At 71.6% G+C, this 115,343-nt stretch carries 95 protein-coding genes, 2 pseudogenes and 1 riboswitch (1 of these 98 running past the window's edge); of the genes and pseudogenes, 69 read left to right on the top strand and 28 right to left on the bottom strand.

Features of this window, described 5'->3' with window-relative positions:
* The 3 genes in view from ACGFYV_RS04960 to ACGFYV_RS04950 are tightly spaced (at most 31 nt apart) and all read left to right on the top strand, a layout consistent with a single transcriptional unit that may run on beyond the window.
* On the top strand, positions 1-151 hold the 3' end of the coding sequence (locus ACGFYV_RS04960) for a cytochrome P450 (protein WP_393876939.1). It extends 1,097 nt beyond the left edge of the window; only the last 151 of its 1,248 coding nucleotides appear in the window; its start codon lies beyond the left edge, outside the window; its stop codon occupies positions 149-151.
* 30 nt (positions 152-181) lie between these two features.
* The gene (locus ACGFYV_RS04955) at positions 182-925 is read left to right on the top strand and encodes an SRPBCC family protein (RefSeq protein ID WP_393876938.1); all 744 of its coding nucleotides are present in this window, start codon (positions 182-184) and stop codon (positions 923-925) included.
* A 31-nt stretch (positions 926-956) separates the two neighbouring features.
* On the top strand, positions 957-1,145 hold the full coding sequence (locus ACGFYV_RS04950) for a hypothetical protein (protein WP_393876937.1): 189 nt from the start codon (positions 957-959) through the stop codon (positions 1,143-1,145).
* Positions 1,146-1,179: 34 nt separating this feature from the next.
* Here ACGFYV_RS04950 and ACGFYV_RS04945 read toward each other — a convergent pair whose 3' ends face one another.
* The 5 genes from ACGFYV_RS04945 to ACGFYV_RS04925 form a co-directional block, all read right to left on the bottom strand.
* Positions 1,180-2,538, bottom strand: coding sequence for an NAD(P)/FAD-dependent oxidoreductase (locus ACGFYV_RS04945; RefSeq protein WP_393876936.1), 1,359 nt, complete (start codon positions 2,536-2,538; stop codon positions 1,180-1,182).
* A complete protein-coding gene (locus tag ACGFYV_RS04940; RefSeq protein WP_393876935.1) occupies positions 2,535-3,527 on the bottom strand; it encodes an oligopeptide/dipeptide ABC transporter ATP-binding protein in 993 nt (330 codons plus the stop codon). The genes ACGFYV_RS04945 and ACGFYV_RS04940 overlap by 4 nt, the downstream gene beginning before the upstream one ends.
* Positions 3,524-5,383: a dipeptide/oligopeptide/nickel ABC transporter permease/ATP-binding protein gene (locus ACGFYV_RS04935; RefSeq protein ID WP_393876934.1), complete on the bottom strand. Its 1,860-nt coding sequence runs from the start codon at positions 5,381-5,383 to the stop codon at positions 3,524-3,526. The genes ACGFYV_RS04940 and ACGFYV_RS04935 overlap by 4 nt, the downstream gene beginning before the upstream one ends.
* A gap of 88 nt (positions 5,384-5,471) precedes the next feature.
* The gene (locus ACGFYV_RS04930) at positions 5,472-6,458 is read right to left on the bottom strand and encodes an ABC transporter permease (protein WP_393876933.1); all 987 of its coding nucleotides are present in this window, start codon (positions 6,456-6,458) and stop codon (positions 5,472-5,474) included.
* Between the two features lie 44 nt (positions 6,459-6,502).
* Positions 6,503-8,098, bottom strand: a complete 1,596-nt coding sequence (locus ACGFYV_RS04925; protein ID WP_393876932.1) for an ABC transporter substrate-binding protein — start codon at positions 8,096-8,098, stop codon at positions 6,503-6,505.
* Positions 8,099-8,257: 159 nt separating this feature from the next.
* Here ACGFYV_RS04925 and ACGFYV_RS04920 point away from each other — a divergent pair, with 159 nt between their 5' ends.
* The 5 genes from ACGFYV_RS04920 (at position 8,258) to ACGFYV_RS04900 (ending at position 13,448) form a co-directional block, all read left to right on the top strand.
* Positions 8,258-10,006 (top strand): DUF885 domain-containing protein, encoded by a 1,749-nt coding sequence (locus ACGFYV_RS04920; RefSeq protein WP_393876931.1) that lies wholly within the window; start codon positions 8,258-8,260, stop codon positions 10,004-10,006.
* A 195-nt stretch (positions 10,007-10,201) separates the two neighbouring features.
* Positions 10,202-10,579: a DUF5132 domain-containing protein gene (locus ACGFYV_RS04915; RefSeq protein WP_393876930.1), complete on the top strand. Its 378-nt coding sequence runs from the start codon at positions 10,202-10,204 to the stop codon at positions 10,577-10,579.
* Between the two features lie 376 nt (positions 10,580-10,955).
* The gene (locus tag ACGFYV_RS04910; protein ID WP_393876929.1) at positions 10,956-11,636 is read left to right on the top strand and encodes a thioesterase II family protein; all 681 of its coding nucleotides are present in this window, start codon (positions 10,956-10,958) and stop codon (positions 11,634-11,636) included.
* A 231-nt stretch (positions 11,637-11,867) separates the two neighbouring features.
* Complete coding sequence (locus tag ACGFYV_RS04905; protein WP_393876928.1) at positions 11,868-13,010, top strand: alpha/beta fold hydrolase; 1,143 nt, start codon at positions 11,868-11,870, stop codon at positions 13,008-13,010.
* Positions 13,011-13,214: 204 nt separating this feature from the next.
* Positions 13,215-13,448, top strand: coding sequence for a DUF5132 domain-containing protein (locus ACGFYV_RS04900; RefSeq protein WP_393876927.1), 234 nt, complete (start codon positions 13,215-13,217; stop codon positions 13,446-13,448).
* A 76-nt stretch (positions 13,449-13,524) separates the two neighbouring features.
* Here ACGFYV_RS04900 and ACGFYV_RS04895 read toward each other — a convergent pair.
* Positions 13,525-13,715: pseudogene (locus tag ACGFYV_RS04895) on the bottom strand (CoA-transferase); the annotation flags it as partial.
* Between ACGFYV_RS04895 and ACGFYV_RS04890 the strand changes: the two are divergent.
* A complete protein-coding gene (locus tag ACGFYV_RS04890) occupies positions 13,660-14,394 on the top strand; it encodes a FadR/GntR family transcriptional regulator (protein ID WP_393876926.1) in 735 nt (244 codons plus the stop codon). The pseudogene ACGFYV_RS04895 and the gene ACGFYV_RS04890 overlap by 56 nt on opposite strands.
* Before the next feature lie 438 nt (positions 14,395-14,832).
* Here the strand turns inward: ACGFYV_RS04890 and ACGFYV_RS04885 are convergent, their stop codons facing one another.
* Entirely contained in the window at positions 14,833-15,510 is a 678-nt protein-coding gene (locus tag ACGFYV_RS04885) for a GntR family transcriptional regulator (protein ID WP_393876925.1), read from the bottom strand.
* A gap of 172 nt (positions 15,511-15,682) precedes the next feature.
* Here ACGFYV_RS04885 and ACGFYV_RS04880 point away from each other — a divergent pair, with 172 nt between their 5' ends.
* The 9 genes from ACGFYV_RS04880 (at position 15,683) to ACGFYV_RS04840 (ending at position 28,459) form a co-directional block, all read left to right on the top strand.
* Positions 15,683-17,125, top strand: coding sequence for a malonyl-CoA decarboxylase domain-containing protein (locus ACGFYV_RS04880; RefSeq protein WP_393876924.1), 1,443 nt, complete (start codon positions 15,683-15,685; stop codon positions 17,123-17,125).
* Between the two features lie 16 nt (positions 17,126-17,141).
* Complete coding sequence (locus ACGFYV_RS04875; RefSeq protein ID WP_393876923.1) at positions 17,142-18,668, top strand: malonyl-CoA synthase; 1,527 nt, start codon at positions 17,142-17,144, stop codon at positions 18,666-18,668.
* Positions 18,669-18,721: 53 nt separating this feature from the next.
* Complete coding sequence (locus ACGFYV_RS04870) at positions 18,722-19,006, top strand: hypothetical protein (RefSeq protein ID WP_393876922.1); 285 nt, start codon at positions 18,722-18,724, stop codon at positions 19,004-19,006.
* Positions 19,007-19,186: 180 nt separating this feature from the next.
* Entirely contained in the window at positions 19,187-20,863 is a 1,677-nt protein-coding gene (locus ACGFYV_RS04865) for a DUF4192 domain-containing protein (RefSeq protein ID WP_393876921.1), read from the top strand.
* Between the two features lie 279 nt (positions 20,864-21,142).
* Positions 21,143-21,901, top strand: coding sequence for an NUDIX domain-containing protein (locus ACGFYV_RS04860; RefSeq protein ID WP_393876920.1), 759 nt, complete (start codon positions 21,143-21,145; stop codon positions 21,899-21,901).
* Positions 21,902-22,073: 172 nt separating this feature from the next.
* Positions 22,074-24,407: an ATP-binding cassette domain-containing protein gene (locus tag ACGFYV_RS04855; RefSeq protein ID WP_393876919.1), complete on the top strand. Its 2,334-nt coding sequence runs from the start codon at positions 22,074-22,076 to the stop codon at positions 24,405-24,407.
* Positions 24,408-24,569: 162 nt separating this feature from the next.
* Positions 24,570-25,457: a FadR/GntR family transcriptional regulator gene (locus ACGFYV_RS04850; RefSeq protein WP_393876918.1), complete on the top strand. Its 888-nt coding sequence runs from the start codon at positions 24,570-24,572 to the stop codon at positions 25,455-25,457.
* 465 nt (positions 25,458-25,922) lie between these two features.
* Positions 25,923-27,467, top strand: coding sequence for an RNA polymerase sigma factor (locus ACGFYV_RS04845; RefSeq protein ID WP_393876917.1), 1,545 nt, complete (start codon positions 25,923-25,925; stop codon positions 27,465-27,467).
* Positions 27,468-27,589: 122 nt separating this feature from the next.
* On the top strand, positions 27,590-28,459 hold the full coding sequence (locus ACGFYV_RS04840) for a S1 family peptidase (protein ID WP_393876916.1): 870 nt from the start codon (positions 27,590-27,592) through the stop codon (positions 28,457-28,459).
* 119 nt (positions 28,460-28,578) lie between these two features.
* Here ACGFYV_RS04840 and ACGFYV_RS04835 read toward each other — a convergent pair whose 3' ends face one another.
* Entirely contained in the window at positions 28,579-28,809 is a 231-nt protein-coding gene (locus ACGFYV_RS04835; protein WP_393876915.1) for a hypothetical protein, read from the bottom strand.
* Between the two features lie 442 nt (positions 28,810-29,251).
* Here ACGFYV_RS04835 and ACGFYV_RS04830 point away from each other — a divergent pair, with 442 nt between their 5' ends.
* From ACGFYV_RS04830 to ACGFYV_RS04805, 6 genes are all read left to right on the top strand, one after another.
* Positions 29,252-31,375, top strand: a complete 2,124-nt coding sequence (locus ACGFYV_RS04830) for a type IIA DNA topoisomerase subunit B (RefSeq protein WP_393876914.1) — start codon at positions 29,252-29,254, stop codon at positions 31,373-31,375.
* Positions 31,376-31,818: 443 nt separating this feature from the next.
* Positions 31,819-32,340 (top strand): DUF1453 domain-containing protein, encoded by a 522-nt coding sequence (locus tag ACGFYV_RS04825; protein WP_393876980.1) that lies wholly within the window; start codon positions 31,819-31,821, stop codon positions 32,338-32,340.
* Positions 32,337-33,485, top strand: a complete 1,149-nt coding sequence (locus ACGFYV_RS04820; protein ID WP_393876913.1) for a sensor histidine kinase — start codon at positions 32,337-32,339, stop codon at positions 33,483-33,485. The genes ACGFYV_RS04825 and ACGFYV_RS04820 overlap by 4 nt, the downstream gene beginning before the upstream one ends.
* Complete coding sequence (locus ACGFYV_RS04815) at positions 33,482-34,168, top strand: response regulator (protein WP_393876912.1); 687 nt, start codon at positions 33,482-33,484, stop codon at positions 34,166-34,168. Before ACGFYV_RS04820 ends, ACGFYV_RS04815 begins: the two co-directional genes overlap by 4 nt.
* 69 nt (positions 34,169-34,237) lie before the next feature.
* Entirely contained in the window at positions 34,238-34,789 is a 552-nt protein-coding gene (locus tag ACGFYV_RS04810) for a DUF485 domain-containing protein (protein WP_393876911.1), read from the top strand.
* Complete coding sequence (locus ACGFYV_RS04805) at positions 34,786-36,378, top strand: cation acetate symporter (protein ID WP_393876910.1); 1,593 nt, start codon at positions 34,786-34,788, stop codon at positions 36,376-36,378. The genes ACGFYV_RS04810 and ACGFYV_RS04805 overlap by 4 nt, the downstream gene beginning before the upstream one ends.
* Positions 36,379-36,423: 45 nt before the next feature.
* Here ACGFYV_RS04805 and ACGFYV_RS04800 read toward each other — a convergent pair whose 3' ends face one another.
* On the bottom strand, positions 36,424-37,116 hold the full coding sequence (locus ACGFYV_RS04800) for a response regulator (protein ID WP_393876909.1): 693 nt from the start codon (positions 37,114-37,116) through the stop codon (positions 36,424-36,426).
* A gap of 158 nt (positions 37,117-37,274) precedes the next feature.
* On the opposite strand from ACGFYV_RS04800, the gene ACGFYV_RS04795 reads away from it, so the two are divergent.
* The 3 genes from ACGFYV_RS04795 to ACGFYV_RS04785 all read left to right on the top strand — a co-directional run bounded on the left by ACGFYV_RS04795 (position 37,275) and on the right by ACGFYV_RS04785 (position 40,107).
* Positions 37,275-38,090: an ABC transporter ATP-binding protein gene (locus ACGFYV_RS04795; RefSeq protein ID WP_393876908.1), complete on the top strand. Its 816-nt coding sequence runs from the start codon at positions 37,275-37,277 to the stop codon at positions 38,088-38,090.
* Positions 38,080-38,943 (top strand): ABC transporter permease, encoded by an 864-nt coding sequence (locus tag ACGFYV_RS04790; protein ID WP_393876907.1) that lies wholly within the window; start codon positions 38,080-38,082, stop codon positions 38,941-38,943. The genes ACGFYV_RS04795 and ACGFYV_RS04790 overlap by 11 nt, the downstream gene beginning before the upstream one ends.
* A gap of 102 nt (positions 38,944-39,045) precedes the next feature.
* Positions 39,046-40,107: an ABC transporter substrate-binding protein gene (locus ACGFYV_RS04785; protein ID WP_393876906.1), complete on the top strand. Its 1,062-nt coding sequence runs from the start codon at positions 39,046-39,048 to the stop codon at positions 40,105-40,107.
* A gap of 28 nt (positions 40,108-40,135) precedes the next feature.
* On the opposite strand, the gene ACGFYV_RS04780 is transcribed toward ACGFYV_RS04785, so the two are convergent.
* The 4 genes from ACGFYV_RS04780 to ACGFYV_RS04765 all read right to left on the bottom strand — a co-directional run bounded on the left by ACGFYV_RS04780 (position 40,136) and on the right by ACGFYV_RS04765 (position 45,070).
* Positions 40,136-40,816, bottom strand: coding sequence for a response regulator (locus ACGFYV_RS04780; RefSeq protein WP_393876905.1), 681 nt, complete (start codon positions 40,814-40,816; stop codon positions 40,136-40,138).
* Positions 40,813-42,606, bottom strand: coding sequence for an ATP-binding protein (locus tag ACGFYV_RS04775; RefSeq protein WP_393876904.1), 1,794 nt, complete (start codon positions 42,604-42,606; stop codon positions 40,813-40,815). The genes ACGFYV_RS04780 and ACGFYV_RS04775 overlap by 4 nt, the downstream gene beginning before the upstream one ends.
* 185 nt (positions 42,607-42,791) lie before the next feature.
* Positions 42,792-43,733, bottom strand: a complete 942-nt coding sequence (locus ACGFYV_RS04770; protein ID WP_393876903.1) for a sucrase ferredoxin — start codon at positions 43,731-43,733, stop codon at positions 42,792-42,794.
* 80 nt (positions 43,734-43,813) lie between these two features.
* Positions 43,814-45,070, bottom strand: a complete 1,257-nt coding sequence (locus ACGFYV_RS04765) for a citrate synthase (RefSeq protein ID WP_393876902.1) — start codon at positions 45,068-45,070, stop codon at positions 43,814-43,816.
* A 113-nt stretch (positions 45,071-45,183) separates the two neighbouring features.
* Between ACGFYV_RS04765 and ACGFYV_RS04760 the strand changes: the two genes are divergently transcribed.
* Positions 45,184-46,347 carry a citrate synthase/methylcitrate synthase gene (locus ACGFYV_RS04760; protein WP_393876901.1) on the top strand — a complete coding sequence of 388 codons (1,164 nt, stop codon included), beginning with the start codon at positions 45,184-45,186 and terminating at the stop codon, positions 46,345-46,347.
* A 319-nt stretch (positions 46,348-46,666) separates the two neighbouring features.
* A complete protein-coding gene (locus ACGFYV_RS04755) occupies positions 46,667-47,833 on the top strand; it encodes a CobW family GTP-binding protein (RefSeq protein WP_393876900.1) in 1,167 nt (388 codons plus the stop codon).
* On the opposite strand, the gene ACGFYV_RS04750 is transcribed toward ACGFYV_RS04755, so the two are convergent.
* The gene (locus ACGFYV_RS04750) at positions 47,830-50,289 is read right to left on the bottom strand and encodes a DNA topoisomerase (ATP-hydrolyzing) subunit A (protein ID WP_393876899.1); all 2,460 of its coding nucleotides are present in this window, start codon (positions 50,287-50,289) and stop codon (positions 47,830-47,832) included. The genes ACGFYV_RS04755 and ACGFYV_RS04750 overlap by 4 nt on opposite strands.
* A 298-nt stretch (positions 50,290-50,587) precedes the next feature.
* Here ACGFYV_RS04750 and ACGFYV_RS04745 point away from each other — a divergent pair, with 298 nt between their 5' ends.
* The 4 genes from ACGFYV_RS04745 to ACGFYV_RS04730 all read left to right on the top strand — a co-directional run bounded on the left by ACGFYV_RS04745 (position 50,588) and on the right by ACGFYV_RS04730 (position 55,485).
* Entirely contained in the window at positions 50,588-52,009 is a 1,422-nt protein-coding gene (locus ACGFYV_RS04745; protein ID WP_393876898.1) for a M16 family metallopeptidase, read from the top strand.
* Entirely contained in the window at positions 52,006-53,406 is a 1,401-nt protein-coding gene (locus ACGFYV_RS04740) for a M16 family metallopeptidase (RefSeq protein ID WP_393876897.1), read from the top strand. Before ACGFYV_RS04745 ends, ACGFYV_RS04740 begins: the two co-directional genes overlap by 4 nt.
* Positions 53,407-53,637: 231 nt before the next feature.
* A riboswitch (cyclic di-AMP (ydaO/yuaA leader) is annotated at positions 53,638-53,802 on the top strand.
* 12 nt (positions 53,803-53,814) lie between these two features.
* Positions 53,815-54,570 carry a M23 family metallopeptidase gene (locus tag ACGFYV_RS04735; protein WP_393876896.1) on the top strand — a complete coding sequence of 252 codons (756 nt, stop codon included), beginning with the start codon at positions 53,815-53,817 and terminating at the stop codon, positions 54,568-54,570.
* A gap of 219 nt (positions 54,571-54,789) precedes the next feature.
* Positions 54,790-55,485: a GntR family transcriptional regulator gene (locus ACGFYV_RS04730; RefSeq protein WP_393876895.1), complete on the top strand. Its 696-nt coding sequence runs from the start codon at positions 54,790-54,792 to the stop codon at positions 55,483-55,485.
* A 294-nt stretch (positions 55,486-55,779) separates the two neighbouring features.
* On the opposite strand, the gene ACGFYV_RS04725 is transcribed toward ACGFYV_RS04730, so the two are convergent.
* The gene (locus tag ACGFYV_RS04725; protein WP_393876894.1) at positions 55,780-56,061 is read right to left on the bottom strand and encodes an HPr family phosphocarrier protein; all 282 of its coding nucleotides are present in this window, start codon (positions 56,059-56,061) and stop codon (positions 55,780-55,782) included.
* A gap of 225 nt (positions 56,062-56,286) precedes the next feature.
* On the opposite strand from ACGFYV_RS04725, the gene ACGFYV_RS04720 reads away from it, so the two are divergent.
* From ACGFYV_RS04720 to ACGFYV_RS04705, 4 genes are all read left to right on the top strand, one after another.
* Positions 56,287-59,313 carry a GNAT family N-acetyltransferase gene (locus ACGFYV_RS04720; RefSeq protein ID WP_393876893.1) on the top strand — a complete coding sequence of 1,009 codons (3,027 nt, stop codon included), beginning with the start codon at positions 56,287-56,289 and terminating at the stop codon, positions 59,311-59,313.
* Between the two features lie 261 nt (positions 59,314-59,574).
* Positions 59,575-60,171 (top strand): DUF5998 family protein, encoded by a 597-nt coding sequence (locus tag ACGFYV_RS04715; protein WP_393876892.1) that lies wholly within the window; start codon positions 59,575-59,577, stop codon positions 60,169-60,171.
* Entirely contained in the window at positions 60,171-61,361 is a 1,191-nt protein-coding gene (locus ACGFYV_RS04710; RefSeq protein WP_393876891.1) for an alkaline phosphatase family protein, read from the top strand. Before ACGFYV_RS04715 ends, ACGFYV_RS04710 begins: the two co-directional genes overlap by 1 nt.
* Positions 61,362-61,432: 71 nt before the next feature.
* Positions 61,433-62,083 (top strand): thymidine kinase, encoded by a 651-nt coding sequence (locus ACGFYV_RS04705; RefSeq protein WP_393876890.1) that lies wholly within the window; start codon positions 61,433-61,435, stop codon positions 62,081-62,083.
* Positions 62,084-62,190: 107 nt separating this feature from the next.
* On the opposite strand, the gene ACGFYV_RS04700 is transcribed toward ACGFYV_RS04705, so the two are convergent.
* Both ACGFYV_RS04700 and ACGFYV_RS04695 read right to left on the bottom strand, forming a co-directional pair.
* On the bottom strand, positions 62,191-63,888 hold the full coding sequence (locus ACGFYV_RS04700; protein ID WP_393876889.1) for a multicopper oxidase family protein: 1,698 nt from the start codon (positions 63,886-63,888) through the stop codon (positions 62,191-62,193).
* A 321-nt stretch (positions 63,889-64,209) separates the two neighbouring features.
* A complete protein-coding gene (locus tag ACGFYV_RS04695; RefSeq protein ID WP_393876888.1) occupies positions 64,210-64,362 on the bottom strand; it encodes a hypothetical protein in 153 nt (50 codons plus the stop codon).
* A 457-nt stretch (positions 64,363-64,819) separates the two neighbouring features.
* Between ACGFYV_RS04695 and ACGFYV_RS04690 the strand changes: the two genes are divergently transcribed.
* Positions 64,820-65,197 carry a nuclear transport factor 2 family protein gene (locus tag ACGFYV_RS04690; protein ID WP_180360588.1) on the top strand — a complete coding sequence of 126 codons (378 nt, stop codon included), beginning with the start codon at positions 64,820-64,822 and terminating at the stop codon, positions 65,195-65,197.
* 74 nt (positions 65,198-65,271) lie between these two features.
* Here the strand turns inward: ACGFYV_RS04690 and ACGFYV_RS04685 are convergent.
* Positions 65,272-65,373 (bottom strand): annotated as a pseudogene (locus tag ACGFYV_RS04685) (IS630 family transposase); the annotation flags it as partial.
* 186 nt (positions 65,374-65,559) lie between these two features.
* Between ACGFYV_RS04685 and ACGFYV_RS04680 the strand changes: the two are divergent.
* The 13 genes from ACGFYV_RS04680 (at position 65,560) to ACGFYV_RS04620 (ending at position 87,141) form a co-directional block, all read left to right on the top strand.
* The gene (locus tag ACGFYV_RS04680; protein WP_393876887.1) at positions 65,560-66,102 is read left to right on the top strand and encodes a hypothetical protein; all 543 of its coding nucleotides are present in this window, start codon (positions 65,560-65,562) and stop codon (positions 66,100-66,102) included.
* A gap of 94 nt (positions 66,103-66,196) precedes the next feature.
* Positions 66,197-69,889 carry a CHAT domain-containing protein gene (locus ACGFYV_RS04675; protein ID WP_393876886.1) on the top strand — a complete coding sequence of 1,231 codons (3,693 nt, stop codon included), beginning with the start codon at positions 66,197-66,199 and terminating at the stop codon, positions 69,887-69,889.
* Complete coding sequence (locus ACGFYV_RS04670; RefSeq protein WP_393876885.1) at positions 69,873-70,553, top strand: hypothetical protein; 681 nt, start codon at positions 69,873-69,875, stop codon at positions 70,551-70,553. Before ACGFYV_RS04675 ends, ACGFYV_RS04670 begins: the two co-directional genes overlap by 17 nt.
* Positions 70,553-71,230, top strand: coding sequence for an RES family NAD+ phosphorylase (locus ACGFYV_RS04665; RefSeq protein WP_393876884.1), 678 nt, complete (start codon positions 70,553-70,555; stop codon positions 71,228-71,230). Before ACGFYV_RS04670 ends, ACGFYV_RS04665 begins: the two co-directional genes overlap by 1 nt.
* A 58-nt stretch (positions 71,231-71,288) precedes the next feature.
* Positions 71,289-72,437 carry a hypothetical protein gene (locus tag ACGFYV_RS04660; RefSeq protein WP_393876883.1) on the top strand — a complete coding sequence of 383 codons (1,149 nt, stop codon included), beginning with the start codon at positions 71,289-71,291 and terminating at the stop codon, positions 72,435-72,437.
* A gap of 466 nt (positions 72,438-72,903) precedes the next feature.
* On the top strand, positions 72,904-75,036 hold the full coding sequence (locus ACGFYV_RS04655; RefSeq protein ID WP_393876882.1) for a hypothetical protein: 2,133 nt from the start codon (positions 72,904-72,906) through the stop codon (positions 75,034-75,036).
* A gap of 33 nt (positions 75,037-75,069) precedes the next feature.
* Positions 75,070-76,278, top strand: a complete 1,209-nt coding sequence (locus ACGFYV_RS04650; RefSeq protein WP_393876881.1) for a hypothetical protein — start codon at positions 75,070-75,072, stop codon at positions 76,276-76,278.
* Complete coding sequence (locus ACGFYV_RS04645) at positions 76,275-78,779, top strand: hypothetical protein (protein ID WP_393876880.1); 2,505 nt, start codon at positions 76,275-76,277, stop codon at positions 78,777-78,779. The genes ACGFYV_RS04650 and ACGFYV_RS04645 overlap by 4 nt, the downstream gene beginning before the upstream one ends.
* Positions 78,776-80,455 carry a sugar kinase gene (locus ACGFYV_RS04640; protein ID WP_393876879.1) on the top strand — a complete coding sequence of 560 codons (1,680 nt, stop codon included), beginning with the start codon at positions 78,776-78,778 and terminating at the stop codon, positions 80,453-80,455. The genes ACGFYV_RS04645 and ACGFYV_RS04640 overlap by 4 nt, the downstream gene beginning before the upstream one ends.
* The gene (locus tag ACGFYV_RS04635) at positions 80,452-82,389 is read left to right on the top strand and encodes a VWA domain-containing protein (RefSeq protein ID WP_393876878.1); all 1,938 of its coding nucleotides are present in this window, start codon (positions 80,452-80,454) and stop codon (positions 82,387-82,389) included. The genes ACGFYV_RS04640 and ACGFYV_RS04635 overlap by 4 nt, the downstream gene beginning before the upstream one ends.
* Entirely contained in the window at positions 82,389-83,066 is a 678-nt protein-coding gene (locus ACGFYV_RS04630) for a 4Fe-4S single cluster domain-containing protein (RefSeq protein WP_393876877.1), read from the top strand. The genes ACGFYV_RS04635 and ACGFYV_RS04630 overlap by 1 nt, the downstream gene beginning before the upstream one ends.
* The gene (locus ACGFYV_RS04625; protein WP_393876876.1) at positions 83,063-84,499 is read left to right on the top strand and encodes a hypothetical protein; all 1,437 of its coding nucleotides are present in this window, start codon (positions 83,063-83,065) and stop codon (positions 84,497-84,499) included. The genes ACGFYV_RS04630 and ACGFYV_RS04625 overlap by 4 nt, the downstream gene beginning before the upstream one ends.
* Positions 84,496-87,141 carry an AAA family ATPase gene (locus tag ACGFYV_RS04620; protein WP_393876875.1) on the top strand — a complete coding sequence of 882 codons (2,646 nt, stop codon included), beginning with the start codon at positions 84,496-84,498 and terminating at the stop codon, positions 87,139-87,141. Before ACGFYV_RS04625 ends, ACGFYV_RS04620 begins: the two co-directional genes overlap by 4 nt.
* Positions 87,142-87,244: 103 nt before the next feature.
* On the opposite strand, the gene ACGFYV_RS04615 is transcribed toward ACGFYV_RS04620, so the two are convergent.
* Complete coding sequence (locus tag ACGFYV_RS04615; protein ID WP_393876874.1) at positions 87,245-88,240, bottom strand: hypothetical protein; 996 nt, start codon at positions 88,238-88,240, stop codon at positions 87,245-87,247.
* A 124-nt stretch (positions 88,241-88,364) separates the two neighbouring features.
* The gene (locus ACGFYV_RS04610; protein ID WP_393876873.1) at positions 88,365-89,156 is read right to left on the bottom strand and encodes a VOC family protein; all 792 of its coding nucleotides are present in this window, start codon (positions 89,154-89,156) and stop codon (positions 88,365-88,367) included.
* A gap of 333 nt (positions 89,157-89,489) precedes the next feature.
* On the opposite strand from ACGFYV_RS04610, the gene ACGFYV_RS04605 reads away from it, so the two are divergent.
* On the top strand, positions 89,490-90,341 hold the full coding sequence (locus tag ACGFYV_RS04605) for a sulfurtransferase (RefSeq protein ID WP_393876872.1): 852 nt from the start codon (positions 89,490-89,492) through the stop codon (positions 90,339-90,341).
* Between the two features lie 103 nt (positions 90,342-90,444).
* On the opposite strand, the gene sepH is transcribed toward ACGFYV_RS04605, so the two are convergent.
* Positions 90,445-91,485, bottom strand: coding sequence for a septation protein SepH (sepH, locus tag ACGFYV_RS04600; protein ID WP_393876871.1), 1,041 nt, complete (start codon positions 91,483-91,485; stop codon positions 90,445-90,447).
* Positions 91,486-91,982: 497 nt separating this feature from the next.
* Here sepH and ACGFYV_RS04595 point away from each other — a divergent pair, with 497 nt between their 5' ends.
* Positions 91,983-92,801: a hypothetical protein gene (locus ACGFYV_RS04595; RefSeq protein ID WP_393876870.1), complete on the top strand. Its 819-nt coding sequence runs from the start codon at positions 91,983-91,985 to the stop codon at positions 92,799-92,801.
* Here ACGFYV_RS04595 and ACGFYV_RS04590 read toward each other — a convergent pair.
* Together ACGFYV_RS04590 and ACGFYV_RS04585 are read right to left on the bottom strand one after the other, a co-directional pair.
* Positions 92,725-94,053 carry a D-arabinono-1,4-lactone oxidase gene (locus ACGFYV_RS04590; RefSeq protein WP_393876869.1) on the bottom strand — a complete coding sequence of 443 codons (1,329 nt, stop codon included), beginning with the start codon at positions 94,051-94,053 and terminating at the stop codon, positions 92,725-92,727. The genes ACGFYV_RS04595 and ACGFYV_RS04590 overlap by 77 nt on opposite strands.
* Positions 94,013-95,251, bottom strand: coding sequence for an MFS transporter (locus ACGFYV_RS04585; RefSeq protein WP_393876868.1), 1,239 nt, complete (start codon positions 95,249-95,251; stop codon positions 94,013-94,015). The genes ACGFYV_RS04590 and ACGFYV_RS04585 overlap by 41 nt, the downstream gene beginning before the upstream one ends.
* 184 nt (positions 95,252-95,435) lie before the next feature.
* Here ACGFYV_RS04585 and ACGFYV_RS04580 point away from each other — a divergent pair, with 184 nt between their 5' ends.
* Entirely contained in the window at positions 95,436-96,563 is a 1,128-nt protein-coding gene (locus tag ACGFYV_RS04580) for a ferrochelatase (protein ID WP_393876867.1), read from the top strand.
* A gap of 8 nt (positions 96,564-96,571) precedes the next feature.
* Positions 96,572-97,387 carry an inositol monophosphatase family protein gene (locus tag ACGFYV_RS04575; RefSeq protein ID WP_393876866.1) on the top strand — a complete coding sequence of 272 codons (816 nt, stop codon included), beginning with the start codon at positions 96,572-96,574 and terminating at the stop codon, positions 97,385-97,387.
* A gap of 319 nt (positions 97,388-97,706) precedes the next feature.
* On the opposite strand, the gene ACGFYV_RS04570 is transcribed toward ACGFYV_RS04575, so the two are convergent.
* A complete protein-coding gene (locus ACGFYV_RS04570; protein WP_393876865.1) occupies positions 97,707-97,880 on the bottom strand; it encodes a hypothetical protein in 174 nt (57 codons plus the stop codon).
* Between the two features lie 415 nt (positions 97,881-98,295).
* On the opposite strand from ACGFYV_RS04570, the gene ACGFYV_RS04565 reads away from it, so the two are divergent.
* From ACGFYV_RS04565 to ACGFYV_RS04550, 4 genes are all read left to right on the top strand, one after another.
* The gene (locus ACGFYV_RS04565; protein ID WP_393876864.1) at positions 98,296-98,949 is read left to right on the top strand and encodes a response regulator transcription factor; all 654 of its coding nucleotides are present in this window, start codon (positions 98,296-98,298) and stop codon (positions 98,947-98,949) included.
* A gap of 5 nt (positions 98,950-98,954) precedes the next feature.
* Positions 98,955-100,211: a sensor histidine kinase gene (locus tag ACGFYV_RS04560; RefSeq protein ID WP_393876863.1), complete on the top strand. Its 1,257-nt coding sequence runs from the start codon at positions 98,955-98,957 to the stop codon at positions 100,209-100,211.
* Between the two features lie 393 nt (positions 100,212-100,604).
* Entirely contained in the window at positions 100,605-100,901 is a 297-nt protein-coding gene (locus tag ACGFYV_RS04555; RefSeq protein WP_005481602.1) for a DUF4193 domain-containing protein, read from the top strand.
* Between the two features lie 13 nt (positions 100,902-100,914).
* Positions 100,915-101,829 (top strand): hypothetical protein, encoded by a 915-nt coding sequence (locus ACGFYV_RS04550; RefSeq protein ID WP_393876862.1) that lies wholly within the window; start codon positions 100,915-100,917, stop codon positions 101,827-101,829.
* Between the two features lie 17 nt (positions 101,830-101,846).
* Here the strand turns inward: ACGFYV_RS04550 and ACGFYV_RS04545 are convergent, their stop codons facing one another.
* Entirely contained in the window at positions 101,847-102,305 is a 459-nt protein-coding gene (locus ACGFYV_RS04545) for a DUF3093 domain-containing protein (protein ID WP_393876861.1), read from the bottom strand.
* A gap of 58 nt (positions 102,306-102,363) precedes the next feature.
* On the opposite strand from ACGFYV_RS04545, the gene ACGFYV_RS04540 reads away from it, so the two are divergent.
* The 9 genes from ACGFYV_RS04540 to ACGFYV_RS04500 all read left to right on the top strand — a co-directional run bounded on the left by ACGFYV_RS04540 (position 102,364) and on the right by ACGFYV_RS04500 (position 111,338).
* Positions 102,364-102,948 (top strand): PaaI family thioesterase, encoded by a 585-nt coding sequence (locus ACGFYV_RS04540; protein WP_393876860.1) that lies wholly within the window; start codon positions 102,364-102,366, stop codon positions 102,946-102,948.
* Positions 102,945-103,538, top strand: a complete 594-nt coding sequence (gene dut / locus ACGFYV_RS04535; RefSeq protein WP_393876859.1) for a dUTP diphosphatase — start codon at positions 102,945-102,947, stop codon at positions 103,536-103,538. The genes ACGFYV_RS04540 and dut overlap by 4 nt, the downstream gene beginning before the upstream one ends.
* A gap of 1 nt (position 103,539) precedes the next feature.
* Positions 103,540-104,310, top strand: coding sequence for a DUF3710 domain-containing protein (locus ACGFYV_RS04530; RefSeq protein ID WP_393876858.1), 771 nt, complete (start codon positions 103,540-103,542; stop codon positions 104,308-104,310).
* Between the two features lie 206 nt (positions 104,311-104,516).
* Positions 104,517-105,707 (top strand): alginate lyase family protein, encoded by a 1,191-nt coding sequence (locus ACGFYV_RS04525; protein WP_393876857.1) that lies wholly within the window; start codon positions 104,517-104,519, stop codon positions 105,705-105,707.
* 127 nt (positions 105,708-105,834) lie between these two features.
* Entirely contained in the window at positions 105,835-106,533 is a 699-nt protein-coding gene (locus ACGFYV_RS04520) for an ABC transporter ATP-binding protein (RefSeq protein WP_393876856.1), read from the top strand.
* 173 nt (positions 106,534-106,706) lie between these two features.
* Positions 106,707-109,319: an ATP-binding protein gene (locus ACGFYV_RS04515; RefSeq protein ID WP_393876855.1), complete on the top strand. Its 2,613-nt coding sequence runs from the start codon at positions 106,707-106,709 to the stop codon at positions 109,317-109,319.
* Positions 109,316-110,002, top strand: a complete 687-nt coding sequence (locus ACGFYV_RS04510) for a response regulator (protein ID WP_393876854.1) — start codon at positions 109,316-109,318, stop codon at positions 110,000-110,002. Before ACGFYV_RS04515 ends, ACGFYV_RS04510 begins: the two co-directional genes overlap by 4 nt.
* 148 nt (positions 110,003-110,150) lie before the next feature.
* Entirely contained in the window at positions 110,151-110,549 is a 399-nt protein-coding gene (locus ACGFYV_RS04505) for an OB-fold nucleic acid binding domain-containing protein (RefSeq protein WP_393876853.1), read from the top strand.
* A 3-nt stretch (positions 110,550-110,552) separates the two neighbouring features.
* Positions 110,553-111,338 (top strand): DUF3159 domain-containing protein, encoded by a 786-nt coding sequence (locus ACGFYV_RS04500; RefSeq protein WP_393876852.1) that lies wholly within the window; start codon positions 110,553-110,555, stop codon positions 111,336-111,338.
* 77 nt (positions 111,339-111,415) lie between these two features.
* On the opposite strand, the gene ACGFYV_RS04495 is transcribed toward ACGFYV_RS04500, so the two are convergent.
* The 3 genes from ACGFYV_RS04495 to ACGFYV_RS04485 all read right to left on the bottom strand — a co-directional run bounded on the left by ACGFYV_RS04495 (position 111,416) and on the right by ACGFYV_RS04485 (position 113,107).
* Positions 111,416-112,087 (bottom strand): potassium channel family protein, encoded by a 672-nt coding sequence (locus ACGFYV_RS04495; RefSeq protein ID WP_393876851.1) that lies wholly within the window; start codon positions 112,085-112,087, stop codon positions 111,416-111,418.
* Entirely contained in the window at positions 112,087-112,758 is a 672-nt protein-coding gene (locus ACGFYV_RS04490; protein WP_189997226.1) for a TrkA family potassium uptake protein, read from the bottom strand. The genes ACGFYV_RS04495 and ACGFYV_RS04490 overlap by 1 nt, the downstream gene beginning before the upstream one ends.
* Before the next feature lie 211 nt (positions 112,759-112,969).
* On the bottom strand, positions 112,970-113,107 hold the full coding sequence (locus tag ACGFYV_RS04485) for a hypothetical protein (RefSeq protein WP_393876850.1): 138 nt from the start codon (positions 113,105-113,107) through the stop codon (positions 112,970-112,972).
* A gap of 162 nt (positions 113,108-113,269) precedes the next feature.
* Between ACGFYV_RS04485 and ACGFYV_RS04480 the strand changes: the two genes are divergently transcribed.
* Positions 113,270-115,318 carry an APC family permease gene (locus tag ACGFYV_RS04480; protein WP_393876849.1) on the top strand — a complete coding sequence of 683 codons (2,049 nt, stop codon included), beginning with the start codon at positions 113,270-113,272 and terminating at the stop codon, positions 115,316-115,318.
* Positions 115,319-115,343 lie beyond the last annotated feature (25 nt).

Below are 115,343 nucleotides of genomic sequence, written 5' to 3'. Positions count from 1 at the left end.
CGGCGGAGCGCTGGCCAGGCTCCAGGCGGAGGTGGCCGTCGGCACGCTGGTCCGCCGGCTCCCGCACCTGCGGCTGGCCGACGGCGCGGCCCTCGACTGGCGGCCCAACCCGCTGCAACGGCGGCTCACCGCGCTGCCGCTCGCCCACTGACCCATGAACGACGACGAAGGAGAAGCGACCATGGCCCGAGAGCTAGAGGTCCGCCGGGAACAGGATCTGCCCGCCACGCCCGAACAGGTCTGGGACGCGGTCGCCACCGGCGCCGGCAACCTCGGCTGGCTGTACCCGATGGAGGTCGAGCCACGCGTCGGCGGAAAGGCCACGCGCGGCGACAGCACCGTCGTGGCGTGGGAGCCGCCGCACCACTTCGCGGTTCGCGCGACCCAGGACGGCGGGTTCTCCAACACGCTCACCTACCGCATCGAGCCGGCCGACGGCGGCACGAGCCACCTGCGGATGGGAATCCACTGGGTGCACACGGGCGTCGTCGACGACACCTGGAACTGGGACACCAAGGCGGACGCGGCCGAGAAACACGTCGACTTCTACCAGCACTCCCTCCCCGAGTACCTGAGGCACTTCGCCGGCCGCCCCGCCGTCTACGTCAAGGCCGCCCGTGACGAGTGCACCGAAGACCCCGCCGACTTCGCCGCCCTGCGCCGGCGCCTCGGCCTCGACGACGACGCGGCCGTCGGCGACCGGCGCTCGCTCGACCTCCCGGGTACGGACGGCGGCTCGACGGAGGTGGTCGTGGACTGGCTGAGCCCCGACTTCGTCGGCCTGCGGGGCCCGGACGCGCTGTACCGGTTCTTCAACGGCAGTTCCTGGAACTGGCCGATCTGGCTCGGCCACCACCTGTTCGCCGAGAACGCGGACGAACAGCGGGCCGTCAAGGCCTGGAACATCTGGCTCAACGGCGCCTGACCCGTCGCCCGACACAACCGAGGGGCCCCTGGTGGAAACACTGCTCTACGCCGCCGAACTCGTTCATGAGGACGGCACCTACAAGCTCGTCGTGCAGGACGTGGTGCGGGACACGGTCCAGGTCACCACTGTCCCCAAGTCCGCGGTGGACAAGCTCCCGGTCTTCCTGTCGGTGCTGAGTTCCAAGCTCGGCTCCGCACCTGCGCGCGGTCGCCGGTAGCCCCTTTCCCGATGTCACGGGGCCGGCGGTGACGTCAGCCCATGACGGTCCGAGAGGTGGCACCTTCGGCCAGGGGCCGTCTGCGGGAGAAGGCTCCCAGGTCGACGACGACGCCGGTGTGTTCCCCCGTGTACCGCAGCGGATCACGGTCGTGGTCGTGGCCGGCCTCGACACGGTCGACCAGGGTGGCGAGGAACCGGCCTGCCAGGGGAGCGTTCTTGAACTGGTTGCCGCTCGTGCCCATGGCGACGTAGAAGCCGGCCAGGTCGGTGCGGTCGTAGATGGGGGACCAGTCGTCGGCGGCGTCGTAGACACCGGCGATGCCGGTCGGCCGATTCGGAACGCCGAGGAGCGGGAATCGGCGTGCGGCCCTGGTCACCTGGGTCTCGAACCGGGCGGGTGTCGGGTGCGGGTTGCACGCGTCGGGATCGTCGAGCCAGTCCCTGGGGTCGCAGGCGGGCAGCGTACTGCCGATGAGGAGGTGTTCGCCCCAGGGGCGCAGATAGGTCCCGAGGTCGACATCGGCCACGATCAGGCCGGACGTGCTCCCGGTGCCGCCCTGGCCCGAGACGGTCCCGTCGCCCTGAGAGTGCGGCGCGGCCACCTGATGCACCTCCTGGCGCAGCGGGCGCACCCCGACGGTGAACTCGGCCCCGACCCCGGCCGTCCGGTTGAACCCGCCCGACCAGGGGCCGGCGGCGTTGACCACCACCGGCGCCGTGATCGCGGTGCCGTCGGTGAGCCGGACACCCGCCACCCGGTCCTCGCCGCGCAGCACACCGACGACCGCGCGCCGGAAGAGGAAACGCACCCCGATGCGGGCCGCCGCGTCCGCGAGATTCTGTGCCGCGAGCCGGGCATCGTCGACGAAGCCGGCGTCAGGGGTGAACAGCGCGCCGAGTTCTCCTTGCGGGCCGGCGAAGAAGGCGTCGTCGAGCAGGGACCTGGGAGGCCCGTAGCGTCCCGCGTCGATACCCGGGATCCGGCTGCGCAGCGTCGCGGCGTCCCAGCGCTCGTACGGCACACCGGCACGCTCGAACAGCGCGATGACCTCCGACGTCCCGGAGCCCGGTGGGTCCAGGAGTACCGCTCCGGTCCGCCGGAACGCCGCCAGACCAGGGCCCCGCACGGTGCCCAGGTGCTCCGCCCATCGTGCCCAGCAGTGCTGGGACTCCCATGCGGTGGCGACACCGTCCCAGGTCGAGTAGTTGAAACGGATGATCGCGCTCGACGCGCTGGTGGACCCGTGGCCGACACCGCCGGACTTGTCGACGACCACCACGCGCCGGCCGGTGCGCGCCAGTTCCAGTGCCACCGCGGCACCGATCACACCGGCCCCCACGACGACCGCGTCCGCGCCGGACGCAGGCGCGTCCGCTTCCCTTTCCGTCATGACGGCAGGTCCTCGGTGCGGTACGGGAAGTGGCAGGCGGCGCGATGCGGCTGACCGGCCGCGTCCTGCTGCGGGTCCTGTGCGGCGCAGATGTCCCGCCCGGAATGCCGGCCCGGTCCGACGGGGCAGCGCGGATGGAAGCGGCATCCGGTCGGCGGCGACGCGGGATCGGGCACCTCGCCGGCGAGAAGCGGTTCCCCCGTCGGGCGTCTTTCGGCGCGCAGACTCGGCACGGCGGACAGAAGCGTTCGGGTGTAGGGATGCCGTGGGGCGCGCAGCAGGCTCTCGGTGGAGGCGATCTCCACGATCCGGCCGAGGTACATCACGGCGACGGCGTCCGACACGTGACGGACAGCGGCGAGGTCATGGCTGATGAACAGCATGGCGAAGCCCATGCGCCGCTGCAGTTCCCGGAGCATGGTGAGCAGTGCCGCCCGGACCGACACGTCGAGAGCCGAGGTGACCTCGTCGGCGATGAGCACCGCCGGATCGACGGCGAGCGCGCGGGCGACGGCGACGCGTTGGCGCTGGCCGCCCGAGAGCTGCCGCGGCAGCCGGTCGGCGCAGCCGGCGTCGAGTCCGACCAGTTCCAGCAGTCCGCCGACGCGTTGCTCGCGACTGCGGCGGTCCAGCCGGACGAAGGCCCCGGCCGATTCGGCGATCGACTGCCGGACCGTCATACGCGGATCCAGTGCCGTGTCCGGGTCCTGGAACACCAGTTGGACCTGTTGCCCCAGCCGGCGCCGGTCGGCCGCCCGGCGCCCACCGGACTCCCGACCCCCGACGGTGATCCGTCCGGCGCACAGGGGGGCCAGCCCGACGACCGCTCGTGCCAGAGTGGATTTCCCCGACCCGGACTCGCCCACCAGGCCGACCGTCGTGCCCTGGGGAACGTCCAGCGACACGCCGTCCACCGCCGTGATCGGCCCGAGCGGTCCGTGATGGCGAACGGTGACGTCGTACAGCGCCAGCCCCGACCCTGTCCTCACTTCTGCGCCTCCTCGGTCTCCCGCCGATCGCGGGGCGGTGCCGCGGGCAGCGGCTGCCAGCAGGCGACCTCGTGCCCCGGGCCGAGCGGCGACAACACCGGGCTCTGCGTCGCGCACCGGTCCAGCCGATGCGGGCAGCGGTCGTGGAAGGGGCAGCCCGGGGTCGCACCGTACGGATCGGGCGGCCCTGCCTCGATGGTGCTCAGCGGACGGTCACGCTCCGAGGCCAGGTCCGGGACCGAGGCGACGAGCATCCGCGTGTACGGATGCCGTGCCCCGGACGCCAGTTCGCGGGCGGGAAGGTTCTCCACGATCATTCCCCCGTACATGACCAGAACCCGGTCACAGGCATCGGCCACCAAGGCGATGTCGTGGCTGATGAAGAGGATCGCCGTGGCGTCGTCGTGCCGGATCCGGCGGAGCAGGTCCATGATCTGCCGCTGCACGGTGACGTCCAGGGCTGTGGTCGGTTCGTCCGCGATGAGGAGGGCGGGACGCATCATCGAAGCCATGGCGATCGCCACTCGCTGGCGTTGACCGCCGGAGAGCTGGAAGGGGCGGGACCGGAGCAACCGGCGTCCGGCGGGCAGCGCGACCCGCTCAAGCCGGGCCAGCGCCTGCTCGACGGCCTCGGCACGGGGGGTGCCACGGTGTGCGCGCACGGCCTCCGTCATCTGCGTTCCGATGCGCAGCGACGGGTTGAAGGCCGAGGCCGGGTTCTGGAAGACCAACGCCATTCCCGTCGCCAGCTGCCTGCGTCGCTCCTCGCGAGTCGACGACCCGACGTCCGTGCCGAGGAACCGGTGGGTACCCCAGCTCGCGCGGGCGCCGTCCGGCAGCAGATCGGCGATCGCGAGCGCCGTCAGCGACTTGCCGGAGCCGGACTCGCCGACCAGGCCGACCATCTCACCACGCCGCAGGACGAGGGTGACACCGCGGACGGGCCGCACCACCCCGTCCGCGGTGGGAAGAACGACCCGCAGATCTTCCACCTCCAGCACATGGTCCACGGATGCCGGTCGGTCGGCGCGCACCGGGTGCGCCACCGGCTCTTCCCCCGGATGCGGGCGGGCCTGCCGTGCGGCGGCTCCGGCCAGCATCTCGCCGAGCAGCTGGAACGCGACGGCGGCGTAGACGATGGCGATGCCGGGCGCCACGGCGGGCAGCGGTTCGGTGTAGATGCGGTCCAGCCCCTGGCTGAGCAGGAGTCCCCAGTCGTACGACGGGGGCCGCACCCCCAGTCCGAGGAAGCTCAGTCCCGACAGAGCCACGAGCGCGGAGCCCGCGGCGACCGTGGTGTTGAGCATCAGCGGTTCGGCGATGTGGGGCAGGACATGGCGCAGCAGGAGCCGGTGGCGGCGCAGGCCCAGCACGCGCGCCGCGGCCATGAAGTCGGTCCCGGCCACCTGGGCGGCAAGGGTCTGCGTGATCCGTGCGAAGCCCGGTGCGGAGGCGACGGTCAGTGCGAGGACCGCACCGCCCGCGCCCGCCCCGAAAAGAGCCGCGAAAAACATCGCGACGAGGAGCGCGGGGAAGGCCAGCAGAAGGTTGATCAGAGCCCCCAGCAGGCGGGCGGCGCGCCCGCCCACCACGGCGGTGAGCGCGCCGAGCGTGATGCCGGCGGCCGCCCCGAGGAGCGTGGCCGCGACGGCCGGCAGCAGGGAGGGCCAGGTCGCCGAGAGCAGCCGGGCGAGCAGGTCGCGCCCGAGACGGTCCGTGCCGAGGAGATGACCTGTGGAGGGCCCGCGCAGTACCGCCGACGGGTCCGGCCGGTCGGCCTGCCGCCCCCACAGCACCGCCCCGGCGACGGCCAGTACGGCGAGCGACCCGAGCATCACCAGGGTGATCACGCCCATGGGGGTGGCCCAGCCCGACCGGGACGCGCGAGACCGGCCGCTGGTGGCACACGGCGAGGACGGGGAAGAGGAGGTGAGCGCCATCGGATCACGTCTTCCGGATGACCGATCGGGGGTCGAGCAGCGCGAGGGCCAGATCGACCAGGAAGTTCACCGCGAGGACCGACGAGCCGAGTACCAGAACCGATGCCTCGACGACCGCGTAGTCCTGCGCGACCACGGCCTGTGCCATCGCCGAACCCATGCCCGGCCAGGCGAACACCTTCTCGACCAGGACGGTCCCCGCGATCAGGGCCGGCAACAGGTTCCCGGCGAACGTGAGCGACGCGGTCAGCGCGTTCGGCGCCACATGGCACAGGTGGAGCCGGACGGCGGGCAGCCGTTTCGCACGGGTGGCACGGACATGGTCAGCAGCGAGGACCTTGAGCGTCTCCACCCGTACGATCCGCGACAGGACCGCGGTCGGAGCGAGCGCCAGCGCGAGTACGGGCAGCACATAGGACCGGGGACCGAGGTCGCCGGCGACGGGAAGGATGCGCAGGCCGACCGCCAGGCCCGCGGTGAGACCCGTCGCGAGGACGAAGTCCGGCACGCCCGCAAGGACCGAGGTGGTGGCGGTGAACGCCAGTTCCGCCCGTGGGCGTCGCCCCCCGTGTGTCCACACCGCGGCGAGCAGGCCCCCTGGGAGGGCGACGACGAGTACGCAGACGAAGGCCAGGACGGCGAGCAGCAAGGTGGCCGGCAGGCGTGCCCTGACCATTTCCGCCACCGGCTCGCCGGTCACCAGCGAGACCCCGAGGTCGCCGCGGACCAGCCGCGGCAGATGCTGCCAGTACTGTTCCGGCAGGCTACGGTCCAGACCGAGTTCGTGCCGCTTCGCCGCCACCAGGTCCGGCGGGGCGTCCACGCCCAGCGCGGCCCGGACCGGGTCCCCGGGGATCAGCCGGATCATCGCGAAGGAAGCGGTGACGACAATGAAGAGCGAGACGACCAGCCGTGCCGCGCGCCGGCAGCAGAACACCACCCACGGGCGGTGCCGGGCCGGGGCACCGAGCCGCGCGGACACGGTTGTCATGGCAAACCTCCTCGACCGGCGGGCGCGCTGCGCGTCCGCCGCGGCTATCTGTGCAGGCGGATGCTGGTCGGCAGGATCCGGCCGCCGGGTGCGAGGGCGAAGGTCGTCCGGTAGCCGTACACCGTGCTCGTGCCGTCGGCGACCGGCAGCGCGTCGGCCGAGCGCAGAAGCGTCTCAGCGGCCCTGTTCCAGTCCGCACAGCTGGCCGAGCCCGGCGAACGCAGGGCTCGGGCGACGAAACGGTCGTAGGCGGGGTTGCCGACATGCGCGAAGTTCAGTTCTCCCGACGACGGCGGGCCGGAGAAGTACGGGACGAGCTGCGCGGGCAGTTGCGGCCCCGGCGAGCTGCCGACCACGACGTCGAAGTCGCCGCTTCCGTACATGGCTTGGACCACCGCGTTGCGGCTCTCGCCGACGAGGTCGACGTCCACGCCCAGCGCCTGCCACGTCACGGCCATCAGTTCGGCGACCGACGGAAGGGTGGAGCCGAAGTCCGCGCTGCTGAGCAGCCGCAGGCGCAGCGGCCGGCCCTGCTTGACCAGCCTGCCGCGCGCGTTCTTCGTCCAGCCCGCGGCGCCCAGGGCTCGCACGGCGCCGTGCGACGGCAGGTTCCCCGTGGCCGCGTCGGCGTAGCAGAAGGAGTTCGGGGCGGTGAGATGGCGCGCGGGCGTACCCTCTCCACCGATCGCCACATTGGCGAGGCCCTTGCGGTCCAGGGCGCCCACCAGCGCCCGGCGCAGCGCAGGATCGCTCAAGGGCCGGTCGGAGCGCTCGTTGAAGAAGGTCAGCCCCACCACGGTCGGCACCTGGGCGGTTGCCAGACCGTGACCGGTCAGCCGGGCGCGGTCCGGGCCGGTCACCATGGCGATGTTCACTCCGCCCGTGAGCAGCAGATTCGCCACGGTGGACTCCTGCGGAACCACCGTCACCACGATCCGTTCCGGCTGCCCCGGAACCGCGTTGCCGGCTCCGCGTGGCCCCCACGCGTACCCCTTGCGCCGTGTGAAGAGGTACGGACCGCCAGAGGCGTAGCCGCTCAGCACATACGGGCCGGTGCCCTGCGATCTCCTGTCCAGCGCGCCGGGATCCGCCAGTCCGGCGGGACAGACGACGGGCAGGAGACCGATCGTCCGCACGATGAAGCTGTACGGCGACGCCGTCCGCACCGACACCGTCCGCGTCGCGTCGTCGGCCGACACCGTGAACGGCACACCGGGCAGGGCGGTTTGGGCACCGATGAGCCGGTTGCGGGGATCGCCGGCATACCGCAGCGACCGAGCCACCCCGGACGCCGTCAGGGCCGTGCCGTCGGAGCAGGTCACACCCCTGCGCAGGGTGAAAGTCGCCGAAGTGACCCCGGCCTGCCAGTTCTCGGCCAGACCGGACACCACACGCCCGTCCCGCGCCACATCGACCAATGAGTCGTAGGCATAAGCAGCGAGCGACAGGCCGAACTGCGAGTACGGGTTGAAGCTCGGGGTCTCGGAGGCGGCGGCGATCGTGACGGTGCCGCCCACGACCACAGGAGTGCGCGTCGACGACACGTTGCCGTCGCAACCGGCCAGCACGGCCGACACGACGACGGCGACCGCCGCCAGGACGGACCGCGCCCTTGGAGAGGACACGGTTCGGCGGCGCATGGCGCTTATCGTGCCACCGCGATCGACGGCGCCGGTCCCGCTTTCCCGGGCCGCACGCGAACACGCCGGACAATTTCCCCCGTCCGAGTGAGGCCGCCCGACGCGCGGTCCGCAGTCCTGTTGCTGACGCTGCGTCACATCGAGCCGCAGACTGGCGTCATGGTCATCAATCCAGGGCAACCCCCGGACGACACGACGGCGCGAGAGATCGACCGGCTCGCGACCTCGTACTGGGACTTCCTGCTCGCACGCGAGCCGTCGCTGCGCATGCGCCGCGGGCTGCCGGTCGACTCGCTGCCGGGAGTGTCCGCGGCGGAGGCCGACGAGCGCGCCGGGTTCGCGGCAGGGGTGCTGAGCCGACTGGGTGCGCTGCGACCGGCGGAGCTGTCCGGCCCCGCCGCCGACACGGCGGGCTTCCTTCGGGCACTGGCCGAACAGGAAGCGGAGGCGGGACGTTTCCACTGGCTCACCCCCACCGCCACGCCGTACCAGCTGTTCCGCCTCCAGCAGTACGGCGACACCGTCTTCCGCCCGTTCCGCTTCGGGCATCGGGCCGACGCGGACCGGTACGTGACCCTGGTACGGGACCTGGCCCGCTGTGTCGTGACGATCGGCGACAAGGTCGCCGGGCAGGCGGCGCGGGGCTTTCGCATCCCCGCTCCGGCCCTGGCCGGCGTCCACACCACACTCACCCGTCTGCGGGAGTCGGCGGCACGGTACGTCCGGGTGGACGCCGGGCGGCTCAGCCGGCTCGGCACGGCGAACCGGGGGCACCTGAGCGAGACGGTGGAGCGGCTCGTGGCCGGCGAACTGGAGCCGGCGTTCGACCGCCTCATCGCCCTCGTGGGCGACCCGGACTACCTCCGGCAGGCCCCGCAGGCCGTCGGCTGGGCCCGCTACCCGGAAGGCGAGGCGGCGTATCGGGCCTTCGTCAGGACGTACACATCCGGCGACACACCACCCGAACGCCTCCACGAACTCGGCCTGGAGCACTGCCGCGAACTCGGCGAGCGGATGCGGGAGATGCGCGACACGCTCGGCTTCACGGGGACCGAGGCGGAGTTCAACGAACGGCTCACCACCGAGCCGCGCCTGTACGCCGCCACCCCGGAGGAGGTCGAAGCCCGCTACCGCGGACACCTCGACCGCCTCATGCCACTGTTGCCGCGTTGGTTCGCGGTCCTGCCCCGCGCCCCCTATGGTGTGGCCCGCCTCGACCCGGCGCTCGAGGAGTCGATGACGTTCGGCTACTACGAACCGCCGACCGCCGCGCGAGCGGTGGGGCGCTATCACTACAACGCCTCGGACCTGGCCCATCGGTCGCTGCTCGGCGCAGCCGCGCTCATCTACCACGAGCTGTCGCCCGGACATCACTTCCACCTCGCCCGCCAGGCCGAGAACACCGCGCTGCCCGACCTGCGACGCGAACTGGCGGCCTTCAGCGGGTTCGAGGAGGGCTGGGCGGAGTACGCGGCCGGGCTCGCCTGGGAGATGGGGCTGTACGAGGACCCGTGGGACGCGTACGGACGACTGGCTCAGGAACGGTTCACCGCGCAGCGCCTCGTCATCGACACCGGCCTCAACCTCGGGACGATGACACTGGAGGAGGCGCGCACCTTCATGCGTGCCCACGCGGCAGCCGAGTCCGAAGGGCAGATCACGACCGAGTTACTGCGCTACGCGACCGATCTGCCGGGGCAGGCGCTGACCTACCGGGCGGGTTACGCGGAGTTCACGGCACTGCGGGCAGCGTGCGAACGAGGCGCCGGCGCGGCGTTCGACGTGCGCGCCTTTCACGAGACCGTGCTGGCCGGCGGCACACTGCCTTTTCCCGCCCTGCGCCGACGGGTGGAGAGGGAACTGCACGGGGCGTCCGGGGCGTCCGGGGCGTCGGGTTCCGGCTGGTAACGGCTTGAACAGACTTCCAGGAAGCCCGCTCCACTCGAACGAGTGAAGGTCATGGGCAATTCTTAGCCGTTTGCCCGACCTCGGATACTCTCTGTGATGGAGGGTGCGGGTCCGTTCACTTCACGTCGTCGTTGTTCAGTGCACCATTGCGTTCTCAATCATCATCTCCTCGACAGAAGAGAAGGATGTTGTGCCATGCCGCCTGTAGTACCTCCTTTCCTGATCGGTCTGATCGCCGCATCCCTGGTGAAGCGGCTGGGCAAGCCCTTGGTGCGAGGGGTCGTCAAAGCGTCGGTGGGCCTGGGAATCGAAGTCAAGCGGGCCGTCTACGAAGCCGGCGAGGGCATCCACGATCTCGCTGCCGAGGCGACTGCCGAAGTGCTCGCAGCCAAGACGACGCAAGGAGCCGGGCACTGCGTCGGCGCCCTGGAGGACGGCACCGCGGACCGGGCCGGAGAAGCCGCCAAGTCGGCGCCCGCGGCCGCAGAGGCGTATAAGGGGCAGACCGGCGGTCAGGACAAGCCCGTCGGCAAGACTCGTAGCTCCGGTTCGGTCGCCACCAAGGCGCGCTGAGGCTGCCGGTCGGCGCTCCGTGTGATTCCGGGCTCGTCCGGGATGTCAGCCCGACACGTGTGTTCCTCCGCGCGCTGTCGGCTGCTGGTGACACAAAGACAACACCCTGATAGACACAGGTCAGATGTCCGCGACCCGAACCCCCTGTATTTCGCGGAACTCATCCAGGAAAGCGGTGCCTACTCGTTGTGACCGATCTCCCGCGCCACCCCGTGGAGACCGCATGCGTGGCCAGGAGGGCGGTGGAGCAGCTTCCACCCCTGCCCTCCCAGCTCGACTCCCTGCACCTGCGTGGGCCCCGTCGGCGATGACGGCGACCGACGCGAAGAAATGGTTCCGTGTCCACCGACGTGCGGCGGACCCCAGGCTCCGACTGGTGTGCTTCCCGCACGCCGGCGGCACGGCACAGCTTTTCCACGGTTGGCCCGCGCGGCTGCCGGCGGACGTCGAGGTGCTCGCCGTGCGGTACCCCGGCCGTCAGGACCGGCTCGCGGAAGCCTGCATCGAGGACATGGCCACCCTGGCCGACACGATCGAGGACGCACTGCGGACCTGGCTCGACCGGCCGCTGGCGCTCTTCGGGCACAGCATGGGCGCCTGCGTCGCCTACGAGGTGGCCCTGCGGCTGGAGGCCCGCGGCATCGTCCCCGAGCACCTGCTGGTCTCCGCACACGAAGCCCCTCAGCGGGCCGAACACATTGCGCTGCACGAGGCCGACGACGAGACCCTGATCGCCCATGTCCGGAGCCTCGGAGATGTGCACTCGGAGGTCTACGACCTCCCGGAGCTGCGTGACCTGCTGCTGCCCGCACTCCGTTCGGACTACCGGCTGATCGAGGGCTACCGCCCGTCGAATCCGGCTCCGGTCAAGGCGCCGATCACCGCGTACCTCGGCCAGGACGATGCGAGTTGCGCGCTCGGCGGTGTCCGCGCCTGGTCCGGCCTCGCTGCCCCTGGCTCCTTCGAGCTGCGCCCCTTCCCCGGGGATCACTTCTACCTCGTGCCTCGGGAGGCCGAAGTGGTCGCGGACGTGGCAGCACGTCTTTCGCGCGCGTGAGGCGCCGCTCTGGCGGTCCCCTCCGCTCTGGCGGTCCCCTCCGCGTCGGCGGCTGTCCGTCCGGCTGTCCGCCCGACTGTTTGCCCGGCTGTCCGCCCGGCTGTGACGGAAGGCGGGGCCCGGCAGCGCGCATGGCGCCTGCGGGGTTCCCAAGGGACGATGGCCGTACCGGTCGCTGAGACGTGCGGTGCCCCCGGCAGCGGCCGCGAAGGCTCGGACGGAGAGGGAACCATGCGACCGAGAACACGTGCCGCCGACGCGACCCTCCGGCTGCTCAGCCAAGACTGGGCCGGGCTGGCTGTCGCTCTGCTGCCGGCGGCCGCGGGTGCGCGGTGTGTCACCAGGGGGACCGGCGGGCGGATTCTCGGCGGTGTGCTGTGGGCCGCGGCCCTCGCACTCGGTCTCGGGTCGTTCCGCCATCTGGTGCATGTGGCCCGGATACGCGTGAGGTATCCGCCACCCGGACGCATGGTCGACGTGGGCGGCTACCGCATGCATGTCCTGGCCGAGGGAGACGCCCGACCCAGCCCCACCGTGGTCTGGATGCCGGGCGGCCATACCGGCGGTTACGCCCTGTACCCGCTGCACGCGCTGGCGCGGGAACAGATGCGTTCGGTTCTCGTGGACCGCCCGGGGTCCGGCTGGAGCGACCCGGGCCCGTTCCCACGTACGACGGCGGCAGAAGCCGTCGAACTGCTCACGGCGCTGGAGCGGGCCGGTGAAAAGGGGCCCTACGTCTTCGTGGGGCACTCGTTCGGGGGGCTGCTCATGGCCAACGCCGCCCGGCGCCGCCCCGACCTGGTGGCCGGTCTGGTGCTGCTCGATCCCACCCCGCCCGATGCCGTCGCCTTCGGCCCGGCGCTTCCGGCCCTGCGACGTGCCCCGAGGGACCAGACCGTCCTGGCGCTGCGTCACCTCTTCGGCCTCCACCCTCTCGCGGGCAAGAAGAAGACCGACGCCTCCGATGACCCGACGCAGGTTCTCGCCATGATCGAGCTCAGGACCAAGGCGAACTGCGCCGCGGCATCGATCCTGCGGGAGCTGTCACCGGACGGCATCACCAGAGACGGCTGGCAGACGGCCGTACACGACGGTGAGCTCGGCTCGCTGCCTCTCCTCCTCGTGGCGCCACGCGATCTGACGGGTGGTGGCGAGATCTTCGACTCGGTCGACGATCCGGAGGAGAACGCTCGGGTACGGCATTTCTTCCTCACTGTGAGAGAACGGTTCCTCGCGGCCTCCAGCAGGGGGCGGAGAATTTACACCCCGGAGGGAACTGGGCACGATTTCCCGGATCGTGTACCCGACTTCGTCGTGCGTGTGGTGGGCTCGCTGCTGGACCAGTACAGGCCGGGGGCGCCGAAGCCGTCCTGATCCCGTCCCGCAGCCGCGGTCCGCTTCGGCGAGCCACTCCCCGACCGAATGAACAGCGTCGGCGTCAACGGGCGCATCGACCGAGGCCGGATTATCGTCTTTTGGAGGGGGTGGAATTCGTGCCCTGCCCAGCCTTGTCGGCAGACGGTATCGGCTCGGGCGGCGTCGGCAGTCGTGCTGTGTACAGAAGAAGAGGGTTCACACATGCTCCCTGCAGTTCCTCCCTTCCTCGTCGGTGTGATCGCGGCCCCTCTGGCCAAAAGAGTGGCGAAACCGCTGGTGCGAGGCGTCATCAAGACATCGGTCGGCCTCACCCTTGAAGTCAAGCGTGCGGTCATCGAGGCCGGGGAAGAGGTCCAGTGCCTCACCGCCGAAGCGGCTGCCGCGAAGCTGGCGAGTTCGGCTCGCACACGCGGGGCGGAGTCGACGGCGAGCTGACGGCACAGGGCGAAACGGTTGGCTGAAGTCCGTCGCCTGTCCCCTTCTGGAGCACACCGGCCGGTTGTCCTCGTGTTCATCGGGCGACGGTGACGGCCGCAGTGCGCACGGCCGCGCCGGTGCGGGACACGATGTCCTCGACGGTGACACCCGGCGCGGTCTCCACCAGCGCCAGGCCCTCGGGGTGACGTCGAGGACGCCGAGGTCGGTGATGACGCGGTGGACGCAGCGCTCACCCGTCAGTGGCAGCGTGCACTCCTCGACGATTGATGACATTGAACGAATCGTCGCAGAACGGGACCTTCAGCCGGGCGATCGGATCGCCACCATGGACGAGTTGCGCAAGCAGTCGCGTCTGGGTCGAGCCACCATCAGCGAGGCGGCCCGTCTGCTGACCGAGCGCGGCACGGTCGATGTGCGTCCGGGGCGCGGAGGCGGGTTGTTCGTCGCCAGCGCGGGATCTGTGGTGCGGCTGCGCCACACCCTGCTCGCCGCTGGTCAGGACGCGGTGAGCGTCGCCAACGCCCTCGCGGTGCGCGACTCGCTCGAGGAGCTGATCGACACCGATGCGGCCCGGCATCGCACCGCGGAAGACATTGCTGAGCTTCGTGAGATCGTCACGTATATACGCGCGAACGGGACGACGCGCGAAGCCTTCATGCGTGACAACTGGACGCTGCACACGCGCATTGCCGCGATCACGCCCAACGACCTCGCTCGCTCGATCTACCTGAGCACGATGGAACAGGCCGTCGGGCTGCCCACGCAGGCGGACGCGGCGACAGCCTCCGACGAGGGCGACTACCTGGCCGCCCGCATGGACGTGCACGAAGAACTGGTCGAGGCGATCGCTTCAGGAGACATCACCCGAACGTCGCGTGCCGTCGTCGCACACCATGCCATCACGCTGGGAACGCGAAGCGGGAGCACCTCGAACGGGGGCTGAGCGGGCTTGCCCGTCACGTCTCGACCCTGAAGGTCACGAAGGTGCGATCATCCCCGCTGACACATCGATGTCGGCAGCGGTCTGCACTGGCCTGCACCGGTCTGCACCGGTATACGCTGGCCTGTACCGGTCGAACCGGTCGAACCGATGAGGCCGGTCATGTGGAGGGTGGCGATCAAAGCGGTCGCTACCTCGTCGTCCGTGACCATCCGACGCGCGGCGGCCCGCGACACGAAGTCGCGTTCGGTATCTGTGACTGAGGCTCCGGTTCGTTCTGCTTCCGGCCGGAATTCCGCTTCCGGCCGGAAGTTTCGGTCCATCCGCAGGCCACTCGCGGGGCCGGGTGGCAGTGAGTTGACGCCTATGCCGGCGGATCCGATTTCCCTTGCGAGTGTCCGCGTCAGAGCTGCGGCGCTGCGGCCTCCGGCGGCGGTGCGCTCATCCGGCGTCGCGCGCCGGCTCCGTCAACTGCCGCCATGTTCGTACCAGTTGGCTGAACTCCTTGACCTGGACGAGTACGTGGTCGCGGGCGGCGTTCTCCGCCGACTCGGCGTCGCCGCGGGTGATGGCGTCGGCGATCTCGCGGTGTTCGGCCAGGGAGCGGCGCATGCGGTCAGGGACGCGCAACTGCAGTCGCCGGTAGGGCTGCAGGGCTCGCTGGAGCGCGTGGGCCTGCTGTCGCAGGTACTCGTTGCCACAGGAGTCGTAGACGATGCCGTGGAACCGGGCATTGGCGTAGTAGTAGCGGTCCGCGTCGCCGGCCGCCGTGTGGCTCTCGCACTCCCGCAGGGCGCGTTCGAGCTCGTCCAGCGCCTCCCGGTCGATCCGGCGGGCGGAGAGCCGCGCCGCCATCCCTTCCAGCTCGGCCATGACCTCGAAGCGCTCGGCCAGCTCGGAGACGCTCAGCTCGGTGACGTACGTGCCCTGCTTGGGGCGGATCTGTACGAGTCCGGAGCGCTCCAGGGCCTGGAGGGCTTCCCGGATCGGCGTGCGAGAGCAGCCGAACTCCTGTTCGAGTCGTGCGGGATCCAGACGCTCGCCGGGACGGTAGTGGCCGTCGACGACGGCGTTCTCGAGTGCGTCGCGAACGCGCTGGGATTCCGGGACCCGGGCCATGTGCACCTCCGAGCGGTCAGATTATCCGGGCGGGCGGGGGGTGGTGCACGAGCCTTGATGTGTCCTACGGTGGGTCTGTTATATATATCGTCCATCGTCATGGATTTAAAGCCATGGGCGACAGGGCGACACCAGAGGCGAGCGGGACCAGGGGCGTACGGAAGGTGCGGACATGGAACGTCACGACGGCTGGCTGCTGACCGACCTGTTCCAGGCTCTCGGGCGGCGGCGTGGCGCGGACCGGGCGGCCGGAGAGCTGCTGGACTTCCTGCCGGGCTCCCCGCTGGACCAGCTGCTTGCCGCCTGTGAAGTCCTGATGAGCGACGTGGGCGAAGCCTCGATGCGCGCGGTCGCGGCCAGGGCTCTCGCCGCGTACGACGAGCTCGACGACGACGGCAGGTGGGCCTTCTTCAGCCACATCACCCGGACCTACGACGCCGACGCCGATCAGGTCCGTGCCGCCTTCCGTCGCTGGGAGGACGCCCGCAGCGCCGGGTCCCGGGGCGAGGAGGAGCTGGTCCGGCTCTTCGACGTGGTCGAGCCGGCCCGCCAGCAGCTGCTCCGCCGGATGAACCACGCACCCGACGCCACGCTCGCACTGGTCGAGATGCGCGCGGACCTGAAGCGGCTGATGCGCCGTCACCCCGAGCTGCGGCCCCTCGACCATGACTTCCGCCACCTGCTCACCTCGTGGTTCAACCGAGGCTTTCTCCGCATGGCGGAGGTCACCTGGGACGCGCCGAAGGAGCTGCACCAGCACCTGATGCGGGGCGAGAAGGTCCACCCGGTGGAGAGCGGTGCCGAGCTCCGCCGTCGCCTGGAGCCGGAGGATCGTGCTGTCTACGCGTTCTTCCATCCGGCCACCGGGGAGGTACCGCTGATCTTCGTGGAGGTCGCTCTGGTGCGCGGCCTGCCGGACCGTATCGCTCCACTGCTGGAGCCCGGTCCGGCGCTGAGCCCTTCGGACGCGGACACGGCGGCGCTCTACTCGATCAACAACGCTCTGGACGGCCTGGCCGGAGTCTCCTTCGGCAGCTTCCTCATCAAGCAGGTCATCGAGCAGGTGGGCGGGCAACTGCCCCACCTGACGCAGTTCGTCACGCTCTCGCCCCTCCCCGGATTCCGGCGCTGGCTCGGTGAGCAGGCCGCACGGGACGCCGGGCTGAGGCAGCTCGTCCGTGAGCTGGACGCCCTGGAGGGGGCGGCGGACCTCGGTGCGGCGGACGTCGAACGGATCCGCGCCCGGCTCCTTCCCGCCCTGGCCCGGTACATCGCGGTCGAGCGGCGCGAGGACGGACGCCCCCTCGATCCGGTCGCCCGCTTCCACCTGGGCAACGGGGCCGCCGCCTGGCAGTTGAACTGGCCGGCGAACAACTCGGCCGAAGCCTGGCGGCAGTCGTACGGCGCGATGATCAACTACCGCTACGAGCCGGGGCAGCTGGAGCGCCGGCACGAGGACTTCGTCCGCCGCGGCGCCGTAGCCCTCGGCGGACCGCTGCGCGACGCCTTCCCCGAAGCCGCGGAGGTGCCCTGCGCCAGGGACGCCTCTACCGCCTCCACGGCCTCTACCGCCGCTACGGCTTCCACCGCCTCCACCGCCTCAAACGATCGATGAGAGAGGAACACCCCTGATGGCACCACCCTTCACCACCATCTACCGGTCCTTCGCCGAGCAGGTGGAGCGGCAGCCGGACAAGGCGCTCTTCGAGCTGCCCGACGGTCGGCAGATCACCTACCGCGAGACGGCGCGGACCGTGGGGCGGATCGCCGCCCGGCTCGTCGCCGACGGTGTCACCCCCGGTGACCGGGTCGCCATGCAGGTGGACAAATCCCCGGAGGCCATCGCGCTGTATCTGGCGACGCTGCAGATCGGCGGCGTCTTCCTGCCGCTCAACACCGCGTACACCGGTGCGGAGATGGAGTACTTCATCGGCGACGCCCAGCCGCGTGTGCTGGTCTGCTCCCCGGAGCGGCGGGCCGATCACGCACACCGCGAAGGGGAGGACCTCGTCGTCGAGACCCTCGGCACCAAGGGCGACGGCACCCTGCTGGAGGGCGACGGCCGCCACGACGAGGTCGTCGACGCGTCGGCCGACGCCCCGGCGGCGATCCTCTACACCTCCGGCACCACCGGGCGCTCCAAGGGCGCGGTGCTGACCCACGGCAACCTCGCCTCCAACTGCCGGGCGCTGCTGGAAGCCTGGCAGTTCACCGATCAGGACCGGCTGATCCACGCCCTGCCGATCTTCCACGTCCACGGGCTGTTCGTCGCCGCGAACATGACCCTGGCGGCCGGTGCCTCCATGTACTACCTGCCGAAGTTCGACGTGGAGACGGTCGTGGATCTGCTGCCCCGGGCCACGGTGCTCATGGGCGTGCCCACCTTCTACACCCGGATGTCGAAGAACGACCGGCTCACTCCGGAGACCTGCGCCTCCATGCGGCTGTTCGTCTCCGGCTCGGCCCCGCTGCTCGCGAGCGACCACGAGGCCTTCGAGGCCCGTACGGGCCACGCCATCCTGGAGCGCTACGGGATGACCGAGACCGGCATGAACACCACCAACCCGTACGAGGGCGGCCCGCGCAAGCCCGGCACCGTCGGCAAGCCGCTGCCCGGGACGGAGATCCGGGTGGTGGACGGCGAGACCGGACAGGCGCTGCCCGACGGTGAGGTCGGCAGCATCGAGGTCCGTGGTCCCAACGTCTTCAGCGGGTACTGGCAGATGCCGGAGAAGACGGCGTCCGAGTTCCGCGCGGACGGCTTCTTCATCACCGGTGACCTGGGCCGCATCGACCAGGACGGCTATCTGTCCATCGTCGGCCGCGGCAAGGACCTGGTGATCTCCGGCGGCTACAACATCTACCCGAAGGAGATCGAGGAACTGCTCGACGCCCACCCCACGGTGCTGGAGTCCGCCGTGATCGGTGTCCCGCACCCGGACTTCGGGGAGACGGTCGTGGCCGTCGTCGTCCCGGCGCCGGGCCAGGAGCCCCGGGAGAGCGAACTGCTGAAGTTCATCTCCGGCGACCTCGCCCGGTTCAAGCATCCGCGCGCCGTGCGCGTCGTCGAGGCGCTGCCGCGCAACGTGATGGGGAAGGTGCAGAAGGCCGAGCTGCGCAAGCGTTACCAGGACCTGTTCGTGAGCTCGAACGCCTGATCCGCAGCGGGGCCGCCAAGAGGGGGCACGTAAGGGGGGCGAAGGTATCTCAGGTGCGTTGGAGGCGTACCAGCGAGCGCGACATCATCCGGGAGCGCACCCGTCAGGCCGAGTTCATGGACATGCTGGACGTGGAGGTCACGGTCGTCGGCGATGCCCCCAAGGGGCGGACAGGTCAGCCGTGCGCACTGGCTGCCTGGTTCCGTGAGAGGAACCGCACGGTCCCGATCCTCACGGACGAGGCCTGGGAGAAGGCCGCTCCCTTGATCACGTACAAGCCGCGAGGGGGAGATCCCAAGTTGGTGACGTGCGGAATCCTCTACAAGGTTCGGCCCTGACGGGAATTGACGGTGCGGGCGTGGATGCCGGCCCGGACCGCCGCGTCCGCCTCCCATCCAACAGGACGGCACTGACAAGCGGGGCGCGGCCGGCGCCGGACGGGCCTGCCTTGTCGTGTCCCTGATTTGAGTTATCCACAGACTCAACCGGAATCTCAAGATCCGCGAGATCGTCAAGGCATGACGAATCACGGCGAAACCACCGAACCAACTGAACCCTCCGGCAACTTCGACAAATTCGGTAACTTCGACAACAGCGACATCACGGGAGGAGTGCCGCTCAACGGACCGGGCGGACTGTCGGCACACGACACACAGGTCACTCTGCGTACCCCGGCCGAGCTGGCCGACGCCCTGCCCTACCTGCTCGGCTACCGCCCAGAGGACAGCATCGTCCTGGTCGCCCTGCAGGCCCCCGAAAACCGCGGCACGTTCGGCGGCCGAGCCCGACTGGGCATCCCGGCGAGCGAGGAGGACTGGGAATCGGCGGCGCGGCAACTGGCCAGAGGGCTGGTGACCGGCGGCGAGCGACGCGGCACCCGGCCCGAGCGGATGGTCGCCTACGTCTGCCAGGAGCCGGGACCGGGTGAATCGGGCCGTGACGTCATGCTGCGGCTCGGCCCGCTCGTGCACGCGCTGCGGACCGAGTGCGGAAACCTCGATGTGCCTGTGGTCGAGGCACTGTGCATCTCGGACAACCGCTTTTGGTCGTACGTCTGCCCGACGCAGGAATGCTGCCCGGCGGAGGGCACGCCCATGGGCATGCCGGGGACGTCGGTGCTGGCCGCGGCCGCCACCTACGCCGGGATCCAGGTCCGCGGCACGCTGAGGGAACTGCGCGCCAGGATGCTGCCATGGGAGACCTCGGCGGCCCTGGAGCAGGAGATCGCCCTCGACGCGGCCGGCATGTCCCTGGTGCCCCGCATCCTGGACGACTCGAACCGCGCTGACGTGGCGACGGAGACCCTCGACCTCGCCGAGCGGATCATTCGCCGCTTCGCGGCCGCACCGCCGATCTCCGGCGCCCATCCGGCGGACCTGCGCGACGACGCCCTGCTCACGCACGACGAGGCGGCGACCCTGATCCTCGGGCTCCAGGACCGTACGACCCGCGATCAGGCGGCTGCCTGGATGGAGGGCGACGAGGCCGGCCCGGCCCTCAGGCTGTGGCGCGCCCTGGCCCGTCGCTGCATCGGGCCGTACGGCGAGCACGCCGCGGCCCCGCTGACCCTGGCGGGCTGGGTCGCCTGGTCGACCGGCGACGACTTGGAGGCACGCGAAGCCCTGGCGATGGCACTGGGCGCGGATTCCGACTATCTCTTCGCCCGCCTCCTGCATCAGGCCTGCAACGAGGGACTCGACCCCGAGTCGATCCGCCGCTGCCTGCGGACGGAACGGGCCGGGCGGCCGGCGAACCGCGGTGCCGAGCACCGCATTGCCCCGTCGGAAGCGGCAACGGACCAGCCCTCGGGTACCGACCCGGCACCGCTCGGCCCGGCATCCGTCAGCCCGGCATCCGTCGGCCTGGAACCCCTCGGCTCGGGACCTCTCGGCTCGGAACCCCTCGGAGTGGAGGACGAAGGAGAAGGCGGCGGCGGTGCCGCCCCCGTCGCCCGGAGCGCATCACGTCGGCGGCGCCGCGTACGGTCCACGGAAGCGGGTGCCGGGGCTCCCGCTCCGCAGCGGTCGGCGGGCGGACGGGGACGCCCGACCCGCTCCCGCCCCCAGCAGCCCTCCGCCGCCCCTTCGCACCCGGGCGACTCCAGGCCCGGCGCCAAGCGCACGACCACCGGCGACACCACAAGCGCGGGAAGCCGCGCGGGAAGCGACCGCCGGGAGGCCGAGGGGAAAGGGTGAGAGCCGGGCAGGCCACTCGTGACCGGCGCCGGGACGGGGCCGGTCACCTCGGCCGGGACCTCTCGGCCCTTCAAGGCGCCGAGCCTGGTGGGCCGGCCCGGAATCGCCATGGCCGAGGAGACGGCGGACACCCTGCGACGGGGAGGGTGACCTCGTACGACGTACCCGTGCGGCGAACAGGAGGTGACGCCGGGCCCCGTACCGCGACGAAGTGGATCCACGCTCGATGCGACCGACGAAGGGAGTGTTTATCGTCAGGCAGACGACTATGATCGCGGCATGCCCTACGACCCGTCAGCCTTTCCGCCCTTCGCCGTCACCGTGGACCTGGTCGTGCTGACCGTGCGCCGCCACGCCCTGTGCGCGTTGGCGGTACGCCGGGGCGAGCCGCCCTTCCAGGGGCGCTGGGCGCTGCCCGGCGGTTTCGTACGGGCCGACGAGGACCTGTCCCAGGCGGCGGCGCGTGAACTGGCCGAGGAGACCGGGCTGTGCGCCCACGACCCGGCGGTCCCGGCCCAGGACAACGGTGCTCACCTGGAACAGCTCGCGACCTACGGAGACCCGAAGCGCGACCCGCGGATGCGCGTCGTCAGCGTGGCGCACCTCGCCCTCGCCCCCGACCTGCCCGCACCACGGGCCGGCGGCGACGCGAGCAACGCGCGCTGGGCACCGGTCGAGGAACTGCTCCAGCAGGGCGGATACGGACGCGACGGCGAGCCCGTGGCGCCGCTCGCCTTCGATCACCACCAGATCCTCGCCGACGGGGTGGAACGGGCCCGCTCCAAGATCGAGTACTCGTCGCTGGCCACCGCGTTCTGCCCGCCGGAGTTCACCGTCGGGGAGCTGCGGCGTGTCTACGAGGCGGTGTGGGGGGTGGCTCTCGATCCGCGCAACTTCCACCGCAAGGTCACCGGGACGCCGGGGTTCCTCGTCCCGACGGGCGGTACGACCACTCGGCAGGGCGGCCGGCCGGCCCAGCTCTTCCGGGCCGGCGGCGCCACCTTGCTCAACCCCCCGATGCTCCGTCCCGAGGTGTGACGAGTCCACCGCTCGGCCACCGTCACGCGGTGGGTGTGCGTCGCTGTGTCGCGGCTCGCTCGGGGCTCCGGTCCCTCGAACGGCTCACCTGGGTTGCGCCACCCGTCGCGCCACCTGGGAGTAGACAGGGTGATGACCGAAAAAACGGACATCGCGCGCTATCTTGCTTCAGGTGATCCAGGCCTTCGGACTGACCAGCGATCCCCGCAAGGCGCACCCGCCCGCCGTCGACGACGTCTCCTTCGAAGCGCGCTCGGGCCGTGTCACCGTGCTCCTCGGAGCGGCCGGTGCGGGTAAGACCACCGCGCTCAGGCTGATGCTCGAACTCCAGCGGGGGCGCGGCATCGCCTGCTTCAGAGGGCGTCCCCTGCACCGTATCGCCCATCCCTCCCGGGAGGTCGGCGTACTCCTCGGCGACGTACCCGGGCATCCGGCCCGCTCGGTCCGCGGTCATCTGCGCATGCTCTGCGCGGCGGCCGGAGTCCCGGCGCGACGTGCCGACGAGGTCCTGGAGGTGGTCGGGCTCGTCAGCCTCCGCGAGGAACCGCTCGGCACCCTGTCGCGCGGGATGGACCGACGGCTCGGCCTCGCCTGCGCCCTGCTGCCCGACCCGCACACACTCGTGCTGGACGAACCCACCGACGGGCTCTCCGCCCAGGAGGCACGCTGGGTGCACGGCATGCTGCGGGCACACGCCGCCCAGGGCGGCACGGTGCTCGTCACGACCGCCGACCCCAAGGAGGCCGCGCGCACGGCCGACCGCGTCGTCACCCTCGACGGTGGCAGGCTCGTCGCCGATCAGGAGGCCAAGGAGTTCGCCCGCACGAGGCTGCGCCCGCGGGTGGCCGTCCGCAGTCCCTATGCCGCGCGTCTTGCGGCCCTGCTCACCAAAGAGGCCCGCACCACGCACCGTTCCGTCGAGGTCGTGCGCGAGGGAGGCAACCGGCTCTCCGTGTACGGCAGCACGACCGCCGACGTCGGCGAGATGGCCTTCCGCAACGGCATCCTCGTCCACCAACTCGCCGACGAGGTCGGGGACATGGGGGCAGGCGCGGGGACGGGATACGAGGGCGGGGCGGATTCGGATGCCGAGGCGGTGCAGGGCGTACCGGGCTTCGCGGCGCGGGACGAGAAGCAGGTCGCGCACGGCATCTCCCTGGTGGAGCAGAAGCAGGAGAGCCCCGGCGGCAGGTGGCCGTCGGTCACGCAGCCACGCTGGCATCACCCGGTGTCCGGCCGCCCCGGAAGCGGCGACAGCCCCGGCGGACTCGAAAGCATCCACGACTCCGACAGCACCCCGGCCGCGAGCACCTCGACCGAAAAGGCGGCGACCGTCGCCGACGCCTCCGGGGTGGAGAGGTCCACGCCGGCCACGACCGGTTCCGGATCCGACGGGACGGTGGTCGACGCCGAGGATCCGGACGCCATCGACGCGGCGGACGAAGGCACTCGCCTCCTTCCTCTCATCGCCCTTGCCGGCGCCGAGCGTCCCCGTTCCGCCGAAGGCGCGCCGGAGGCAGGTCGTCCGTCGGCCTCGGCAGCCCCAGAGGCGCCGGCCGGCATCGCGTACCCCGCAGCCGCGGGTGCTTCCGTCGCCGCCGCCACCGGTACGTCGCTCCCCGGAGCCAGGAACCACTCCGCCCGCCGAAGCGAGGCCGACCGGTCTCCGCGCTCCTGCGAAGAGCGCAGCCCCGACGCTCTGTCCGCCCTTCCGCCTCCCATCTCCGTCCGTTCCGCCCCCAGCCCCCTGCGCCCCCTGCGCTACGAGCTGCGGCGCGCCACCGGCATCAGCACGGGCTTCCTCACCTGCGGAGCCGCGCTGGTGGTGTCCGTCCTCACCGCCGTACTCCTGGCCAGGGTCGGGCACACACCGCAGGCACGCCTGTTCGCCGCGTGGCCGCGCGAGCTCCCGCTGCCACCTGTGGCGCTCGCCGCCGGGTTGCTCGGCGCGCTGGCCTTCGGAGACGAGTTCCGCCACCCCGCGCTGGCGGTCGACCGCGGAACCGTGCCCCGCCGGCTGGGGCTGCTCACCGCGAAACTCCTCGTCTCCGGAGCCACCGCCGCGCTGCTGGCCTTCCTGGGTCTGGGCTGCGACGCCGAAGCGCTCTATGTCGTCTACGGTCGGGAGCTGACACAAGTTCCCGCTGACTGGCTTTCGTTGAGCGCGGGCTGGTTCGGTCTGGTGATCGGCTGCGCGTGGGCGGGTGTGCTCGCGGCCGGTGTCTTCCGCTCCACGGCGGCGGGCCTTGCCGCCGTCCTGGCCGTGCCGGTGGTCGTCGCACCGCTCGTGCACAAGGCGCTCGGGGGGCCGGGTGTGCGAGCCGCGACCGGTCTCGAGGTGCGGATGCGGTCGCTGCTGCTGCTCCAATGGCCTTTCGGCGGTGAGCGCTACCTGCTCGCCGCGGCCCGGGTCGTCACCCAACCCGTAGGTGGCGCAATGACGTTGTCGCTCGCCGTACTGCTCTGTGCGTTTGTGTTCACGACGCTGCGCGCCAGGGCCCGATGACGGCGTTGCGTACGGTTCCCGTCCTGCTGTGCGCGCAACTCCCCGAAGAACGCCCATTTCTTTCCGATAAGGCGTCAATTGCGACGGGGTGAGCGATCACCCTTTCGTGTGCTTTTCACCAAAGCCCTCAAGGGAGTTGGAGACAAGGCCGACAAAGGTTCCGTGAGTACCCTTGCGCACACCATGATGACCGCCGCCCGCTCCACAGACTCAGGTCTGGCCGGTCCGGGCGAACTCGACCGCTACCCCTACGCCGAGGCTTCGGCGCCCGACCGCGTCGGAGTGCCCTCCTGGGAAGGAACGGAGCCCGAGCTGGGGCGCGTGAACCGGCGCACCGCCGGCAGCCGTGGACGCGGGCTGCACGGCCAACTCGTCCAGCAGCTGGGACAGATGATCGTCTCCGGCGACCTGGGGGCGGACCGTCCGCTGGTGCCCGAGGAGATCGGCCAGCGCTTCGAGGTCTCCCGCACCGTCGTCCGCGAGTCGCTCCGTGTTCTGGAGGCCAAGGGCCTCGTCAGTGCCCGCCCGAACGTCGGCACGCGCGTGCGTCCCGTCAGTGACTGGAACCTCCTGGATCCGGACATCATCGAATGGCGGGCTTTCGGGCCGCAGCGGGACGACCAGCGCCGCGAGCTGAGCGAGCTGCGCTGGACGATCGAGCCCCTCGCCGCCCGCCTCGCCGCCGGGCACGGCCGCGAGGAGGTGCAGCAGCGTCTGTCCGACATGGTGGAGATCATGAGCCACGCCCTCGCGCAGGGTGACGCGCTGACCTTCTCGCGCGCCGACACCGAGTTCCACGCGCTGCTCATCCAGATCGCGGGCAACCGCATGCTGGAGCACCTCTCCGGGATCGTCTCGGCGGCCCTCCAGGTCTCCGGCGGTCCGGTCACCGGGTGCGACCGGCCGAACGAGGGCTCCCTCGCGCAGCACGCGCGGATCGTGGACGCGCTCGGCACCGGCGACGGCACGGCGGCCGAGGCGGCCATGCGGCAGCTGCTGACCGCCCACCCCGAGGTGGAGCGCGTGGTGCCGGCCCCGCGCGAGCACTGAACCACGCCGAAGGCGGTGCAGTCGCCGGTGTGCCGCGTTCACGTGGTTCTGCGCTCTCGCGGTTCCGATGAGCCGTGCCGGGCCCGGGGCCCGGCCGTCGCCGGACCTCGCCGGATGTCACGGAGTCCGGCGGGGCTCGGCGGCGATGTGGGCCCCTCGAGTGTGCGGGGCGGCCCTTACGGGGCGGCCCTGGTCAGGTCGGAGAGATATCTTTCGCTCACGTCTGATCGCTTTTGACCGCTTACGGGGTGTGACTCGGGCCACGCGGATTGGGCGTAACGCTCGCGGAAACAACGCGATGACCTAAGAGGTGACAGCCGCGGAGGGAATACGGACGCCACAAAAGGCGCTGTGCATCTTCCCGGCCCCCGCCCGCTCCGTCGGCCCATCCCCAGGCCGGTGGTCGGCTCCGGTCCACTGTGGACGGGGCCGGAAGCCGTTTTCCAACGTTCCGAGAGGTTGTTCGTGTCGGCCAGCACATCCCGTACGCTCCCGCCGGAGATCGCCGAGTCCGTCTCTGTCATGGCGCTCATTGAGCGGGGAAAGGCTGAGGGGCAGATCGCCGGCGACGATGTGCGTCGGGCCTTCGAAGCTGACCAGATTCCGGCCACTCAGTGGAAGAACGTACTGCGCAGCCTCAATCAGATCCTTGAGGAAGAGGGTGTGACGCTGATGGTCAGTGCCGCAGAGCCCAAGCGCACCCGAAAGAGCGTCGCAGCGAAGAGCCCGGCGAAGCGCACCGCCACCAAGACGGTCGCGGCCAAGACGGTGACCACCAGGAAGGCCACCGCCACCACGGCGGCCGCCCCGGCAGCGCCCACCGCCGCGGTCGCCGACGATTCCGTCGAGGAAGCCGCACCCGCCAAGAAGGCCGCAGCCAAGAAGACGACCGCCAAGAAGGCGGCCACGAAGAAGACCGTCGCCAAGAAGACGGCCGCGAAGAAGACCACGGGCAAGAAGGAAGACGGCGAGCTTCTCGAGGAAGAGGTCCTCGAGGACACCAAGGTCGCCGACGAGCCCGAGGGTACGGAGAGCGCCGGATTCGTCCTGTCGGACGAGGACGAGGACGACGCGCCCGCCCAGCAGGTCGCCGCAGCCGGTGCCACCGCCGACCCGGTCAAGGACTACCTCAAGCAGATCGGCAAGGTCCCCCTGCTCAACGCCGAGCAGGAGGTCGAGCTGGCCAAGCGCATCGAGGCGGGTCTGTTCGCCGAGGACAAGCTGGCCAACGCCGACAAGCTGGCGCCGAAGCTGAAGCGCGAGCTGGAGATCATCGCCGAGGACGGCCGCCGCGCCAAGAACCACCTCCTGGAGGCCAACCTCCGTCTGGTGGTCTCCCTGGCGAAGCGCTACACCGGCCGCGGCATGCTCTTCCTGGACCTCATCCAGGAGGGCAACCTCGGTCTGATCCGCGCGGTCGAGAAGTTCGACTACACCAAGGGCTACAAGTTCTCCACGTACGCCACCTGGTGGATCCGTCAGGCGATCACCCGCGCCATGGCCGACCAGGCCCGCACCATCCGTATCCCGGTGCACATGGTCGAGGTCATCAACAAGCTCGCGCGCGTGCAGCGCCAGATGCTCCAGGACCTGGGCCGCGAGCCCACCCCGGAGGAGCTGGCCAAGGAACTCGACATGACCCCCGAGAAGGTCATCGAGGTCCAGAAGTACGGCCGCGAGCCCATCTCGCTGCACACCCCGCTGGGTGAGGACGGCGACAGCGAGTTCGGTGACCTCATCGAGGACTCCGAGGCCGTCGTCCCCGCCGACGCCGTCAGCTTCACGCTCCTGCAGGAGCAGCTGCACTCCGTCCTGGACACCCTGTCCGAGCGCGAGGCCGGCGTGGTCTCCATGCGCTTCGGCCTCACCGACGGTCAGCCGAAGACCCTCGACGAGATCGGCAAGGTGTACGGCGTGACGCGTGAGCGCATCCGCCAGATCGAGTCCAAGACCATGTCGAAGCTGCGCCACCCCTCGCGTTCCCAGGTGCTGCGCGACTACCTCGACTAGATCGCACGCGTACGACGGCGAAGGCCCGGTTTCCCCGCGCGGGGGCCGGGCCTTCGTGCTGCGGGCTTCGATGGGGTGGATGACTCTGGGTGTTCCAGTACCACCCTGAGTGAGGAGTCCGCATGCGCCGTTCCGTTGTCCGGACATTGATCCGGCCGTTGGCTCTGGCGGCCACCATGAGCGCCATACCCCTGATCGGGGCCGCCCCGGCGGCCGTCGGCAGTGTGGTGGTCGGGGGGTTCCCGATAGACGTCTCCCAGGCCCCGTGGACGGTGGCGCTGTCCAGCCGTGACCGGTTCGGAGGTACGCGGGCGGGGCAGTTCTGCGGCGGCGTGGTGGTCGCGCCGACCACCGTGGTCACCGCGGCCCACTGCATGGGCGAGGACGCCCTCGGGGCGCCCCCGAACCAGGTACGCGACCTCAAGGTCATCGCCGGGCGCACCGACCTGCTGGCCGACGGCGGCGAGGAGGTCGCGGTGAAGGATGTCCGGGTCAATCCGGGCTACGACGCCGTCGCGAACTCCGGCGACTTCGCCGTGCTCACGCTCGCGCGGCCGCTGCCGAAGAGCGCTGTCGTGCCCATGGCGGCGGCCGGCGACCCGGCGTACACACCGGGTACGCAGGCCCTGGTCTCGGGATGGGGCGACACGACCGGGGACGGGTCCTACACCCGTCGCCTGCACGGCGCGGACGTGCATGTGCTGGCGGACGATCTCTGCGTCCGGGCCTATCCGGGGGGCGGGGACGGCGCCTACCGCGCCGACTCCATGCTCTGCGGCGGAGAGGTCGCAGGAGGTCCGGACGCCTGTCAGGGCGACAGCGGCGGCCCTCTGGTGGCCGGTGGACGGCTGATCGGACTCGTGTCATGGGGGAACGGCTGCGGACGGCCGGGAAGCCCTGGTGTCTACACACGCGTGTCCGACGTCGAACGCGTGCTGGAAAAGGACACCGGGGGCACCGGGGACCCACAGGGGGCTCAGAGAGCTTCCTGAGGGCGTTGTGAGAGCTCCCTGAGGCGTTCTCGGGGATGAGCGCGGGCGGCCGCTCCTGGAGAGGAGCGGCCGCCCGTTCACCGGCCTGTGCCGGGGCTGGCTCGTCGTGGACGCGAGATTCAGCGCTCTTCGTCGGAAGCGTTGCCGGGAACGGCCGTCAGTCGCTCTGTCTCGTCCTGTATCTCAGCGGCGATCTTCTTGAGTTCCGGCTCGAACTTGCGACCGTGGTGGGCGCAGAAGAGCAGTTCTCCGCCGCTGAGCAGCACGACGCGCAGGTATGCCTGGGCGCCGCAGCGGTCGCAGCGATCGGCGGCCGTCAGCGGGCTCGCGGGGGTCAGAACAGTAGTCACGTCGCCTCTTCTCTAGCTCGACGAGCTGTCGTACCAGGGTCAACATCCAACCAGCCCGAAAACGTTCCCGCTCGTGGCTTTTCCTCGAAAAAAATCTTTCCGGGGCGGCTGCTGCTGCCGGTTGGCGGCGAATGTGCCGTAGTGCGCTTCTTGTGTGCTTACGGTTTCGCGCTTGTCTTCAGTCTCGGTCCTCCCGGCGGGGTTGCCGGTTGTTCATGAGGACGTGCCCGGAGCCTAAATGGTTCATGCCTCCAATGGAACGTGATGTGCACTTCACTCCATCGAGGGATCGAACATCCATACGACCGTGGACTAGTCTGAGTTTCCCGACGAGGGTGGCGTTACACCGGCTCTACCAGGCCTCGGTACCCTCTGAGCGGAGACCGAAGCCGGCCCCGTACGCCAAAGGGGCCCACCAGAAATTCAGCGAGGAGCGAACCGCGTGACCGCCGACACGTCCGTGCCGTCCACAGCGCTGCTGGCAGGAGCAGACCGGGACGGTTCCAACTACACCGCGCGGCACCTGCTCGTACTCGAGGGTCTCGAGGCCGTACGCAAGCGCCCGGGTATGTACATCGGCTCGACCGACAGCCGCGGTCTGATGCACTGCCTCTGGGAGATCATCGACAACTCCGTGGACGAAGCCCTCGGCGGGTACTGCGACCACATCGAGGTGATCCTCCACGACGACAACTCCGTCGAGGTCCGCGACAACGGCCGAGGCATCCCCGTGGACGTGGAGCCCAAGACCGGCCTGTCCGGCGTCGAGGTCGTCATGACCAAGCTGCACGCCGGTGGCAAGTTCGGCGGCGGCTCGTACGCCGCCTCCGGCGGTCTGCACGGTGTGGGTGCCTCCGTCGTCAACGCGCTCTCCGCGCGCCTCGACGTCGAGGTGGACCGTGGTGGTCACACCCACGCCATCAGCTTCCGGCGCGGTGTCCCGGGTGCCTTCGCGGGCAACGGCCCGGAGGCCAAGTTCGAGGCCGGGAACGGCCTCGCCAAGGCCAAGAGGATCCCCAAGACCCGCACCGGCACGCGTGTGCGCTACTGGGCCGACCGGCAGATCTTCCTCAAGGACGCCAAGCTCACCCTGGACACCCTGCACCAGCGCGCGCGCCAGACCGCGTTCCTGGTGCCCGGCCTGACCATCGTCGTCCGCGACGAGTCCGGCCTCGGCGAGGGCGGCAGCAAGGGCGAGGAGTCCTTCCGTTTCGACGGGGGCATCTCCGAGTTCTGCGAGTACCTGGCGAACGACAAGCCGGTGTCCGACGTGGTCCGCTTCTCGGGCAAGGGCACCTTCAAGGAGACCGTCCCCGTCCTGGACGAGCACGGCCAGATGACGCCCACCGACGTCACCCGCGAACTGGGCGTGGACATCGCGCTGCGCTGGGGGACCGGTTACGACACGACCCTGAGGTCGTTCGTCAACATCATCGCCACTCCCAAGGGCGGCACCCACGTCGCGGGCTTCGAGCAGGCCCTCACCCAGACGCTGAACGACGTGCTGCGCGCCAAGAAGATGCTCCGTGTGGCCGAGGACAACATCGTCAAGGACGACGCTCTGGAGGGCCTCACCGCCGTCGTCACCGTGCGCCTGGCCGAGCCGCAGTTCGAGGGCCAGACCAAGGAGGTCCTCGGCACCTCGGCGGCCCGGCGCATCGTGAACAACGTGGTCACCACGGAGCTGAAGGGGTTCCTGACCTCCACCAAGCGGGACGCCGCCGCCCAGGCCCGGGTCGTCATGGAGAAGGTGGTCGCCGCCGCACGCACGCGCGTGGCCGCCCGCCAGCACAAGGACGCCCAGCGGCGGAAGACCGCTCTGGAGTCCTCGTCCCTGCCGGCCAAGCTCGCCGACTGCCGCAGCGACGACGTCGACCGCAGCGAACTGTTCATCGTCGAGGGCGACTCCGCGCTCGGTACGGCGAAGCTGGCTCGGAACTCCGAGTTCCAGGCACTGCTGCCGATCCGGGGCAAGATCCTCAACGTGCAGCGGTCGTCCGTGACCGACATGCTCAAGAACGTCGAGTGCGGCGCGATCATCCAGGTCATAGGAGCGGGCTCGGGCCGCACCTTCGACATCGACCAGGCTCGCTACGGCAAGATCATCATGATGACCGACGCCGATGTGGACGGCTCCCACATCCGCTGCCTGCTGCTGACGCTGTTCCAGCGCTACATGCGGCCCATGGTCGAGGCGGGCCGGGTCTTCGCCGCTGTGCCGCCGCTGCACCGCATCGAGCTGGTCCAGCCGAAGAAGGGGCAGGACAAGTACGTCTACACGTACTCGGACCGTGAGCTGCGCGACAAGCTCATGGAGTTCAAGAGCAAGGGCGTCCGGTTCAAGGAGTCCATCCAGCGCTACAAGGGTCTGGGCGAGATGGACGCCGACCAGCTGGCCGAGACCACGATGGACCCGCGCCACCGCACCCTGCGCCGGATCAACCTCTCCGACCTCGACGCCGCCGAACAGGTCTTCGACCTGCTGATGGGCAACGACGTGGCCCCGCGCAAGGAGTTCATCTCCAGCTCGGCCGCGACCTTGGACCGGTCGCGCATCGACGCGTAAGCGCTGCGCTGCATTGCATTGGGCTTCGGCCGACCGGGTGTCCGTTCAGGACGACGGTCGGCCGAAGCCGTGCCGGGAGGTCGTTATCGACCGGAGCCGGAGCCGGAGCCGGAGCCGGAGCCGGGGCAGGGGCCGGAGCAGGGGGTGTGTCATCCGCCGAGATGGTGGCCGTCGAGGCGTCACCGTCACCACCCGACGCCTGCGCTCCGAGTGCATAGGTGACCTTGTGACCCTGGTACGGGGCGGGAACTCTCACCCCCCGCCGGTCTCTGCGGACCAGCTCCCTCCGCGGCTGTCTCCACCCCCGGGTGGAGGCCGGCGGCTTGTGGAGTTCCACCCGTGATCCACCCCTGCTCCGATCTCCCGACCAGCGAGTTTCCGTAATTTTGAGGATGTCGGCAGCGCTCGCTCCCGGCACCGCCCTCTCCCTCACGGAGGCCTCGATGTCCGGGCTCCTCAACGCGTTGGCGATCGTTGCCGTGGTGGCCATCGTGATCGCGCGGCAGTTCCGTGCCCGCGCGATCGACACCGACCGGCGCTGGTGGCTGCTGCCCGTGATCCTCGCGGTCATGGCGGTGCGCGGGGGCGGCATACTCGACGCCCACCACCGCACCGGATCCGCCTCGCTGCTCGCCGTGGAAATGGTCATAGGCCTGGCCACGGGGGCCGGCTGGGCCTGGACCAGCCGGGTGTGGAGGGAGCCGGACGGTGTCGTGTGGAGCAAGAGCACCGGGGCGAGCCTCGCCGTCTGGGGTGTCGGTATCGCCTTGCGCGTCGGCGTCTTCGCCCTCGGCCGGACGTTCGGCGTGCACCAGGACACTTCCGCCCTGATGCTCGGGCTGGCCGCCACCCTGCTGGTTCGCGCGGGCATCGTGACCTGGCGGGCCCGGTCCCTGGGCTCCGTGAGCGGCTCCGCTCCGGCGTACGGTGACGAGGTGCTGTCGGCCCGGAAGGAGCGCGTGTGACGGAGAACGCATGGATCCGCTGGCCGTCACGCGAGGCGCTGGGCCGCGCGGGAACCTCCAGACCTCGACGCCTGATCGCCTGGGGCATCCGGTTGCTGGTGCTCGGGTTGCTCCTGTGGGGTGCCTTCCACCAGGCGCATGTCGGCATCGCCGGAGCGCTCGCCGGCGCCGCCGGAGTCGCGCTGGCGGCAGTCGTCTCCTGGGCCTTCTTCCGGACGACCTACGAGCACCGCCTGGTCCCCTCCCTGGCACTCCTGGGTGTGCTCCTGGGCCTGGCGATCGTCGCCCAGGCCACGGGATTCCGGGAACCGGCCCTGGTGATCTGGTGCGGCTGCGGGATCTCCGCCCTGGAACGGCTGCCTCTCGCGGCAGCCCTGCCCGTGACCTCGGTGGCGCTGGCCTCGTACTCGGCGTTCAACAACGTGTGGCTGACCACGGCCGCCACCGCGGGAGGCATGGCTCTGGCCGGGTACGTCCTGCGACTGGACGCGGAGGCCCGGGGCCAGTCGCAGCGGCTGCTCGCCCAGGAGCGGGCCGCGCGGGCGGCCGAGGCGGAGTCCGCGGCACTGGCCGAACGGGCGAGGATCGCGCGGGAGATCCACGACGTGCTGGCGCACAGCCTCTCGGCGCAACTGGTGCACCTGGAGGCGGCCCGGCTGCTGATCGAGCGCGGCGCCGAACGGGAGCAGATCCTGGAGCGGGTGGTAGCCGCCAGAGGGATGGCCCGCGACGGGCTCGCCGAGACCCGGCAGGCCTTGTCGGCGCTGCGTGGAGACCTCAGCCCGCTGGAGGACTTCCTGACGGAACTGGTCCGTGCGACCGACGGCGCCGAGGTCAGCGTCACGGGTGAACGCAGGGCTCTGCCGGCCGAGGCGTCCCAGGCCGTGCGGCGGGTGGCGCAGGAGGCGGTGACGAACGTCCGCAAGCACGCCCAGGGCGCCAAGGTGCAGGTGCGGCTCGACTACAGCGAGCGGGAAGTGATGCTGAATGTGCGGGACTCGGGAGGCAGACCGGGAGAAATGTCGGGGTCCGGCGGCGGGTACGGTCTGAGAGGCATGCGGGAGCGCGCCGAGCTGCTGGGTGGCTCGCTGGACGCGGGTCCGGACGAGGAGGGGTTCGTGGTGACGCTGAAGGTGCCCGTATGACGGAGACGGAGGGGGCGAAGAAGCCCGCACGGGTGGTGGTCGCCGACGACCAGACGGTCGTACGGGAAGGCATCGTGATGCTGCTCGGGCTGCTGCCGGGGGTGGAGGTGGTGGGCTCGGCGGGGGACGGCGAGCAGGCTGTGCGGCTGGTCGGGGAACTCGCGCCGGACGTCGTGCTGATGGACCTGCGGATGCCGCGCTGCGACGGTGTGGAGGCCACGCGGCGCATCCGGGCGCAGTACCCGGGGACCCAGGTGGTGGTGCTGACCACGTTCGCGGACGACGATTCGCTGTTCCCGGCGCTGCGTGCGGGGGCGCGGGGCTACCTCACGAAGGACGCGGGCGGTGACGAGATCGTGCGCGCCGTCGAGAGTGTCCTGTCAGGCGAGGCGGGGCTCTCGCCGAGCATCCAACGCCGCTTGCTGGAAAGGCTGTCGGAACCGGAGGTCGCAGCGGTGGCGCCGCCCGAGGCGCCCGACGGGCTGACGGCGCGGGAGACCGAGGTGCTGGTGCTGATCGCCGAGGGGCTGACCAACCAGGAGATCGCCCGCAAGCTGCACGTCTCCACCGCGACGGTGAAGACACACATCAACAATCTGTTCGCCAAGACGGGCCTCAAGGACCGGGCGCAGGCGGTGCGTTACGCGTACGGGAAGGGGCTGGTACGGCCACCGGGGAAGTGAATCACCTGATGGGGTGAAGAGCACGGGGAAGAAGAGTCAGAGATCTTCCCGATCTGTCCATCCTTGGGCATGCAGTCAAGCAACGGGCGGTCCCGCGGAACCGGGGGCGGTTCCGAGAGTTCGGCCGATAACCAGGACGACCACGGTGCGGCCTCACGGGACGTGCGGCACGAGGACCCTTGGTACGACGCGTTGGCCTCGGGCTGGGGCGAGTTGGACGGCGCGGGCATGCCGGCGGCGCCCGCCGTGCCGGCCGCCCGCGGGGAGCGGGACGGGGCGGACGTGCGCGCCCGCGACGTGTACGTCGAGGTGCAACGGAGCGAGGCGTTCCAGGAAGTGCGCGGGCGGTACCGGAAGTTCGTGGTGCCGGCGGTCGTGGTCTTTCTGCTCTGGTACGTGGGGTACGTGGTCGCCGCGACGGCGGCGCCCGGTTTCATGGCCCGGTCCGTCGTCGGGGCGGTGAACGTGGGGATGGTCGCGGGGCTCGGGCAGTTCCTCAGCACGTTCCTGCTCACCTGGGCCTATGCACGCCATGCGCGACTGCGTCGGGACAGGGCCGCGCTGGAACTGCGCTGGGACACCCAGGAGCTGACCCGTGGGGTTCAGGGAGGCGCTTCATGACCGGCGGACACCAGACGCTGGCGCTGGTGTTGTTCAGCGGGTTCGTCGCCGTCACGCTGGGGATCACCACTTGGGTGAGCCGCAGGCGGCACGGGTCGGCGGAGGAGTTCTACGTCGGCGGGCGGTTGTTCTCCCCGATGGAGAATGGTTTTGCCATCGCGGGTGACTACATGTCGGCCGCTTCCTTCCTCGGGGTCACGGGGCTCATCGCGCTGTTCGGCTACGACGGGCTGCTGTATGTGGTGGGGTTCCTCGTGGCCTGGCTGGTCGTGCTGTTCCTGGTGGCGGAACTGGTGCGCAACTGCGGGCGGTTCACGCTGGCCGACGTGGTGGCCGCGCGGATGAGCGAGCGGCCGGTGCGGATCGCGGCGGGAACTTCCTCGGTCACCGTGTCCGTTCTCTATCTGGTCGCGCAAATGGTGGGCGCGGGCAGCCTGGTGGCGCTGCTGCTGGGGCGGACGAGCGGGGCGGCGCAGTCGTGGGCGGTCATCGGGGTCGGCGCGCTCATGGTGATCTACGTGTCGTTGGGAGGGATGCGGGCCACCACCTGGATCCAGATCGTGAAGGCGGTGCTGCTGCTCGGCGGGACCATCGTGCTGACCGTGCTCGTCCTGGTGCGGTTCCACGGGGACGTCGACCGGCTGCTGGTCACGGCCGCGGAGCGCAGCGGGCACGGGGAGGCGTTCCTGGCGCCGGGGCTGAAGTACGGCGGGGACTGGACGGCACGCCTGGACTTCATCAGCCTGGGACTCGCGCTGGTGCTGGGTACGGCGGGTCTGCCGCACATCCTGTCCCGCTTCTACACCGTGCCGACCGCACGGGCCGCCCGGCGTTCGACGGTGTGGTCGATCGGGCTGATCGGTGGCTTCTACCTGATGACGATCGTGCTGGGTTTCGGGGCGGCGGCGATCGTGGGGCCGAAAGCCATGCGCGAGTCGAGCGAGGCAGGGAACACGGCGATGCCCCTGCTCGCACTCGACCTGGGCGGCGGCCCCTCGTCCACAGGGGGGACGGTTCTGTTCGCGGTCGTCGCCGCCGTCGCGTTCGCGACGATCCTCGCCGTGGTCGCCGGGATCACGCTCGCCTCCTCGGCGTCCGTGGCCCACGACCTGTACGCGTCGCTCAGGCGGTCGCACGCCACGATGCGCAGCGAGGTGGCGGTGGCGCGGGTCGCCGCGGTCGGCATCGGTGTCGTCGCGATCGCGCTCGGGCTGCTGGCCCGTGACCTCAACGTCGCCTTCCTGGTGGGCCTCGCCTTCGCCGTGGCCGCGTCCGCGAACCTGCCGGTGCTGCTGTACTCGCTCTTCTGGCGCGGCTTCACCACACGCGGCGCGGTGTGGTCCGTCTACGGAGGGCTGATTCCCGCGCTGGCTCTGGTGCTGTTGTCGCCGGTGGTGTCCGGCAGTCCGGGATCGCTGTTCCCGGACGTCGACTTCCAGTACTTCCCGTTGCAGAACCCGGGCATCGTCTCCATCCCGCTGGGCTTCCTCGCCGGGTGGCTGGGCACGATCACCTCCGACGAGGTCGCGGACGAGGCCAAGTACGCGGAGACCGAGGTGCGGTCGCTGACGGGCGCCGGAGCCGTCTGAGCACCGGTGTCGGCGCCGTCGTACCCCTCCGCCGCCCGGACTCCGCTACGGCGCCACCCAGGCGTAACGGTGCTCCGGGCGGCCGGTGTCGCCGTACTTGAGGGAGAGGCGCAGGCGGCCGGCCTGTTCCAGATGGCGGAGATAGCGCTGGGCCGTGGAGCGGCTCAGGCCTGTCAGGGCCGCCACCTCGTGGGCGGACAGCGGCTCGTCCGAGCCGTGCAGGACGCCGCAGATCAGGTCGGTCGTGGGTTCCGAGTGGCCGCTGGGCAGGCCCGGCGCGGACGGTGCCGGGGCCGTGCGCAGGGCGCCGAAGATCCGGTCGACCTGTTCCTGGCCCGTCAGCCCCCGGCCGCCCACCCGGTCGACGGTGCGGCGCAGGGCGGCGTACGAGTCCAGGCGGCTGCGCAGGGCGGCGAAGGTGAACGGTTTGACCAGGTAGTGCAGGGCGCCCAGCCGCATCGCCCGCTGGACGGTCGTCACGTCGCTGGCTGCCGTGATCATGATGACGTCCGTGCCGTGGCCCTGCTCGCGCATGCGGTGGACGAGTTCGAGACCGGTCCGGTCCGGCAGGTAGTGGTCCAGCAGAACGAGGTCGATGGCGCCGCGCTCGACGGCGGCCAGAGCCTGGGCAGCGCTGTGCGCGCGGGCGGCCACCCGGAAGCCGGGAACCTTTCCCACGTACTTCGCGTTTATCTCTGCGACGCGGAAGTCGTCGTCCACCACCAGGACGTCAATCATCAGGCCTCTCCTTCAAGGCCGGCGAGCGTTAAGCCCGTGTTACGTGCTCCGCAGTTGTAGCGCGAGCAAAACGAGCACAACAGGCCCTTGCGAGCAAAAGAACGGCTTGTGCTCACAAGACTGCTGCTGTGGCCGGGGCCACACCTACCGTCCCGGCCATGAGCACAGACACCAGCCCCGCCATCGAGCTACGGGGCGCGAGCAAAACCTTCAGGACCCCGTCGGGAGGTCTGCACACGGCCGTGCGCGGGCTGGACCTCACCGTGCGGCGCGGTGAGTTCGTGGCCGTCGTCGGACCGACGGGCTGCGGCAAGTCCACCACGCTGACCCTCGTCAGCGGCCTGGAGGAGCCCACCGAGGGCGAGGTGCTGGTGGCCGGGGAGCCGGTCGACGGCGTCGGTGACAAGGTCGGGTTCGTCTTCCAGCAGGACGCCACCTTCCCCTGGCGGACGGTGCTGTCCAACGTCATGGCGGGCCCCCGCTTCCGGGGCGTGCCGAAGGCGGAGGCCAAGGAGAAGGCCCGTGAGTGGCTGGCCCGCGTCGGCCTGGCCGCCTTCGAGGACCGCTATCCGCACCAGCTCTCCGGCGGTCAGCGCAAGCGCGTCGCCCTCGCCGCCACCTTCGTCAACGACCCCGAGATCCTGCTCATGGACGAGCCGTTCTCCGCGCTCGACGTGCAGACCAGGGCCCTGATGTCGGACGAACTGCTGGAGCTGTGGGCGGGGACCGGCGCCTCGGTCGTCTTCGTCACCCACGACCTGGAGGAGTCCATCGCGCTGGCCGACAAGGTCGTCGTGATGACCGCCGGGCCCGCGACCGTGAAGCAGGTCTTCGACATCGACCTGCCCCGCCCGCGCAAGGTCGAGTCGGTGCGCCTGGAGCCGCGGTTCATCGAGATCTACCGCGAGATCTGGGAGTCGCTCGGCGAAGAGGTCCGCATCACCCGCGAGAGGGGCGCCGCCCATGTCGCCTGACGTCATCACCACACCGGTCGTGGACACGGCCAAGACGCCGGGCCGCGCGGAGTCGCGGGCCCAGGCAGCCCGCAGACGCAAGGCGCTCGTCGCCGCCGCGCGGGTGCTGCTCCTGGTGGCCGTGCTCGGCCTGTGGGAGGCGCTGTCCCGGGCCGAGATCATCGACCCGTTCAACTTCTCGATGCCCTCGAAGATCTGGGACCAGATCTACACCTGGCTGACGCACGGCACCGCGCTCGGATCCCTGGGCGAGCAGATCTGGGCCACGCTGTACGAGGCGCTGGTCGGCTGGGTCCTCGGTGTGATCGCCGGTGTCGTGTTCGGTATCGCGCTCGGCCGGATCGCCTTCCTCGCCGATGTCCTTGGTCCATACATCAAGGTGCTCAACTCGATCCCCCGGATCGTCCTCGCCCCGATCTTCGTGATCTGGTTCGGTCTCGGACCGGCCTCCAAGGTCGCCTCGGCCGTGGTGCTCGTCTTCTTCCCGGTGTTCTTCAACGCCTTCCAGGGTGCCCGCGAGGTGGACCGCAACCTGGTCTCGAACGCCCGCATCCTGGGTGCCAGCGACCGCCGGGTGACGCTTCAGGTCGTCATCCCCTCGGCGACCTCGTGGATCTTCACCAGCCTCCACGTCAGCTTCGGTTTCGCCCTCATCGGCGCCATCGTCGGCGAGTACATCGGCGCCACCAAGGGCATCGGCCTGCTCGTCGCCCAGTCCCAAGGCACCTTCAACGCGGCCGGCGTGTACGCCGCCATGGTCATCCTCGCGGCCGTCGCACTCGTCGCCGAGGGCCTGCTGACCTTCGCCGAGCGCCGCATCTTCCGGTGGAAGCCGTCCAGCTCGGACAGCTGACCGAGCCTCGCGGACACCCCCGCAGACACATCACCGGCAGACACCCCCCCCAGAACCTGTTCCCATCCCCGCACCGCCCTCTCACAAGGACGTGAAACCGTCATGCGCAAGACCGCCAGATACGCGTCGCTGGCCGCCGCCGGCCTGCTCGCCCTCACCTCCCTCACCGCCTGCGCGAACGACGCGGCCGGCACCGCCTCCAGCGGCTCCGGCAGCAAGGGCGACGGCAAGGGCGAGAAGGTCAAGATCATGGTCGGTGGCCTGGACAAGGTCATCTACCTGCCGGCGATGCTCACCCAGCGGCTGGGCTACTTCGACTCCGAGGGCCTCGACGTGGAGCTGCTGAGCGAGCCGGCCGGCGTCCAGGCCGAGACCGCGCTCGTCTCCGGCCAGGTCCAGGGAGCGGTCGGCTTCTACGACCACACCCTCGACCTCCAGACGAAGGGCAAGGCCGTGGAGTCCGTCGTGCAGTTCTCGCACGCGCCCGGCGAGGTCGAGATCGTCTCCAACAAGGCGGCGGGTGACGTCACGTCGCCCAAGGACTTCAAGGGCAAGAAGCTCGGTGTCACCGGCCTCGGCTCCTCGACCGACTTCCTCACCAAGTACCTCGCGGTCAAGAACGGCGTCCAGGTCAGCGAGTTCACGCCGGTCGCCGTCGGAGCCGGCCCGACGTTCATCGCGGCACTGGAGAAGGGCGCCATCGACGCGGGCATGACGACCGACCCGACCGTCGCGACGATCCTCGCGAAGAAGTCCGGCAAGGTGCTCGTCGACATGCGTACCCCGGAGGGTTCGCAGCAGGCGCTGGGCGGGCCGTACCCGTCGTCCAGCTTGTACATGCAGACGGACTGGGTGAACGGACACAAGGCCACCGTCCAGAAGTTGGCCAACGCGTTCGTCAAGACGCTCCAGTGGATGTCCACCCACAGCGCCACCGAGATCGCGGACAAGATGCCCGCGGACTACTCCCAGGGCGACAAGACGCTCTACGCCGACGCGATCAAGAGCACGCTGCCGATGTTCACCAAGGACGGTGTGATGCCCGAGAACGGTCCGCAGACCGTCGAGGCGGTCCTCAAGGCGTTCAACCCCAACATCAAGAACGCCAAGGTGGACCTGAGCAAGACGTACACGACCGAGTTCGTCGAGAAGGCCGGCAAGTAGCCGCTCGCCGAAGTCCGTTCCGCTCCGCTCAGGCGCGGGTCGCCCACACGTAACGGTGTTCCGGGCGGCCCGCGTCGCCGTATCTGAGGGTCAGCAGCGCCCGCCCGGTGCGCTCCAGGAGCTTGAGATAGCGCTGGGCGGTCTGCCGGCTCACCCCGGTCCGCTCGGCGATCTCCTGGGCGGACAGGGAGCCTTCGGCGCTCAGCAGGGCCTGGCGCACCAGCTCGGCGGTCGTCGGGGAGTGCCCCTTGGGCAGCCCGGGCTCCGACGGCGCGTACAGGGCGCCGAAGATGCGGTCCACCTCGGCCTGTTCGGCCTCCCCGCCGCCGTCCAGCGTGCGGCGCAGCAAGGCGTACGCCTCCAGCTTGGCGCGCAGCCCGGCGAAGGCGAATGGTTTCACCAGGTACTGCAGGGCGCCGTGCCGCATGGCCGCCTGGACGGTCGACACGTCACGCGCGGCCGTCACCATGATCACGTCGCACTGGTGGCCGCGCCTGCGCATCTCCTGGACGACCGAGAGCCCCGTGTCGTCGGGCAGGTAGTGGTCCATCAGGACCAGGTCGAGCCGGGGCAGCGTCTCCAACTGATGGATCGCCTCGGCCGCGTTGTGCGCCTCGCCGGCGACATGGAAGCCGGGCACCTTCTCGACGTACGCGGCGTTCACCCGGGCGACCCGGGTGTCGTCGTCCACGACCAGGACCTCGATCATCGCGCCTCCTCCTCGGCACGGGCCGGACCGTCCACAGGCGCGGCACCGGGCTCCCCGGAGCGGGGGGCCGGCACGGCCGCGCCGGAATCCGCGTATCCGCCGAGCGCGGGCGCCGGTTCCGGTTCGGTCAGCGCTTCGTCCAGCGCTTCGTCCAGCACTTCGTCCAGTGCCTCGTCCAGCGCTTCGGTCAGCGCCTCGGGCAGGACGACGGTGAACTCCGCGCCCCCGCCGTTCCCCGTGCCCACCGTCGCGCTCCCGCCCTGGCGCTCGGCGAAGCGGCGCACCAGCGAGAGCCCGATGCCGCGCTTGCCGTGCGCGGGCGGCTTCTTCGTGGACCACCCCTCGGTGAAGACCAACTCCCGGCGGTCCTCGGGCACTCCGGGACCGGTGTCGTGCACGCGAAGGACGACCGTACGTCCCTCGGCGCGCAACTCGACCTCCACGCGCGCGTGGGGCGTGCCCGCGACGGCGTCGAGCGCGTTGTCCACCAGGTTCCCCACGACCGTGACCAGGCCCCGGGGGTCGATCAGCCGGTCCGGGAGCCGCGTGCGTTCCGACACCCACAGGGCCACCCCGCGCTCCGCGGCCACGGTGGCCTTGCCGACCAGAAGGGCCGCGAGCAGCGGGTCCTGGATCTTCTCCGTGACCTGCTCGGCGGTGACCCGGTGATCGCCGACCACCTCGCCGACGAACTCCACGGCGTCGTCGTACATCTCCAGCTCCAGCAGGCCCAGCAGGGTGTGCATACGGTTGGCGTGCTCGTGGTCCTGCGCGCGCAGGGCGTCGATCAGACCGCGCGTGGAGTCGAGTTCGCGGCCCAGCTGCTCCAGCTCGGTACGGTCGCGCAGGGTGGCCACGGCACCGCCGTCGTCGGTGGGCATCCGGTTGGCGACCAGGACGCGCTGTCCGCGCACGGTGAGCAGGTCGGTGCCCGTCACCCGGCCGGCCAGGACGTCCGTCGTACGACCGGCGCCGAGCGCCTCGTCCAGGGAAAGGCCGACGGACTCGTCGCCGATGCCCAGCAGCCGTCGCGCCTCGTCGTTGAGCAGGCGGATACGGCCGCCGCGGTCCAGGGCCACCACGCCCTCCCGGATGCTGTGCAGCATCGCCTCGCGCTCCGCGAGCAGCGCCGATATGTCGGAGAAGGCCAGGTCACGGGTCTGCCGCTGGACCCTGCGGGAGATCAGCCAGGCGGCCAGCGCGCCCACCGCGAGGGCGCCGCCCGCGTAGGCGAACAGCCCCGGGATCGCGCTGAGCAGCCGGGCGCGCACGCTGTCGTAGGCGATACCGACCGACACCGCGCCGACGAGCCGGTGGTCGGCGTCGTACAACGGCACCTTCCCGCGGGCGGAGCGGCCCAGCGTGCCGCTGTCGATCTCCATGACGTCCTTGCCGGCCAGGGCGTCGCTGGGGTCCGTGGAGACGCGGTGGCCGATCTGGGACGAGGTGGGGTGGGACCAGCGCACCCAGCGCGTGTCCAGCACCACGATGTACTCGGCACGCGTGGCGTGCCGGATCCGCTCGGCCTCCTTCTGCACCGGGCCGTCCTCGGTCGGCGGGGTGTGCAGGACGCCCTCGGCGATCTCGGGATCCTGCGCCGTGGTCTGCGCGATGGCCAGCGCGCGGCGCATCGCCTCCTGGTCCAGCTGCTTGCTCAGCGGCGCGAGGAACAGCCCCGTCGCGAGTACCGCGACTCCCGCGGCGATCGCCACCTGCATCAGCAGCACCTGCGAGAAGACCCGCCGTGGCAGACCGAGGCGCAGGCGGCGTGCGGGGGGAGTGGGGCTCATACCCACGACGGTACGTGGCGGGACCGGCGCGGCCCCAGGGGGTGTGGCGTGGATCTCTTGACCAGTTCTTGACGGAAGCGGCGGGATGACGGAAGTGGCGGGATGACGGAAGTGGCGGCATTTCGGAAGCAGCGGTATTTACGGATGCGGCGGCATCGAGGAATCGGTTCCTCGGTGGTGCGGGCTCAGCTCGCCAGCGCCGTCGTCCGCAGCTCGCGCACCGCGACGACGTCCATCCGCGCGGGCGTGCCGAGCACCGCCGCGCCGCAGCTCTCCGGGCGCGGCGGCAGACCGGCCGTCTGGGTCACGGTGACGCACCACCCGCGGCCGTCCGCGTGGGCGACGGTGACCTCCCAGCGTGGGGCCGCGCCCTCGGTCCGTACGACACGCAGCGCGTCCGCCGCGTACTCACCGGCCATGGCGCGCACGGCCAGCTCGGCGGCCTGGCCGGGGCGCTCCCAGGTGCTGCGCCCGCGGCACTCCTCGACGAGCACGCGCCCCTCCTGCGCGCCGTGCAGCGCCTCCTTGACGATGTGCGCCTCGGCGCGTCCGTACGCGTAGCCGTAGGGCAGGACGAGCACCGTGGGCGCGAAGCGATGTCCACCCAGATGAGTGACCTCCCAGACGCCCTGGACGCCGGACGCGGCCAGTTCGGCGGCGAGGGGGCGGCCGAGCATGGCGCAGCAGCGGTCACGCTTGCCGTTGGTGCACACGAGTGCGAGCGGGTCGCCGGTGTGCGGGCGGCCGTCCAGCACCGCGCCGAAGGAACGGTGGTCGCCCGCGCCGAGTGCCGCGAGGTCGAGGCCGAGCAGAAGGCCAGGATCGCGGGTCGTGGCGCTGTGCAGCCAGACCTTTCCGGGGACGGTGTGGGCCGCGTACACCTGCCGGACCGGCGGCGTGCCGGGGTCGGCGTGGCGGCCGGGGCGCCGGATGAGCGCCACGCGTACGCCCGTGCCGTCGGCGGCCATCTCCAGGGCGCGGCCCAGCGCGGGGTCGAGATGGCTCGAAGTGAGCGCTTTCGCACCCCATGGGCCCGGCTGCTCCAGCAGCAGCCACGTCGTCGCCGTGGCCGCCGTGCCGGACACGGGCTCGTCAAGGCTCCGGGAAACGGTCGCGCACCTACTCACAGAGGTGAGCCTAACCTGAGTTCGCGCAGGGTGACTTCCGGCCGCGACCGTGTCCTGCTGCGGTGTCCTGCTGCGGTGTCCTACTGCGGCACGGGCCGCGGGGGCCGCGGACCGACGTAGTGACCGACGGGGCGCATGCGCAGCGGGCGCTCGCCGTACTCCTCCAGCGCGTGGGCGATCCAGCCCGCGGTCCGGGCCACGGCGAAGATCGTCTCGCCGGCCGTGGCGGGCATGCCGGAGGACGCGGTGAACACGGCCAGGGCCAGGTCCACGTTGGCGTGCAGCGGGGTGTGGCGGGCGGTCGTGGCGACGACGTCGCGCGCCGCGAGCAGGGCGGGCTCCGCGCGCGGGACCTGTTCAAGGAGTTCGAACAGCACCCGCGCGCGGGGGTCCTCGCCGGAGTAGAGCCGGTGGCCGAGTCCGGGGACACGGCGGCCGGCGCGGAGTTCGTCGGCGATCACGGGGACCGCGGTGCCCTGGTCGAGCACGTCGAGCAGCAGCCGGTGGGCCAGGCCGCTGGCGGCGCCGTGCAGCGGGCCCTCCAGGACGCCGAGTCCGGCCGAGACGGCCGCGTAGGCGTGCGCGCGGGCCGAGGCGGCGACCCGGACGGCGAGCGTGGACGCGGCCAGGTCGTGGTCGGCGAGCAGGCCGAGAGCGGTGTCCAGGACCCGCAGGGACGCCTCGTCGGGCTTGCGGCCGGTGAGCCGGGCCCACAGCCGCTCGGCGAGCGGGCCGCCGTCCTTGTGGTCGTACCGGGCCGGCGGCAGCGCGGCGACGAGCGTGGGGATCAGGACGCGCCCCGTCCCGAGCACGGCCTCCTCGGACAGGTCGAAGCGCAGGGGGTCCTCGGCCGCCGCGGCGATGGCGGCCACGCGCAGCCGGTCGGTGGGGGAGGTGTGCTCGGGCAGGGCGTCCACGGCGCGGCGGGCGACCTCGACGGTGGCCGCGGGGGCGGTGAAGGCGGCGCCGGGGGCCGGCAGACCGGTCCACAGCCACTCCGCGACCTCCTCGTAGGAGTGGCGGCCGGCCAGCTCCGTGGCGTCGACGCCACGGAAGTAGTAGCGGTCCTTCTCGATGAGCGTGATGCGGGTCCGCACGGACAGGTCGCCACCGGATCCCGAACTCCCCGCCGCCTCGCGCCTGTTGCGCCGGGCGAGGGCCTCCACCTCCTTCGTCTCGAAGGTGCTGGCACGGCCACCGGGCTCGCGTCTGCTGCTGAGCAGGCCGCGGCTCACGTAGGCGTAGACCGTCTCGGGCTTCACGCCGAGCAGTTCGGCGGTCTCCTTGGTCGTCAGCCTTCGCCCGTGGCGGCCGGCGGCGGGTTCGTGATCGCGCATGGAGGTCACGGTAGCGGCCCGTGCATACGTTGATGGCTTAACATTGATTGAATCAACATTGACACGCAATGAGTCAAGCATGGACAGTCTGATCAAGTCCAGGGAGGAACATCATGTCCGTCAACAGGACCGCAACCCTCGTCGACGTGCCCCGTGGTCTCGCGGGCGTCGTCGTCACCGACACCCGGATCGGGGACGTCAGGGGACGCGAGGGCTTTTACCACTACCGCCAGTACTCGGCCGTCGAACTCGCGCGCACCCGCGCCTTCGAGGACGTCTGGCACCTGCTCGTCCACGGGACGCTCCCGGACGCGGAGCACCGTGCCGCGTTCGCTGCCGAGACCGCGGCGCTGCGCCCGCTGCCCGAGGAGGTCCGCGCGGCCCTGCCCGCCGTCTCCGCGGCGAGCCGCGTCTCCGGCCCGCTGGCCGGGCTGCGCACGGCGCTGTCGCTGCTCGGCGCGGCCCAGGGGTTCCGGCCGGTCTACGACATCGGCGAGGACCGGCGACGCGCGGACACCGTTGCCGCCTGTGCCGCCGTGCCGACACTGCTCACCGCGCTGTACCGGCTCGGGCGGGGACTGGAGCCCGTGGAGCCGCGCGCGGACCTGCCGTACGCGGCCAACTACCTGTACATGCTCACCGGCGAGGAACCGGATCCCCGCAAGGCGCGTGCGGTCGAGCAATACCTGATCTCAACCATTGATCACGGATTCAATGCGTCAACCTTCACCGCGCGGGTCGTCGCGTCCACGGGCGCCGATGTCGCCGCCTGTCTCGTGGGGGCCGTGGGCGCGCTCTCCGGACCGCTGCACGGCGGGGCGCCGAGCCGCGCCCTGGACACACTCGACGCGATCGGCACGCCGGAACGGATCGACCCCTGGATCCGTGAGCGGGTACGCGCGGGCGACCGGATCATGGGCTTCGGACACGCCGTCTACCGCACCGAGGACCCCCGTTCGCGGATGCTGCGCGAGATCGCCCTCGGCTTCGGCGGCCCGCGCGTCGACTTCGCCGTCGAGGTCGAACGACGCGTCGAGGCGATACTCGCCGAACTCAAGCCCGGCCGCGAACTCCACACGAACGTCGAGTTCTACGCCGGCGTCGTCATGGAACTCTGCGGACTGCCCCGCGAGATGTTCACCCCCACCTTCGCGTCGGGGCGCGTGGTGGGCTGGAGCGCCAACATTCTGGAACAGGCGGCCGACCCGAAGATCATCCGCCCGGTCGCGCGGTATGTGGGGCCGGAGGCTCCGGTCCCGGTGCCCACCGTCGTATGACGAGGGCGTAGCGGTGGCTGGGCCGGGTCGGGTCGGTCTGGGTTGGGTCGGTCTGGGCTGGGTTGGGCTGAGGTGAGGGGCGCTGAGGCGGGACGCGTTCGCGATGAGGTCAGCCCGTGGGCGGGAGGAAGTACTCGGCCGAGGCAACCGGGGGGCCGTCGGCGACGGCGGATCGTTCGCTCCGTCGTGATTCCTCCCGCTCGTATCCTGGTCGGGCAGTCGGTCCTCGGCCGCCGGGCCGAGCCTTCGCCGCGGCTGCCCGCTCGTCTGTCCGTCCGCCTGTCCGTCCGCCTGTCCGTCATGGGAAAGGTGCCGCCCGTTGGGCAACAACCGCACTCCGCAGCAGATCCCCGTCGTCGTGCTCGCCGGGTTCCTGGGTTCCGGCAAGACCACGCTGCTCAACCATCTGCTGCACCGCAGCAAAGGCAGCCGCATCGGGGCGATCGTCAACGACTTCGGCGCCATCGAGATCGACGCGCTGGCCGTCGCGGGCGTGCTCGGCGACTCGACCGTCTCGCTCGGCAACGGCTGCCTGTGCTGTGCCGTGGACGCGAGTGAGCTGGACGTCTACCTCGACCGGCTCGCCGCGCCCGCGGCCCGTATCGACGTCATCGTCATCGAGGCCAGCGGCCTCGCCGAGCCGCAGGAACTCGTGCGGATGGTGCTCGCCAGCGAGCATCCCGGCATCGTCTACGGCGGTCTCGTGGAGGTCGTCGACGCCGCCGAGTTCGACGACACCCGCGCGCGGCACCCCGAGATCGACCGGCACCTCGGCCTCGCCGATCTCGTCGTCGTCAACAAGCTCGACCGGGCGGACGACGCCGGCCGCGTCCTCGGCCTGGTCCGCTCGCTCACCGACCGCGCCGCCGTCGTCCCCGCCACCTACGGCCGTATCGACCCCGAGTTCCTCTTCGACTGCAGGCCCAGCGAGGAGCGGATCGGGCAGTTGTCCTTCGACGACCTGCACGCGCGCGGCGACGAGGACGATGACCACGACCACGACGGCCGCGGCGGCGACGACCAGGGGCATGCCCGTCATCTGCACGCGGGATACGACAGCCTGTCCTTCGCCTCCGACACGCCCATGGACCCGCGCGAGCTGATGCGGTTCCTGGACAGCCGTCCGGAGGGGCTCTACCGGATCAAGGGGTACGTCGACTTCGGGCCGCACGACACCGCCAACCGGTACGCCGTGCACGCCGTCGGCCGCTTCCTGCGTTTCTACCCGGAGCCCTGGCCGCCCGCCGAGGCCCGCCGCACCCAGCTCGTCCTCATCGGCGCCGGCATCGCCCCCGACGCCCTCGGCAAGGAACTGGAGGCGTGCACGAGCGACGCCCCACACGCCGACGAGCACGGCATGTGGGGCGTCCTGCGCTACGTACAGGCCCCGGACGACCTGGCCGAACCGGACGACCTGGCCAACCCGGACAATCTGGCTGACCCGGACGACCCGGACGACCCGGGCCTCGAAGAGACGCTCGCCTAGAACACCGGCCCCGCGACCACCGACACCGTCTTCGCCAGTGAGGTTCCCGAACCGTCGCGCCGCGGGTCCAGCTCAGGCAGTTCGGCCGGTGTGCCGTTCTTCTGTGCCGCTCGGGCCGGGACCGGGCCCGCCCAGGCCAGCGCCAGACAGTCCTCGCCCTTCAGGAACCGCTGGCAGCGCACACCGCCGGTGGCGCGGCCCTTGCGCGGGTACTGGTCGAACGGGGTCAGCTTGGCCGTCGTCTGGACCGAGTCGTCCAGCGTGCCGCGCGAGCCTGCCACCGTGAAGACCACCGCGTCGGCGGCCGGGTCGATCGCGGTGAACGAGATGACCTTGGCGCCCTCGGTGAGCTTGATGCCGGCCATGCCGCCCGCCGGGCGGCCCTGGGGACGGACCTGCGCGGCCTGGTAGCGCAGCAGTTGCGCGTCGTCCGTGATGAACACCAGGTCCTCCTCGCCGGTGCGCAGCTCCACCGCGCCGACGATCCGGTCGCCCTCCTTGAGCGTGATGACCTCCAGCTCCTCCTTGTTGGACGGATAGTCGGGCACCACGCGCTTGACGACACCCTGCTCGGTGCCGAGCGCCAGACCGGGGGAGGACTCGTCCAGCGTGGCCAGGCAGACCACCGTCTCGTCGTCCTCCAGGGACACGAACTCGGCGAGCGGCGCCCCTCCCGCGAGGGTCGGCGCGGCGGCCGTGTCGGGCAGCTGGGGCAGGTCGACCACGTTGATCCGCAGCAGCCGGCCGGCCGAGGTGACCGCGCCGATCTCCCCGCGCGCGGTCGCCGGGACCGCCGAGACGATCACGTCGTGCTTGGTCCGCTTGGTGCCGTCGTCCTCCGGGAACGGCTCGTTGCCCGTCGTGCGGGCCAGCAGGCCGGTCGAGGACAGCAGCACCCGGCACGGGTCGTCGGCGACCTGGAGCGGCACGGTGGCCACCGGGGCGCCCGCGGACTCCAGCAGGACCGTACGCCGGTCGGTGCCGAACTTCTTGGACACGGCGGCCAGTTCGGCCGAGACCAGCTTGCGCAGCTCCGCGTCGGACTCCAGGATCCGGGTCAGCTCCTCGATCTCCGCCGTGAGCCTGTCCTTCTCGGCCTCCAGCTCGATGCGGTCGAACCTGGTCAGCCGGCGCAGCGGCGTGTCGAGGATGTACTGGGTCTGGACCTCGCTCAGCGAGAAGCGCTCCATCAGGCGCTCCTTGGCCTGCGCGGAGTTCTCGCTGGACCGGATCAGCCGGATGACCTCGTCGATGTCGACCAGGGCGGTCAGCAGACCCTCGACCAGGTGCAGCCGGTCCCGGCGCTTGGTGCGGCGGAACTCGCTGCGGCGCCGGACGACGTCGAAGCGGTGGTCGAGGTAGACCTCCAGCAGTTCCTTCAGGCCCAGGGTGAGCGGCTGGCCGTCGACCAGGGCCACGTTGTTGATGCCGAAGGACTCCTCCATCGGAGTCAGTTTGTACAACTGCTCCAGGACCGCCTCGGGCACGAAGCCGTTCTTGATCTCGATGACCAGGCGCAGGCCGTGCTCGCGGTCGGTGAGGTCCTTGACGTCGGCGATGCCCTGCAGCTTCTTCGAGTTGACCAGGTCCTTGATCTTCCCGATGACCTTCTCCGGGCCGACCGTGAACGGAAGTTCGGTCACGACCAGGCCCTTGCGGCGCGCGGTCACCGCCTCGACCGAGACCGACGCGCGCATCTTGAAGGTGCCGCGGCCCGTCGCGTACGCGTCCCGGATGCCGTCCAGGCCGACGACCCGGCCGCCGGTGGGCAGGTCGGGGCCCGGGACGTGCCGCATCAGCGCGTCCAGGTCCGCGTTCGGGTACTTGATCAGGTGGCGGGCCGCCGCGACGACCTCGCGCAGGTTGTGCGGCGGCATGTTCGTCGCCATGCCGACGGCGATGCCCGAGGAGCCGTTGACCAGCAGGTTCGGGAAGGCGGCGGGCAGAGCCACCGGCTCCTGCTCCTGGCCGTCGTAGTTCGGCGTGAAGTCGACCGTGTCCTCGTCGATCGACTCGGTCATCAGGCTCGTCGCCTCGGCCATCCGGCACTCGGTGTACCGCATGGCGGCCGGCGGGTCGTCGTTGCCCAGCGAACCGAAGTTGCCGTGGCCGTCGACCAGCGGCAGCCGCATCGAGAAGGGCTGCGCCATGCGCACCAGCGCGTCGTAGATCGACGAGTCGCCGTGCGGGTGCAGCTTGCCCATGACCTCGCCGACGACACGGGCACACTTCACGTACGCCCGGTCCGGGCGCACGCCCATCTCGTTCATCTGGTAGACGATGCGGCGGTGCACCGGCTTGAGACCGTCACGGGCGTCCGGCAGGGCGCGCGAGTAGATGACCGAGTACGCGTACTCGAGGTAGGAGCCACGCATCTCGTCCACGACGTCGATGTCGAGGATCTTCTCCTCGTACGAATCGTCGGGCGGCGGGGTCTTCGTGCTGCGGCGGGCCATCGCTGCCGGCTCCTCCTGTTTTCTGCTCGCGCTTGACGGTGGTGACGCGGACCATTGTGGACCGCGGCACTGACAACCCGGGCCGCGACCCGGTCCCCGTACCCGCGGCCGGCGCCGGAGGCCGTCCGCCCGGTGCCCCGGAACCGACCGGCGGCACGCCTGACGCAGGCTACGCGATCCGCTGTGGGCGTACGTCCGCGGGAACTTCGCCGAGGTCCCGCACGCTGTGCATACAGTGGCAGGAACGGCAGGAAAAGCGCGGTTTCATTCGACCGCCTCAGCTCGCGAAGGGACGTACATGCCCATGGGTCACACGACCACAGCCGAGGCAGGCTCCGGGGGCCTGACAGCGACCGAGCACCGGCTGGCCAACGGTCTGCGCGTGGTGCTCTCCGAGGACCACCTGACCCCGGTGGCGGCGGTCTGTCTCTGGTACGACGTGGGTTCCCGCCACGAGGTCAAGGGACGTACCGGCCTGGCTCACCTTTTCGAGCACCTGATGTTCCAGGGCTCCGGACAGGTGAAGGGCAACGGCCACTTCGAGCTGGTGCAGGGCGCCGGCGGCTCCCTCAACGGCACCACCAGCTTCGAGCGCACCAACTACTTCGAGACCATGCCCGCCCACCAGTTGGAGCTGGCCCTCTGGCTGGAAGCCGACCGCATGGGCTCCCTGCTGGCCGCCCTGGACGACGAGTCCATGGAGAACCAGCGGGACGTCGTCAAGAACGAGCGCCGCCAGCGCTACGACAACGTGCCCTACGGCACCGCCTTCGAGAAGCTGACCGGCCTCGCCTACCCCGAGGGCCACCCGTACCACCACACGCCGATCGGCTCCATGGCGGACCTGGACGCGGCCACCCTGGAGGACGCCCGCCAGTTCTTCCGCACCTACTACGCGCCGAACAACGCGGTGCTCTCCGTGGTCGGCGACATCGACCCCCAGCAGACGCTCGCCTGGGTCGAGAAGTACTTCGGCTCCATCCCCGCCCACTCCGGCAAGCCCGAGCCCCGCGACGGCTCCCTGCCGGAGACCATCGGCGAGCAGCTGCGCGAGGTCGTCGTGGAGGAGGTCCCGGCGCGCGCCCTGATGTGCGCCTACCGGCTCCCGCAGGACGGCACGCGCGCGGCGGACGCGGCCGACCTGGCCCTCACCGTCCTCGGCGGCGGCGAGTCCTCGCGCCTGTACAACCGGCTCGTGCGCCGCGACCGTACGGCCGTGGCGGCCGGCTTCGGCCTGCTGCGCCTGGCCGGCGCGCCCTCGCTGGGCTGGCTGGACGTGAAGACCTCCGGTGACGTCGAGGTGCCCGTCATCGAGGCCGCCATCGACGAGGAGCTGGCCCGCTTCGCCGAAGAGGGCCCCACGCCCGAGGAGATGGAGCGCGCCCAGGCCCAGTTGGAGCGCGAGTGGCTGGACCGGCTCGGCACGGTCGCCGGCCGCGCGGACGAACTGTGCCGGTTCGCCGTCCTGTTCGGCGACCCGCAGCTCGCCCTCACCGCCGTCCAGCGCGTCCTGGCCGTGACCCCGGAGGAGGTCCAGGAGGTCGCCAAGGCCCGCCTGCGCCCCGACAACCGCGCGGTCCTCGTCTACGAGCCGCTGTCCGCCGAGTCCGCCGAGCACACCGAGGAGGCGGGGCGCGGCGAGGACCCCGAGTCGGAGGCCACCGTGGAAGCGGGCGTCGCCCCCGCCGACCAGAACGACAACGAGGAGACGGACCGGTGACCGAGCTCGCCACGATGGACTTCCACCCCCAGCCGCGGCCCGGCGAGGCCAAGCCCTGGGCGTTCCCGGCCCCCGAACGCGGCACGCTGGACAACGGCCTGACCGTCCTGCGCTGCCACCGCCCCGGCCAGCAGGTCGTCGCCGTCGAGGTGCTCCTGGACGCGCCCCTGGACGCCGAGCCGGCCGGCCTGGACGGCGTCGGCACGATCATGGCGCGGGCCTTCTCCGAGGGCACCGACAAGCACTCCGCCGAGGAGTTCGCCGCCGAACTGGAGCGCGCCGGCGCCACGCTCGACGCGCACGCCGACCACCCCGGCGTCCGGATCAGCCTGGAGGTCCCCGCCTCCCGCCTCGCCAAGGGCCTCGGCCTGCTCGCCGACGCCCTGCGCGCGCCCGCCTTCGCCGAGAGCGAGGTCGAGCGGCTGGTCCGCAACCGCCTGGACGAGATCCCGCACGAGATGGCCAACCCCTCCCGCCGGGCCGCCAAGGAACTCTCCAGGGAGCTGTTCCCGGCGACCTCGCGCATGTCCCGGCCGCGCCAGGGCACCGAGGACACGGTCGAGAAGATCGACGCGGCGGCCGTACGCGCCTTCTACGACCGCCATGTGCGCCCCGCGACGGCCACCGCGGTCGTCGTCGGCGACCTCACCGGCACCGACCTGGACGAGCTGCTCGCCGACACCCTGGGCGCCTGGACCGGCACCCCCGGCACGCCGCGGCCCGTGCCGCCCGTGTCCGCCGACGACACCGGCCGGGTCGTCATCGTGGACCGGCCCGGCGCCGTCCAGACCCAGCTGCTCATCGGCCGGATCGGCCCCGACCGGCACGACCGCGTGTGGCCGGCGCAGGTGCTCGGCACCTACTGCCTCGGCGGCACCCTCACCTCCCGCCTGGACCGGGTCCTGCGCGAGGAGAAGGGCTACACCTACGGCGTACGCGCCTTCGGGCAGGTCCTGCGCTCCGCGGCGCCTTCCGCCGGAGGGGCCGCCGGTGCCTCGATGCTCGCCATCAGCGGCTCGGTGGACACCCCGAACACCGGTCCCGCGCTCCAGGACCTGTGGACGGTGCTGCGCACGCTCGCGGCGGAGGGCCTGACCGACGCCGAGCGGGACGTCGCCGTGCAGAACCTCGTCGGGGTGGCGCCGCTGAAGTACGAGACCGCGGCGGCCGTCGCGGGCACGCTGGCCGACCAGGTCGAGCAGGAGCTGCCGGACGACTTCCAGGCGCAGCTTTACCGGCAGTTGGCCGCCACCGGCACCGTGGAGGCCACCGCGGCGGTCGTGAACGCCTTCCCGGTGGACCGCCTGGTGACCGTCCTCGTCGGTGACGCGGCTCAGATCAAGGAGCCGGTCGAGGCGCTCGGCATCGGTGAAGTCACCGTCGTGGCCGCTGAGTAGAGGCCGCGCACGACGATGCGCGTGGGCCCTGGCGACCGACGGGTCGTCAGGGCCCTTGCCGTTCCCGGCCGTGCCGCGGCAACACCCCTGAGATGTCCGGTTTCGGACGGAGGTTGCCGGTCTGCCCTGTGGGATGCGCTACAAAAGCCCGGATCCGTTTGGGGATCGGCAGTCGCCCCCTTTAGCGTCTTCCGGGCTGTTCGTCATGCAGTGCGCCGCGCCCGCGGCACCGGACAGTCATCGCCGAGTCCCCGTACGGCGCGAGCCAGGGGAGCCGGGGACCCAACCGCAGTCCCTGGGGTGAATCGGACGCCCGCGCCACGGCGAGGGAGTCCGTAGGAGACCTTCCTGCTCCGAACCCGTCAGCTAACCCGGTAGGCGAGAGGGAAGGAAAGGACCAGCCAGCTCATGGCGTTCATGTGCGCCTCCGGGAAGCACCGCAAGCCCGGCCGGGTCATGCGCACCACCGCTTCGGCGGTCGGTATCGCTGCCCTCACCACCACCGGTGTCGTCGGCACCCTCATGGCCTCGCCCGCACTCGCCGCGGAGAACTCCGTCGAGCGGACCGGTCTCACCCCCGTCATCACCGTCAGCGCCAGGCTCGCCGAGGAGATCGACGCGCAGGCCGCCGCGCAGAAGGCCGCCGCCGAGCGGAAGGCCGCCGAGGAGGCCGCCGCCAAGGCCGCCGCCGAGCGCGCGAAGCAGGCACGGGAGGCCAAGGCCCGCGCCGCCCGCGAGGCGGAGCGCAAGCGCCTGAACGCGTTCGTCCCCCCGATCGCGCACTCGTACGTCTCCACCGGCTACATGGCGAGCAGCTCCCTGTGGTCCTCCGGCTCCCACACCGGCATCGACTTCCACGCGGCGAGCGGGACGACGGTCCACGCGGTCGGCTCCGGCACGGTCGTCTCCACCGGCTGGGGCGGGGCGTACGGCAACCAGATCGTGATCCGGATGGCCGACGGCATGTACACCCAGTACGGCCACCTGTCGTCCATCGGCGTCGGCGTGGGCCAGCGGGTCGTGCCGGGCCAGCGGATCGGCCTGTCCGGCGCGACCGGCAACGTCACCGGACCGCACCTGCACTTCGAGGCCCGGACGACCCCCGAGTACGGCTCGGACGTCGACCCGGTCGCCTACCTCCGCAAGCACGGCGTGTCCGTCTGACGGTCCCGCGCGGCGGCCGTCCGAAACGCAGCGCACCGTGAAAGCCCCGGCTCATCCGAGTCGGGGCTTTCGTCGTTTTCCACGCCTCTTACCCGGTCGACTGGCCAAAAAATATCCACGGATTCCTGCCCGCCGTCGGAAATTCCCGCCGATTGGAATACAGTCACTGAGCGGACGTCCATCGTCGACGTTTCACGGGGATGAAGACGGAGGTCGGTCATGCGTATTCCGGCACAGTCGGTGTGCACGGCGATCCGGGACGACATCGTCGTGGGTGTCCACGAGCGCGGCAGCCGTCTCACCGAGGAAGTCCTCGCCCGCCGCTACGGCGTCTCGCGCGTCCCCGTGCGCGAGGCCCTGCGCACCCTGGAGGCCGAGGGCTTCGTGGTGACCCGGCGGCACGCCGGCGCGTGCGTGGCCGAGCCGACCGAGCAGGAGGCCGCCGACCTGCTGGAGATGCGCCTGCTGCTGGAGCCGCTCGGCGCCGCACGGGCCGCGCAGCGGCGCACCGATGCCCATCTGAAGGTGCTGCGCGGCCTGGTCAGACTGGGGCAGGAGCGGGCCGAGCGGGGGCGCAGCGAGGATCTGCGCTCGCTCGGCGGCTGGTTCCACGAGACGCTCGCCCAGGCCTGTGGCAGCCAGTCGCTGACCTCGACGCTCACCCAGCTGCGGCACAAGATCGCCTGGATGTACACGGTGGACGTGCCGTCGAGCCCGGTGGAGTCCTGGGCGGAGCACGGCGCGATCGTGGACGCGGTGGCGCGCGGCGACGGCGAGCGCGCGCGGGCGGTCACGGCCCTGCACACCGAGCGCGCGGCCCTTGCGCACCGGTTGCGCTTCTCCGGCGGCACGGACCGCCAGTCGCGCGTGAGGACTTCGCAACATGCCGTAAACACATCGCGCCCACGGCATTAACACGGGCACCGTATACAAAGAGGGGTAATTCCACGGGGTGCATTCCGGGTACCCGAATTCCCGTGCGCCCGCGATTTCCCTCCGGGTTTTCCGCGCGCCCGCTCGTGCACCCGTTCGTGAACGCGGCCGTGGACGCATCCGTGGGCCTGCCCATGAACGCGCCGGTGAATCCGCTCGTGAATCCTCCGTGACGCGCAAAAGCCGCGCCACCCGCAAAGGGTGACGCGGCTTCCGTCTTCCGGGGGCCGTCTTCCGGGGCCGGGGGCCCGGGGCCGGGGGCCCGGTGCCGGGTGCTCAGACGGTCTCGGGCAGTTCCTCAAGGCCCTCGGCGACGAGCTTGGCCAGGCGGTCGAGGGCGACGTCCGCGCCCTCGGCCTCGGAGGCGAGGACGATCTCCTCGCCACCCTGGGCGCCCAGGCTCAGGACGGCCAGCATGGAGGCCGCGTTGACGGGGTTGCCGTCAGCCCTGGCGATCGTCACCGGGACGCCGGCGGCCGTCGCGGCTCGGACGAAGATGGAGGCGGGGCGGGCGTGGAGACCCTCGGCCCAGCCGACGTTGACGCGGCGCTCAGCCATGTGATGCTGCCCTTCAGTTTCCCAGGGTTGTCTAGACCAGTTTCCCATATCGTGGAGCGTGCCCGGCCCGGACGTGCCCGAGCGGACCTGCGTCCGGCCCGGACGTGCCCGAGCGGACCTCCGTCCGGGGTCCGGACGTGTCGCCGGACCGCGGCCCCGATCCGGCTTCCGTTCCCCACAGACTGCCTCGCGCCATTGTCATTGGCGAGCCGTACTCTGGGGCCCATGCAGACCCCGGCGGACCGGCAGGACCGGCACGAGTACCCCGCCCACTGGGAGGCGGACGTGGTGCTGCGCGACGGGGGCACCGCGCGCATCCGGCCCATCACCGTCGACGACGCCGACCGCCTGGTCAGCTTCTACGAGCAGGTCTCGGACGAGTCGAAGTACTACCGCTTCTTCGCGCCGTACCCGCGACTGTCCGCCAAGGACGTCCACCGCTTCACGCACCACGACTTCGTGGACAGGGTGGGGCTCGCGGCCACCATCGGCGGCGAGTTCATCGCCACCGTGCGCTACGACCGGGTCGGCGCCGGCGGAATGCCCGCGTCCGCACCCGCCGACGAGGCCGAGGTCGCCTTCCTCGTGCAGGACGCCCACCAGGGGCGCGGCGTCGCCTCGACCCTCCTGGAGCACATCGCCGCCGTCGCCCGCGAGCGCGGCATCCGCCGGTTCACGGCCGAGGTGCTGCCCGCCAACACCAAGATGATCAAGGTGTTCACGGACGCCGGATACACCCAGAAGCGCAGCTTCGAGGACGGCGTCGTCCGCCTGGAGTTCGACCTCGAACCCACCGACCGCTCCCTCGCCGTGCAGCGCGCGCGGGAGCAGCGCGCCGAGTCCCACTCGGTACGGCGGCTGCTGGCCCCCGGCTCCGTCGCCGTCGTCGGCGTGGGCCGCTCGCCCGGCGGTGTCGGCCGCAGCGTCCTCGGCAACATCAGGGACGCCGGCTACACCGGGCCGCTGCACGCCGTGAACAAGGCGTTCCCCGCCGACCTCAAGGACGTCGACGGCGTGCCGGCGTACCGCTCGGTGCGGGACATCGAGGGACCCGTGGACCTCGCCGTGGTGGCCGTGCCGGCCGAGCACGTGCCGGCCGTGGTCACCGAGTGCGGGGAGCACGGCGTACAGGGCCTCGTCGTCCTGTCCGCCGGGTACGCCGAGAGCGGGCCCGAGGGGCGCGAGCGGCAGCGGGCGCTGGTCCGGCACGCGCGCGCGTACGGCATGCGGCTCATCGGCCCCAACGCCTTCGGCGTCATCAACACCGCCCCGGACGTCCGGCTCAACGCCTCGCTCGCCCCGGAGATGCCCCGTCCCGGCCGCATCGGGCTCTTCGCCCAGTCCGGCGCCATCGGCATCGCCCTGCTGTCCCGGCTGCACCGCCGCGGGGGAGGGGTCACCGGGGTCACCGGCGTCTCCACCTTCGTCTCCTCCGGGAACCGCGCCGACGTCTCCGGCAACGACGTCATCCAGTACTGGTACGACGACCCCGAGACCGACGTCGTCCTCATGTACCTGGAGTCCATCGGCAACCCCCGCAAGTTCACCCGCCTCGCCCGGCGGACCGCCGCCGCCAAGCCGCTCGTCGTGGTGCAGGGAGCGGGGGCGGCGCCGCAGGGGCACGCCGTACGGGCGACGCGGCTGCCGCACGCGACCGTGTCCGCGCTGCTGCGCCAGGCCGGGGTGATCCGGGTCGACACGATCACGGAACTGGTCGACGCGGGGCTGCTGCTCGCCCGGCAGCCGCTGCCCGCCGGGCCGCGCGTGGCCATCCTCGGCAACTCCGAGTCGCTCGGGATCCTGACGTACGACCGCTGCCTCGCGGAGGGACTGCGGCCGGCGCCCCCGCTGGACCTGACGACCGGGGCGACGGCGGACGACTTCCACCGGGCGCTGGCGAGGGCGCTGGCGGACGGGACGAGTGACGCGGTGGTCGTCACCGCGATCCCGGCGATCGGCGAGGGGTCGCCGGGGGACATGGAGCTGGCGGAAGCGCTCAGCTCCGCGGCGGCTCTGGTGCCGGGCAAGCCGGTGCTGGTGGTGCACGTGGAGCTGGGCGGGCTCGCCGAGGCGCTGTCGGCCGCGACGAGCACGGCACCATCGGCCGTTTCCGTTTCCGGTTCCGGCACCCCCGGTGCACTCGGCACACCCGGCGCACCCGTTGCACCCGGCGCCGGGGACCGTGCCCAGGGCTCCGTGCAGCCGGCCCCGTTCGAACGAGGGGCCCCACCGGCAACCGATGCTGCCACCCTCCCGGCCACCCGGGCCCCCGAAACCCGCGCCCCCGAAACCCAGGCCCCCGAAACCCAGGCCCCCGAAACCCAGGCCCCCGAAACCCAGGCCCCCGAAACCCAGGCCCCCGAAACCTGGTCCCCCGCAACGCACACCCCCCGCCTCATCCCCGCCTACCCCGCCGCCGAGCGGGCCGTGCGGGCCCTCGCCGAGGCGGTGAAGTACGGGCAGTGGCGGCGGGAGGCGGCTGACCCGGGGAAGGTTCCGGAGTACGAGGACATCGACGAGAAGGGCACCGCCGAGCTGATCGAGGGGTTCCTCGAACGGGGCGAGGGACTCACCATCGGGGAGGCGGAGACCTGCGAGCTGCTCGGGAAGTACGGCATCCAGGTGCGCCGGGCGCTTCCCGCGCCCACCCCGGACGCCGCCGTCGAGGCCGCCCGCACCCTCGGCTACCCGGTCGCCCTCAAGGCCACGGCCCCCCACCTGCGGCACCGCGCCGACCTGGGCGGCGTCCGGCTGGACCTCGCGGACGAGGAGCAACTGCGCCGGTCCTACGCCGAGTTGACCGAGCTGATCGGGGCGCCGCAGGAGCTGCGGCCGGTCGTGCAGGCCATGGCGCCCCGGGGCGTCGACACCGTCGTACGGGCGGTGATCGACCCGGCGGCCGGGGCCGTGCTGTCCTTCGGCCTGGCCGGGGCCGCCTCGCAGCTGCTCGGGGACATGGCCCACCGGCTGATCCCGGTCACCGACCGGGAGGCGACCTCGCTGGTCAGAGCGATCAGGACGGCGCCGCTGCTGTTCGGCTGGCGCGGCTCCACGCCCGTGGACACGCCCGCGCTGGAGGAGCTGATGCTGCGCGTCTCCCGGCTCGTGGACGACCACCCCGAGGTCGTCGCGGTCACCCTGGAGCCGGCCGTCGTCGCCCAGCACGGCGTGAGCGTCCTCGGCGCCACCGTACGACTCGCCCCGCCCCCGGCCCGCGACGACCTCGGCCCACGCACGATGCCGGCCTACTGATCGGGAGAGGGGGGCCGTGTGGAGATCGCCGGGCGCCGACATCCGAGGAGACGGCGCGCGTCGCCCGGACACCGGGCGGGACACCGCCCTCGGTGGTGGCGTTCGAAGCGGATGCCGGTGGTCCGGAGCCCGTGTCCTGTCTGATCGCCGCCGAGTGGCCGGCGATCGTGCCGGGGCTCGTCCCACGGCAGCCGCGCCCGGATACAGCGGCCCGTCCGAGTGTCCGTGACTGGCCCGGACCGCCCTTGTCCACGGATTAGGATGGACGCCATGGCCAAGACAGGTACGACGACCCAGGGGCTGCGCGCGGCGATCGAGCGCAGCGGCTATTACCCGGCCCTCGTGGCCGAGGCGGTGGAGGCCGCTGTGGGCGGCGAGCCCATCCGGTCGTACCTGGTCCATCAGGAGACGACGTTCGACCAGAACGAGGTGCGCCGGCACGTCACCGTGCTCGTCCTCACCGGCAACCGCTTCATCGTCAGCCACACCGACGAGCAGGCCGCCGACAGCACCTCCCCGACGCCGTACGCCACGACGTCCACGGAGTCCGTGAAGCTCGACCGGATCTCGTCCGTGGTGGTCAGCCGGATGGTCGCGAACCCGGAGCAGTACACGCCGGGCACGCTGCCGCGCGAGGTCGTGCTGACCATCGGCTGGGGCGCCGTCAACCGCATCGACCTGGAGCCCGCCGCCTGCGGCGACCCCAACTGCGAGGCCGACCACGGCTACACGGGCAGCTCCACCGCGGACGACCTGAGCCTGCGGGTCAGCGAGGCCGGGGACGGCCCGGAGACGGTGCGCCAGGCGCTCGCCTTCGCGCAGTCCATCTCCGAGGCGACCGCGGACCCCACGCGCTGATGTCCCAGCTCTCCGCCTGGGACCACCCGGAACCGCTCGCCCTGGACACCGCGCCGCTGCCCGAGTACGGCACCGGCTCCCTCGCCGACCTCCTGCCGACCCTGGCCGCCGGTCTCGGCGTCCCCGGCATGACCGCCACGATCGGGGAACTGACCCCGGCCGACCGGGTCTGCGTCTTCCTCGTCGACGGACTCGGCTGGGAGCAGATCCTCGCGCACCCGGACGAGGCCCCCTTCCTGACCTCGCTGCTCGGCAGCTCACGCGGCGGCACCGGCCGCCCGCTCACCGCCGGCTACCCGGCGACCACCGCGACCTCCCTGGCCTCCGTCGGCACCGGCCTGCCCCCGGGCGCCCACGGCCTGCCCGGCTACACGGCCCGCAACCCGGAGACCGGCGAGCTGATGAACCAGCTCCGCTGGCAGCCGTGGACCTCGCCGCGCCTGTGGCAGCCGTACCCCACGGTCTTCCAGCTGGCCCACGAGGCGGGCGTGCACGCCGCCCAGGTCTCGTCACCCGCGTTCGAGAACACCCCGCTCACCAAGGTCGCGCTCAGCGGCGGCAGGTTCGTCGGACGACTGAGCGGCGAGGACCGCATGGACCTCGCGGCCGAGCACCTGGCCGCCGGCGACCGCTCGCTGGTCTACACGTACTACGCCGAGCTGGACGGCGCCGGGCACCGCTACGGCGTCGCCTCCGACACCTGGCGCGGACAGCTCATGTACGTCGACCGGCTCGTCCAGCGCCTCGCCGAGCAGCTGCCCCCGCGCAGCGCGCTCTACGTCACCGCCGACCACGGCATGGTCGACGTCCCGTTCGGCGACGAGCACCGCATCGACTTCGACACGGACTGGGAGCTGCGCGCCGGGGTCGCCCTGCTGGGCGGCGAGGGCCGGGCCCGGCACGTGTACGCGGTGCCGGGCGCCGCCAACGACGTCCTGACCGTCTGGCGCGAGGTGCTCGGCGAACAGTTCTGGGTGGCCTCGCGGGACGAGGCGATCGCCGCGGGCTGGTTCGGCCCGCACGTCGACGAGCGGGTGTATCCGCGCCTCGGGGACGTGGTCGCCGCCGCGCACGACGACGTGCTGATCATCGCGTCCGAGCGGGAGCCCAAGGAGTCGGCGCTGGTCGGCAACCACGGTTCGATGACCCCGGCCGAGCAGCTGGTCCCGCTGCTCGAAGTACGCACCTGAACCACCCCGCCCCGCCCGCGCCCCCGCGTCGCCCCGCCCGCCCCTCCTCACCGAAAGGTGCTCAACCCCTCATGCCCGAGCTGGCCTTCTTCTCCGGAACGATGGACTGCGGAAAGTCGACTCTGGCGCTCCAGATCGTCCACAACCGGTCGGCCCGGGGTCTGCAGAGCGTGATCTTCACGCGGGACGACCGGGCCGGCGAGGGCAAGCTGTCCTCGCGTCTTGGCCTGGTCACCGAGGCGGTGGAGGCGACCCCGGCCATGGACCTCTACGCGTTCGTGGTCGAGTGCGTGTCGCGGGGCGGCAAGGTCGACTACGTCATCGTGGACGAGGCCCAGTTCCTGCTGCCGGACCAGATCGACCAGCTGGCCCGGATCGTGGACGACCTGGACCTCGACGTGTTCGCCTTCGGCATCACCACCGACTTCCGCACCAAGCTCTTCCCCGGCTCCCAGCGGCTGATCGAACTGGCCGACCGAGTCGAGACGCTGCAGGTCGAGGCGATGTGCTGGTGCGGCGCCCGCGCCACCCACAACGCGCGCACGGTGGGTGGCGAGATGGTCGTCGAGGGCGAGCAGGTCGTGGTGGGGGACGTGCGCGGGGCTGCGGAGACCGTCGGGTACGAGGTGCTGTGCCGCCGTCACCATCGCAGGAGGGTGACGAGCGCGACGGCACGTGCGGCGGCGCTGTCGCCCGACGTCCTGCCGGTCACGCTGGGCTGACGCGAGAACCCGGGCACGAGGCCTGAGCACGAGGCCTGAGCACGAGGCCCAGGCCCGATGACCCCCCGGATGCCCCCTTCACCGCCGTCGGGCGCCGGAACCCGGGATCAACCGGCCTCCGGTTCCTGGACGATGGTCCACGGCCGCATCAGGTCGTCACATTCGTGTTCGAGGATGTGGCAGTGGTGGATGTACGTCGCCGGCAACTCGGTGCCGCTGCCCGGGATCGACGCGATCGTGCCCGGGACGTCGAAGGACTGGATGATCCTGGTCACCATCCCCGAGTAGACCCTGACCGTGTCCTTGTAGGACAGCGCCTCGTCCGGGTCCGGCGGAGTCGGCGGGCCGGTGAAGTAGTCGGCCAGCACCGGCTTGCCCACCGGGGGAAGGCCCTGGGCGACCCACTTCTCGTAGTCCGTCTGGAAGGCGGTCGCGTCGAACGGCTGCCTGTCCAGCACCTGGAAGTTGACGAGGTGGACATGGACCGGGTGGGCGTCGCGCTGGGGGTTGATGTACTCCCAGATCTCGGTCGAGCCCACCTTGACGAAGTCGTCGCTCGGAGCCATGAAGGGCAGCGCGTTGAAGGTGAGGGTCTCGTTGACTGACGGCTGGTAGATGACGAATTGCCGACGGGGCGTCTGCGGCGTCGGCCGGATCGGGACGACCGGCGGCAGGGAGAGTGCCTCGGGCGGTGTCGTCCAGCTCGCGCCCGACAGCCTTTCGGTCACCTGGAACTGCATGATTTCCGGGATCTTCGGGCCGTTGCCGTCGGCGAAGTGGACGGGCGCGTCGAAGTTCTCCAGCGTGACGTTCGTACCCGGGGGGACCCGGCTGAAGTCGACGATCAGATCGATCCGTTCGGCCGAACCGATCAGGATGTTCTCCAACCGCAGCGGGGAACGGAAGCCGTCGTCCGTCCCGATCAGCCAGAACGGCAGTGTCTTCGTGCCCGCGTTGAACCGGAGCCGCCAGATGCGCGAGTTCGACGCGTTGAGGATGCGCAGCCGGTAGCGCCGCGGCTGGACGGCCAGGAACGGGTAGGCCTTCCCGTTGACGACGGGGGTGTCCGCGCCGTCCACCTGGGCGAGGGTGTAGGCGAGCGAGCCGTCCGAGTGGAACGTCCGGTCGGCCAGGATGAGGGGAACCTCGAACTCGCCTTCCGGCAGGCCGAGCCTTTTGTCGGCGGGGTCACGGATGAGGTAGGCGCCGGCCAGCCCCGCGTAGACGTTGAGGCTGGTGATGCCGATGGCGTGATCGTGGTACCAGAGCATGCAACTCGTCTGCTCGTGGTTGGTGTAGCCGTAGATCGCTTCGTTGGGCGCGGTCCGCTCCGGATCCAGGGTGGCGTAGCCCTCGCCGTGAACGCCCTGCGAGGAGAACCACTGCAGCGGAAGACCGTCGGACTGCGGCGGGGTGAAGCCGCCATGATGATGCACGACGTTCCATACGCTGAGCCCCTTCGGCAGATGGTCGGGGCTCTCCTTGTGCAGGGTGTCGACCCTGTCCTGGAACAGGTGGGTGGTCGGCAGCTCGGTGCGGTACTTGACGACCGTCGGGCAGTCCTTGGTCGCGACGACGGTCGGCCCGAGATAGCCCATGCCGATCGGATTGCCGGGATCGGACGGGTTCTTGGCCCAGTAACCCCACACGGCGCCTGCCCCGAGATCCCGGTGGAACTGCCACGGACGCTGCAGCATCGTGAGTTCGTAGTACTCGGCGCCCCGGTAGACGGACCGGTCCGGGACGGCCGTCATCAGCCGGGGGAGCGGATCGACGTACTTTTCCAGCGGCGGAGTCTTCGTCACCTCCGGGTCAGCGTGGTCAGCGTTTCCCGTCCCGTGACCGGGCGACGCGTACGCCCGAACTCCCTGAAGACCGTGCGGAAGCAACATGGCCGCGCTTCCGACGGTACCGGCCCTGAGGAACTGCCTTCGCCCGACCATCGTCTCTCGCCTTCTGCAGCCTGGGTGACGTCCAAGAGATACAGGCCGGGTTCGGAGCGTGCTGGGGCGCGCCGGTCGGATCTGCCGAAATCACCCGGACGACCTGCGAGTTCCCGGTTGAGCGGCGGTGAATTCGACGCCCTGCCCGGCCGGGTTCGTGCGCCTGGGTTCTGTCGTCAGATGTCACGCCCACAGCAGCAGGGCTGCGAGGATGAAGGCTGCTTGGTAGGACTCGGTGGTCTTGTCGTACCGGGTGGCGATGCCGCGCCACTGCGGCCAGGTGCGGATCGCCCTGGAGCTGTAGCCCTTGTCACCCAGGACGTGCGAGGGCCTCACCCGCGGCCGTCCCGGGCCGGTGCGGGGCACCCGGATTTGCTTCCATCACGGCGGTGAACTAGGTGCAGTCGTTGGTGTTGCCGGGCCGTGGGCCACGCTGCACACCCGTTTTCGCCGGTGGGCGGCGGACGGCACGTTCGAACGGATGCTCCGCGCCGCCCGGTCCCGGGCGGACGCCGCCGGCGACATCGACTGGCTGGTGTCGGTCGACACCTGGCCTGCGACGGCGTGGGCCGCCCGCTCGCCTTCACCGTCACGGGCGCAACGACACGGGCAGCAACGGCCGGACGAACTCCCACTCGGCATCGGACAGTTCATGGCGACGTATCACCCTGCCGTGATCCACCACCGAAGATCATTTGAAGACACGGCCTGGTGCTGTGACCGGGATGGTCAACCGTGATCGGAAGGCGGCTCGCGGGACGAGCGCACGCGAAACGGCTGGTATTACTGGGGCATGCAGGAAGAGACCGCACGCTCCGCGATCGACACGTTCATCTCCGCGTTCAACGCCTCGGACGACAGCTATGTGACTGCCCTGCTCTCCCAGGCCCTGACCTCAGACGTGGTCTTCTGGGGGCCGTTGGGCCGCAGCGAAGGAATCGCGGCGGTCGAGCGGTTCGTGCTGGACATCCGACGCCACCCGGCGGGGACCGGCACGATGGTGCGCTGCTCAGCGGTGGACATGCCTGACGAATGGGCCCGGTACCAGTGGGTCTTCACCACGCCGGATGGAGGCCCCCGGCTGGCGGGAACGGATGTCGTCCATCTGCGACGGAGCCTCATCGACCAGGTCATCGTCTTTGCGGGGGAGATCGAGCCGTTCGCCTCCTGAGTCGTCCTTCTGTCGCTGTCCTTCTCCTGAACTTGCCCCGTCGGCGTTCGGGGGCCGCTGTTCGCGGTTGGTCAGGCCGCGGTGTTGGCGGTGCCCTTGCGGCGGCGGTTGACGCCCCACAGGCGGTCCTTGCCCACGGAGTAGCAGCCGTGGAAGTAGGTGACGCCGTGGGTGCGGCGGACTCCTTCCGTCACGACCACCAACCCGGCGAACCTTCACGGTCACAGCACCAGGCGCCGTCCGTCGGCCCTGCCCGGATGGTCGGTGGCGGGCCGAACTTGGGGCGATCCTCGGGTGGGGGTTCACACGGGGAGAGGTCCGCTGCTTCCCTGGCCATGTGCCGGGACACGGAGGGAGGCCGCGTGGACGTCGGTGGCGCGAGCGGCCTCCTGGTCGCGGTCGTGGGAGTCGTCGGGACGCTGCTGTCCGCGTTGTTGACCCAGCGCGCGGCGGACCGTAGCCGGCAGCGCGAGCAGGAGCGGGCCGAACAGGTGCGGGCGCGGCGCGGCGAGGCCCAGGAACTGCGGTCGTGCTACGTGGCGCTCAACACGTCGGCCCGGCAGTATCTGGCCGCGCTCACCGACCACGTGCACGCGCTGGGTCACGAGGGGGACCTGCGGTCCGTGCGGCAGCGGCTGACGGAGGCGCGTGACCAGCACCGGGACGCCTACGCGGAGGCGCAGATGAGGGTGCCGGAGCGCGTGCTCGAACTCGCGGGCGGCCTCAGCCGTGACCTGGGCGCGGTGTACGGCATGGTCCGGCGCCTGGACGACGGTGTGCCGCGAGCGGGGGACTCGGCTGCCGCCGTGCAGCGGAGCATCCACGCGCTGTGGGGCGGGCTGCGGGAGATGCGTGGCGCGATGCGGGCCGATCTGGGCGCGTCCCGGGCGGATTTCGGGCGTTGAGGAGGAGAAGCGGCGGATCTCGTCGCCGTACGTACGGCGGATCGGCATAGTGGCTCTGTTGCCAAGGGCGGTCGAGTCTCGGGGGAGATGCAGGATGCCGGTGAGCGACGAGGAGAGCGGCGGCGTTCAGGGGCTGCGGGTCTGGGCGGCGGACGCCGCGGAGCGGGTCAGGCGGCTGACCCCCGCCGCGGGCGCGAGAGGGGTGCCGCCCCGGGCGTACGACGCGTCGATCGACGAACTCGGGCAGCTGGCAGGGCTGCTGGACCACGACCCCGCTCTGCGCAGCGCGGTGAGCGTATGGCTGGGCGGCGCGCTGGCCATGCGGCACTCCGCCGGGGGCGGTGAGATCGGGGACCGGGAGCGCGCGGAGCGGCTGCTGCGGCAGGCGCGGGACCGCGGGACGGCACTGGGAGCGGTGGCGGGCGAGGAGGAGCGGCGATGGGCGGCACTGTTCCTGGTGGCGATCATCACGCCGGTACGGTCGCAGCAGGGCGGTTACGGGGACGTACCCGACCTCTCCGCCCTCGTCGACTGGGCCACACGGGCGGGACCCGCCGGGATGACGGCCTTCACGACGGAGCTGGAAGAGCTGACCGAGGAGGTGCTGGAGCTGCCGTTGCCGCCGGATTTCCTGGCGGAGCTGCGGCGGATCGCGGGGATCTTCTCGACTCCTCCGGGGGCGGAGTACATCGACCTGCTGACCAGCATGATGCCCGCCGGGGATCCCGGCACGGACCAGCTGCGGCGGATGATGGAGCAGGTCTTCGGTATGGCCGGTGGCCGTGCGGGCGGGCCGGCGGAGACGTCGGGACCTGACGCCTCGGGACCTGACGCCTCAGGACCTGACGCCTCAGGACCTGACGCCTCAGGACCTGACGCCTCAGGACCTGACGCCTCAGGACCTGATGCCTCGGGACCTGATGTCTCGGGACCTCGCAGGAGTCCGGATGCCGAGCCAGCTCCTGATCCCGGGCCGCCCTCGCCTGCGCCTCCGTCCTCGCCTCCACCCTCGCCCCCGGAGCCGGAGCCGGAGCCGGAGCCGGAGCCGGAGCCGGAGCCGGAACCGGAGCCGGTGCCCAGGCTCACCCCCGACGACATCCGTCGCCTCGCCGCCGGCCTCGACGCCGTGAACGCCACCTCGCACGGCCTCGCCGACGTGCTGGAGAGCGGCGATCCCCAGGCGTTCAACAAACTTCTTCATCAGCTGAGTTCCGTACAGAAGGATCCGCCCCCCGGGCCGGACCCGACCTCGGGAATGGAGGCCCTGAGGGCACTCCTGCTCAACATCAGTCCCGCCGCCGGCGGCGCGATCCAGGACCGGGCGGCCGGCCGCGCCAACCTGGAGAAGATCGTCAGCTACTTCGAGAACCTCGAAGGGGCGCTGCCTCCGGGCGTGGCGGATCCGGCCGCCCTGGGGCGGGCGATGGCGCTGTACTCCAAAGTCCTCGACGCGGGGGAGTCGGAGGACGTCCAGGCGCTCCGGGACCTGGTGGACGAGGCGGAAGCGTTGGAGAAGACCGTCCCCGAGGGCCATCAGTTCCGGTTCGTGGTCCTCGCGACGCTGGGTGCGGCCTACGGCAGGCTCGCCACCGTCACCGGGGACAACGAACTGCTCCTGCGCGCCCTGCCGTACCTGGAGCAGGGGGTGTCCGGTGTCAAGGAGAGCGGCCTCCCGTTCGCCGACGAGATGACCCTGCCGCACGTGCCGGACCTCGATCTGCTGCGCGCCGCACTCACCGGCGACACGACGCTGTTGCACGACGTCGTCCCCTTGCCCCCGAACGCCTCCACGACGGACCTCCACAACTCCGCTCTCTCTGTGGCCGTGCACTACTCCCTCACCCATGACCCGGCCCTCCTGGACCGGCTGATCGGCGAACTGGAGCGGATCCGTGACCGCGTGCGGGAGGGGAGGGCGCCGCGGATCGCCGCCGAGTCGCTGTGGCAACTGGCCATGGCGTACCGCGAACGCGGGGTCCTCAACCAGGACGTCAAGGACATCAGGGCCCTGGAAGCCGCCAAGGAGGCGCTGACGACGCTCGCCGCCGACGTCCTCCTCCAGTCCGGTGCGGAGCACGGACTGCTGACCGCCCGTTCAGGGTCGAGCAGGGGTGTGCAGGCCGCTCTGTGGGCGGGCTCGCAGGGACGGCTGCACGAGGCCGTGGCCGCTCTGGAACTGGGCCGGGCCCTGGTGCTGCACGCGGCGTCCGCCTCGTCCGCCGTACCCGAACTCCTCGACACGGGCGGGCACCACGATCTCGCCGAGGCGTGGCGGGCGGTCGGCGCGGCCCAGGTCCCCGGGGCGGCCGACGACGACGGCGTACCCGACGAACTGCCGGGCACGCTGCGCCGCCAGGCCCTCGAAGCCCTCGGCTACCGGCGGGAGGGCGGCCTGCCCGGCACGCCCACGCTGAGCGAACTCGCGGACGGGGTCGCGCACAGCGGCGCCGACGCGCTCGTCTACCTGGTCCCCTGCGAGGACGGGGACGCCGGCATCGCGATCGTGGTGAGCCCGGTGCTCGGTGTCGGGCTCTGGGTGCGGCCGCAGTTGTCCGGCGCCGAGAGCGGCCCGCTGGAGCGCTACCTCGACGCCACCGCGGAACGTGACGCCGCGGCACGCGACGGCATGTCACATGACGGCGTGTCACGCGACGGCGGACGAAGCGGCACGTCCGCCGAACAGGCCTGGGAGGAGGCCCTTGAGGCGCTCTGCGACTGGGCCTTCCAGGTGCTGGGCCCCGTGCTCGCGGATCTGGACAAAGGGCTCGCGGCCGACGGCCGGCCGCTCAGGCTCGTCCTGGTGCCGTGCGGCCGGCTCGGCATCGTCCCCTGGCACGCCGCGCGCTACCCGGACGGCGCACCTCACAGGTACGTCTGCGAGACCGACGTGATCAGCTACGCGGCGTCCGGCGGCCAGTTCCTGCGTACGGCGGCCCGCGCACCGCGCGATCCCGCCGCCGCCCCGGTCCTGCTGGCCGACCCGACCCTGGACCTGACGCATGCCGAGGTCGAGGTCATGGCCCTGAGGGACGCCTTCTACGGGCAGGCCCGGATGTGCGGGGGGATCTTCGAGGTGCCCCAGGAGGAGCTGGTCCCCGGCACCCCCGACGACGTCCTCGCGTTCCTCGCCGACGGGGCCTCGCTGCTCCATGTGGCCTCGCACGGATCGGCGGGGACGCGTCCGACGGTCTCGGCCCTGCATCTCGCCGCGCCCGAGTCCACCGGGGACACGCCCGCCGAAGAGGGCGGACCGGAACCGGAACCGGAACCGGAACCGGAACCGGATGCGGGCCTGCTGACGGTGACCCGACTGCTCGACCGGACGACCCCGCAACAGGCGGCAGAGGACGGGCCGTTGGTCGTGCTGAGTGCCTGCCAGACCGATCTGAGCACCCGCGACCACGACGAGGCACTGACCCTCACCACGGCGTTCGTCTCGGGCGGAGCGCGGGACGTCGTCGGATCACGCTGGACGACCGCCGACAGCGCTTCGGCGCTGCTGATGGCGGTGTTCCACCACTACCTGACCGTCGACGGGCTCAGCCCCGTCGACGCGCTCAGGGCCGCGCAGCTGTGGATGCTCGACCCGAACCGCGAGAACCCGGGCTCACTCGGCGGTGAGCTGCTGCGGCAGATGCGGCGACCGGATCTCGCCCGGATCCCGCTCTGGGCCGCGTTCATCCACCAGGGGCATCCGGGCCCGGGCGGAACGAAGCCAAGGGAGAAACCAGGAAGGCCAAGGGAGAAACCAGGAAAGGAAGGGGGAACGGATGAACGACGGTCGTGAGAGTTCGGCCGGCCGGCTGCTCGCCCTGATCGGGGAGCACCGGGCCACCATCCGCGAGGCGCTCGACGACGAACAGCACGCCCTGCTGCTCGCCAGGCTGGCAGCCCTCACCGAAGTGGCGTCCACGGACGACAAGGCGATCCGCAGGGCGCTCCAGGGCGTCCGCCTGGCCCTGTTGCCGCTGCCGCTCGACCATCCGGTGCGCGTCGCGCTGGACTCCGTCCGGCTGGTCGCCGCGCCGCCAGGCCCAACTGCCGTGGCCGGGGCGCGGGAACTGCTGGCGCTGCTGTCGAGCCCGCCGCCGTCACCCGGCCCCGAGGCCACCACCGCGCAGGACCGACTGCTCCTGGCGCAGGCCCTCTCGGCGGAGGAGGCGCGCGCCCGGTGCGGCGGCGCGGCACCGCCTCCCGAGCTGATCAGGCTGCCGGATCCCCAAGGCCGCGACCGCTACCCGGAGTTCCAGTTCACCGCAGGAGGCGGCGACCCGTACGAGGTCGTCCTTGAGGTCAACCGTCTTCTCCTCGCGGACATCGACCCCCGGGGCGCCGCGGCCTGGTGGCTCAGCGGGAACACCTGGCTGGGCGGGACACCTGTGTCGTTCCTCGGCCAACTGCCCGACCAGCGGCTGGTCGGCGCGGCCACCGCGCTGGTGGAGGGGGACTGATGACCGGCCTCTTCCCCATGACCGGGCTGGAACTGCGCCCCGTCCGCCATGTGATCGCGGCCGGCACGGAGTTGTGGCGGGTGCACAACACCAAGTACAGGCCGCACGAGTTCAACCCGAACCTCGCGGACCCCTTCGAGTTCAGGAACGGCAACCGCTTCGACGGCACGCTGCTCGATCCGTACCACTGCCTGTACCTGGCCGACACCCCGACCACGGCCCTCGCCGAAAGCGTGCTGCGCTCCCGGCCCTTCGAACCGTCGGCCGGCAAGCGGCTCATCCCCTACGCCACGGTCTGGCGCCGGTCGCTGAGCGTGCTGCGCACCAGGTGCGAACTGGTCCTGGTCTCCCTGATCGAAGCACCCGATCTGGCCGCCGTCTGCCAGGATTCCACGCTCTTGGAGGACGAGAGGAACTACGTACAGGCGAGGCGCTGGGCGAGCGAGATCCGCGCGCAGGCACCCGACGTCATGGGCCTGATCTGGCAGTCCCGGCACAACCGGCCCCAGCACGCCCTGGTGCTCTTCGGCGACCGGTTCGACCACGGCGACGGCGGGCCGCTGGAGGTGCTGGCGGAGAAGGGGATTCCGGAACTGGACTCGGACGCCGGCATCGACAGGGCGAACCAGCTCCTCGAACCGTTGCGGTCGGAGATCTCGCGGCCGAGGAGGCAGTGACGTCCCGGGGCCGGTGGTCCCGCTTGTCCGTGCGTGATGCGTGAGCGATGGTGAACGCATGGCATCGTCTCTTCCTGATCACGCGTCACTTCTGGCCGAACTCAAGGAAGTCAGACGCGCCGGGCTGGTCCGGCTGCGGGGGCGTGCGCTGCCGGCTCTGGAGTCCGCCGCGGAAGCGGTCACCGGGTCCGCCTCCGCCTCCGACTCTGCGTCCGCCTCTGCGCCTGCCTCCGCCTCTGCGCCTGCGTTTGCGTTTGCGTCCGCGTCCGGAAGTCCGGGTGCAGCCGTCGAGGCGCTGCTGAGGCTCGCCGTGTCGCGCCTGGACGCGGGCACGCTGCGCACCGCCGCCGAGTACACCCTGGGGCTGGCGCAGGGCACCCGGGACTGGCCGGCGTCCTCGCGTCGCACCAGGGCGGCCTCGGTGTACGGGGTGAGCGTCGAGCGTTTCCGCAAGGACCACGAGGTGATGGTCCTCGGGCAGGTCGCCGAACACATCGTGCGGCTGGTGCCGCGGGAGAGCGGGACGCCCCGTACCGGCGAGGACGAGTGGAGCGCCGGCGCGCACCGGTCCGTTCAGGTCCTCGCCGGCGACCGGCAGGTACGGCTCACCCTCCATGTGCACCCCGTGGACCTGCTGCGGGACGTGGACGTGGTCGTCTCCCCGGTCAACGTCCATCTCGCGCTGCCGGAGCCGTACAAGTCCTCGGTCGCCGCGTCGCTGCGCAGGGCGGCCTCCGTGCGCGGCGTGACCGGTGACGTGCTGGACGACCCGCTCCACGACGAACTGCGCAAGTGGGCCGCCCGGCACGGGACCGCGGGACGCGCGGTGCTGCCCGGCACCGTGGCCGCCACCGGCTCGGGGGCCCTGGCCGCACAAGGGGTGCGGCGGATCTACCACGCCGCGATCGCCGTTCCCCGGGCCGGAACCAATGACTACGACGTGCTGCCGGCCGACGTCACCCGGTCGGTGTCCCGGGCCCTCGCGCTGCTGGCCGAGGAGAGCGACCGCCACACGCCGCCGCTGCGCTCCGTGTGCTTCCCTCTGCTCGGCTCGGGGCGCGGCGGGTTGCCGTACCGGGTCAGCCTGGCCGCCGTATGGGCCGCCGTCGAGGCGGAGTTGGCGCGTCGAGCGCCGTGGGACGTCCACTTCGTGGTGCGCGCCCCCGAGGCCGCGGCGCTCGTCGAGCGCATCCCCGCCGGAATATGACCGGCCCGCGACCGATGCCCGCCCCGGCGACGCGCTGGAATGGAGGTACGTCCCTCCGCTCCGTAGGAGAAGAAACCGGGGGCTACGGGGATGCGGAGCGGAGGGATGGACGGTGGGGCCATGGAGTGCGACGCCTGGCCGGTCGCGGAGCTGAACGGCCGAAAGACCGGTATGTGTATTCCGCTTACCTGGCTTACTTGGCTTCCCCGGTTTCCTTGGTTTCCCCGGTTTCCTTGGTTTCCCCGCACGGTGAATTGGCGACGGGAGTCGGAGTATGGGGTTCCGGTAGGTGAATCCGGATGGGCTTGTCAGCGGATTGTCGATGATCTGTGGAACCCCGGAATTGATCATGCCGTCGTGCCATCATGATGCGTTCCTGGAACGGGAGTTGCGTGAGGTGGCCGTCTACGGCCGCCGGGGCGGGGCGGTGGCTCGGACCGAGACGGGGAGTCGGGGGAGTGGACAGATGACGGGGGCCTGTGATCCGCAGCACGCGTGCCCGGTGTGCGCGACCCCGGATCAGCCGGGCGACGTCTGCGCGGTGTGCGGATGGCGGCTCCAGGACGACCCGGTACTGGGGGAGTTGACTGCCCGGGACCTGGAGGCCGCCGGGGTCGCGCTCCTGGCGGCCGAACACGCCTGGGACGTCCGGGCGGCGGCGCTGTCGGCCCGGCACCCGGACGGTGCCGCGCGGGTCGCGGAGGTGACCAGGGGAGGTCCGCCGAGGGCGGACGAGGAAGGGCCACGCGTGGCCGGTGCGTCCGGTGCGTCCGGCTCCCGGATCCGGTCCGGGAGCGGTGGTCTCCTCGATGGCCTTCACCGGGGCCACTTCAAGGAATTGTCGTTCGTGGAATTCACGGCCGACGGGCTCCACATGATCAGGGTGACCGTCGGGGAGGCCGGAATCCCGCTGCGGAACGACGCGGGAAGCATGACATGGCGCTTCGCCGTACCGTCGTTTGATTCCGATGACGACGTGTGCCGTTTTCAGCTCGCGGGAGGAATAGGCACCCTGCCGCCGGTGGACCGCCGGGAATTCGACGCCGCCGTGCTGAAGTGGCTCAGGGCCTGCCTGCCGGCGGTCCCCGATCCCCCGGTCGTCCTGCTGCGGCCCCCGCCCGGCTGGGAGTTGCTGGAGCGTGCGGCCGTCGCCGCGCGGGACGCCTGCGCTCCTCGGGTGGAACTGCGCGCGGACGGCACGGAGCCGGCGGACGGCACGGAGCCGGCGGACGGCACGGAGTCGGCGGACGGCACGGAGTCGGCGGACAGTACGGAATCGGCGGACGGCGCGCCGCGCCGTCGTACGACAGCCGACGCGGTACGGCGTCTCGTGCGTACCCTGCCGCTCCTGGCCGACCACACGCTGCTGCTGGCCAGGTACGACCGTGACACCGGCGCCGTGCGTCCCCACAGCCACGTGCTCTTCCCCGCGGGACTCCGGCTCCGTTCCGGCGAGACGGAGACCGCCGAGGTCACCGTGCACGGCGGAGTGAGCGACCGCGACGCCCTGTACCTTCCGGTGCTGGCCGGCGTACCCGGCCTCGACGGGGCCGGTGCCCCGGCCGTGAGCGTCCACCGGGTCGAACTCGGGGCGCTGGAACAGGCCCGGCTGACCTTCGCGCTGCGCGGACCGGGAGAGGTGGACCTCGTCGCTCCCGCTGCCCGCGCGTCCGGAGGGCACACGGACCCGGCCGCCGTCGACGTGCCCGGTCTGCTCTCCTCCCTGCCGCGGCGGATCGCGCCGCCGCCACGGCTGGAACTGTTCTTCACCGTCGAGCTGAGCGGCGCCGACCGGAGCGAGACCGAGGAGCGCCTCACCTTCGTGCGGGACGTCGTCGGCCTGCTGGCCCGGCGGGATCGCGCGGGCACCGCGATCCGGGCCGGAGCCGTCGGCCACTACGACCACACCGTCTACGAGAGCGCCTGGGCCGAGGAGGGCATCCTGCTCCAGCCCCCCGTCTCCCCACGGCCGCCCGCCGAGCTGGCGGCCGTCCTGGACGGCTGGTCGCACGCCCGGCGGCGGCAGGACGCCGTGTCGTCCCTGGAGGACGCGCTGCGGGAAGTGGCCCGGCTCGCCTCCGAGAGCCGCCGCGCCGCCGAGGGCCGGTATGCCTCTGAGGGGCGGCCCGCCGCCGGGGGCCGGCCCGCCGCCGGGGGCCAGGGCGCCGCCTTCGCGGCCAAGGGCGCCTTCGACGGCCGGGGCGCTTTTGAGGCCCGGGGTGCCTTCGACGGCCGCGGCGCCTCCGACGTGCACAGGGTGGTCCTGGTCGTCGCCCGCCGTCCGCCCGCGCCGGCCCGCCAGCACGGCGTCGTCCCGGCCTGTCCGCACGGCGTGGACTGGCGGACGGCGCGCGGGCGGCTGCGCTCCGACGGCTTCCGGGTGATGACCCGGGTGGATCCCCCGGCCGGCCCGCCACCTGCGGATCTTGCGGCCCGGGACGCCCGGCGTTACGCCGACGAGGTCTGGCAGGACCTCGGCGGCGACGGCGTCTTCCGCCCGGACGCCGACTCGGCGGCAGCCGTGGTCCGCAGCCTCGCCCCGCCCTGGCGGGTGGACGGCCCGGACTGCCGTCTCGCCTTCGCCGTCCCGCTCGTGTGACACCGTCCCGCGTTCCCGGTACGAGGAGAGTTCATGTCCGACCTGTACGACCCGAACAAGCCGAACAAGCCGAACAAGAAGGAGTCCGGCGGCCCGGAGCCGGACCCCACGAGCGCGCCCCCCGGAGGCGGCCGTCCGCCGCGCATGCCGCCGGGGCCGCCGCCCGCGCCGGGAGCGGGCGACGCCCCGGAGCCCATGCCGGTACCGGACGCCGTGGCGGTGCCGGAGCCCGAGCGGATCCCGTCCGCCGGCCAGGCGAACGGGACGGCCGCGGACCGCATGAGAATCGGGCTGTGGGGCGCGCCCCGCTCGGGCAAGACGACCTATCTGGCCGCCCTGCCGATCGCCGCGATGCAGTACCAGCGGCACAACGACGGCAGCTGGAACATCGCCGGCATGACGAAGGAGGCCATCGACTTCCTCGCCCAGGGGATGGACCTGCTGACCCGGCAGCGGGCCTTCCCCCCGGCCAGCATGGGCGTCCAGGGCATGGCCTGGTCCGTCGAGGGGCCGGAGAAGAAGGGAATGCTGGGAGTGCGGACCCGGCGGCCCAGCTTCGTGCTGGAGATCCAGGACGTGGCCGGGGAGGTGTTCCGGCACGATCATCCCCAGCAGCCCCAACTCGTCGGCCATCTCGCACGGTCCCACGGGCTGATCTACCTCTTCGACCCGGTCGGTGACGCCGAAGAGGCCACCGAGAGCTTCACCTACCTCCAGGCGACCCTGAACCAGCTGACCGCGAAGGTCCGGGACCGGGGCGAACTCGTCGGCGGCAGGCTTCCGCACCATGTGTCCGTCTGCATAGCCAAGTTCGACCACCCGGACATCTTCCGGCCCGCGGTGGAGGCGGGCTGGGTCGTCCAGGACACGGTGGGCTCACAGCTTCCCCGCGTGCCCCGCGAAAGGAGCGAGGAGTTCTTCCAGTGGATGTGCGAGGAGTTCCGCGGCTACAACGCCCGGCTGGTCCGCGACGCCCTGTACTCCCACTTCGACCCCCGGCGCATCTCCTACTACGCGGCCTCCGCCGTCGGCTTCCGGCTGAACCCGCAGCACGTGTTCGACTACGGCGACTACGTCCAGCCGGTCTCGGTGGACGGGACACTGCGCATCCGCACCTCCCCGGTGCCGATCAACGTCCTGGAACCGCTGATCGACCTGGAGGACCGGATCTACCGGGACCGCGGCCGGGACCGCGGCCGGGATCGTGTCCGGGGCGGGCGGCTCGGAGGGAAGCGACGGTGAAGGAGGGCCTCGGAGAGGGACGACTGACCGCCCACTGGGCGGTGCTGGGCAAGCATCCGGGGCAGACCATGGGCTACGAGGTGCTGCGGAGCAGCCTTCCCGGCGACCGGGCGGGCACCTACCTCTGGAAGGCCTCCGCCACCGGCGCGCCCGGCGGCCGGGACCCGCTGGGCGAACTGCCGTGGCGGGTGTTCCTCGGCGGGACGGACGCGCGTCCGGAACCCGTCTGCGCTTGCGTCGAGACCACGTGGGACGGGGCGACCGACGGCACCGGCGCCCCCAGTTACACCTGGAGGCTGACCCTGCTGGACTGGGCGGAGGCGGGCCGCGCCGCCCTGACCTGGTCCGGGATCGACCGTGCGCTGCTGTCGGATCCGCCGGCTCTTCCTGGCGACGCCGTACCCGTGAGTGTCGCCGTACCGCGCACGGATCCCGCTGAACTCGCCGAACTGATCGACCAGTTGGGCTTCGACTGGGCTCTCGGCGTGGCCGCGCTGCTGCTCGCCGACCGGCAGGTGGCGATCACACCGGGACCGGGCGGGGCCCTGCCGGACGTCTCCGGCCGCGTCCGCGTGCTCGACGCCGTCTGCTCCCTGCTGCCGTACGCATGCCGGGCCTGGCTCAGCGCCGCGACCTGGACCGGGCAGGCGCAGCACGACCTGAGGCTGTTCTTCGCGTCCGCGGCACGCACGGGGCAGATCGAGGCGGTGCTCGGCGCGAGCCCGCCGGACGAGCCGCGGGACGAGACCGCCCGGGTCTATCTGCACCGGCTCCGCAGGCTGCGGGCGAAGACCGGTGACACCACCGCGATCGTGGAGTACCTGCTGACGGCCACGGAACCGGTCACGGCCCCACGCCCCGGGCAGGCGCTGCGGGTTCTGCGCGAGGCCGACCTGCTGGACACCGTGGCCGAGGAGATCCGGTCGGGCGGAGGCGAGACCGAGGACGTCGGGCGGGTCCTGGGACGGTATCCGGCCGCGTCGCTGGACGAACGCCGGCTGCGCGTCCTGACCCTCTTCCTGGTCGAAAGCGCGGACAAGGGCGACCGGGGCGCAGGGCGCCTGCTGGGGGAGCACTGGACCGAGCGCGCCGGACTCCTGCTCGTCCAGGAGGTCCTGGCCGCCGCGGCCCCGGCCGAGTCCTTCGAACGGGCGAAGCGGTATCTGGGCGTCATCCACACCGCCGTCGAGGCCCACCGTCCCGGCAGCTTCGACGAGGTGTTCGACTCCCTGGTCGAGGCTCCGGAACTGACGCCCGAATGGACCGGGACGCTCATCTACATGGCGGACAACGAGTGGGGCCGCAGCACCGGCACGGCGGACCGCCTCGTCGTGAGCCGGCCCGCCGTCGGCAAGGCATGGCGCAGGTGCCTGCTGGATCACCAGGACCGCAGCCTGGCACCGCTCCACCGCCTGGTGCAGCGGGCACGGGACGACACCGTCGCCGACGCCACCCCCGGCTGGCTGCGTTTCGCGGCCGTGCTGTTCGGCGATTCCCAGGCCCAGGCCCCGGCCACCGCCACCGACGCGGCCGACTTCGCCAGGGCCGTCGAGGGAGGCTGGCGGGTCAGCCTGGAGATCGCCCAGGCGCAGGGGCGGCCGGAGGTGCTCGGCCCCATGTGGCCGGGGCTCTGGAGTGCCGCGTACGCGTACACCGAGCGGGGACTGAGGGAAGCCGTGGAGCGGCTCGTCCCGGCGCGGGAACCGCAGCCGTCCGGGGGCGTCGCGGCCGACGCCGACCTCTTCTGCGCGGGGGTCCGAGGCGGAGCCACGCCGGGGATGCCTCGGCTGGAACGGCTCACCACGGAAGAGGAGTTGGAGGAGTACGCGTCTCATCTGTACCGCCGGATCCAGTCCGACGGAGAACTGAGGAGACTGGCGGCCGAGGCCCTGCTGGGCGGGAAGCCGTCCCCCCACACATGGTGGGTGATCGAGCGGCTGAACCACGCGCTGCCGGACACCTTCCTGCGTGACCTGTGCCAGGAACTGCACCGGCGGCTCACCGGAGGGGCCAGGCCCCTCAACGACCTCGAAGTCCCCGAGTACCTCATGGAGGAGCTGGCGAAGCGGTACGACCTGAGATGGCTGCGCCCGGTCCATGCCTTCCGGAAGGCGGTGAGGGACCAGGCGCCGCACCCGGAGTTGGCCCGGATCATTCTGGAATCTCGCGGACAGGGCGGGATCCCCGCACTGCTGCGGGAGGCGATCGCCGTGTGGACACGCGAGTGGGGACCGTACAGCCTGGAGCAGGTCGCCCTGCACATGGACGCCCTGGCGACGGGCATGCCGGGGCTGGAACTGTGCGTGGCCGTCGCACGCGGAGACGGAGAACTGCGTGAGCTGCTGATGCGGCACAGCGAGGCCCAGCAGGCCCGGCACGAATGGATCCTGGCGAAACTGCGGCGTCGGCCCGAACCGCCGGACGCGGCGCCCGGGACCGGGGCGGAGCGCCAGGGTGTCTTCAGGAAGTTGCGCGGGCGGATTCCGGGGGGATCCGGATGACGACTCCCCCCGCTTCCCACGCCATCGCCATCGATCTGGGTACACGCTTCCTCCGGGTCGCGCGGACCGGCCCCGACGGGACACCGGAGCTGGTGGAGCTGCCCGGGACGGTGCCCGGAGAGGGGCTGCCCACCCCGGCCGGGGTCAGCGGTGACCGCGGGGCCGCGCTGAGAATGGCGTACACCAGGTACCGGGAGCAGTGCGGTACGCCCGGGAAGGTGGTGCTCGTCGTCCCGCCGCAGGAGAGGGCCGTACTGGCGCGGGAGTGGGCGGTACCGCCGCAGGGGCGGGTCGTACCGCCCGGGGACGGCGGGATGCCGCGGCCCCGGCTGCTGGACACCCCGCACGCGGTGCTGGCCCTGCTGCGGCACGCGGGCACCCGCCTCACGCCCCGCCTGCTGGTGTGCGACCTGGGCGCCTCGGCGGCCGAGGTCACGGAGTGCGCCGTCGCCGGCGGGTCCGTGGCCGACGGGTCCATGACCGGCGGGTCCGTGGCCGACGGGTCCATGACCGGCGGGTTCGTGGCCGGCGGGTCCGTGCCCGGCAGGTCCGTGTCTGACGGGTTCGTGGCCGTGGTCCGGGTCGCCCGGTACGCACCCGCCGACGACGGCTACGGCGCGGCGTTCGACGCGGCCGTGCTCGCCGGGGCGGGATTGCCGGACGACGACCCCGACGTGCTGCGCGAACTCGGCCGGGCCAGGGCGAGGAACGCCCGGCGCATCGAGGTCGCTCTGGACCGGATGGCGGCCCGCCCCGACCGGGCCGACCGGTTCGCGGACACGGTGGTCCACGAGGTGGCCGGCCGGGAGATCACCGCCGGGCTGGTGCACCGGGCGCTGACCGGCCTCACGGACGGCCTCGACCGGGCCCTGGACGGGCTCACGGGCGGCACGCCGGGAGTCGGGGCCACCGGCCAGGACCCGTCCCGCACACCGGTGATCGCGGTGGGGGGTCCTGCCCGGTCCGGGGCGCTCCTGCGGCATCTGACCGGGCGTCTGGGCCGGTCCGTCCCGGTGCCCGGCGGCACGGACCCCGCGCTGGCCGCGGTGTTCGGGGCCGCCCTGGTCGCCGGAGGTCACATCGACCCGGCCGACCGCTATCCGCACGCCGTGGCGGTGCGCGTCCACCGGACCGTGGTGGGACGGCCCCGGGACGGGGAACTCCTGGTCAGCCCGCCCGGCACGCTGGAGCCGGGCGGAGCGACCGTGTTCGCCGAGGCCGGCGGGGAGCGGGTGCGGGTGCGGACCGGACCCGCCGACGGGACCGGCGGGACCGGCGGACGCGACGTCCGGATCCTGGTCCGTGCGGCCGGGACGGGCGACGCCGCCCCGGTCGGCGTGGTGCGCGTCCCTGTGTCCGGCGAGGGTGTGCGCTTCCACCTCGGCGTGCGTCTCGCCGCCGACGGCACGGCCCGCCTCGTCCTGCAACCGCTCGGCCGCGGCGGCCGGTCCAGCGAACGCCGCGGCCTGTCCGGCGGGCGCAGCGGCCGGTCCGGCGAGCAGGCGGCCGAGGACCGCGTGCTCGCGCATCCGCCGCCCGAGGAGTTCCCGCTGGGCGTCCTGCCGATCGATCTCCGGTCCGATTCCCCGGCCGATCCTCCGTCCGATTTCCCGCCCGATTCCCCGTCCAACTCCCCGTCAGACCCCACGCACGACAGTGAGGGAGCACGTACGTGAAGCGATCCGCCTGGTCACCGCGCGCGGTGACCGTGCTGCGGCGGGGGGCCGCCGTGGCCGCCGCCGCCCTGCTGGCCGTCCTGCCCGCGAGCGCCGTTCCCGCGACCGCCGTCCCGGCGTCGACCGCCGCCGGGACGGCGCCGGCCCGGGACGAGATCTACCGGGAACTCGGCGTGGCCGATCAGCCGGTCGACTATGTCGTCCTGGTGGACACCTCTGGTTCGATGGCCGCCAAAGGCCGTTACAGCACGGTGCGTTCGACCCTGCGCACCTTCCTGGGCGGGCTGTCCCGCGCCGACCACGTAGCCCTGATCACCTTCGACGACCGCCCCGAGGAGCGCTACATCGGAGCGGCCGGCGACGCGGCGAAGATCGTCTCCCGGCTGCCCAAGGCACCCGACCCGTCCGGGGGGACCGACCTCGGGGCCGCTGTGGACCAGGCGCTGCGCGAACTCGAACGGACGGACGCCGCGGACGTCGCCTCCGTGGTCCTGCTGACCGACGGCCGACACGATCCGCCCCGGGGGTCCCGCTACCCCAGGTCCTCCGGCGCCCCCTGGGACAAGCTGCGCCAGAGGGCCCAGGCTCTCTCCAGGCGCACCGAACTCGCCGGTTACGCACTGCCGTTGGGGAGCGGTGCGACCGGTGCGGACCTGCTCGGGAAGGTCGTGCAGGACACGGTCGTCCTGCGGCCGGACAGCATCCAGGACCTCAGTGCCTATCTGGAGCGGGCCGGGGACAGCACCCGGGCCCGGTCGGCGGCGCGTCTGCTCGCCACGGACACGGGGAAAGGCGTGACGGCGTCGTGGACGGACACCGGTGTCCGCGACCTCACCGACGGCTCCGCCACCGCCTCCGTCACCTTCCGGTCGGCCACCCGGCACGTGCCGCTGACGGTGAGCGGTGTGCGGGTCTCGGCGGACGGGGTCCGGGTCGGCGTCACCGGGGTGCCGGGCCGGCTGACCCTGAAACCGGGCGAGTCCCGGAAGTACACCGTCCGGCTGGACGGGGGCCCTCGGGCGAGTGGGCTGCCCTACCGCCGGACCGAGGACGCCGGGGCCGCGTTGCGGGTGTCCGGCACGGTGTCCTCCACGTGGCAGCGGGCGCTCACCCCCGACGTGGACCTGAAGATTCCGGACGGGGTCGGCGTCACCGGCGATCCCATGGCGGTGCGGGCCGAGGTCGGCTCGGCGTACTTCCTGCCGTCCGTGTTCGTGGCGCTCGCGGCGGCCCTGGTGCTCGGGTGGCTGTGGTGGCGAAGCGTCAACCGGCCCCCGCTGCAAGGGGTGTTGACGGCGGTTCCCGTGTTCGGCGTGGAGATCCCGGACCGCATCGCCCTTGCCGGGAGGCGGGTGGGGTTCCGGTCCCGCGGAGGCGGGCAGGGCACCGTGCACGGCCGACGCCGCAGGACGGCCGACGGGCCCCGCGTCGATCTGCTGATCCGCTACACGCCGGCCGGCGCGTCCGGACGACCGGACCTGGTGACCTGCGGGCCGGGCGGCCAAGTCGTCCTGGGCGGCCTGTCCTTCACCCACTTCCCGAACGAACCGGCCTCCGGCCCTGGCGCCGGAACTGCCCCCGGCGTTGACGCTGGTCCCGGCGTCGGCTTTGGCCCCGGCCCTGGGCCCAGCCCCGGCTTTGGCCCCGGCCCTGGGCCCAGCCCCGGCTTTGGCCCCGGCCCTGGGCCCAGCCCCGGCTTTGGCCCCGGCCCTGGTCCCGGCGCCGGCTTTGGCCCCGGCCCTGGGCCCAGCCCCGGCTTTGGCCTTGGCGCTGGCCCTCGCCCCGGGACCGGTCCCGGCCCTGGCTTTGGAGCTGCCCCCGCCCCCGGACCCGCCCATCCCGGCCCCAACCCCAACCCCAACCCCCATCCCGGCCCCAACCCCAACCCCAACCCCGGTCCCGGCCCCGCCGCCCCAGGCACCGGGTGGTCCTGATGCCCGCTGCTCAGCCCCTGCTCAACGTGGCGGCCACGCACGTCGGTACCCGGGTGCTCGGGCCCGGGACCCGGTCGGTGGTGTGGGTGCAGGGGTGCCCGTTCCGCTGCGCCGGGTGCGTCGCACCGGAGTGGATTCCCGATCGCCCCGCGCGGCAGGCCGACCCCGGGGAGCTGGCGGCCGAACTGCTCGCCGATCCCCGGGTCACCGGCCTGACCCTGTCGGGAGGCGAGCCGATGCAGCAGGCTGCCGGGCTGGCCGCGCTGGTCCGGCGGGCGCGGGAGATCCGGGACGTCTCCGTGATCTGCTTCACCGGCCACCGGCTGGAACGGCTGCTGGCCCGGCGCCTGTCGAAGGGCGTACCGGACCTGCTCGCCGTCGTCGACGTGCTGATCGACGGACAGTACGTGGCCGGGCTGAACGACGGGCGCGGCCTGCGCGGCAGCACCAACCAGCGGATCCACCATCTCACCCGGCGGCTGGCGGACAGCGGCTACGACTTCGCGCACCGGGCCCGCGACGCCGAGATCGCCGTCAACGGCCCGGAGACGCTGCTCATAGGAGTGGCGCCGCGAGGCTTCTCCGCGGTGTTCGACACAGCCGTCGACAAGGTGCGCACCGGTATGCGCGAGGCGGACACCGGCAGTCCGGGTCCAGGAGAGGAAGGACGGTCATGAGCTGCAGGAAACGCATTCAGGTGGACCAGTCGGACTGGTACCGCCTGCAACAGAGGGCGCGCCAGCTGCGGGAGGTCAACCGGGACATCCCACGGCTGTTCGCCGATGTCCGGGCACAGACCCAGGCCGAGATCGACCGGGCGTTCACCTCCGTGACGGAACGCCAGCGCCGCCAGCAGAAGGCGGTCGACAAGCTGAGCGAGCAGACCCGCCGCCTGGAGGCCGAGACCACCAACCGGCTGCGCGAACAGGCCGACCGCCTGCGCCAGGAACTGCGGGAGACGGCCGGCCGGATCGAGCAGGACACCCGGCAACGGCTCGAAGAGCAGCGCAGGGAGACCGAGCGCGCCATCGCCGCCGAGCGGGCTCAGCGCCGCGCGGAGATCACCGAGCTGGCGGGGAGGATCGACGAACTCGAACAGGACCGGGCGCGCGCCGAGGCCACCGTACGGACCTGGCTGGCGGACGCCCGCACCATGGCCGGGATGATCGACGGGGAGTTGCCCCACGACCGGTACGCGCCGGGCCGGCTGGACCGGCTGCGCCGCCGGCTCACCACCGCCGAGGAGACCGCCGTGGCCGGCCGCTTCGACGCCGCTCTGGCCGTGGCGCAGGAGGCCTTCCACGAGCTGAGCGATCTGCGGGTGGACATCGAGCAGCGGGAGTTCGAGCGCTGCCTGGCCCAGAAGGAGGCGGTCGAGGCCCTGGTGCGGCTGGAGGCCGTCGCCGAGGAGAACCGGCAGCGTCCCGTCGTGGGACCGGATGCCGAGGTCATCGACGGTTACGTGCTCGATGTCGCGCACTGGTCCGAGGGCGAGTACGACCGGGTACGGCAGGAGACCGCGCAGGCGCTCGCCCGCGCCCGTGATCCGCAGACCGACACGGTGGATCTGCGCGGCCTGCGCGACGAGGAGGCGCCCCGGCTCGAACGGAGCCTGGGCGACGCCGTCGAGAGGGCCGGGATGCGCCAGCTCACCTCGCAGATGAGGGTGAACCTGGCCGACGTCGTGGCCGAGACACTCACCGAGATCGGCTCCTACGACCTTGTGGAGAAGGAGTCCGGATACGTCGGCGGCGATCCGCGGGGAGCGTTCCGCGCCCGGCTTCGCAACGAGGCGAGCGGCAACGAGATCACGGTCGAGATCGAGCAGGCCGACAAGGACTCGGACCAGTGCGTGATCCGCGTGGTCTCCCACGACTACGACACCACCTCCGAGGCCGAACTGCGGGACCGGGCCGACGCGGTGTACCAGGCGCTGCGGGAGCAGGGCGTGCCCGTCGGGCTGGTCGCGTCGACGCCCGTCGCCGAGCCCCACCCCCCGGTCCTGCCGACTCCCGGCACCGGGGTACGACCGGGTACCGCGGGCCCGTCGGTCCCCTCGCCCGGGGAGCGGCCACGGCACCCGGCAGGCCCGGAAAGCCCCGGCACATGAACAGGACGCCGACGAAGCACACCCCTCCTCCCCGTCCACCGGGGACGGAGCGCCTGGACCCGGCGGCCGTCCGCACCGGCGAACCCTTCACCGTCCTGCACGGGCCCGGTGTGGGCGACGTCTTCGTCGACAGCACCGCCCAGGTGTGCTCCATGGAGCAGGCGCTCTGGCGCATGCTGCGAGCCGCCGGGTTCGAGCGGATCGTCTTCAGCACCCTGCACAACCCGGTCTACTTCCGGGACAGGGCGTCACGCGACCTGTCCCGCCGGCCGGCCGGCCGTACGACGGAGACGCCCGGCCGCCGCGGCCCGCGCACCATGCGGCACACGAGTCTGAAAGGGCCCCTCGGCGCCAATCAACTGCTGGGTGCCGCACCCCGGTCCGCCACGGACCCCGCCCCGGACCGGAACCGGAACCTGGACCGGGTCCCGGACGTGGACCTGGACCGAGGAGCCGGTGCGGCCCGCGCGTCCGGGATCGCCGATCCGCTCGGGGTGATGACCCTCGCCGCTCATCTCCGCGACGCGAAACACCGTACGGCCGTGGTCTTCCCGCACGCGGACGAGCTGCTGGTCCACAACCGGGCCGGGCGGCAACTGGCCGGAGCCATGGCCGAGTGGGCGTCCGACACCGTCGAGGGGAACCAGTGGATCCTCGTGTTCCGCAGACTCTCCCTGAACCGGGTGGCCGAATTCCTGGCCGGTCTCAGAAGCTATCCGCAGCTGGAGGCCTTCGTGAACGAACGGCTGGATGAGCCGGGCCGCGGCGGCATCCTCCGGGTCGGACTTCCCGAGGCGGCGGAACTGGAGCGCCTGGTGCACTCGGTACGACTGCGCAAGGGGCTGCGACTGGAGTGGCAGGACCTGGACCGCGTGGTCCGGGCGATGACCGGCCGACCCGAGACGGCCCGCGTCTGGAGTGAGCGCCTCGATCAACTGCGGGCGGAGCAGACGCCGTTGAATCACCATTCGGTCCGCAAGTGGGTGGGAGGAGCCGTGTCCGACGAACGCACACCCTGGGAGCGACTTGCCGCGATGCCCGGTACGGAGGCACTGGTGCGGCGTTTCGAGAACATACGGGCCGAGATGGCGGCGACCGAGGAGCTGCGCGCCCGCGGGCTGGCCGCCGGCGGTGAACCGCCCGCCGGGCACCTGGTGTTCACCGGCAATCCCGGGACCGGGAAGACGACGGTGGCCCGGCTGGTCGGCGAGATGTACCGGGACCTGGCCGTGCTGAGCCGTGGCCACTGCGTGGAGGCGAAGGTCAGCGACCTGATCGCCGGTTACGTCGGCCAGACCGCGATACAGACCGACGCGGTGGTGGACCGGGCGCTGGACGGTGTGCTGTTCATCGACGAGGCGTACGCGCTCAGCGACCAGAGCGACGGCTTCGGCGACGAGGCCATCCAGACACTGCTCAAGCGCATGGAGGACGACCGTGGCCGCCTGGTGGTCATCGTGGCCGGCTACCCGGACAAGATGAAGGAGTTCCTTGAGGCGAACGTCGGTTTCCAGAGCAGGTTCCCGCATGTCGTCGAGTTCCCCGACTACGACCCGGACACCCTGAACAAGATCCTGCTGAACCGCCTGGCCGAGCACGGCCTGCGCCCCGCGGACGAGACGGCACAGGCGCTGCGGCAGATCGTGGAGGGCATGTACGGCTCCCGTGACGAGGGCTTCGGCAACGCCCGGGAGATGCGCACCCTCGCCGACGCGCTCCGCACCCCGTGGGCCGTGCGCGTCGGACGGGACGTGGAACAGCCCGTCATCGTCGACGACATCCCCACGAGGTACCGGGAGCATCTGCCACGCCCGGTGCCCGAACTCGCCGAACTCTTCGCCGAACTCGACCGGTACGTCGGCCTCGGGCCGGTGCGCGGGGAGCTGGAAGGACTCGCGAACCGGCTGAGGATGCGCCAGGAACGCGGCAAGGAGGCATTCGCCCCGCCCCACCTGCTGTTCACCGGTCCTCCGGGCACCGGCAAGACCACGGTGGCCCGGCTGGTCGGCAAGCTGTTCCGCGGACTCGGGCTCCTGCGCAAGGGGCATGTCGTGGAGGTGACCCGCACCGACCTGGTGGCCGAGTACGTGGGGCAGACCGCGCGCAGGGTCCGCGAGGAGGTCGAACGGGCGCTGGACGGCGTGCTGTTCATCGACGAGGCCTACAGCCTGGTCCGGGACACCGGGGGACAGGGGGGTTTCGGCGCGGAGGCCGTGGACACCCTGCTCCGTGAAATGGAGCACCACCGCGGCCGGCTGGTGGTGATCGCGGCCGGATATCCCGAGGAGATGGAGGAGTTGCTCACCTTCAACTCGGGGCTGCCGTCACGGTTCACCGCCACCGTGCCCTTCCCCGGCTACGCCCTGGACGATCTGGTGGAGATCCTCCGCCGGCGGGCCGCCGAGGCCGGCTGCACCCTCGGCCCCGGGACCGCGGAACGCGCCGGGCTGTGGCTCGGGGAGACCCGGAAGGCCCGTCCGACCTCGTTCGGCAACGCCCGGGAGGTGCGCAAGCTGCTGGACCTCATGGAGGACCGCAAGGCGACGCGGTGGAACCGGGGTGAGAAGGACTTCGCGTATCTGCCCGAGGACGTGCCGGATCCACCCGCCGGTCAGGGCTGGACGTCGGCCGGTCGGGGCTGAGCGCCGGCCGGTCAGGCTGAACGCCCGCCGGTCAGGGTCACGCGCCCGCCAGGGCTGAACGCCGGCCGGTCGGGGCCACGCGCCCGCCAGGGCCGTACGCCGGTCAGGGTTGAACGCCGGTGATCTTCGTCCCGCCGTCCTCCTCCGCACCCTGGCGGTCCGTCAGGGTGCGGCTCAGGACCTGATCCGCTTCGACGAGCCGCTGCTCGATGGCCCGGGTCAGGTCCTCCACGTCCTCCAGGGTGAGGCCCTGCCCCGGCACCGGGCCGGTGTCCGCACCGGCGGCTGCCCGCAGAGCCGTCGTCAGCTCCCGGTCGGCCTGGGCGTAGCGGGTCAGGGACGCGAACACCTTGTCCTGCTTCGCCTGTACGAGCTTCAGCCGGTCCTGGTCGGCGGCGAGCCGGCGGGAACCCTCGTTCAGCCTGCGCTCCGTGGCCGTCAGCGCCTCCTGCGCCGCCGCGGCCCGCTCCAGGGTCTGCCGGGTCGACGGCTCCAGCACGGCGAGCTGCCGCTCGGTGAGCCGCAGCAGGTCGCCGGCCGCGGTGCGCAAGTCCCGGTCGACCGCCCCGGGGTCCCGGTCGCGCAGCTCCCGCAGCCGGGTGTCGACGGTCTCCCGTTGCGCCTGCAGCTCGTCCAGTTCCGCCACCAGCCGTTCCAACCGCCGGAGTTCGCCGACCTGTTGCCGCAGCTCCTCGTGTTCCGCCAGGCGGCGGCGCAGCTCGTCCTCCTTCGCCGCCAGCTCCTCCAGCGCCGCCCGTTGCGACGCCACCCGCTCGGCCGCCGCGGTGAGTTCGTCCATCAGGTCCGTGGTGCGCCGGCCCACTCCCTCGCCCGGCCGGGCCGCCTCCAGCAGTCCGGGCAGCGCCGCCGCGAGGTCACGGGCGTCCGTCAGCGCGTCGTCCAGCGCGTACAGGGCGTTCAGGGCGTCGGCCCCGTCGGCGTCGGCGTCGGGCGTGCCGTCACCGGAGACAGGGGCCGGCCGGTCGAGGGTGTCGGCGGCCCACCGGACGGCGCATCCCAGCACACGCAGTGCCGTCTCCCGGTCGGTGCGCCCGGAGTCCGCCAGCGCGTCCCCGATCTCCCGCCTGCTGTCGCGCACGGTGTCCCCTCCTGGGATCCTCGGCGGGGCCGCTCGGCGACCCGGGCCGTCCTGGCCGCCGGCGTATCGCCGGCGGCTCGCTCCGTAACTCCCCGGATTCCGCCCCGAGTTCAGCACCGAGCGCTCAGCGCGGGTCCTGGATCAGCGAGAACGGCGCCCCCTCCGGGTCCGCCACCGTCGCGACCCGCCCGTGCGGGCTGTCCTGCGGCGGCGTCAGGATCCGGCCGCCCAGCTCGGTGACCTGCCGCACCGCCGCGTCGGTGTCCTCGACCTGGAAGTAGGTCAGCCAGTGCGAACCCCGGTCCCGGGGCAGCGCGTGACCCACACCGTGCAGGCCGGCCACCGGGCGCCCCTCGACCTGGAGGGTGACGTGGTCGAAGTCGGCGGAGACCACCGGTTCCTCCGCGTACCCGAACACCGTCTCGTAGAACTTGGCGACGCTGACGGTCTCGTACGTCAGCAGCTCGTTCCAGGCGGGTGTGCCGGGCACGCCGCTGAGGGCCGTGCCGGGGTGGGCGGCTCCCTGCCAGATGCCGAACACCGCCCCCGAGGGATCGGAGGCGATGGCCATCCGCCCGGCGTCGGGCTCGTCCAGCGGGCCGACGGCCACCGTGCCCCCGCACAGCCGCACCTGATCGGCCGTCTGGTCCACGTCGTCCGAGGCGAGGTAGGGCGTCCAGGCGACCGGCAGCCGCAGGTCCGGGGGCAGCCGGCCGATGCCCGCGACCTCGCGCCCGTCCAGCAGGGCCCGCACATAGGGGCCGAGTTCCTGCGGGCCGGGTCCGAACTCCCAGCCGAACAGCCCCCGGTAGAACTCCTTGGTGTCGTCAAGGCCGTGCACCATCAGGGTCGCCCAGCAGGGCGTGCCGGGCGCGCGTCGCGCGTGCGGGCCTGCCGGCTCCCGTGCCTCGGTCATCGATCACTCTCTCCCCGGCCCCTCACGGTGGCCGTGTCGCATCCGCTCCCCGTACCGGACGTGCCGCCGGCGCGTCCACGTCCGCGCCGGTACCCGCATCCTCCGCCGTGTCACACGCCATGCCGAGGCGCCGCTCGGCATCTCTCGATCTCTCGATCTCTCGGAAGGATGTCCGATCTGCCGCCTCTCGCCGCTTCCGGAAGCTGGACGGCGGGTGTCGGTCAGTCGTACAGCGCGTGCCCGATCCCGTACGCGTGGTGATCGAGCGGGTCCGGCCGAGCAGAGTAGCGGGACCTGGACGCCGGGGCCACCCCTGGCGTATGGATGGACGCCATGACAGCCATCATCACCGCGTCCGAACTCGCCCACGACCTCACCGGAGAGCGTCCGCCCGTCCTGCTGGACGTCCGCTGGCAGTTGACCGCGGCGAAGGCCGCGGGCGCCCCCGCCTTCGACGGCCGCGCCGAGTACGCGGCCGGTCACATCCCCGGCGCGGTCTTCGTCGACCTGGACGGGGAACTCGCCTCGGCTCCGGGCGCGCGGGGCAGGCATCCGCTGCCGGACCTCGCCGGGTTCGGCGCGGCCATGCGCCGCGCGGGCGTGTCGGCCGACCGGCCGGTCGTCGTCTACGACGGCGGACAGGGCTGGGCCGCCGCGCGCGCGTGGTGGCTGCTGCGCTGGACGGGTCACCCGGACGTGCGGGTCCTCGACGGCGGGCTGACGGCGTGGGAGGGCGCGCTGTCGACGCAGGCACCGGCACCGGCCGAGGGCGACTTCGAACCGGCGCCGGGCGCCACCGAGTTGCTCGACGCGGACGGGGCCGCCGCCCTGGCCCGCTCGGGCGTGCTGCTGGACGCGCGCGCGGGGGAGCGGTACCGCGGCGAGGTGGAGCCGATCGACCGGGTCGGCGGGCACATCCCGGGCGCGGTGTCGGCGCCGACGACGGAGAACGTGGGCCCGGACGGGCGCTTCCTGCCGGCCGCCGACCTGAGGGACCGCTTCAAGGCACTCGGCGTGTCCGGGGAGGCGCCGGTGGGCGTGTACTGCGGCTCGGGCGTCTCGGCCGCGCACGAGGCGCTGGCCCTCGCGGTCGCGGGCATCCCGGCGGCCCTGTACGTCGGTTCCTGGTCGGAGTGGTCCGCCGACCCCTCCCGCCCGGTCGTGGTGGGCCCGGATCCCCAGTAGCCGGGACCCGCCGTAGCCGGCAGCGGCCCGACCGGCGGTGGGCGGCGAGAAGTGGGGGCACGCGCGCGTGCCCCCACCTCAGACGGCTGTACGGCCGGCCCGGCTACTCCTGCTTCTTGCGCCGGGTGCCGAACACGATCTCGTCCCAGCTCGGGACGGCGGCCCGGCGGCCGGGGCGGACGCCGTCGGCCTCGGCCTGACGGTCGGTCGCGCCGATGAGCCGGTCCCGGTGGCTGGTCACCGAGCGCGGCATGAGGACGTCCGCGTAGGCGGAGCCGGCCGATGCGGCGGGCGCCGGGGGTTCCTCCGCCGAGGACTCCTCAGTGGGTTCCTCCGGGGTCTCCGACGGCCGTTCCGGGACCACCAGGTCGCCCCGGAAGCTCGGCACCGCCTCCAGCAGGCTGGTCAGCGAGTCGCGTTCGCTCGTGCTCTCCTCGGCGGGCTCGGACGCCTGCGCGGGCAGGCTCGGCCGGTCGCGGTCGAGGCGCTCGAGAGCGCGGTCCATCGAACGCTCGCGCGGCAGGCGCGCGATGCGCGGCACGAACGGAAAGCTCGGCTCCGGTACGGCGAGGTCGTCGGACTCGCCGATCAGCGAGCGGGCCTCGTCGTCGACGGCCTGGACGAGCCGCCGGGGCGGGTCGTACGTCCAGCTCGCCGAGTGCGGTTCGCCCGCGACCCGGTAGACGAGCAGGACCTCCCAGGTGCCGTCGTCCCGTCGCCAGGAATCCCACTGCACGGTGTCCTTCTCGGCACCGCGCAGCAACAGGCGTTCCTGCACGGCCTCGCCGAGCGGCGGGCCGGAGTTCTCGCCGGGGCGTCGCACCGGGGTCTTGCGGGCGCGCTCGGCCATGAAGGCACGCTCGGCCAGCACCGGTCCCTCGAAGCGCCGGACCCGGTCGACGGGGATACCGGCGAGCTGGGCGACCTCTTCCGCGGTGGCACCGGCACGTATACGGGCCTGGATGTCACGGGGGCGGAGATGGCTCTCGACCTCGATCTCGATCTGCCCGAGGCGGGGCCGGTCGCCGCGCACGGCGGCGCGCAGCCGTTCGTCGATCGGAAGCGTGTACTCCGTCGCGTCGGCAGCCTTGAGCACCAGCCGTGTGCCGTCATTCGAGACGGCCACGACACGCAGTTCGGGCATGGGGACCTCCCGGGTGGTGCCTGCCGACGTCACGTGCGTCGCTGCTTCCGCTAGTCGAGTGTGGCCTGCCCGGGTGCAGCCTGCCACAACCTTGCCGAGTTGCCCGGCGTGTCGGGCAAGGGCCCTGGATCACCGTTATGGCACGGTTACCTGTTCGCAACGCTGAGTGACGAATTCCATCACCCTGTGCAACTAGCCCCCTCCCGGCGGTCCTGCAAGGCCCCGGACACCCTGGTGGGAGACCGGACCCAGGGCTCGCAACAGTACTCCATTCGGACCACGCGCGTGGGTGGGCGCGCCGCCCAACTTCCGGCAAGGAGTGCGGCGTGGCCGCGGGCGGGCCGTCGCGCCGATCACGAACGTGGCGTACTTCACGGAATCCACAGAAACGGAACTATTGGTTTCGCCTGTACGTCCCCTCTCGTGCAGGCGGCCGGTCCAGGCGACCGGGTGCGGGAAACGATGACCGGGTACGGGAAGCGGAGGCAGTCGCGGGTATGGGTGAAGCGCCCGATGCGGGTCGTAAGCGGTTCGACCTGAGCGTCCCCCAGGTCGCCGGCAGCGCGCTGGCGGCGGTCGTCGCGGCCAAACTGGCCTCCACCTTCGGGGTGTACGGCACGATCCTCGGCGCCGGCGTCGTCAGCGTCGTGGCCACCTGCGGCGGCTCCGTCCTCCAGCACTTCTTCCGGCGGACCGGGGAGCAGATCCGCGACGCGTCCGCCGCCGGCCGGCCGACGGGCGACACCCGAAAGGGGCATGAGGTACCGGCCGAGATGCACGGAGTGACGGCTGCGGGGCATGGAGCATCGGCTGCGGGGGAGTTCGGCGAGGGGACCGTCTACCGCGCGCGCGTGAAGAGCTGGAAGCGTCCGGTCCTCGCGGCCGCCGTTGTCTTCGGCGTCACCATGGCCGGCATCACGACGTACGAGCTGGCCTCCGGCAGCAGCTTCAGCGGCGGCAGGGGGACGACGGTCAGCGACGCCGTCGGCGGCAAGGGCCGGTCCGCGCCGAGGCCCGGCGCGGATTCCGGCTCGGACTCCGGTGACACCGGCCCCTCCTGGTCCCCGTCGCCCACGCCCCGTGAGGGCGGCGCCCCGGCCGGCGACGGCGCGTCGACCGGGGCGGCGACGCCCGCGCCGGGCGACTCCCCGAGCGGCCTCCCGAGTGGCTCCGACGGCGGGCGGCCGAGCGGCGCACCGGCCACCGCGACCCCCTCGCCCGGCGCGTCCACGGCCACGCCTACGAGCCCAGAACCCTCCGCAAGTAGTCGTTCTGGAACACCCGTTCCGGGTCGAGGCGGTTCCGCAACGCCGTGAACTCGCCGAAACGCGGGTACGCCTCGGCGAAGTACGCCGCGTCCCGCGTGTGCACCTTGCCCCAGTGCGGCCGGCCCTCGTGCGCGGTGAAGATGCGCTCGGCGGCGGTGAAGTAGGCCTGGTAAGGCGTGCCCCGGAACATGTGGACGGCGATGTAGGCGCTGTCCCGGCCGGAAGCCGTGGACAGGGTGATGTCGTCGGCCGGGGCGGTGCGCACCTCGACCGGGAAGCTGACGCGCAGGCCGGATCGGTCGACCAGGGCCTTCAGCTCGCGCAGCGTCTCGGCCAGGGCCGCGCGCGGAACGGCGTACTCCATCTCCACGAAGCGCACCCGGCGCGGCGAGGTGAAGACCTTGTAAGGGACGTCGGTGTACGTCCGCGCGGACAGCGCCCTGCTGGAGATCCGCGCGATCGCCGGGATAATCGTGGGCGCGGCACGGCCGACCCACTGGGCCACCTGGAAGACGCCGTTGGACAGGAACTCGTCCTCGAACCAGCCGGCCAACTGCCCCACCGGCCGCTCCGGGCCCGCGCTGCGGTTGTTGCGCTTGGTGTTGGTGTTGCCGGTGTGCGGGAACCAGTAGAACTCGAAGTGCTCGTTCTCCGCCCACAGTTGATCGAACTCGGCGAGGACGCGTGCGAGGGGCATCGGCTCCTCGCGCGCGGTGAGCAGGAACAGCGGCTCGACGGCGAACGTGATCGCGGTGACGACGCCGAGCGCGCCGAGGCCGATCCGGGCGGCGGCGAAGACCGCGCGCTCCTCTTCGGTCCCCGTCGCGGAGCACGTGAGCACCGAGCCGTCCGCCGTGACCAGTTCGAGCGCCTTGATCTGGGCGGCGATGGACGCGGACTCCCGGCCGGTGCCGTGCGTGCCCGTGCTGGTGGCCCCCGAGACGGTCTGCTCCATGATGTCGCCCATGTTGGCGAGCGACAGCCCCTCGCGCGCCAGGGCCATGTTGAGTCTCCTGAGCGGCGTGCCCGCCGCGACCGTGACGGTCATGGCCTCGCGGTCGATGGCGCGGATGCCGGTCAACAGGTCAGGGGCGATCAGCACGCCGTCGGTGGCGGCGACGGACGTGAAGGAGTGGCCGGTTCCGACGGCCTTCACCGTCAGGCCGTCCTCGGCGGCCCTGCGCACCTCGGCCGCCACTTCCTCCACCGAGGCCGGCGTGACCTGCCGGGCGGGCCGGGCGGACACATTGCCGGCCCAGTTACGCCACGTGCCGTTCCTGCCGCTCGTCGTGGTGCTCAACGGTGCCTCCCCGCCCCGCGGCCGGCCTGCGGAGCCGGCGGTACCCGAGGAAACCGACCGTGACCGCGACGGCCCCGGACGCGACCGGAACCCCGTACCCGGCGCGCGCACCGGCTGCGTCGATCACCCAGCCGGCCACGGACGAGCCGAGCGCGACCCCGACCGCGAGGCCGGTACTCACCCAGGTCATGCCCTCGGTGAGGTTCGCGCGAGGTACGTGCTTTTCGATGAGGGACATCGTGGTGATCATCGTCGGTGCGATGGACAGCCCCGCAACGAACAGCGCCACGGCCAGAAGCGGCAGGTTTCCGACCAGTAGGAGGGGGATCATACTCACGGCCATCGTCACCACGCCCAGCAGCCAGCGCCGTTCCGGCGCCCCGCCCGGACGCAGCAGCCCGAAGACCATGCCGGCCACGCAGGAGCCGGCGGCGTACAGCGCGAGCACCACGCTCGCGGCGCCCTTGTGGCCGCGTTCGTCGGCGAAGGCCACGGTGACCACGTCGACCGCGCCGAAGGTGGCCCCGGTGGCCGCGAAGGTCGCCACCAGCACCTGGAGTCCGGGAGCACGCAGGGCGCTGCCGCCGCCGTGCTGGGTGCGCGGGTGCGGCTCGGGCTCGGTGGCGCGCTGGGCGGTCAGCCAGAAGACGCCGACGGCGAGGAAGCAGGCGGCCAGCAGCGGACCCGCCTCCGGGAACCAGGCCGTGGACAGGCCGATGGAGATGATCGGCCCGAAGATGAAGCAGGCCTCGTCGATGACCGACTCGAACGAGTAGGCGGTGTGCAGCTTCGGGGTCCCCGTGTACAGGGCGGCCCAGCGGGACCTGATCATCGTGCCCAGGCTCGGCACCGAGCCGATGCCGGCGGCGCACACGAACAGCGTCCAGTCCGGCCACCGCAGATGCGCGGCGAGCAGCAGTCCGGCCGCCGCCGCGAGGGCCGCGAGGGTCGCCGGGCGCAGCACCCGGCGCTGCCCGTACTGGTCCACCAGCCGGGATATCTGCGGTCCGATGGCGGCGGCGGACAGGGCGATGGTGGCCGAGAGCGCGCCCGCGAGGCCGTAGCGGCCGGAGAGCTGGGAGACCATCGTGACCACGCCGATGCCCATCATCGACAGCGGCATGCGGCCGAGGAAGCCCGCGGCGGAGAACGCCTTCGTGCCGGGTTCGGTGAACAGGGCGCGGTAAGGGCTGGGCACGTGGTCTCCGGGGCGGCTCGTAAGGCGCGAATGCGGCTGATACAGCTTACGGGCGAGGTGCGCCCCGTCGCACCAGGGATGACCGTCGCACGAAGTAGCCGGACATACATTCCCAAGCCGTACGAAACTCGACTCTTCACCCTGCCGTTGCCCACCTGTCAGGGCCGGGTGGGAGGATCAAGACATGCCAGACGCGCTCGATGCCACTCCGTACGACGCCCTGCTCCTGCTCTCCTTCGGCGGGCCCGAAGGCCCCGACGACGTGGTCCCGTTCCTGGAGAACGTCACGCGCGGGCGCGGCATCCCCAAGGAACGCCTCAAGGAGGTCGGGCAGCACTACTTCCTCTTCGGCGGGGTCAGCCCGATCAACGACCAGAACCGCGCGCTGCTCGACGCCCTCCGCAAGGACTTCGCCGGGCACGGCCTGGATCTGCCGGTCTACTGGGGCAACCGCAACTGGGCGCCGTATCTCACGGACACCCTGCGCGAGATGGCCGCCGACGGCCGCCGGCGCATCCTGGTGCTCGCCACCAGCGCCTACGCCTCCTACTCGGGCTGCCGCCAGTACCGCGAGAACCTCGCCGACGCGCTCGCCACGCTGGAGGCCGAGGGCATCGAGCTGCCCCGGGTCGACAAGCTGCGGCACTACTTCAACCACCCGGGCTTCGTCGAGCCCATGGTCGAGGGCGTCCTGAACTCGCTCGCCGACCTCCCCGAGGACGTCCGCGACGGCGCCCACATCGCCTTCACCACCCACTCCATCCCGACCGCCGCCGCCGACACCTCCGGCCCGGTCGAGGACCACGGCGAGGGCGGTGCGTACGTCGAACAGCACCTGGACGTGGCCCAGTTGATCGCCGACGCGGTCCGCGAGCGCACCGGCGTCGACCACCCCTGGCGGCTCGTCTACCAGTCCCGGTCCGGCGCCCCGCACATCCCGTGGCTCGAACCGGACATCTGCGACCACCTCCAGGAGCGGCAGGCCGCCGGCGCCCCGGCCGTCGTCATGGCGCCCATCGGCTTCGTCTCCGACCACATGGAGGTCCTCTACGACCTCGACACCGAGGCGACGGCCAAGGCCGGGGAACTGGGCCTGCCGGTGCGCCGCTCGGCCACCGTGGGCGCCGACCCGCGCTTCGCCGCGGCCGTCCGCGAGCTGATCCTGGAGCGGGCCGGCGTGGAGCGCGGCCAGGACGTCACCCCGTGCGCCCTCGGCGCGCTCGGCGCCAGCCACGACGTCTGCCCGGTCGGCTGCTGCCCGTCGCGCACCCCCCGCCCCGCCGCCGCGGGCACCGACAGCCCCTACGCGTAAGGAGACCCGTGACCGACGCCCTGCACAAGGAACTGCTCGAACTCGCCCAGGAGGCCGCCCGCAGCGCCGGCGCGCTGCTGCGGGACGGCCGCCCGGCCGACCTCGCCGTGGCCAGGACGAAGTCCAGCCCGATCGACGTCGTCACCGAGATGGACATCGCGGCGGAGAAGCTGATCACCGACCTGATCTCCGCCGCCCGCCCCGACGACGGCTTCCTCGGCGAGGAGGGCGCCGCCACCGAGGGGACCAGCGGCGTCCGCTGGGTGATCGACCCGCTCGACGGCACCGTCAACTACCTGTACGGGCTGCCGACCTGGGCCGTGTCCATCGCGGCCGAGCAGGACGGCGAGACCGTCGTCGGGGTCGTCGCGGCCCCGATGCGCGGCGAGACGTACCACGCGGTGCGCGGTGGCGGTGCGTGGGCCGTGGGCGCGTGGGAGGGGGAGCGCGCGCTGTCCTGCCGTCCGGCGCCCCCGCTGGACCAGGCGCTGGTCTCCACCGGGTTCAACTACGTCACCGAGGTCCGCACCCACCAGGCCGGGGTGGTCGCCCGGCTGGTCCCGCTGCTGCGCGACATCCGGCGCGGCGGCTCGGCGGCGGTCGACCTGTGCGACGTGGCCTGCGGCCGGCTGGACGGCTACTTCGAGCGGGGACTGCACGCGTGGGACTTCGCCGCGGGCGACCTGATCGCCCGGGAAGCCGGCGCCCTGACCGGCGGACGCCCCGGAGACCGCCCCTCACGCGACCTGACCGTCGCCGCTTCACCAGGCGTCTTCGAGCCCCTCCAGCACCTACTGGAAAACCTCGGAGCCTGGCACGACTGACACCCCGCAACCGTCCCGGTCGGGCGGGTACCGCGCGGTGCGGGGCGGGTGCTGACCTGCGCGGGAGCTGGCACCGTGGCGCGGATGTCGGTCTGCACCGGACCTGAGTCCGTGGAGTGGATGTCGGTCCGTGCGGGGCCTGAGTCCGTGGAGCGGATGTCGCGGTCCGGGCGGGGCCGGAGGCCGCGCCTGGGGGGCGGGTGGTCGGCCGTGGGGGAGCCGGTGCGCGGGGCGGATGCCGGCCCGTGCGGGGTGCGGGTGTGGGAAAACCCCCGGCGCTGGATTCGCCGGGGGTTTTCTCGTGTGTGGTTCGGGTGGATCAGACGCGTGACGCGCCGACCTCCACACCGTGTTCGGCAGCGAGGCGTCGCAGGTCGTCGAGTTCGGCCTGCTCCACCTCGACGAGGAAGTCGTCGCCCTCGTCGAGGGCCCGCGAAAGGTCGGACTCGGTCGACCTTATGCGCTGCAGAAGTCCTGCGGTGAATGCGTCCATGTGCGCCCCCTCGTCCAGGGTCGTGGGTCGGTGGCACGGGGGTGTGCCGGTTGAGAAGGGGCGATCACGGCTCTCGCGGGTGCCCAGCGACGCCCTGCCGGGCGGCGACGGTGCCGGACACCCACGCCCGCTCTGCGGAAAGCGGACCGTGAAGTACCACATGGTGCTGCGGCACATGCAGAGCGTGATCGCGGGGTGTACCAGCCGTCCTCCCCCAGCTCCGTTCCGCGGAAACCTCAACCGTGGAGAAAATCTCGTATTCCGGCCCCGCCGCCCCCGTCTCTGCGGCCACAGCCCCCGTCTTACAGCCGACTTATGGCCGAAAAGGGCAGGATGGAGGCCACACTCCCACGGACCCCCTGCCCGCCGGCGCCCTGGTGCGCCGCGCGGGCGGGACACAGGAAGGACAAGCGACGTGCGCGTACTCGTCGTCGAGGACGAGCAGCTGCTCGCCGATGCGGTGGCCACCGGACTGCGCCGGGAGGCCATGGCCGTCGACGTCGTGTACGACGGTGCGGCCGCCCTGGAGCGCATCGGCGTCAACGACTACGACGTGATCGTCCTCGACCGGGACCTCCCGCTCGTGCACGGCGACGACGTCTGCCGCAAGGTCGTGGAGCTGGGCATGCCCACGCGCGTGCTCATGCTCACCGCCTCCGGCGACGTCAGCGACCGCGTCGAGGGCCTGGAGATCGGTGCTGACGACTACCTCCCCAAGCCGTTCGCGTTCAGCGAGCTGATCGCGCGCGTGCGCGCCCTGGGACGGCGTACGAGCATGCCTCTGCCGCCGGTCCTGGAGCGCGCCGGGATCAAGCTCGACCCCAACCGCCGCGAGGTCTTCCGCGACGGCAAGGAGGTCCAGCTCGCGCCCAAGGAGTTCGCGGTCCTGGAGGTGCTGATGCGCAGCGAGGGCGCGGTCGTCTCGGCCGAGCAGCTGCTGGAGAAGGCCTGGGACGAGAACACCGACCCGTTCACCAACGTCGTACGCGTGACGGTCATGACGCTGCGCCGCAAGCTCGGTGAGCCGCCCGTCATCGTGACGGTGCCCGGCTCCGGCTACCGGATCTGATCCCCGTGGCCGCGACACCCGCGCCGCCCCAGGCGCCCCCGAGACCCACCTGGGACCCCAGGAGGCCGCAGCCCCCCTTCCCGTGGCTGCGCCCGACCATCCGGATACGGCTCACGCTGCTGTACGGCGGCATGTTCCTGATCGCCGGCATCCTGCTGCTGTCGATCATCTATCTGCTCGCCGCGCAGGCGATCAGCACCGGCAACCAGCCGCCGTTCCGGATCGTCAGCTTCTCGCAGGGTTCCCAGCTGAAGATCACCAGCGACTACTGCCCCGCGATCAACTCCTCCAGCCTGTCGCTGCAGGACTTCAACGACGCGATCAGCCAGTGCGTCGACCAGCGGCGCGAGACCGCCCTGAACGACCTGCTCAGCCGCTCGCTGCTGGCCCTGCTGGGCCTCGCCGTGATCGCCTTCGCGTTCGGCTACGCGATGGCGGGCCGCGTGCTGTCCCCGCTCGGCCGGATCACCCGCACCGCCCGTCAGGTGGCCGGCTCCGACCTGTCCCGCCGGATCGAGCTGGACGGACCGGACGACGAGCTGAAGGAGCTGGCGGACACCTTCGACGACATGCTGGAGCGGCTGGAGCGCGCCTTCACGGCCCAGCAGCGCTTCGTCGGCAACGCCTCCCACGAGCTGCGGACGCCCCTGGCGATCAACCGCACGCTCCTGGAGGTGCACCTGTCGGACCCGCACGCCCCGGTGGAGCTCCAGCAGCTCGGCAAGACGCTGCTGGCCACCAACGAGCGCAGCGAGCAGCTGGTGGAGGGCCTGCTGCTGCTCGCCCGCAGCGACAACCAGATCGTCGAGCGCAAGCCCGTCGACCTCGCCGAGGTCGCCGGCCAGGCCATCGACCAGGTGCACGCCGAGGCGGAGGCCAAGGGCGTCGAGATCCGCGGCGAGCGGGGGCCCGCCGTGGTGCAGGGCAACGGCGTGCTGCTGGAGCGGATCGCGCTGAACCTCGTCCAGAACGCGGTGCGCTACAACGTGCCCAAGGACGGCTGGGTCGAGGTGGACACACGGGTCGAGAACGGGCAGGCCGTGCTCACCGTGTCGAACACCGGCCCGGTGGTGCCGGCGTACGAGATCGACAACCTCTTCGAGCCCTTCAGACGGCTCCGCACCGAGCGCACGGGCAGCGACAAGGGCGTGGGCCTCGGCCTGTCCATCGTCCGGTCCGTGGCCCGCGCGCACGGCGGGCACATCATGGCGCGGCCGCGCGAGGGCGGGGGTCTGGTGATGCGCGTCACCATGCCGTTGTGACGAAGATCCGACACACGCGGAGGATGTTCGCTTTGCGCGGAATTTTCTCACCGTCCCGCGAGGTTCTTCTTGTGTGATCGATCACATGGCCAGATTTCCGGCCATGTACTCTCAGTGATCATGATTGTCGGTGGAAAGCCGGGAAAATCCGGGTTTTCAGGGCTCTTGATCACGGGAAGTACACGGTGAGGCGCCTTTGAGGTGCGCTATTCGAACCGTGTACGGTCCTCAGCGCCATCCAAGCCGATCACTCTTGAGAGGTCGGATTGGGTGTCGATTGAGTAACAGACCTTGATGTGAGGCAAAATCTCCGCCTCAGGTCGGGCACAAGTCCGGCCTCTCACGCGTTACGTGCGCTGGAGACACCGCAGACACCCAGAGGGGGAGAGCGACATGGCAACCGATTACGACACTCCACGCAAGACCGATGACGACGTCGACTCGGACAGCCTTGAAGAACTGAAGGCCCGTCGGAACGACAAGTCCACCTCAGCGGTGGACGTCGACGAGTTCGAGGCCGCCGAGGGCCTCGAACTGCCGGGCGCCGACCTCTCGAACGAGGAGCTGGCCGTCCGCGTGCTGCCCAAGCAGCAGGACGAGTTCACCTGCATGAGCTGCTTCCTGGTGCACCACCGCAGCCAGCTGGCCCGGGAGAAGAACGGCCAGCCGATCTGCCGCGACTGCGACTGAGGGCGGGTCGGCCGTGACTGGCTCGACCCCTCCCCGGAAGCGCCGCTTCCCCTTCGGGGGAGCGGACTCAGGGCCGTCCGACGGCCCGTACGGCGCGCGTGACGACGAGCGGGGCTCATCCGATACGGGAGCCTCGCTCGAACCGGCCGCCGACCGGCACGACCTGCCGGCACCGGCGCACGAAGGCACGGCCATGCGCCGGGCCGCGGTGATCCGAGGCAAGGCCGGGCAGCTGGCCAGGGAAGGCGCCCGCAGGGGCGCCGACCACGCCAGAGCCGTGGTGGCGTATGTCGCGGACCGGGTCATCGACATCGCGCCACGGGTCCCCGTACGGGACCTGGCGACGCTGCGTCGGCAGTTCCCGGGCCTCGGCCCCGAGCGGCTCGCCGACAAGCTCGTGACGGGCGCCGCGGCCGGTACCTCGACCGTGGGAGCGGGGATCGGGGCGGCGGCGATGCTGCCCGTACCGCCGGCGATGCCGACCGAACTGGCCACGGAGATCACCGGGGTCGCCGCGATCGAGCTGAAGCTCATCGCCGAGTTGCACGAGGTGTACGGCGTGCGGCCGCCGGGGAACCTCAAGGCCCGCAGCACCGCGTACCTGTCCTCCTGGGCGGGGGAGCGCGGGATCGACGTGATGAAGCCGTCGACGATCGACTCGGCCCTCGGGGGCCGGATGAAACGCGAACTGCGGCAGCGGATCATGAAGCGGATGGTCCGGAACCTGCCCAGCCTCACGCCGTTCATGGTCGGCGCGGTGGTGGGCGCCGCGATGAACCGCCGCGACACCAAGCTGCTCGCCGCACGGGTCCGCAACGACCTGCGCAAGATCCAGGTGCCGTGGGACGAGCTGACGGAACTGCCTCCGCTGGAGAAGCCGGCGGACCCGCTGCGACTCGGGGAACCCCCCGAGGAGCCGGGGAGCTGACGGCTCCCCCTGGTCTCCTAGGCCTTGCGCGCCGCCTCGATCGCCGCGGCCAGGCGCTCCGGCTCCCGGGTCGACAGATACAGGTACGGCGTCGGGTCCTGCGGGTCCGTGACCTCGACCTTCAGAGCCTCGGGGATGTACGCGCGCAGCAGCAGGAAGGCGCGGGTGTCGGCCTTGTAGGTCCGCCAGGCGCGCGCCTCCTCCGGGTCCAGGACCTGCGACGTACCGAGCGCCGACACCGGGATCTTCGCCTCGCCCGCGATCAGGGAGTCACCCACCACACGGATGCGCGGGGAGCCGTACGCGCTGGCCACCACGGCCGAGACGGCCGTACCGCCGACCAGGCCGCCGAGCAGCGGCAGGGTGCCGAAGGGGAGCAGGATCAGGGCGAACGAGACGCCCACGAGGAAGCTGATCAGCCACCACGAGCGGGGGGCGGTGAGGCGTTCTTCGTAGGGGGTGGCGGAGAGCTGCATGAAGCCAAGCTTGGCACGGTGGCTGCGTATGGCTGACGCGCGGGTAAGGTCTGCGCCTGTGAGTGGTAGTTCCGCGGCTCTTCAGCCCCCCGCCGACGCCGTGCGGCCGGTGCGGCATCCCGATGCCCCCGCGCCCGGCGAGCTTCTGGGTGCCCACTACGAACACTGTTTCGGATGTGGCCCCGGTCAGCCGCACGGGCTGCTCCTGGAGGCCCGTGCCCGCGACGGCGTCGCGCTGACCGCCGAGTTCACCGTCCAGCCCGCCCACCAGGGCGCCCCGGGCCTCGCGCACGGGGGTGTGCTCGCCAGCGCCCTGGACGAGACCCTCGGCTCGCTGAACTGGCTGCTGCGGACCATCGCCGTCACCGGCCGGCTGGAGACCGACTTCGTGCGTCCCGTCCCGGTGGGCACCACGCTGCATCTGGAGGCCGAGGTCACCGCCGTCGCCGGGCGGAAGATCTACTCGACCGCCACCGGACGCATCGGCGGCCCCGAGGGCCCCGTCGCCGTCCGCGCCGACGCGCTGTTCATCGAGGTGAAGGTCGACCACTTCGTCGACCACGGCCGCAAGGAGGAGATCCAGGCCGCCATGAGCGACCCGGACCGGATCCGGCGTGCCCGCGCCTTCGAGGTGAACCCGTGAGCCCGGACCGGCCCCTCGGCGATCACCCGGGAGAACCCGCGCGCCGCGATCCCCTGAACGTGCTGATCCGCCGCGTCGACCCGGACGTACCGCTTCCGGCGTACGAGCACCCCGGGGACGCCGGAGCCGATCTGCGCACCACCGAGGCCTGCGACCTGGCGCCCGGAGAGCGCGCCGTTCTGCCCACCGGTGTGTCGATCGCCCTCCCGGAGGGGTACGCGGCCTTCGTGCACCCGCGTTCCGGTCTCGCCGCCCGCTGCGGTGTCGCCCTCGTGAATGCCCCGGGGACGGTTGATGCCGGGTACCGTGGAGAGATCAAGGTGATCGTGGTGAATCTCGACCCGCGCGAGTCCGTGCGGTTCGAGCGCTTCGACCGGATTGCCCAACTGGTCGTCCAGCAGGTCGAGAGGGTCCGCTTCCAGGAGGTCGCGGAGCTTCCCGATTCGGCGCGGGCCGCGGGGGGCTTCGGGTCCACCGGTGGTCACGCCGCGGTGGGCGGCGGAAGCGGCACAAGCGGTCAGGCCGCCGACGGCGGTCCGACGGGTGGGAATCGATACGCTTCGGTCGTATCCGACCGGGAAGGACAGTGACGTGTTCGGACGTCGCAAGAAGAAGGGTGCCGCCGAGGACGCGGCCGGCGAGGCCGAGCAGGTCGTCGACAGCGTCGACACCGAGGCGGACGAGGTGGACGAGGCGGAGGCCGAACGCGAGCGCGTCCGGCTGGAGCCCGAGCCCCGGCCCGAGGGGCCGTGGGACAGCACCGAGGTGAGCGACCCGGCCGAGGGCCGGGTGGACCTCGGCGGACTGTGCGTGCCGGGCGTCGACGGCATGGAGCTGCGGGTGGAGGTCGCCGGCGACGCGATCGTCGCGGCGACCGTCGTGCTGCACGACAGCGCTGTCCAGCTGCAGGCCTTCGCCGCGCCCAAGCGTGAGGGCATCTGGGGCGAGGTCCGTGAGGAGATCGCGGGCGGCATCACCCAGCAGGGCGGCATCGTCGACGAGGTCGAGGGTCCGCTGGGCTGGGAGCTGCGGGCCCAGGTGCCGGTGCAGCTGCCCGACGGCACCGGCGGCTTCCAGGTCGTGCGGTTCGTCGGTGTGGACGGCCCGCGCTGGTTCCTGCGCGGTGTGATCTCCGGGCAGGGCGCGGTGCAGCCGCAGGCGGCCGGTCTGCTGGAGCAGATCTTCCGGGACACGGTCGTGATGCGCGGCGAGGGCCCGATGGCGCCCCGCGACCCGATCGTCCTCAAGCTGCCGAACGACGCCCAGATGGTCCCCGAGGGCGTCCAGCAGGAGGAGGGCTCGCGCTTCTCCGGCGGCATGGGCCAGCTGCAGCGCGGACCGGAGATCACCGAGGTCCGCTGAGTCCGGCACGACAGGGCCGCACCGCAGGGCACGGCAGGGCCGTACGGGGCCGGGCCGTGTCCCAGGAGACGACAGGGCCTTACAGGGCCGTAGAGGGCCGTACCCCAGGAGGGGTGCGGCCCTTTTGACGTGCGTGCCCCCTTGACGCGCGAATGGTCTGTACCTACGGTCCGGCCAACGCCTGTTCACAAAGGCGCTCCGTGTTCATGTACGAGAACGGAGTCACTGTGCGTCGTACCCCACTGCTCGCCGTGGTGGCCTCCCTGATCCTGGCCGTCTTCGCGGCGCCCGCCGCCCACTCCGCCCCCACCGCCTTCGTCCACCCGGGCGTCACCGTCTCCCAGAGCCAGCTGGACTTCGCCCGCGGCAAGGTCCAGGCCGGTGCCCAGCCCTGGAAGAGCGCGTACGACCAGATGATGGCGAGCTCCTACGCCAGCCTGAGCCGCACGCCCAAGCCCCGCGCCACCGTCGAGTGCGGCTCCTACTCCAACCCCAACTACGGGTGCACCGACGAGCGCGAGGACGCGATCGCCGCGTACACCGACGCCCTCGCCTGGTACATCACCCGCGACGCGCGCTACGCCCAGAAGTCCATCGAGATCATGGACGCCTGGTCGGGCACCATCACCAGCCACACCAACAGCAACGCCCCCCTGCAGACCGGCTGGGCCGGCTCCTCCTGGCCCAAGGCCGCCGAGATCATCAAGTACACGTACACCGGCGGCTGGCCGAACTCCGGACGCTTCGCGACCATGCTCCGCAACGTCTACCTGCCGGTCGTCATCAAGGGCTCCAACTCCAACGGCAACTGGGAGCTGTCGATGATGGAGGCCGCCGTCGGCATCTCCGTCTTCCTGGAGGACAAGGCCTCGTACGACACGGCCATGGCCAAGTTCCGCACCCGCACCGCCGCCTACGTCTACCTCGCGTCCGACGGCGACCTGCCCAGGACGGTGCCCAGCCAGAACCTCGACACCCGCGACAAGATCGTCAACTACTGGCAGGGGCAGTCCACCTTCGCCACCGGGCTCACCCAGGAGACCTGCCGGGACTTCACCCACACGGGTTATGGCATCTCCGCGATCTCGCACGTCGCCGAGACCAGCCGGATCCAGGGCGAGGACCTGTACGGCACCGACGTCGGCGAGCGGCTGCGCCAGGCCCTCGGCTTCCAGTCCAAGTACCAGCTCGGCACGGCCGTCCCCACCTGGCTCTGCGGCGGCAGCCTCAACCTGGGGCTCGGCCCGGTCACCGAGGTCGGCTTCAACGCCCTGCACAACCGCCTGGGCATCGCCATGACGAACACCCAGGCACTGACCCTGGACAACCGCCCGGCCGGCAGCAACAACCTCTTCGTGGCCTGGGAGACCCTCACCCACGGTGACAACCCGAACTGATCCGTTCCGAGGACGGCCACATCGTTGAACGGCCGGGCGCCCACCGCCATACTGGCGCCCGGCCCACGGGAACGCGCGCATACGGGAACGCGCGACACGGGGGGCACGGGGAACCGGGGGAGACGGCATGGGCGGCAGCCAGGTGGTCACCGAGACCATGGTGCGCGTCGAGGACGTCCACAAGTCGTACGGCCGCGGAGCCGGCGCGGTGCACGCCCTGCGCGGGGTCTCCTTCGAGGTCCCGCGCGGTGAGCTCGTCGCCCTCAAGGGACGCTCCGGCTCCGGCAAGACCACCCTGCTGAACATCGTCGGCGGACTCGACACCCCCGACCGGGGACGGGTCGAGGTCGAGGGGCACGACCTCGCCGGGCTGGGCGAGAGCGGACTGCTGCGGCTGCGCCGGGACCGGATCGGGTTCGTCTTCCAGTCCTTCGGGCTCATCCCGATCCTCACCGCCGCCGAGAACGTCGGCGTCCCGCTGCGGCTGCGCCGGGCCGACCCGCGCGAGCGGGAGGAGCGCGTCGAACTGCTGCTGTCCCTCGTCGGGCTCGCCGACCACGCGGCTCAGCGGCCCGGCGAGCTGTCCGGCGGCCAGCAGCAGCGGGTCGCCATCGCCCGCGCCCTCGCCAACCGGCCCGTCCTGCTCGTCGCCGACGAGCCCACCGGCCAGCTGGACGCCGAGACCGGGCACGCCGTCATGGAGCTGCTGCGCGCCGTCGTCCACAGCGAACAGGCCACCGCCCTGGTCGCCACGCACGACGCCGCCCTGCTGGACCTCGCCGACCGGGTGCTGGAGCTGCACGACGGCGAGATCGTCGAACACTGAGCGGGGGAGAGGGCCGGGCCCGGGCCGGCCGGATCGCCGCCCGGCAGGGCCTCGGAGCCCGTCAGAGTTGTGTCAAAGACCCCTGTTGAGCGGGCCCTCGCCCCATTTGTTCAGAACCTTGGCCGTAATCTCGACCCTGCGTACGCAGCAGTCATCTGGAAGACAATGGGGCCATGGGACGCGGCAAGCTTCGGATCTACCTGGGCGCGGCACCGGGCGTGGGCAAGACCTACGCGATGCTGTCCGAGGCGCACCGCCGTGTGGAGCGCGGCACCGACTGTGTCGTCGCCTTCGTCGAGCACCACGGCCGCGCGCGCACGGAGGTGATGCTGCACGGCCTGGAGCAGGTTCCGCGCCGGGAGATCGAGTACCGGGACAGCGTGTTCACCGAGATGGATGTGGACGCGGTGCTGCGTCGTGCTCCGGCTGTCGCTCTGGTGGACGAGCTGGCTCATACGAACATTCCGGGTTCGCGTAACGCGAAGCGGTGGCAGGACGTGGAGGAGTTGCTGGCGGCCGGGATCGATGTGGTGTCCACGGTGAACATCCAGCACTTGGAGTCGCTGGGTGATGTGGTGGAGTCGATCACGGGGGTGCGGCAGCGGGAGACGGTCCCGGACGAGGTGGTGCGGCGGGCGGACCAGATCGAGCTGGTGGACATGTCGCCGCAGGCGCTGCGGCGTCGTATGGCGCACGGGAACATCTACCAGCCGGACAAGGTCGACGCGGCGTTGTCGAACTACTTCCGGCCGGGGAATCTGACGGCGTTGCGGGAGCTGGCGCTGTTGTGGGTGGCGGACCGGGTCGACGAGTACCTGAACGCGTACCGCAGTGAGCACCGGGTGTCGAAGATCTGGGGTTCGCGTGAGCGGATCGTGGTGGGTCTGACCGGTGGTCCGGAGGGCCGGACGCTGATACGGCGTGCCGCGCGGCTGGCGGAGAAGGGCGCGGGCGGCGAGGTCCTGGCCGTGTACATCTCGCGCAGCGACGGCCTGACCGGTGCCTCCCCGAAGGAACTGGCTCTGCAGCGCACCCTGGTGGAGGACCTGGGCGGCACCTTCCACCATGTCGTCGGCGACGACATACCCGCCGCCCTCCTCGACTTCGCCCGCGGCGTCAACGCCACCCAGATCGTGCTGGGCTCCTCGCGCCGCAAGGCCTGGCAGTACATGTTCGGGCCCGGCGTCGGCTCCACGGTCGCCCGCGAGTCCGGACCCGACCTCGACGTCCACATCGTCACGCACGAAGAGGCCGCCAAGGGGCGGGGACTGCCCGTGGCGCGGGGCGCCCGGCTCGGACGTTCCCGGGTCGTCGCGGGCTGGCTGGTCGGGCTGATCGGGCCGGCCGTGCTCGCGTTGCTGCTGAACTCCAACGCCCTCGGCCTCGCCAACGACATGCTGCTGTTCCTGGCCGTCACGGTCGCGGCGGCGCTGCTCGGCGGTCTGCTGCCCGCCCTGGCCGCGGCGGCGTTCGGCTCGCTCCTGCTGAACTACTTCTACACCCCGCCCCTGCACCGCTTCACGGTCGCCGATCCGAAGAACATCGTCGCCATCGTGATATTCGTCGGGGTCGCCGTGTCCGTGGCCTCGGTGGTCGACCTCGCCGCCCGGCGCACCCACCAGGCGGCCCGGCTGCGGGCGGAGTCCGAGATCCTGTCCTTCCTGGCCGGCAACGTCCTGCGCGGCGAGACGAGCCTCGAAGAACTGCTCGAACGGGTCCGCGAGACCTTCGCCATGGAGTCGGCCGCCCTGCTGGAGCGGGCGAGCGACGTCGAGCCCTGGACGTGCGCGGGCCGCGCCGGCTTCGGGCCGACGCTGGAGCGGCCCGAGGACGCCGACGTCGACATGCCGGTCGGCGACCACATGGCCCTCGCGCTCACCGGCCGGGTGCTGCCCGCCGAGGACCGCCGGGTGCTGGCCGCCTTCGCCGCCCAGGCCGCCGTCGTGCTGGACCGCAGGCGCCTGCGCGAGGAGGCCGACCAGGCCCGCGCGCTCGCCGAGGGCAACCGCATTCGCACGGCACTGCTCGCCGCCGTCAGCCACGACCTGCGCACCCCGCTCGCCGGGATCAAGGCCGCCGTCTCCTCGCTGCGCTCCGACGACGTGGCCTGGTCCGAGGAGGACCAGGCCGAGCTGCTCAAGGGCATCGAGGAGGGCGCCGACCGGCTCGACCACCTCGTCGGCAACCTGCTCGACATGTCCCGCCTGCAGACCGGCACGGTCACCCCGCTCATCCGCGAGATCGACGTGGACGAGGTGGTACCGATGGCCCTGGGCGGCGTCCCCGAGGACAGCGTGGAGCTGGACATCCCCGAGACACTGCCCATGGTCGCCGTCGACCCCGGACTGCTGGAGCGGGCCGTCGCCAACCTGGTGGAGAACGCCGTCAAGTACAGCCCGCCCAAGCGGCGCGTCCTGGTGTCCGCCAGCGCCATAGTGGACCGGGTGGAGATCCGCGTCGTGGACCGCGGCCCCGGAGTGCCGGACGAGGCCAAGGACCGCATCTTCGAACCCTTCCAGCGCTACGGCGACGCCCCGCGCGGCGCCGGGGTCGGCCTCGGCCTCGCGGTCGCCCGCGGCTTCACCGAATCCATGGGCGGCACCCTGAACGCCGAGGACACGCCCGGCGGCGGGCTCACCATGGTGCTCAGCCTCCGCGCGGCGGGAACGCGCCCCGGGCCCCTTCCCGTAGGGCACGACATCGCAGAGCCAGTAGGGCACGACATCGCAGAGCCAGTAGGGCACGACATCGCAGAACCGGCAGAACCAGAAAGGCAGACCCTATGACCCGGGTGCTCGTGGTCGACGACGAGCCGCAGATCGTGCGCGCCCTCGTGATCAACCTCAAGGCACGCATGTACGAGGTCGACGCGGCCCCCGACGGCAGGACCGCCCTCGAACTCGCCGCCTCCCGCCACCCCGACGTGGTCGTCCTCGACCTGGGCCTGCCCGACATGGACGGCGTCGAGGTGATCAAGGGCCTGCGCGGCTGGACCCGCGTGCCCATCCTGGTGCTGTCCGCCCGCCACACCTCCGACGAGAAGGTCGAGGCGCTGGACGCGGGCGCCGACGACTACGTCACCAAGCCCTTCGGCATGGACGAGCTGCTGGCCCGGCTGCGGGCCGCCGTGCGCCGTGCCGAGCCGGTCGGGCCCGGCGAGGACGACGTGACGACCGTGGAGACCGAGGGCTTCACCGTCGACCTCGCCGCGAAGAAGGTCAACCGGGCCGGCAAGGACGTGCGGCTCACCCCGACCGAGTGGCACCTGCTGGAGGTCCTCGTCCGCAACACCGGCCGCCTGGTCAGCCAGAGGCAGCTGCTGCAGGAGGTGTGGGGGCCGTCGTACGGGACGGAGACCAACTACCTGCGGGTGTACATGGCCCAGCTGCGGCGGAAGCTGGAGACGGATCCGTCGCATCCGAAGCACTTCATCACGGAGCCGGGGATGGGGTACCGGTTCGAGAGGTGAGGGGAGGCGGGGGCGGAGGGGGCCGGCCGGAGTGAGCGGAGGCGGCGGAGAGGCCGGCCGGAGTGAGCGGCCCAGGTCAGCGCCTGGAGCGAGCGGCCGGAGTGAGATGGACTACGGCGCCGTCGGTGCACCCCGGTACGCTTCAGACATGACTGCTGTTCCTCGTTCCGAAAAGCCGGCCGGCCGGTTCCGGCGCATGCTCGACCGGCTCTCCTCGTCCCAGGAGGACCTGGAGTCCGAGGAGCTGCGGGAGGACGCGGAGACCGCCGGGTGTACCCGGATCGGTGACTGTCAGGACCGCCAGATCGTCACCGTAACTGGTACGTTGCGCACCGTCACCCTGCGGCCGCGCGCCGGGGTCCCGGCCCTGGAGGCAGAGCTGTTCGACGGCACCGCCGCGCTGGACGTGGTGTGGCTCGGCAGACGCTCCATCGTCGGCATAGAACCGGGGCGCAAGCTGATCGCATCGGGCCGGGTTTCGATGAGCCGCGGCCGCCGGGTGCTGTTCAACCCGAAATACGAACTGCGACCCCTCGGACGGGAGTAGCCGGTGACGTCCCTCGACAAGCCGACCGAAGACGCCACGAAGGCGCAGACCGACGATGCCCGGGCGGTGACCGAGGCCGCGCTGTTCGAGGCGTTCGGCGGAGTCCGCGGGATGGTCGAGACGGTCCTGCCCGGTCTCCTCTTCGTCGCGATCTTCACGGTCAACAAGGACCTGCACATCTCGGCGATCGCCGCGCTGGCCGTGTCCCTGGTGCTGGTCGTCGTCAGGCTGGTGCGCAAGGACACCGTCAAGCACGCCTTCAGCGGTGTCTTCGGCGTGGCCTTCGGCGTCGTGTTCGCGATGTTCACCGGAAACGCCAAGGACTTCTACCTCCCCGGCATGCTCTACACGCTGGGCCTGGCGCTCGCCTACATCGTCACGACCCTCGCCGGTGTCCCCCTGATCGGTCTGATCCTCGGCCCGGTCTTCAAGGAGAACCTCTCCTGGCGCACCCGCAACCCCGGCCGCAAGAAGGCCTACGCGAAGGCCAGTTGGGCCTGGGGCCTGATCCTGCTCGCCAAGTGCGCGATCCTCTTCCCGCTGTACTGGTGGTCCGACACGACGAAGCTCGGCTGGGTCCTGGTCGCCCTGAAGATCCCGCCGTTCCTGCTCGCCGTCTGGCTCACCTGGGTCTTCCTGGCGAAGGCGCCCGCGCCGATCGACGTGTTCGCGGAGATGGAGGCGGCGGAGAAGGCCGAGCAGGCGGAGAAGGCCGAGAAGGAGCGCAAGGCCGCGCTCGCCGCCGAGAGTGGTGAACCCACGGGCGGACGGCACCGCCGCGAGGCATAGACAGCCGCCGGACGACGGCGAAGGGCGCCCCTGGATGCCAGGGGCGCCCTTCGCCGTCGTAGCGGCTGCGCTGCGGCTCAGCCTTCTTCGCGCCGCACGGAGAGCAGATCCTCCAGCTGCTCCTCGCGGGCCTGGGCGGCCACGAAGAGGAGTTCGTCGCCGGCCTCCAGGGAGTCCTCCTTGGACGGCGTCAGGACGCGGGTGCCGCGGATGATCGTGACCAGCGAGGTGTCCTCGGGCCACTCCACGTCACCGACCTGGGTGCCGGCCAGGGCCGACTCCTCGGGCAGGGTCAGCTCGACGAGGTTGGCGTCGCCGTGGCTGAAGCGGAGCAGGCGGACCAGGTCGCCGACGCTCACCGCCTCCTCGACCAGGGCGGACATCAGACGCGGGGTGGAGACGGCCACGTCCACGCCCCACGCCTCGTTGAACAGCCACTCGTTCTTCGGGTTGTTCACACGGGCGACGACGCGCGGAACGCCGTACTCCGTCTTGGCGAGCAGGGAGACGACCAGGTTGACCTTGTCGTCGCCGGTCGCGGCGATGACGACGTTGCAGCGCTGGAGCGCCGCCTCGTCCAGGGACGTGATCTCGCAGGCGTCGGCCAGCAGCCATTCCGCCTGCGGCACCCGCTCCACCGAGATGGCGGTCGGGGCCTTGTCGATCAGCAGGACCTCGTGGCCGTTCTCCAGCAGCTCGCCCGCGATCGAGCGGCCGACGGCGCCGGCTCCGGCAATGGCGACCCTCATCAGTGACCGCCCTCCTCTTCCGGGCCCCCGGCGAACGCCGCCTCGACCTTGTCGACGTCGTCGGTGCGCATCATCACGTGCACCAGGTCACCCTCCTGCAGCACCGTCTGCGAGGTGGGCAGGACGGCCTCGCCGAGGCGGGTCAGGAACGCCACGCGGACGCCCGTCTCCTCCTGCAGCTTGCTGATCTTGTGCCCGACCCACTTGGGGGACGCGTGCACCTCGGCGAGCTGGACGCCCCCGGTGGGGTCGCGCCACAGCGGCTCCGCGCCCGAGGGCAGCAGCCGGCGCAGCATCTGGTCGGCCGTCCAGCGGACCGTGGCGACGGTGGGGATGCCCAGGCGCTGGTAGACCTCGGCGCGGCGGGGGTCGTAGATACGGGCGGCCACGTTCTCCACGCCGAACATCTCGCGTGCGACACGCGCGGAGATGATGTTCGAGTTGTCACCGCTGGAGACGGCGGCGAAGGCGCCGGCCTCCTCGATGCCCGCCTCGCGCAGGGTGTCCTGGTCGAAGCCGACACCGGTGACGCGGCGACCGCCGAATCCCGGGCCCAGCCGGCGGAAGGCGGTGGGGTCCTGGTCGATCACGGCGACCGTGTGGCCCTGTTGCTCCAGGGTCTGGGCAAGAGCGGAACCCACTCTCCCGCAGCCCATGATGACGATGTGCACGACCGTCCTTCCGGTGTCCAAAAGTTGCTGCTCAGCATCAGGGTCTCAGACCGACGCCCAAAGCTACACAAGCGTGCTCGGAGGTGGGCACCCCTGTGCGGTGGTTGTGAGGATCACCGCACCGTGGCTGTGGGGATCGCTGCCGGCGATCATCCCCGGCACGCGGCGACGTCACGCGTCCCGCCGCCTGGTCACGCGTCCCGCCGCCTGGTCACTCGTCCGCCGCGGGCGCCGGAACAGGCACCGGCGGCACCCGTCTGCGCGTGATGCTGCGCACGCTGCACGCGGTCAGGATTCCGAGGCCGACGAGGGCGACCGTGGCACCGATCAGCTCTGCGGTCGCGGGCATGGGACCTCCGGAGGTGCGATGACAGGCGGGGTCTGCCATCTAGGCACGGAGGGCGCGCGGACCACGGAATCCGCAGTTCCGTGCGCCCGCGATTTCACTCGTGAGGCAGATTCGAGACACCGGGTGGGCGGCTGCCTGTTCGAAGCCCTACGATCCTCTGTCGTGTCCAAACTGACCGACGTGCCCAAACGGATCCTGATCGGGCGCGCACTGCGCAGTGACCGGCTGGGCGAAACGCTCCTGCCGAAGCGCATCGCCCTCCCCGTCTTCGCCTCCGACCCGCTGTCCTCCGTCGCCTACGCGCCCGGAGAGGTCCTGCTGGTCCTGTCCGTCGCGGGTGTGTCGGCGTACCACTTCAGCCCCTGGATCGCGGTCGCGGTCGTCGTGCTGATGTTCACGGTGGTCGCCTCCTACCGGCAGAACGTCCACGCGTACCCGAGCGGCGGCGGCGACTACGAGGTGGCGACGACCAACCTCGGTCCCAAGGCCGGCCTCACCGTCGCCAGCGCCCTGCTCGTCGACTACGTCCTGACCGTCGCCGTCTCCATCGCCTCCGGCATCGAGAACCTCGGCTCCGCGGTCCCGTTCGTGGTCGAGCACAAGGTCCTGTGCGCGGTCACGGTGATCGTCCTGCTGACGCTGATGAACCTGCGCGGCGTGAAGGAGTCGGGCAAGCTCTTCGCGATCCCGACGTACGTGTTCGTCGGCGGCGTCTTCATCATGATCGCCTGGGGCGCCTTCCGCGGTCTCGCCCTCGGTGACACCCTGCGCGCCCCGACGGCCGACTTCCACATCAAGGCCGAGCACCAGGGCCTGGCGGGCTTCGCCCTGGTCTTCCTCCTCCTGCGCGCCTTCTCCTCCGGCTGTGCCGCGCTCACCGGCGTGGAGGCCATCTCCAACGGTGTCCCCGCCTTCCGCAAGCCGAAGTCGAAGAACGCGGCGACCACGCTCGCGATGATGGGCCTGCTGGCCGTCACCATGTTCTGCGGCATCATCATCCTCGCCATGACGACCAAGGTCCGCATGGCCGAGAACCCGGCCACCGACCTGATCCACCACGGCATCCCGGTCGGCTCCGGATACGTCCAGAACCCGGTGATCTCCCAGGTCGCCGAGGCGGTGTTCGGCAAGGGCAGCTTCCTGTTCATCGTGCTCGCGGCCGCGACCGCCCTGGTCCTCTTCCTCGCCGCGAACACGGCGTACAACGGCTTCCCGCTGCTCGGCTCGATCCTCGCCCAGGACCGCTACCTGCCGCGCCAGCTGCACACCCGCGGCGACCGCCTCGCCTTCTCCAACGGCATCGTCCTGCTGGCCGGCGCGGCGGCCCTGCTGACCGTCATCTACGGCGCCGACTCGACCCGCCTGATCCAGCTGTACATCGTCGGCGTGTTCGTGTCCTTCACGCTCAGCCAGACCGGCATGGTCCGGCACTGGAACCGCCACCTAGCCGTCGAGAAGGACCCGGCCAAGCGCAGCCACATGATCCGCTCCCGCGCGATCAACACGTTCGGCGCGTTCTTCACCGGCCTGGTCCTGGTCGTCGTCCTGGTCACCAAGTTCACGCACGGCGCCTGGGTCGCCCTGCTCGGCATGGTCATCTTCTACGCGACGATGACGGCGATCCGTAAGCACTACGACCGGGTCTCCGAGGAGATCTCGGCCCCCGAGGGCCCGGACGACGACAGCGTGCGCCCCTCGCGGATCCACTCGGTGGTCCTGATCTCGAAGATCCACCGCCCGACGCTCCGCGCCCTCGCCTACGCCAAGCTGATGCGCTCCGACACCCTGGAGGCGCTCACCGTCAACGTCGACCCGGCGGAGACCAAGGCACTCCACGAGGAGTGGGAGAGGCGCGGGATCGACGTACCGCTGAAGGTGCTCGACTCGCCGTACCGCGAGATCACGCGGCCGATCATCGAGTACGTCAAGGGCCTGCGCAAGGAGTCCCCGCGCGACGCGGTCTCGGTGATCATCCCCGAGTACGTGGTCGGCCACTGGTACGAGCACCTGCTGCACAACCAGAGCGCGCTGCGCCTCAAGGGCCGCCTGCTCTTCACCCCCGGCGTGATGGTCACCTCCGTGCCCTACCAGCTGGCCTCCTCCGAAGCCGCCAAGCTGCGCGCCCGCAAGCGCCAGGAGTGGAGCGCCCCGGGCGCGGTACGGCGCGGCCCGGCGACGGAACGCCCGAAGGAGCCGGCGACGAGGGACTGAGGCGCGAGGTCCGAGGCGGCGAGGG

The sequence above is a fragment of the Streptomyces sp. NPDC048297 genome, assembly GCF_043201585.1.
Lineage (GTDB): Bacteria > Actinomycetota > Actinomycetes > Streptomycetales > Streptomycetaceae > Streptomyces.
This window is presented reverse-complemented; position numbering and strand designations above follow the sequence as displayed.

Bases quoted from the DNA above. Each gene is read 5' to 3' on its own strand.
- ACGFYV_RS04955 (WP_393876938.1), top strand. From the start codon at position 182: ATGGCCCGAGAGCTAGAGGTCCGCCGGGAACAGGATCTGCCCGCCACG.
- ACGFYV_RS04945 (WP_393876936.1), bottom strand. From the start codon at position 2,538: ATGACGGAAAGGGAAGCGGACGCGCCTGCGTCCGGCGCGGACGCGGTC.
- ACGFYV_RS04935 (WP_393876934.1), bottom strand. From the start codon at position 5,383: ATGGGCGTGATCACCCTGGTGATGCTCGGGTCGCTCGCCGTACTGGCC.
- ACGFYV_RS04930 (WP_393876933.1), bottom strand. From the start codon at position 6,458: ATGACAACCGTGTCCGCGCGGCTCGGTGCCCCGGCCCGGCACCGCCCG.
- ACGFYV_RS04925 (WP_393876932.1), bottom strand. From the start codon at position 8,098: ATGCGCCGCCGAACCGTGTCCTCTCCAAGGGCGCGGTCCGTCCTGGCG.
- ACGFYV_RS04920 (WP_393876931.1), top strand. From the start codon at position 8,258: ATGGTCATCAATCCAGGGCAACCCCCGGACGACACGACGGCGCGAGAG.
- ACGFYV_RS04915 (WP_393876930.1), top strand. From the start codon at position 10,202: ATGCCGCCTGTAGTACCTCCTTTCCTGATCGGTCTGATCGCCGCATCC.
- ACGFYV_RS04905 (WP_393876928.1), top strand. From the start codon at position 11,868: ATGCGACCGAGAACACGTGCCGCCGACGCGACCCTCCGGCTGCTCAGC.
- ACGFYV_RS04900 (WP_393876927.1), top strand. From the start codon at position 13,215: ATGCTCCCTGCAGTTCCTCCCTTCCTCGTCGGTGTGATCGCGGCCCCT.
- ACGFYV_RS04890 (WP_393876926.1), top strand. From the start codon at position 13,660: ATGACGCGGTGGACGCAGCGCTCACCCGTCAGTGGCAGCGTGCACTCC.
- ACGFYV_RS04885 (WP_393876925.1), bottom strand. From the start codon at position 15,510: ATGGCCCGGGTCCCGGAATCCCAGCGCGTTCGCGACGCACTCGAGAAC.
- ACGFYV_RS04880 (WP_393876924.1), top strand. From the start codon at position 15,683: ATGGAACGTCACGACGGCTGGCTGCTGACCGACCTGTTCCAGGCTCTC.
- ACGFYV_RS04875 (WP_393876923.1), top strand. From the start codon at position 17,142: ATGGCACCACCCTTCACCACCATCTACCGGTCCTTCGCCGAGCAGGTG.
- ACGFYV_RS04865 (WP_393876921.1), top strand. From the start codon at position 19,187: ATGACGAATCACGGCGAAACCACCGAACCAACTGAACCCTCCGGCAAC.
- ACGFYV_RS04860 (WP_393876920.1), top strand. From the start codon at position 21,143: ATGCCCTACGACCCGTCAGCCTTTCCGCCCTTCGCCGTCACCGTGGAC.
- ACGFYV_RS04840 (WP_393876916.1), top strand. From the start codon at position 27,590: ATGCGCCGTTCCGTTGTCCGGACATTGATCCGGCCGTTGGCTCTGGCG.
- ACGFYV_RS04825 (WP_393876980.1), top strand. From the start codon at position 31,819: ATGTCCGGGCTCCTCAACGCGTTGGCGATCGTTGCCGTGGTGGCCATC.
- ACGFYV_RS04815 (WP_393876912.1), top strand. From the start codon at position 33,482: ATGACGGAGACGGAGGGGGCGAAGAAGCCCGCACGGGTGGTGGTCGCC.
- ACGFYV_RS04810 (WP_393876911.1), top strand. From the start codon at position 34,238: ATGCAGTCAAGCAACGGGCGGTCCCGCGGAACCGGGGGCGGTTCCGAG.
- ACGFYV_RS04805 (WP_393876910.1), top strand. From the start codon at position 34,786: ATGACCGGCGGACACCAGACGCTGGCGCTGGTGTTGTTCAGCGGGTTC.
- ACGFYV_RS04800 (WP_393876909.1), bottom strand. From the start codon at position 37,116: ATGATTGACGTCCTGGTGGTGGACGACGACTTCCGCGTCGCAGAGATA.
- ACGFYV_RS04795 (WP_393876908.1), top strand. From the start codon at position 37,275: ATGAGCACAGACACCAGCCCCGCCATCGAGCTACGGGGCGCGAGCAAA.
- ACGFYV_RS04790 (WP_393876907.1), top strand. From the start codon at position 38,080: ATGTCGCCTGACGTCATCACCACACCGGTCGTGGACACGGCCAAGACG.
- ACGFYV_RS04785 (WP_393876906.1), top strand. From the start codon at position 39,046: ATGCGCAAGACCGCCAGATACGCGTCGCTGGCCGCCGCCGGCCTGCTC.
- ACGFYV_RS04780 (WP_393876905.1), bottom strand. From the start codon at position 40,816: ATGATCGAGGTCCTGGTCGTGGACGACGACACCCGGGTCGCCCGGGTG.
- ACGFYV_RS04775 (WP_393876904.1), bottom strand. From the start codon at position 42,606: ATGAGCCCCACTCCCCCCGCACGCCGCCTGCGCCTCGGTCTGCCACGG.
- ACGFYV_RS04765 (WP_393876902.1), bottom strand. From the start codon at position 45,070: ATGCGCGATCACGAACCCGCCGCCGGCCGCCACGGGCGAAGGCTGACG.
- ACGFYV_RS04760 (WP_393876901.1), top strand. From the start codon at position 45,184: ATGTCCGTCAACAGGACCGCAACCCTCGTCGACGTGCCCCGTGGTCTC.
- ACGFYV_RS04750 (WP_393876899.1), bottom strand. From the start codon at position 50,289: ATGGCCCGCCGCAGCACGAAGACCCCGCCGCCCGACGATTCGTACGAG.
- ACGFYV_RS04745 (WP_393876898.1), top strand. From the start codon at position 50,588: ATGCCCATGGGTCACACGACCACAGCCGAGGCAGGCTCCGGGGGCCTG.
- ACGFYV_RS04735 (WP_393876896.1), top strand. From the start codon at position 53,815: ATGGCGTTCATGTGCGCCTCCGGGAAGCACCGCAAGCCCGGCCGGGTC.
- ACGFYV_RS04730 (WP_393876895.1), top strand. From the start codon at position 54,790: ATGCGTATTCCGGCACAGTCGGTGTGCACGGCGATCCGGGACGACATC.
- ACGFYV_RS04725 (WP_393876894.1), bottom strand. From the start codon at position 56,061: ATGGCTGAGCGCCGCGTCAACGTCGGCTGGGCCGAGGGTCTCCACGCC.
- ACGFYV_RS04720 (WP_393876893.1), top strand. From the start codon at position 56,287: ATGCAGACCCCGGCGGACCGGCAGGACCGGCACGAGTACCCCGCCCAC.
- ACGFYV_RS04715 (WP_393876892.1), top strand. From the start codon at position 59,575: ATGGACGCCATGGCCAAGACAGGTACGACGACCCAGGGGCTGCGCGCG.
- ACGFYV_RS04710 (WP_393876891.1), top strand. From the start codon at position 60,171: ATGTCCCAGCTCTCCGCCTGGGACCACCCGGAACCGCTCGCCCTGGAC.
- ACGFYV_RS04705 (WP_393876890.1), top strand. From the start codon at position 61,433: ATGCCCGAGCTGGCCTTCTTCTCCGGAACGATGGACTGCGGAAAGTCG.
- ACGFYV_RS04690 (WP_180360588.1), top strand. From the start codon at position 64,820: ATGCAGGAAGAGACCGCACGCTCCGCGATCGACACGTTCATCTCCGCG.
- ACGFYV_RS04675 (WP_393876886.1), top strand. From the start codon at position 66,197: ATGCCGGTGAGCGACGAGGAGAGCGGCGGCGTTCAGGGGCTGCGGGTC.
- ACGFYV_RS04670 (WP_393876885.1), top strand. From the start codon at position 69,873: ATGAACGACGGTCGTGAGAGTTCGGCCGGCCGGCTGCTCGCCCTGATC.
- ACGFYV_RS04665 (WP_393876884.1), top strand. From the start codon at position 70,553: ATGACCGGCCTCTTCCCCATGACCGGGCTGGAACTGCGCCCCGTCCGC.
- ACGFYV_RS04660 (WP_393876883.1), top strand. From the start codon at position 71,289: ATGGCATCGTCTCTTCCTGATCACGCGTCACTTCTGGCCGAACTCAAG.
- ACGFYV_RS04655 (WP_393876882.1), top strand. From the start codon at position 72,904: ATGACGGGGGCCTGTGATCCGCAGCACGCGTGCCCGGTGTGCGCGACC.
- ACGFYV_RS04650 (WP_393876881.1), top strand. From the start codon at position 75,070: ATGTCCGACCTGTACGACCCGAACAAGCCGAACAAGCCGAACAAGAAG.
- ACGFYV_RS04640 (WP_393876879.1), top strand. From the start codon at position 78,776: ATGACGACTCCCCCCGCTTCCCACGCCATCGCCATCGATCTGGGTACA.
- ACGFYV_RS04630 (WP_393876877.1), top strand. From the start codon at position 82,389: ATGCCCGCTGCTCAGCCCCTGCTCAACGTGGCGGCCACGCACGTCGGT.
- ACGFYV_RS04625 (WP_393876876.1), top strand. From the start codon at position 83,063: ATGAGCTGCAGGAAACGCATTCAGGTGGACCAGTCGGACTGGTACCGC.
- ACGFYV_RS04620 (WP_393876875.1), top strand. From the start codon at position 84,496: ATGAACAGGACGCCGACGAAGCACACCCCTCCTCCCCGTCCACCGGGG.
- ACGFYV_RS04610 (WP_393876873.1), bottom strand. From the start codon at position 89,156: ATGACCGAGGCACGGGAGCCGGCAGGCCCGCACGCGCGACGCGCGCCC.
- ACGFYV_RS04605 (WP_393876872.1), top strand. From the start codon at position 89,490: ATGACAGCCATCATCACCGCGTCCGAACTCGCCCACGACCTCACCGGA.
- sepH (WP_393876871.1), bottom strand. From the start codon at position 91,485: ATGCCCGAACTGCGTGTCGTGGCCGTCTCGAATGACGGCACACGGCTG.
- ACGFYV_RS04595 (WP_393876870.1), top strand. From the start codon at position 91,983: ATGGGTGAAGCGCCCGATGCGGGTCGTAAGCGGTTCGACCTGAGCGTC.
- ACGFYV_RS04580 (WP_393876867.1), top strand. From the start codon at position 95,436: ATGCCAGACGCGCTCGATGCCACTCCGTACGACGCCCTGCTCCTGCTC.
- ACGFYV_RS04570 (WP_393876865.1), bottom strand. From the start codon at position 97,880: ATGGACGCATTCACCGCAGGACTTCTGCAGCGCATAAGGTCGACCGAG.
- ACGFYV_RS04555 (WP_005481602.1), top strand. From the start codon at position 100,605: ATGGCAACCGATTACGACACTCCACGCAAGACCGATGACGACGTCGAC.
- ACGFYV_RS04545 (WP_393876861.1), bottom strand. From the start codon at position 102,305: ATGCAGCTCTCCGCCACCCCCTACGAAGAACGCCTCACCGCCCCCCGC.
- ACGFYV_RS04525 (WP_393876857.1), top strand. From the start codon at position 104,517: ATGTACGAGAACGGAGTCACTGTGCGTCGTACCCCACTGCTCGCCGTG.
- ACGFYV_RS04520 (WP_393876856.1), top strand. From the start codon at position 105,835: ATGGGCGGCAGCCAGGTGGTCACCGAGACCATGGTGCGCGTCGAGGAC.
- ACGFYV_RS04515 (WP_393876855.1), top strand. From the start codon at position 106,707: ATGGGACGCGGCAAGCTTCGGATCTACCTGGGCGCGGCACCGGGCGTG.
- ACGFYV_RS04510 (WP_393876854.1), top strand. From the start codon at position 109,316: ATGACCCGGGTGCTCGTGGTCGACGACGAGCCGCAGATCGTGCGCGCC.
- ACGFYV_RS04505 (WP_393876853.1), top strand. From the start codon at position 110,151: ATGACTGCTGTTCCTCGTTCCGAAAAGCCGGCCGGCCGGTTCCGGCGC.
- ACGFYV_RS04495 (WP_393876851.1), bottom strand. From the start codon at position 112,087: ATGAGGGTCGCCATTGCCGGAGCCGGCGCCGTCGGCCGCTCGATCGCG.
- ACGFYV_RS04485 (WP_393876850.1), bottom strand. From the start codon at position 113,107: ATGCCCGCGACCGCAGAGCTGATCGGTGCCACGGTCGCCCTCGTCGGC.